Genomic DNA, 114,222 nt, shown 5'->3' on the forward strand with positions numbered 1-114,222 from the left:
ACGCAGGTGCTGCAGGTTGAGGCGCTGTGCTGGTGCGGCAAGCGCGCGACGCACCAGGCCCGGATCGAGGACGGCGTGATGATCACCGAGGGCGAGGTGATCGTGGTCGGCGACACCGAGGACCTCCACCAGCCCGGCACGGTGACCTACGAGGTGCTCTGCCGCCAGCACCACCGACGGCAGATGACCGCGGCTCGGGCCCGGGCCGTCTCGCTGACGCCCGACCCGCTGCCCTTCGGCTGACGCCCGGGTTCGCGACGGCCGGTCAGTCGACCAGGATCGGGATCAGCATCTCGGCGCGCGTGAGCGAGCCGTGCATGCCGATCAGGCGGCGCTCGTAGGGGAACGCGTCGGTCGCCATCACCGCGAAGTCGCCGCGACAGGCGACCACCACGTCCCCGATCCGCGGCAGCACGCTCGGGTCGACGGCACCGAACCAGCCACGGCCGATCGCGTCGGCGCGGCTGAGCACCGTCGCCCGGTCGCCCAGCACCTCGGTCCACGTCGAGATCACGTCGGGCACCGCACCGCCGGTGCAGTAGAGGTGGCGGAACCGCGCCTCTCCCCCGACCAGCGCGATCCCGGCCCGCAGGTCGTCGTCGTGGGCCACGTCGACGCGCGCCTCCGTGGGCACGTCGACCATCCCGTGGTCGGCGATCACCACCAGCCGCCGGTCCGCGGGAAGGGCCTCGCGCAGCTGCTCGGCCTCATGGTCGATCATCGCCAGCTGCTGCAGCCACTGCTGCGACGCGACGCCCCAGCGGTGGCCGGTCCAGTCGAGGTCGGAGTCGTAGACATAGGTGAGTGAGGGCCGGTGCGCGGAGGCGCCGAGCACGGCCGCGATCCGCTCGCCGACCTTGTCGACGCCGACGTACGTCGCTCCGCGCTGGGCCGCGATGGTCAGCCCGGACCCCTCGAACTCGCGCTTGTTGACGACGCTCGCCCGCACGCCGGCGCTCTGCAGCGCGCCGAACGCGGTCTGGTGCGGCTGCCACACCTTCGGGTCGAGGTCGGGCACGTCCCAGTGCAGCGCGTTGAGCAGCGCATCGGTCCCCGGGACGCGGGTCGTGAAGCCGACCAGCCCGTGCGCACCCGGCACCAGCCCGGTGCTGAACGAGGTCAGCGAGGTGGTCGTGGTCGAGGGCACCCCGGCGGTCGCCGCGGGCGCGTCGTCGATCAGCGAGGCGAGATAGGGAGCGGCGTACTCATAGCGGCGGAGCAGCTCGGAGCCGAGGCCGTCGATGAGGAAGACGACGTACGCCGGCGCGTCGGGCAGCTCGAGGTCCGTCGGCTGGTGGGCCAGCGGGTTGCCGAGCGCGCGCGCCACCGCCGGGAGGACGTCGCTGAGCGACCGGGAGCCGTAGGTCGGCTCGCAGAAGTCCTCGACCACTAGCGGCCTCGGGTGCGCGCGGAGAGCTGGGCGGCGAAGTCGAGCAGGCCGCCGACCGCGTCCCGGCCGTCGGCTGCGGCGGAGACCCGCAGCGAGAAGTCGTCGGAGGCGAGGACCCCGGTGTAGCCGTGGTCGGCGTCGCAGCTCGGGTCGTTGCAGCCGGCGGGCTCGAGGTCCAGGCGGCTCACGCCGCCCCACCCGATCGTCATCACGGCCTCAGCGGCCGCCGACGGGCCGTTGGTCGGGTTGGCGACCATCCGGGTGATGACCACGGAGGCGACCGACGAGAGGGCGACGGCCTCGGTGGAGGTCGAGGTGTAGGGCTCGGGCAGCAGGTCGTCGCCGGCGTGCTCGTCGGTGTGGCACAGGATCAGCCGCGACGGGGTGAGCACGATGACCGACTGGTGGCGGCGTACCTCGTCGCGCTCGAAGGTCGGCTCGTGGTGCACGTAGTAGGACACGACCTGCTCGCCGCCGACCGCGTCCTCGACGGCGTCGGCGACGACCTCGGGGTAGTACCCGGTCCGGTCGATCGCGGCACGCAGCTCGGGCGCGTGGTCGCGGTCTTCGGTCAACGGGTCGACGGACTTGCGCATGTCGGCATCCTGTCACGGCCCTCGGTGGCGATCCGCCCTCGCCCGGGGGTGCGGACTACCCGGGGATCGTGTTGATCAGGTCCGGCATCCGGCGGGCCGTGTCGTCGGGGCGGGGGTCGGTGACCCGCGCGATCCGCGCCCGGGCGGTCAGCACCGCGGCCGAGTCGGTGCCGGCGAGCACCAGGGAGAGCTCCAGGGAGGACACCTCGGGCAGGTCGTTCTGCAGCTCGGCGACCTTGGCCAGGACGTCCTCGACCGCGTCGATGTCGACCGGATCCGCGCCGCGGTAGCCGAACAGCAGCGGCGCGGTCTTGACCTCGCGCACCATCGCCGCGACGGCCCGCTCGTCCAGCGGCGGGATCCGGTAGGACCAGTCGCCGAGCAGCTCGATCACCGGACCGGCCACCCCGAAGGACAGCACCGGGCCGAAGAGCGGGTCCTCGAAGGACCGGATCGCCAGCGGTACGCCGGGGGCGGCGGTCCGCTGCACCACGAACCCGGCCGAGACCGGGTCGCTCACGATCCGCTCGAGCGCCGCCCAGGCCTCGGCGAGCTCGCCGGGCGTGGTGATCCCGCGGAAGATGTGGCGCTGGTCGGGGCGCTCACGCAGCGACTCCTCGGTCGCCTTGAGCACGACGTCCCAGCCCAGCTCGGCGGCGGCCGTCTCGGCCTCCTCGAGGGTCTCCACCCGCACCACCGGCCACAGGTCGATCTCGTACGCCGCCAGCAGCTCGGTCAGCTGCTCGGGGGTCAGGTCGATGCCCTCCGTGGCGCGCTCGGTCCCGGCCTCGAGCAGGATCCGGCGCAGCTGGTTGCGGGCACCCCGCGCGTCGGCGTCGGCCGGCTGCAGCGGCTCGCCGTCCGGCGTACGGAGCCAGACGGCGTACTCGACCACGCGCGCGAGCGCGCGCACGGCCGCCTCGACCGCGGGGTACGACGGCACCGACCCGCGCCCGGCCGAGGACCCCGCGACGTCGGGAACGCGCAGCAGCTCGGGGATGCCCTCGGCGCCGAGGAAGGTGGAGACGAGCGGCTTGTCGGACTGCTCCCCCACGGCCGCCAGGACGTTGGCGACCTCCTCGCCGGAGATGTCGAGCGGCGGGATGTAGACCGCGACCACCGAGTCGACGTCGGGGTCGTCGATGGCGGCGTCGAGCGCGTCCTCGAAGTCCTCGGCGGTGGCCTCCGCGCCGAGCGCGACCGACCGGTTGACCACCAGGCCGACCGAGGCGGCGGCGTCGGCGGCCAGGAGCCCGAGCGCGTCGGAGTTGCCGACGATGGCGACCCGGCGCCCGCGCGGCAGCGGCTGGTGGGCGAGCAGCTGGGCGACGTCGAACATGTCGTCGAGGGTGTCGACCTGGATCACCCCGGCCTGGCGGAACATGGCGTCGACGGCGGCCTGGGGCGCTCCGATGCGGCGTACCGAGTGGCCCATGGGCACACCCTGGGTGGTGCGGCCGGAGCGCACCGCGACGATCGGCTTGCGCTTGGACACGCGGCGCGCGATCCGGGAGAACTTGCGGGGGTTACCGATGGACTCCAGGTACATCATGACGACCTCGGTCGACTCGTCCTCCTCCCAGTACTGCAGGAGGTCGTTGCCCGAGACGTCGGCGCGGTTGCCGGCGCTGACGAAGGTCGAGATGCCCAGGCCGCGGTTCTTGACCTTCTCCAGGATCGCCGAGCCGAGCGCGCCGGACTGGCAGAAGAACCCGGCGCGACCGCGGGCCGGCATCACCGAGGACAGCGACGCGTTGACCTGCACCCGCGGGTCGGTGTTGATGATGCCCAGGCAGTTCGGGCCGATCAGCCGCAGCCCGTAGGAGCGGGACAGGCCGACCATGTGCCGCTGCCGGCGCCGGCCGTCCTCGCCGGCCTCGGCGAAGCCCGAGGAGATGACGATCAGCCCGTGCACGCCCTTGGCCGCGCAGTCGAGCACCACGTCGGTCACCGCGTCGGCGGGGACGGCGACGATCGCCACGTCCACCTCGTCGGGGATGTCCTGCACGGTCTTGTACGCCGGCATGCCCGACACCGCCCGCGCGCTCGGGTTCACCACGTAGACCCGGCCGGTGAAGTCACCGGTGACCAGGTTGCGCACCAGCACCTGGCCGATGGTCTCCTGGCGCCGGCTCGCGCCGATGATCGCGACCGAGCGCGGGTGGAAGAAGCGGTGGATCGAGGCCGCCTCTGCGGTGTGCTCGCGCGCCCGCATCAGCCCCACCGCGGTGTCGGTGGTGTCGATGGGGAACTCGAGGGTGATCACGCCGTCGGCGTACCCGCTGGCCACGCGGTAGCCGGCGTCGCGGAAGGTCTGGATCATCCGGGTGTTGTCGGGCAGCACCTCGGCGACGAACCGCTCGACGCCGCGCTCGCGGCCGGCCTGGGCCAGGTGCTCGAGCAGCAGCTGGGCGATGCCACGGCCCTGGTGCCGGTCCTCGACGAGGAAGGCGACCTCGGCCTCGGTGCCGCCGGGGTTGGCCTCGTCGGCGTTGATCACGTCGTAGCGCCCCACCGCGATCATCCGGCCCTGCAGGATCATGACCAGCGCGACCCGCAGCTCGTGGTCGACGTGGGTGAAGCGGCGGACGTCGCGCTCGGAGAGCACCGGCATCGGCGAGAAGAACCGGTAGTACTTCGACTCGTCGGAGACGCGGGAGTAGAACTCGACGAGCAGCTGCTCGTCGTCGGCGCGCATCGGCCGGATGTGCGCCGTACGCCCGTCGCGGAGCAGTACGTCGGCCTCCCAGTGCTCCGGCGGCGTGACGATCTCCTCGGTCGGGGTGGAATCGCCGGCGCTCACGGGAAGAAATCTATCGGCTCGGCCCCAGCCTGGCGCGCCCTGTGCGCCTGCGTCGGTGCCACCGGGAACAATGGCGCCTCGTGGCACGACGTACGACGAAGCAGGAACCCGACGATTTCGAGGAGCACATCCTCGACATCAACGTCAGCGACGAGATGCGCTCGTCGTTCCTGGAGTACGCCTACTCCGTCATCTACTCCCGGGCCCTGCCCGACGCCCGCGACGGCCTCAAGCCGGTCCAGCGCCGGATCCTCTACACGATGAACGACATGGGCCTGCGTCCCGACCGCGGGCACGTCAAGAGCGCCCGCGTCGTGGGTGAGGTCATGGGTCGGCTGCACCCGCACGGCGACAGCGCGATCTACGACGCACTGGTGCGCACGGCCCAGCCGTGGAGCCTGCGGCTGCCGTTCATCGACGGCCACGGCAACTTCGGCTCGCCCGACGACTCCCCCGCCGCCATGCGCTACACCGAGTGCCGGATGGCGCCGCCGGCGATGGCGATGACCGAGTCCATCGACGAGGACACCGTCGACTTCAAGCCGAACTACGACAGCCGCGAGTTCGAGCCCACCGTCCTGCCCAGCGCCATCCCGAACCTGGTCGTCAACGGCGCCACCGGCATCGCAGTCGGCATGGCGACCAACATGGCCCCGCACAACCTGGTCGAGGTGGTCCAGGCGCTCCGGCACCTGATCCTGCACCCGAACACGACCACCGAGGGCCTGATGCGGTTCATCCCGGGCCCCGACCTGCCGACCGGCGGCAAGATCGTCGGCCTGGACGGGATCCGCGACGCCTACGAGACCGGCCGCGGGGTGTTCCGGATGCGCGCGACCGCCCGGGTCGAGACCTTCGGCCGGCGCAAGGGCATCGTGGTCACCGAGCTCCCCTACGGCGTCGGCACCGAGAAGGTCGTCGAGCGGATCAAGATCCTGGTCCAGGGCAAGAAGCTGCAGGGCATCGCCGACATCAAGGACCTCACCGACGCCGACCACGGCCTGCGGCTGGTGATCGAGGTCAAGAACGGCTTCGTGCCCGAGGCCCTGCTCGAGCAGCTCTACAAGCTGACCCCGATGGAGGACAGCTTCGGCATCAACAACGTCGCGCTCGTCGACGGCCAGCCGCGCACCCTGGGCCTGCGCGAGCTGCTGACGGTCTTCCTGGAGCACCGCTACGACGTCGTACGCCGCCGCAGCCAGTTCCGCCGCAACAAGAAGGCCGACCGGCTGCACCTGGTCGACGGCCTGCTGATCGCGCTGCTGGACATCGACGAGGTCATCCAGGTGATCCGCACCAGTGACGACTCGGCGGCCGCCAAGGAGCGGCTGATGAGCGTCTTCGACCTCAGCCAGGTCCAGGCCGAGTACATCCTCGAGATGCAGCTGCGCCGGCTCACCCGCTTCTCCCGGATCGAGCTGGAGAAGGAGCAGGAGCAGCTGCGCCGCGAGATCGAGGGGCTGGACGCGATCCTCGCCGACGAGGAGCTGCTCCGGAAGGTCGTCTCCAACGAGCTGGCCGAGGTCGCGAAGACCTACGGCACCCCGCGCCGCACCGTGCTGCTCGAGTCCGCCGGCACCGCCGCGGTCACGGCCGCCGCCACCCCGCTCGAGGTCGCCGACGACCCGTGCTTCGCGCTGCTGTCCTCGACCGGCCTGCTCGCGCGCACCATGAACACCGAGGAGGTCGGCACCGGCGGGCCCCGAGCCAACCACGACGTGGTCGTCTCCGCCGTCCGCACCAGCGTGCGCTCCGAGATCGGGGTCATCACCTCCGCCGGGCGGCTGGTCAAGCTCGGCGTCATCGACCTGCCCGCGATCCCCGCCTCGGCCAACGAGACCAACCTGCAGGGCGGGCTCCCGCTCGCCGAGGTCCTCTCGCTGGCCGCGGGCGAGCGCGCGCTGGCGCTGTGCACCCTCGACACCGAGGGCCCCGGCCTCGCGCTCGGCACCCGGCAGGGCGTCGTGAAGCGCGTCAACCCCGAGGTCATCGGCCGCGACGAGTGGGAGGTCATCGGCCTCAAGGACGGCGACGAGGTCGTCGGCGCCGTGCAGCTGCGCACGGGCGAGGAGGAGCTCTGCTTCGTCACCTCCGACGCCCAGCTGCTGCACTTCGGCGCTGCCGGCGTCCGCCCGCAGGGGCGTGCGGGCGGCGGCATGGCCGGCGTCCGCGTCGCCGACGGCGAGCGCGTCGTGTGGTTCGGGTCGCTGGACCTCAACTCCCCCGGCGGCGTGGTGCTGGTGACCGCGTCGGGCTCCTCGACGGCGCTGCCCGGCACGGAGCCGGGCGCCGTGAAGGTGACCGACTTCTGGGAGTACCCCGCGAAGGGTCGCGCCACCGGCGGCGTACGTTGCCACCGGTTCCTCAAGGGCGAGGACGCCCTGGTCTTCGCGTGGGCCGGACCCGCGCCCGCCCGGGCCGCGGCCGCCAGCGGCGCGCCGATCGACCTGCCCGAGGCGACCGGCAAGCGCGACGGCTCCGGGGTGCCCGGGAGCCAGGCCATCGCGGCCTGCGCCGGTCCGCTCGTCGTCGGCCTCGGTGTGGAAGGGTGACCGCCATGAAGCGCGCACTCCTCCCCCTCGCCGTCACCGCCGTGCTGGTCGCGGGGTGCGGGTCCTCGGGCGGATCGACCGTGCCGCCGGACCAGGCGATGACCACCGCGAAGCAGAAGCTCGACTCGACCAGCGGCGTCGAGGTGTCGCTGAAGGCCTCCTCCGACCCGGGCGTCGACTACCTGCAGTCGGCCGACGGCACGATCGTGGCGGACCCGCCGTCCTTCCAGGGCACCGTCGCCGGTCGCGTCAGCGGCCTCAGCGACAGCGGCGTGGACGTCATCTCGGTCGACGGCAAGCTCTGGATCAACATCCCGATCCTCGGCTGGACCGACCAGTACTCCGCCGCCTCGCTGTGCGCGCCCGACCCGGCCACGCTCCTCGCCCCCGACTCCGGCGTGTCCGACCTGCTCACCTCGGCGACCGACCTGACCGCGGGCAAGTCCGAGCGGGACACCACCGACGCCTCCGTGGTCATCACGCCCTACACCGGCAAGGAGACCGCCGCGGCGATCAAGAAGGTGCTCCCGTGCGCCAACGGCGACTCCTTCGACGTCACGTTCGACATCGCCGGCGACGGCTCGCTGCGCACCGCGGAGCTCACCGGGTCCTTCTTCCCGAACGCCTCCCCGATCACCTACACCATCAACATCACCAAGTACGACGTCACCAAGGACATCAAGGCACCCCAGTGACCGAAGGGGTGACCGACGGGCTGAGGCCGCGCCTGCTGCTGACCCTCGCAGCGGTCGCAGTCGCGTTCGCGGCGATCGACACCTACGTGGTGGTGCTGGCGCTGCCCGACATGATGCAGGGCGTCGGCATCCCCCTGGAGGAGCTGCAGCGCGCCGCCCCGATCGTCTCCGGCTTCCTGCTCGGGTACGTCGCCATGCTGCCGCTCATCGGCCGCATCGCCGACCTGCGCGGGCCGGTGCCGGTGCTGGTCGCCTCGCTGGTGGTCTTCTCCTTCGGGTCGATGCTGACCGCGGTCTCGGTCGACCTGCCGTCGATGGTGATCGGCCGGTTCCTCCAGGGCGTCGGAGGCGGCGGTCTGGTGCCCGCCACCATGGCGATCGTCGGGATGCTCTATCCCGCGGACCGGCGCGGGATGCCGCTCGGGATCGTGTCGGCGGTCCAGGAGTTCGGCAGCGTCCTGGGCCCCCTGTACGGCGCCCTCGTGCTGGCCGTCAGCGACTGGCGCCTCATCTTCATCCTCAACCTGATCGTCGGCCTCCTCCTCGCGGCGGTCGTCGGCCGCGGCCGGCCGCGCGTCGGGTCCAGGCATCGACCCGACCTCCTCGGCCTGCTCCTGCTGGCCGTCGTCGTGGTCGCCGGCGGCCTCACCTTCCTCCAGCCCGACACCATCAAGCGCGACCTGACCTGGGGCCAGATCTTCATCCCGTACGTCGACAACGGCCCCCGCTGGATCACCCCGGTCGGCATCGTGACGGTCGTCGCCGCGCTGGCGCTGATCGTCTGGTGCGCGCTCGCGAAGCGGCCGCTGGTCGACCTGCGCGGCTGGGTCCGCTCGCTGGTGGCCGCCGACCTGCGCGGCGCCACGCTGCTCGGCCTCGCCCTCGCGGGCGTGGTGCTGGCGTTCGCCACCGCCGACCCGAAGGTCGCGGTGTTCGCCCCGCAGGGCTGGTGGTACCTCCTCGGCACGCTCGTCGCCGTCGTACTCCTCGGGCTGCACCTGCGCACCGCCACCGCACCGATCGTGCCTCGCGGCATCCTGCGGCCCACGCCGGCGTGGGGTGCGATCGCGGTCAGCTTCCTGGTCGGCTTCTCCCTGATCGCGGCACTGGTCGACATCCCGCTGTTCGCGCGGACGACGGTCTACCCCGACTCGCAGCTGGACGCCGCCCTGGTGCTGCTGCGGTTCCTGGTCGCGCTGCCGGTCGGCGCGGTGGCCGGCGGCTGGCTGCTGCGCCGCGTCTCCGCTGGCCCGATCGCGGCGGTCGGCATGGTGTGCGCAGCGGCGTCCTTCGGGCTGATGTCGCAGTGGGACATGGATGCGCTGAGCTCCTGGGTGCCGACCCTGCCGCTGCTGCTCGGCGGCCTCGGCTTCGGGCTCGCCCTCGCCCCCGTGAACGCGGCCATGCTCGCGACCACCCCGCAGGACAGCCACGGGCTGGCCTCAGCGCTGGTCGTCGTGGCGCGGATGGTCGGCATGCTGGTCGGCATCTCGGCGCTGACCACCATCGGCCTGCGACGCCTGTACGCCGCCAGCGCCGCCCACCCGGACTGGGAGCTGGCACGCCTCGGCGTACTCCAGGAGCACGCGGTCTTCGCCGGGGCGGCGGTCGTCGCGCTGGTCGCCGCGGGGCTGTCACTGGTGGTGCTGCGCGGAGCCAGGACACGTGGCGTGGATATCGGCGAGACGCTTCGCACGGCCGGGTGAGCGACCGATAACCTCGGAGCCATGGCTGACTTCGACGACATCCTCGCCGCCAACCGAGCCTTCGCCGAGACCTTCGACTTCGGTGGCTTCGACGGCATCGCCAAGGCCGGTGTCGGCCTGGTGACCTGCATGGACTCCCGCATCGACCCGCTGGGCATGCTCGGCCTGAAGCCGGGCGACGCCAAGATCATCCGCAACCCCGGCGGCCGCGTCGATGACCTGACCCTCGATGCGCTGGTGATCTCGGTGCACATGCTCAACGTCGACCGGATCGTCATCGCCCCGCACACGCGCTGCGCCGTGGCCAGCAACCCGGAGTCCGCGCTGCGCGAGAAGCTGAACGCCTCCACCGGCCAGGACACGTCCTGGCTGACCCTGCCGGTGACCGACGGCCAGGAGGCCGCCCTCATCGCCGACGTGCAGCGGGTCAAGGCGCACCCCCTCATCCCCGACACCGTCAAGGTGGGCGGCTTCATCTACGACGTCGACAGCGGCCTGCTCGAGCAGAAGGTCTGACCCTCACCCGTAGGGGTCGGTGAGGCGGGGCGTGGCGGTGACCACCTCGAGGCGCTGGGCCGGGCTCGCGATGCTCGCCGAGCCCGGAACGGGCCGCCACGCCTGCTGCCCGAGGCGGTACTCCGCCACGTAGACCGTGCTCAGCGACGCTCGGACCACGCCCTTGCTTCGGTAGTGGTGCGTGACCAGCAGGTTCGGGTACGGCGCCCCCGCGCTGGTCGTCCTGCGGCTGCTGCCGTCGCCGAAGGTCCATGCGTAACGGCCCGCCCACACCCGCACCCGGATCCGGTGCCCGAGCAGCGTGACGGTCCGCTCGATCGGGGCGTTGGTCGCGTAGAAGTTGGTGGCGAGGTTGACCAGGGTCCGCCCCTTCACCGGCTGGATGTGAAGGCCGGACGGCGGCAGGCGGAGCCGCCAGATCGCCGCCGCGATCTGGGCGGGGCCGGGTTGGCCTGCGTTCTTGGCATGGGCCGTGGGACAAACGGAAGCAGGGTCGGTGTGGAGAGCAGCGGCTGCTCCCGCACAGGCTGCGTCCGATGCTGTTCCGTCGGCGGGCAAGGCACCGACCGCCACGACATGAGAGGTGGTCACCACACACACCTTCTTGCTCGTGATCACGACCTTGCCGCCGATGAGCTTCTGCACGCTTATCCAGTGGCAGACAACCCCTGCGTGTGCGGGCGCAGCCGCCATCGGGCTGAGGAGCAGCGCTCCCAACAGCACCGCGGTCACCCGCTTCATGAGAGCCAGCCGATGAAGGAGACGTACCAGCGGCCACCCTCGTTATCGAGATGAAACTCGATGATGTCCCGCTCGGCGTCGAAGTGGCGGAATCCGGCTCCGGCGCGATCGCGGATCGAACCGGCGGCCATCGTGATCAGGGCATCGACGACGGCCTTGGCCTTGGACTGGGACTTGAGGTGGGTCCGGACGACTTGCCACTGACCTCCTCTGTACGCGCCACCTGCGTTGATCGTCTCGGCCAACGATCCGGTCAGACGATCGCAGGTCCCACAGTCAGCCGTCTTGAGATCGCTGTCGAGCGTTCCGTCGCCTGACCTGGCGATGTCGTTGTAGGCCCGCACCCAGGCCCGCACGGTCTGCTCCGGGGAGAGCGGCTTCGCCGGCGGTGCCGACGACGTGGAGACCGTGGGCGGTGGATCGGTGGCGGGCGGATCCGCCGCACCACAGCCGGCGACAAGCACCATCACCGCCAACGCCAGCAATGCCTTCATGACGACCTCCCGAGATCACGGGCACGCTAACGCGGCAGCCGGTCGTCCCACCACCCTCATCCGTGACCCCTGTGGACGAGATGCGTCTCAGGTCCGGCGGTGGAATCGGTAGTCGCCGGTTGCGAGCTTGGTCATGTCGTAGCGGGTGTCGTGGGCCCGGTGATGGTGATGACTGCAGAGCAGTACGCCGTCGGCGAGGTCGGTCCTGCCGCCCTCCGACCACGGCTTCAGATGATGGGCCTCGCACCAGGCAGCCGGTATGGAGCAGCCTTCGGCGCGACAGCGCTTGTCGCGTAGCCGCATGGCCTTGCGCTGAGGCGGGTCGAAGAGGCGGCGGGATCTGCCGAGGTCGAGGGGTTCAGAGGTGCCGCCGAGGACGATGGGGATGATCTTCGCGGTGCAGGCGAGCCGCCGTGCGTCACTGGCGGAGATGACGGTGTCGCCGAGCGTCGCGGACCCGAGCTCGTGGGTGAGGGTCTCGAGGGGGATGGTGACCATGACCGTGGTCGCGTCGCCGCCGTGGTCGGGCAGCCGCTTCGGGTCGAGCAGCTCGAGGAGTCGGCAGAACGCCTCGCCCCTGTTCCGGGATCGGGTTTGGGTGACCCGGGGTGAGTCCTCTGCCTCCAAGTAGGTGAGGGCTCGTTCGGAGACCGAGTCGGGGAGGTCGCAGATCCAGCGGGTGATCCCGTTGCCACGTTTCCGGATCCGGATGGCGACCTCGTCCCCCGCGGCCTGCTCCTCACGTTCCAACGCCTTGCCGAGCTCGGCCTCAGCGACCTCGGGGGCGACGACTTCGAGGATCTTGGTGCCCAGGACGGCGAGGTCCTTGGGGTCGTAGATCGCGGCGAGCTCGATCAGGTGTGCCTCGGCCTGGGCCCGGACCGACTGGTCGACGTTGTCGGAGAGCTTGTCGACAGCGCGGATGATGACGCGAGCCTGGGCCTCGTTCACCGCGCCTTCGCGCATGGCAGTTGCGGTGAGCGGGTGGGCCTCGAGCGACTCGGCCAGTCGCAGGGCAGCCCGTCCGGCCGATCCGGTGATGCGGGTGGCGTGGGCGAGCCAGCAGCCGGCGTCACGGGACCCGTGCTCCTCGGCCACATCCGCGGCTGCAGCGAGGACGCGGAGCTTCAGCTCGGCGAGCTGGCTCTCCACGCGGGCGAGGTCGGTGAGGAGGTCTGCCTTGTCGCAGGTGCGGAGGTAGTCGGCCGGCATGTCGGCGACTGCCGTGAGGTCGTTCTGAAGAGATCGCGCGCAGGCAAGGATCGGGTGCAACGACACCGTACCTGCGACCATGACAAGCTCCCCGAGATGGACTGATCAACTGCCTTCCATGGTACACCTGTTCGAACGTTTTCGGCACCCCCGAAACGAACAAATTCCCAGGTCAAAGGGGATCTTTCGGGGCGGCCGCGAAGCGGCGGCGCGGGCGGAGCCCGTGCCGTTGTCGCGCCGTCCAGCTCGTCGTCCGGGACCCGCAGTCAAGGATGCCGCAGGCACCGCGCAGCGGCGCCGAAGGCGTCCTTGACGGCGGGTGACGACGAGCTAAGGTGCGGCCGCCCAGACCGACCCCCGAAGCATCAGCCCCGCAGCACCAGCCCCGAAGGCTCAGCCCAGGATCTCCCGCAACCCCCGGTCCACCAACACCCCCGGGAACTCCCCCAGCGACTCCCGCAGCTCGGCCAGCGTGCCGATCCCACCGATGCGGTCGACCAGCGCCGAGACCTCGGCCGTGGGTGAGGAGAGGGGCAGGTCGGCGAGCAGCGGGCAGTCGACCGCTCCGCCGTCGGGCTCCGGTGGGAGCAGCGGCGTCCAGCATCCGACCTCCAGCAGCAGCGAGGCGGAGGTGCCGACCCCGTCGGTCCGCACGTCGGCGTACCAGAGGAGGTCGCCGACGGCGAGGCGCAGGTGACCGCGCCGGGCCTTGAAGCCGCGTGCCTTGAGCAGCTTGATCACCGCTGCCCGATCGTCTGCCATGAGACGTTCCTACGCGTCGAGGGCTTCCATGTCCACGTCGTACGCCCCTTGGACCAGGAACTCCTTGCGCGGTGCGACGTCGGAGCCCATCAGCAGCTCGAACACCTCGGCGGCCTCGGCGGCGTCGTCGACGGTGATCCGCCGCAGCGTGCGCTGCCGGGGATCCATCGTGGTCTCCCGCAGCTGGGCGGCATCCATCTCGCCGAGACCCTTGTACCGCTGGACCGGGTCCTTCCAGCGCATGTTCTTCTTGCGCAGCTCGGCCAGCTTCCGCTGCAGCTCGTCGTCGGAGTAGGTGTAGATGTACTTGTCCTGCCCCTTCTTGGGCTGGACGACCTCGATCCGGTGCAGCGGCGGCACGGCCGTGTAGACGCGCCCGGCGGCGATCAGGTCGGGCATGTACTTGAAGAACAGCGTGGCCAGCAGGCAGCGGATGTGCGACCCGTCGGCATCGGCGTCGGCCATGAAGATGATCCGGCCGTAGCGCCGCGCCTCGAGCTCGAAGGTCCGCCCCGACCCGGCGCCGACGACCTGGATGATCGAGGAGCACTCGGTGTTCTTGAGCATGTCGCCCACGGACGCCTTCTGGACGTTGAGGATCTTGCCGCGGATGGGCAGCAGCGCCTGGAACTCCGAGTTGCGGGCGAACTTCGCCGTTCCGAGCGCGGAGTCACCCTCGACGATGAACAGCTCGGTGCGCTCGTTGTCCCCGGAGCGGCAGTCGTTGAGCTTGGCGGGCAGCGACGACGACTCCAGCGCGTTCTTCCGGCGCTGGGTCTCCTTGTGCTGACGGGCCGCGATCCGGGTCTTGGCCGCCCCCGCGACCTTCTCCATGAGCAGCTTCGCCTGGGCCTTCTCGGCCCGCTTCGTGGAGGTGAGGAACTCCTTGAGCTGGGCCGAGACGACCTTGCGTACGACGGTCCGGGCGGCCGGCGTACCGAGGATCTCCTTGGTCTGCCCCTCGAACTGGGGCTCCGCGAGCCGCACGGTGACGACCGCGGTCATGCCCTCGAGGATGTCGTCCTTGACGACGTCGTCGTCGTTGACCTTGAGCGCCTTGGACGCCCTCATCGCCTCGTTGAAGGTCTTGGTGAGCGCGGCCTCGTAGCCCGCCACGTGGGTGCCGCCCTTGGGCGTCGCGATCACGTTGACGAACGAGCGCGTGGTGGTGTCGTAGCCCGTGCCCCAGCGCACCGCCACGTCGACGGTCAGCTCGCGCTCGACGTCCTGCGGCGTCATGTGGCCCTGGTCGTCGAGCATGGGCACGGTCTCGGTGAAGGTGTCGGCGCCCTGGAGGCGGAGCACCTCGGTGACCGGCTCGTCCTCGGCGAGGAACTCGCAGAACTCCGCGATGCCGCCGTCGTGCCGGAAGCTCTCCTCGGTCCACTCGCCCTTGTCGGCCGCGCGCTGGTCGCGGATGACGAGCTCGAGACCGGGCACGATGAACGAGGTCTGCCGGGCGCGGCCGATCAGCCCGTCGAGCAGGTAGCCGGCGTCCTTGGTGAAGATCTGCCGGTCGGGCCAGAACCGGATCCGGGTGCCGGACTTGGTCTTCGCGACGCGCCCGCCCTTGCGGGTGAGCCCGGAGACGGGCGTGAACGGGGCCAAGGGACCCTCCCCGTCGAACACGCCCGGTACGCCGCGCTGGAAGCTCATCCCCTGGGTGGCCGGCGAGCGGTCGACGTCGATGTCCATCCGGCTCGAGAGCGCGTTCACCACCGACAGGCCGACGCCGTGCAGACCACCGGTCGCGTTGTACGACCCGCCGCCGAACTTGCCGCCCGCGTGCAGCTTGGTCGCGACCAGCTCGACGCCGGACAGCCCGCTCTTGGGCTCCTTGTCGGTCGGGATGCCGCGGCCGTCGTCGTACACCTCGACCGAGCCGTCGGCGTGCATCGTCACCTCGACCTTGTGCGCGTGCCCCCCGAGGGCCTCGTCGACACCGTTGTCGATGATCTCCCAGACGCAGTGCATGAGGCCCCGGGTGTCGGTCGAGCCGATGTACATCCCGGGCCGCTTCCGGACCGCCTCGAGGCCCTCCAGGACCAGGAGGTGGGCGGCGTTGTAGGCCTGAGTCCCGGTGGACTTGCTCTCGGCGATGATCGGCTCCTTGCAGGGGTGGTGCGGGGTGCGTCCACCGAATCTACCGGCGACACGCCGGGCCGCGTGACAGGCACACGGGTCACGTCGTTGTCACGATGTGATGGATCGGCAACGCCGCCGAAGATCGCGTGATTGGATGCACACTCGACAGGGAATCTTTGCTCTAGTGGCTACGTTGTTCCCGGTACCTGGCCGATATGGCAGGTACGACGAAGAGAGAGAGGCCGACGTGACAACTGCAGTTGCCCCCGCCCCGCTGACCGCCGAGGACCGTTGCGACCGGTGCGGAGCCCAGGCCTACCTTCGTGTCGAGCTCGCGACCGGCGGTGAGCTGCTCTTCTGCGGCCACCACGCCCGCGAGCACGGCGACAAGCTCAAGGCGATCGCTGCCAACGTCCAGGACGAGACGCACAAGCTGAGCGACAAGCCGGCCGCCGTGGCGGACTGATCCGGACCTGACATCCGAAGCCCCGGGCCGCAAGGTCCGGGGCTTCGTCCTTTCTGATGGGCATCCTCCTGGCACTGGCCGCAGCCGCGGCGTACGGGCTCTCCGACTTCGTCGGAGGGCTCGCCTCACGTCGTACGTCGGCGTGGCCGGTCGCGTTCCTCGCCAGCTCCACCGCCTTGGTCGCCGCCGCCCTGCTGGCGGCCGTCGAAGGCGTCCACCCCGCCCCGCATGCCCTGCTGTGGGGTGTCCTCGCGGGCGTCGGCACGGGCTTCGGCAGCGCCATGCTCTACCGCGGTCTGGCCGCCGGGAGGATGGCGGTCGTCGGACCGGTCTCCGCGGTCGCGGCGGCCGTGCTGCCGGTCGTGGTCGGCGTGACCACCGGCGAGCGCCCCTCGACGCTGGTCTGGCTCGGGATCGTGCTCGCACTGCCCGGCATCGCCCTGGCCGCCTCCTCGCCGACGCAGGGCGAGCACTCCCCCGGGCACGACCTCGGCGCGCTCCGCGACGGGGTGCTCGCCGGAGCCGGCTTCGGCCTGTCCTTCGTCGGCCTCGGCCACGTGCCGGCCGACTCCGGCCTGTGGCCCTTCGCGCTCGCCCAGGCGACCGCGGTGGTGGTCGTCGCGGCACTCGCCACCGTGCTGCGCGAGCGGTGGCGGCCCTCGCGTCGCGCGGACCTGTGGGGCGTGGCCGCCGGCCTGCTCGCCGGCAGCGCCCAGCTCGGCTTCCTGCTGGCCGCCCGGTCGACGCTGCTGTCGGTGAGCTCGGTCCTGACCTCGCTCTACCCGGCCGTGACCGTCGTGCTCGCGGTCGCGGTGCTGCGGGAGCGGATCTCTGCGCGCCAGGCCCTCGGACTCGCGCTCTGCGCCGGCACGGTCGCCCTGGTCGCCACCGGCTGACGGCGACGCAGACCCGGAAACCTGGTTGCGGAATTTAACCGTCCCGCAGGTCAAATCTTGCTGGAATCCGCGCACGACCTCGATGTGACCTGCTGCACTGGGGCCAGCCCCGCATCACGACGGCTCGGTCGCCGATGCTGCCCGGCCGACCTGCGTCAGACTCGGCTGAGCCCCACCGCAGGCCCGCATGTAAGAACGCCCTCCCGCTTCGGCGGGAGGGCGTTCCTGTTCGCTGTGCTGAGGCTGGTGTCAGTCCAGGTAGTCGCGCAGGACCTGCGAGCGCGACGGGTGCCGCAGCTTGCTCATCGTCTTCGACTCGATCTGGCGGATGCGCTCGCGCGTGACGCCGTACACCTTGCCGATCTCGTCTAAAGTCTTCGGCTGCCCGTCGGTCAGGCCGAAGCGCATCGAGACGACGCCCGCCTCGCGCTCGGACAGCGTGTCGAGCACCGCGTGCAGCTGCTCCTGGAGCAGCGTGAAGCTGACCGCGTCGGCCGGGACGATCGCCTCGGAGTCCTCGATCAGGTCACCGAACTCGGAGTCGCCGTCCTCGCCGAGCGGGGTGTGCAGCGAGATCGGCTCGCGGCCGTACTTCTGGACCTCGACGACCTTCTCCGGGGTCATGTCGAGCTCCTTGGCGAGCTCCTCCGGGGTGGGCTCGCGGCCCAGGTCCTGCAGCATCTGCCGCTGGACACGGGCGAGCTTGTTGATGACCTCGACCATGTGCACCGGGATGCGGATGGTGCGGGCCTGGTCGGCCATCGCGCGGGTGATCGCCTGACGGATCCACCAGGTGGCGTACGTCGAGAACTTGTAGCCCTTGGTGTAGTCGAACTTCTCCACGGCGCGGATCAGGCCGAGGTTGCCCTCCTGGATCAGGTCCAGGAACAGCATGCCGCGACCCGTGTAGCGCTTCGCGAGCGAGACGACGAGTCGGAGGTTGGCCTCGAGGAGGTGGTTCTTGGCGCGGCGCCCGTCCTCGGCGATCCACTCCAGCTCCTCAGCGAGCTTCGGCGTGAGCTTGGTGCCCTTGGCGAGCTTCTCCTCGGCGAACAGGCCGGCCTCGATGCGGGTGGCGAGCTCGACCTCGAGCTCGGCGTTCAGCAGCGGGACCTTGCCGATCTGCTTGAGGTAGTCCTTGACCGGGTCGGCGGTCGCGCCGGCGACCATGACCTGCTGGGCAGGCTCGTCGGTCTCGTCGGCGGCGGACACCACGAACGTGGAGGTCGCGGTGGCCTCCTCCTCGGCCTCCTTGATGGTGGGGTCGGCCTTCACATCCTCCTCGAACTGGTCGTCGGGGATGTCGGGCAGCACCTTCTTGCCATCGGGGCCGACAGCGGCGACGGCGACGTCGCCGATCTCGACGGCCGACTTCTTGGCGGCCACCTTCTTGGCAGGCGCGGCCGCGGCCTTCTTCGCGGCGGGAGCGGCCGCCGCGGCCTTCTTCGCAGGGGCCTTCTTCGCGGTCGACCGGCTGGTCGCGGCGACGGCACGGTGCTCGGCCGGCATGTCGACCGAGATGCCCGCGGCCGCGAGGTGGGTCATCAGCGGCTTGAGCTGGGCCGGGGCGACGTCCGCCTCGGTGAACGCCTGCCGCAGCTGCTCGGGCGACACGGCGCCCGTCGGCTTCGCCTGCTCGATGAGAGCCTGGATCGCGGGATGTTCCATCACGGCGGCGATGAGAAGCTTTGAGGACACGTACACCTCTCCGGTGGGTCTTGCTGAGGTACTGCGCATTGACTTGAGGGCGCGCACCGTCCCGCAGGCGTCAAGAGTGCGCGAACACAGTGTGCCATGGCACCGGTGAGGGCCTGAACCTCAGGGTGCTCTCAGGCTTTGGCAGCCGCCTTCGCGGCCTTCTTGTAGTCGCGCACCTTCTGCAGGCTGGCGGGGTCGACGACGTCGGCGACGGACCGGAAGCCGTCGAGCGCGTAGTCCCCCGCGACCTTCTCCCACCCCTCGGGCCGTACGCCGAGCTGCTTGGCCAGCAGCGCGACGAAGATCTTGGCCTTCTGGGCGCCGAAGCCCGGCAGCGCCTGGACCCGCTTGCCGAGGTCCTTGCCGTCGGCGGCCTCGGTCCAGATCCGGGCGGCGTCGCCGTCGTACTGGTCCACCACGATGCGGGCGATCTCCTGCAGGCGCGCGGCCATCGAGCCCGGGAAGCGGTGGATGGCCGGGGTGGTCGCACAGAGGGCGGCGAACTCCTCAGGGTCGGCGGTCGCGATCGCGGCCGGGTCGAAGCTGCCGAAGCGGCCGGCGACCTTCTGCGGCCCCAGGAAGGCGTGCTCCATCGGGTACTGCTGGTCGAGCATCATCCCGATGAGCAGCGCGAAGGGGTTGTCGGTCAGCAGCTCGTCCGCGGCCGGGTCGTCGGTGATGTGGATCGCCATGCGGCCATTGTGCCTGCCGGGCTCAGCGCGGATCAGTCCGGCTTGAGGACCATCGGCATCAGTTCGACCACCTCGGCACGGAAGTCGTCCAGGACGCCCGGCTGGCCGAAGAGGTGGCCGAGCAGCGCCCGCTGGAAGATCCCGTCGAACACCCCGTAGGTGACGGCCTCGCTGAGGCCGAGCTCGTGGCCGCCGAGCTCGGCGTACCGCTCCACGACCCGCCAGATCATCTCCGAGAGCCAGCCCTCGATCTCGAGGACGACCTCGCGGAAGGCGGGCTCGAACAGGCTCTGGGTGCGCAGGTCGTACCAGAGCCGGTGCATCGGGGCCTCGTCCAGCAGCGTCTCGACCAGCTTGTTCGCGAAGCCCGCCGCGACCTCCTCGGCCGTCGTGGACTCGGCGACGACGGTGTCGTAGCGGTGCACGCACGACAGCTTGTAGTGCCGGACGCAGAAGATGATCAGGTCGACCTTGTCGTCGAAGCTGTCCTCGACGACCTCCTCACTGAGGTCCGACCTCGCGGCGATCTCGCGCAGGCTGACCCGGGCGTAGCCGAGGTCGCCGAGGGCGGCGAGCGCCGACTCGGCGAGGACCTCCCGGCGGGCGTCGCGCTCGTCCGCGGGGCGCCGGCGCGCAGCCCGTGCCTCACCCAGATCGGTCACGCCGGTCATGGATCGACACTACTCCCGAACCGGCCGGTTTCGGAGGCTCATCCGCGGGCGGTCCAGAGCCCGTGCCAGTGGAAGGCGATCCCGCCGCCGATCATCAGCACCGCCCAGAGCACGACGGCGCTCACGCCGACCCACGGGAGCCGGCCCGGGCTGGGGCCCCACCAGCGCACGCTGATCGCGACCAGGGCACCCCACAGCATGAGCCCGATCAGCACCACCCACCACGGAGCCAGGACCACGGCGGCGGCGTACAGGAAGAAGGAGGCGGCGAGCAGGCAGAGCCCGATGAACGGGGCCGGCGAGATCGGGGCGCCGTCGGCCGCGACCGGCCGGACCTTGCGGCGACGCGCCACGCGTCAGTCGTTCCACTTCGGGTCGTTGTCCCAGGCCTCGTTGCGCTCCTCGGCCTTGTCCAGCGCGCGGGACGCCTCGGCCTCGGTGTCGTAGGGGCCGAGCCGGTCGATCGGCGGGCACATGTCGGGGCCGCTCTCGACGGCGTGGTGCTTGACGCAGAACCAGTACGACATGGGATCAACCTAGCGTCGCGACCGTGGCCTGCCCACCGTCCCAGGAGGCGTCCAGGCGAGCGCCCGCGGCGGGCAGCGGCACGTCCAGGTCGTCCGCGATCGTCAGCGGCTGGTCGGTCGTCGCGCCGGGCGTCCGGGTCAGGGCCAGCCGGACGGTCGGCTCGCGGGTGCCGACCAGCACCCCGTCGGCGTACACCTCGAGGGTGGCCTGGGCCTGCTCCCCCAGCAGCGCGCGGCGGAAGCAGCCGAGGGCGACCGGGTCGCCGAGTCCGTCGTACACCCAGCGCGCGCCGAGCTCGGAGTGCTGCATGGTCGCGACCAGGAAGTCGTCGGCCCCGACCAGGAGCGCCGCGCGGTAGGTCAGCACGACGTGGCGGGTCGCGCCGTCGCGTCGTACGACGAACCCCTCGACGCCCACCTCGCCCTCGGGATCGTCGAACCGGTAGCTGCCGAGGATCTCGACGGGACCGCCGAGATGGGCCTCCAGCACCTCCGGCTTGGTCGGGCTGATCGAGGCCGTCGTGTGCACCTTCGCCATGGCCTCGACCCTACGCACCACCTACGCGACGACCCCCACGAGGCGCTCCACGCGCAGCACGTCGTACTCGTGCTCGGGGTCGCCGCTCATGGCGGCGGCGAGGCGGAGGTGGCCCAGCGCCTCGGCGTACCGGCTCTGGCGCTCGAGCGACCGGCCCAGGGCGTGCCGCGCCCAGGTGTCGGACGGGTCGTCGTCGACCAGGCCGCGCAGCTCGGCCTCGGCCTTCTGCAGTTGGGCGCGCATCAGGTAGGCCCAGGCGCGCAGCGAGCGCAGTCCGTGGTTGCCGGGCTCGGCCTCCAGCGCGGGGGCGAGGATCTCGAGCGCCTCCCGCGGGGCACGGCGGGCGAGCATGTCCCACGCGATGCCGTACGCCGACGAACGCGGCACGTCCGGGAAGACGATGACAGGGGCCTGGATCTCGCTCATGAGTCCTGCAACTGTCGCCTGAGGTGCGTTGTTCCCTAGTCTGTACGACGGACGGGCTGGCCGGGCGACCGCGTGACCACCGCCGCGAGGCGAGGGTCCCGAGGAAAGTCCGGGCTCCACAGAGCAGGGTGGTCGGCAACACCGACCCGAGGTGACTCGCGGGACAGTGCCACAGAGAACAGACCGCCCCTGGCGACAGGGGTAAGGGTGAAACGGTGAGGTAAGAGCTCACCAGGTGCCTGGGTGACCAGGTGCGCTAGGTAAACCCCACCCGGAGCAAGACCAGACAGTGTGCGTCCGAGGGCTGCTCGCCCGAGCACACGGGTAGGTCGCTCGAGGCCACCGGCAACGATGGCCCTAGATGGATGGTCGCCCCTCGCAAGAGGACAGAACCCGGCTTACAGGCCAGCCCGTCCGCCAGCCGCTGCGGCGCGAGAAGCGCCTCGATCCAGCGGCAGGTGGCGCTTCTGACGACTCTGCGTCGGCACGCGTTCTAGGGTCTCTTCCGTGAGTACGCCGACCGAGCCCGTCCCCTTCGAGGAGTACGCCGACAGCGTGTTCCTGCACGGCACCAAGGCCGATCTCGCGGTCGGCGACCTGCTCGTGCCCGGTCGCGGATCGAACTTCGAGGAGGGCCGGACGATGAACCACATCTACTTCACCGCCACCCTCGACGCCGCGACCTGGGGCGCGGAGCTGGCCGCGGGCGAGGGCCGGGGGCGCATCTACACCGTCGAGCCGACCGGCGACTACGAGGACGACCCGAACGTCACCGACAAGAAGTTCCCCGGCAACCCCACCCGCTCCTACCGCAGCCGCTCCCCGCTGCGTGTCACGGGCGAGATCGTCGACTGGATCGGTCACCCGCCGGAGCGGCTCCAGGCGATGCGGGACGGGCTGGCCGCGATGCAGCGTGCGGGGACCGCCGAGATCCTCGACTGAAGAGCCGATGCGACGTCTCTCGCAACACGAGGGCGTCCCGACGAATCCGGACCGAAAGGATCGAGATTTGTCGTTCTGCCCCGCGGAGCGCGGAGCCTCGCTACCGTGAGCGGACTTGCCTGGGTCATGTGTCGGGCGGTGCCGTTACCTTCCACAGCGCCATGAACCTCGGGGATCAGCCAGTACGACATGTGTGGAGGAATTGATGGGCGTCGCCCCGACCGCTGACTGGTGCGCGGCCGAGCTGAGGGAGCTCGCCAACGACCCGCGCTTCGCGGATCGACGAGACGATCTCGAAGCATTGGCCGCGGACGTTGCTGATCCCGACGGAGACACCTGGGCCGGGGTCGATTTGTTCCAGGCATTCCCGGCCGCCGACACCCCACGCATCACGCACAAGAATCTCGCTGAGATCGTCCTGGGGATGGTCGCCGGTGTCGCCGTGTTCCTTCCGGTGGGCTGGACCTGGTGGTCGTTCAAGGATGCGTCGAGTGCCTACAGGGCGCTGATCGCTGAGAAGGGCGACCCCGAAGGGACGACCTTCCTCTCTCTCTGGACAACGGGTTTCGAAGGGCACCTCAGCTCGATGCACCGCTTGGTGCCCACCGCCATGGTTTCGGTTCTGCTCGTCCTGCTCGCCGTGCTCTCCCTCGTCGCCCACCGAGGTGCTGCGGGATTGAACGTCCGGAAAGAGGAGGACGCACGCCACAAGGCGCGGACACGCCTTCTCGCCGCCATGACCCGCACGTCACTCGTCCTTCACACTCGACGCGCCGACCATCCCCAGCGGATTGAAGGCATCATCAAGTCGTCGTTGGAGTCGCTGAGCCAGGCGCACGAATCCGCAAAGGGCGTTCTCAAGAAGGTTGAGAAATCGTCGGCCGAGGTGGGCCGCGGGCTGGCGGTACTGGTCGAGACCTTGCGCGCGACGACCGATGAGGCGCAAGCCTTGGTCAACTCGACCACGGCCGCCGCAGAGGCGACGACCGCCGCAACCGCCCAGACGCGTGCAACGCTCGAGGCAGGTACTGCGTCGGTTGAGGCCGCGGTCGCCGCCGGTGCCGCGGGAATTGAAGCGGTCGTTGCCCAAGGCGCGGAGGAGCTGAAGCGCGCATCTGCCTCAACGAGTGCGCTGCTGGGCGAGACCATCGACACCGCGATCGGCCGCTTCGAGCAACGGACGGTGGGGGCGGTCGCCGAGGCCGCTGACAACCTGGTCAACACGGTTGGCCACATCAGCAGCAGTGCTGCCGACAGCAGCGCGGCCGCCCGCGACTTCTCTGCCCGAGTGGCAGAGTTCGCGGGTGCGCAGGAAGACGCACAGCGCGACATCCTCGGAGTGATCACGCAGGTCGAGAACGCACTGTCTCGTATCGATCAGACCCTCGGTCGTCACGAGGGCGCACTGCAAGGCCAGGTCACTGAGCTGTCAGCGGCCCGCGATGCTGCCGAACGGATGCTTGTGCGGCTGAGTGCGGCGGCCCAGCCGGCGATTGGGCGCTGACGTGCCTGCTTCCTCGGGCGGACGCGGAAGGCTCTTCAGCGTTGAATCGATCGCTGGCTGGGTCTTCGCAGACCTCCTCCTCGTCCTGTTCCTCGTCGGGCTCGGTTCGGCCGTGGCCTATACCCCGCCGCCTCCTCCCCCGAAACCGCCGAAGGTCGCGCCGATCGTCGGAATGAAGACCGACCCCACCAAGGTCACGATTTCGTTCTCCGACCGCACGATCTCGTCAGGCACCACGTTGACGGACGCCCAGAGCAAGCAGCTCTGCCATGCGGTTCGGAGGAGGATCGGCAGCCTGCACGAGCAGCGCGCAGCACTCGTGCTCGTCTTCGGTGGTGCCAGCGATGTGGTCGCGGGCCAGAACGTCGCTCGGGCTGTAGCCAGTCAACTGGGGTGCTCGGACCCGTCACTGTTCGGCCGAAAGGTCGCCAACCGCGCCTTCTGGGACGGGACCCTTCCCTTGGGCGAAGCGCGCCTCGAGATCTTCTTGTTCACCACTCAAGGTGGAGAGCGGTGAATCGCGTCTGGCGTCGCATCTCGCGCCTGTTCTCCCGACGCGATGTCATCGGTACGCCCTCGGACCTACCGCGATCCACCCGCCCCACCGACCCAGCGCCACTCGACACCGTGCCGAGCGCGCCAACACGACCGACCACCGCGCGAGAGCCCAATACGGCGAACAGGCCGGTGCCGACGCCAACGGAGGTAGCCCGCCGTGTGGCCCCGGGACCCTCAACCCGCCGGGACGAGCAGCCTGCCGCTGCGCTGTCAGCATCCTTACAGGCGCCATCTGCCGCGACGGTTCAGCTGATCGACGAGTCGGGCTCTGACGGTCTGCCCCCGCACATCTGGCTGTCGAGAGGAGGGGACAACAGGACTGCGGTCGGAGGCCAGGAGCGGGAATCTCCGCTCGGCGCAGCCTTTGTCGATGACATCATCACCCGGTTCGGTGTCGCGGCGACCGTCAACGACACGCTCACCGAACCGATCGACCTGAACATTCCGCGAAGAGCACAGAACGCCTCCTTCATTGCCCGGGCGATCGATCCCGAATTCGAAGACGACGGCACAACCCGAACGCTCAGAGCAGTCCTCGACCCATCGGACTCGCATCGCGTGGCCGACACGCTTGACCGTCTTGAGCTTGCCCGCCTCGCCGCGATGGCCCTCGCGGTCTTGCACGATGCGGACGTCGTGACGTCGGGAGTCGATCTCGGCACCTTCGCCGTAGTCCTGCGGCCTCGACCTCGGCTCGTCCTTGTTCAGCCGGACCGACTCCGTCCCTTGGGCGGCGAGCCCTTGGACGGGAGCGTGCCGCTCCGAGGCATCGATGAGGACCGCCGCGACCTGGCCGAGCTCATCGCGTTGGTCCTCTCCCTGGACGCTGCGCCTGAGGACAACCCCGTGCGCCGAGCGCTCTCGACCAGCAGCCTGCAGGAGGCGACGAGGCTGCTCGAACGCAGTCGTTCGGGAAGAGGCGGCTCTCCCACCGCCAAGCAGTGGGCGAAGGCGCTGACCGCATGATGCGTCTCGAGTCGCTCATGCCCGGCGTACGAGTTCAAGGCATCGTGGGCGAACCGGTCGAAGTGCTCCGAACACAGTGGGAGTACGACAACCTGGTCGTGACCTACCGCCTGCCCGGGGGCCAGACGGACGAAGCGATCCTGACCGAGGACGATGTCGAAAGCCTCACACCATTCGTCAGCGGCGACGCGCACGGACAGGCGGATGTCGACGGGTGGAAGATCGCCGTGGAAGCGCTCCGCCTTCAGCACGCAGCGTTGATCGATCCGATGTTGGCCGTGTCGTCCTCGTCGCTGCAACCACTTCCACACCAGATCAAGGCGGTGTACGGCGAATTCCTTCCGCGGACGCCGCTCAGGTATCTGCTCGCCGACGACCCTGGTGCGGGCAAGACGATCATGTGCGGGCTGTACGTCAAGGAAATGCTGCTGCGTCGTGAGCTCAGCCGCTGTCTCATCGTCGTGCCGGGCGGGTTGTCGGAGCAGTGGAGCCAGGAGCTCTGGGACAAGTTCGGACTGAACTTCACCGTGTTGACCCGCGAGCTGATCTCCACGACCGTCACTGAGTCGGTCTTCAACGATCATCCGCTGTTGATCGCGCGGATGGACATGCTGTCGCGGGACGAGGAGCTCCAGTCACTCCTGGAGGAGTCAGATTGGGACTTGGTTGTCGTCGACGAAGCACACCGGATGAGCGCGCAAGGTACGACATCGGAGAGCAAGAAGACGAAGCGTTACGAGCTGGGCGAGGTCCTGGCGGGCTCGACGCGGAACTTCCTGTTGATGACCGCTACGCCTCACTCCGGCGACCCCGAGCGGTTCCAGGCGTTCCTCGCGCTCCTCGACAGCGACCGATTCGGGAGCCATCGCGTCCAGGAGACTGCACGTCCGGGGACCGACCTGATGCGGCGCCTGCTCAAGGAGGAGCTGCTCACCATGGACGGTCGGCGACTCTTCCCTGAACGCAAGGCGCAAACGGTTCCGTACCCGTTGGGCCCCGACGAGCGCAGGCTCTACGACGCGGTGACGGCCTACGTCCGGGACGAGATGAACCGCGCGGAGGAGCTCCGATCGGGCCAGCGCAGGACCGTCACGTTCGCCTTGATGGTCCTCCAGCGCCGCCTCGCTTCCAGCCCGGAGGCGATCCTGCGCAGCCTCGAGCGACGGCGAGCGCGGCTTCTCGACAAGCGTCCCGACTTCGTCGCCGGGACCAACGATCCCGACACCCTCTCGATCATTCGCGACGAGGATGAGCGATCACTTGCCGACATCGAGCAACAGGAACACGAGCCGTTCGTGGACGGGGCGACGGCGGCTCAAAGCCTTGCTCAGCTCGATGTCGAGATCGCCATGCTCGGCGACCTGATCGTGCTCGCGCAGCAGGTGCGCGCTGCGGGCACCGATGCCAAGTGGAACGAGCTCGAGACGCTGATCCTCCAACCGTCGTACGGAACCAGCGGGCAGCGCCAGAAGCTCATCGTGTTCACTGAGTTCCGCGACACCCTGCAGTACCTCCGTGACCGCCTCGAGGCGCTCGCGGGTTGGGACCAGAACGTCGTCGAGATCCACGGCGGGCTCCCGCGCGATGCGCGGCTGAACGTCCAGAGAACGTTCGCCACGGATCCGTCCACGACGGTCCTGCTCGCCACAGATGCCGCCGGCGAGGGACTCAACCTCCAAGTTGCGAACCTGATGGTCAACTACGACCTCCCATGGAATCCGAACAGGCTCGAGCAACGGTTCGGGCGGATCCACCGGATCGGCCAGACGGAGGTCTGCTACCTCTGGAACCTCGTCGCCACCGACACCCTCGAGGGCGACGTCTACCAGCGGCTCCTCGTCAAGATGGCAGAGCAAGAGAAGTCGTTGCAGGGCAAGGTCTTCGACGTGCTCGGGGACGCGTTCGCGGCCAACACTCCTTTGAAGGAGCTCCTCACCCGTGCAGTCCGCTACGGCCAGGACCCGAAGGTCCGCGCTCAGCTGACCACCGTCATTGACGCCACGATCAACAACGACGTACCAGACCTGGTTCGAGAGCGCGCCAGGTACACCGACGTCCTGCAGCAGGTCGATCTCGAGCAGGCGCGAGACCGTGCCGAGAACGGCGCGGCGGTAGCGATCCAGCCCCACTACTCGGGCCCGTGGCTCCGTGCCGCGTTGCCGACCGTTGGCGGCGCCCTGCGGTCGCGGCCCGGCGGACGGGTCGACGTGACTCTGGTGCCCTCTGCAGTCAAGGAAGGCGCCGCAAAGGTCGATGGCAGCTCCATTCGCTCGGTGTACAACGACGTATCTCTCGACCGCCGAGGAGCGAACGGATCAGCGGCGGGTGAGACGATCGGCCCCGGCCACCCCCTGTTCGAAGGTTTGATCGTCGCGGCCGTTGACCACCATTCCCCCACGTTGAGGGAGGTCGCCGTGCTGGTCGATCCGGCTTGCGACGCCCCCCATGGTCGGACTTTCGTGGCGGCGAGCCACGAGATCGTCGACGGTTCAGCGGCGGCGACGCCCCTGTCGCGACGATTCGAATTCGTCGAGATCGACGAGCAAGGGGCGAGCCCCGCGGGACCCGCCTACCTGAACTACCGCGCTCCGTTGGGTGGCGAGATCGATGCTGTTTCCCGAAGCATCGAAGCCGTGGGTGGTCTCGAAGCAGTGCGAGCCCGTGCCGAGGAATGGATGAACCGCACGCTGGTGACCGAACACCGCCTGGAGGTCGACGCGTCCCACAGCCGCACCATGACGCGGATGCGTGAGGAGGTCACCTCATCGCTCAAGCAGGAGGCCCGGTATTGGGATGGCATCGCCCAAGCTGGTGGCAGGGGCTCAGTCAGTGGCCCGACGGCGCGCCGTCGGGCCAACAACGCGCGTGAGCGACTCGCCGCTCGCGAAGCTGCCTTCCCCGGAGAGGAACGGGTTGTGACGCGCCGCCCTCGCCTCCATGCCGTCGCGCTCGTCCTCCCGGCCGGGCTGCTACCCACATCTGCCCCCACGTCGGCCAACCCAACGTTCACGCCTCACGTGGCCACCGCCACGCTGCTCGACCGGTACGGGGTCACGCTGGCCGGCGAAGGCACCGGCCGACTGCTCACCGTCGTCAATCAGGACGGCGGCCGCGAGCGCTGGTTGCGCGCCGACGAGCCAGCAGACGAGGACGTTGTCATCAGTCGCACCGACGTCATCGCAGGATTGAACATCGGTACGGAGTTCAAGCTGTTGCTGGTGTCGGCTGACGGGACAGCGAGAGTCGTCCTGCGCCCGTTCGACAGAATCCGGATCGACACCCTCTCCGATCACGCATTCGACCTTCCCTGGCGCACGCTCTGGCGAGCGGGGGTGGAGCCGTCGTGAGCGTCCTGGCCGACCTGCGATCACGCGCAACGTATCGGGACGCTTCCACCACCGAGCTCACCGACGTCGCGGCCGCACTCGCGGCGTGGGCAGAGCAACAGATTCTTGCGCTCGAGTCTCTGGGAGCAGCTCTGGAAGCTGCGCGTGGTCGTGTTCGCGCGCATCTTCCGCTGCCGGCGATCGCCGAGGCACCCGAGGCGGAGGGGCTGCTGACAGGCACGTACGCGTTCACGCTGCACGCCGACAGCGACACCTATATCGACGCAAGCGCACTCGGCGAGCTGGCCCATGCCACCTTGCCGATCAAGTCGATCGACAAGGTGCTTCTCGCCGAGCTCCGGGCGCTCGTCGGCGATCTCCACAACCCCGTGGATCGCCGCGGACGGCCCCGCACGGAGGCCGTTCAGGCCGTCAATGACGGCCTTCTTCTGCAGCAGTGGTTCCGCCGCAGCGGTACCGAACTGAACATCAATGACGCGCTCGCCGTACTGGCATCTCCGGCTGGGACACCTGTGTGGATCTGTGCTGGGATTGCATCTGCCCACGCCCTACCACTACCGCCACGCGGTGAGGCTGCCATCAGCAGCGCTGACCTTGCGATGCTCGGTCAGGTCGTCGCAGCTGCATCAGCCCTGGAGGCCACGCGCCAAGGCTGGGTCGATGAAGTCACCCGTACCTATGAAGAGCTGGCGCTCCGACAGGTCGAAAGTCATCTCGCCGGACTGGATCTTGAGCTTCTGCCACAGGCGGCGGGCGCCTCGATCCGGCTGGCGCCCCTGCGCGACGTCGGACTGAACAGCGTCTTGGACGTGTGGCGGGCTCGCAACCAGCTCGACGGGCTTCCGGGCCTGGGAGCCGATTCGATTCGACGGATCCACCTGGGTGCGTCGAACCTTCGCCGCGCCGTCATCGAAGACCAGGGCCGACGGATGGCTCGATTCAACCTCGACCCCTCTGACCACGTCGTGGTCCGGCTGCTCTCGGCGCTGATCAAGCTGCACGACTTCGATGAGCAGCTTCGTTCGGCCGATGCCGCCATCAACGATCTGCTCACACTCTTCGCGCCGTGGCGGGACCAGTTCCCGACCGAGCGCGCCTTCCTCCTCCACGCGTCGAGTCCACGACGCGGCGACGATGTGGCCCAGCTGATCGGACGCGTGGCAGAAGAGACGCGCGAATCCGGGCTCGCTCAGCTGCTGTCCGTCGGTGCGCGACCTGCCGAACCCCACGATCTCTGGGACACGTTCCGTGAGCGGTCCGTGGAGCTCTACGGATTACTCGGACAGATCATTGGGATCGAGCCTGACCTCGACGCCGTCCAGGGGCACCTCTCCGCAGCGATCGCCGAGCAGGTCAACGCACAACCACTTCGGCTCGACCTGATGCACACCACACTTCGTGGCTACCAGGCGTTCGGGGCGCGATTCGCCCTCGTCCAACGGAAGGTGATCCTCGGCGACGAGATGGGGCTTGGGAAGACCGTGCAAGCGCTTGCCGCGATGGCCCACCTCGCAGACGGCGGCGCCACGCACTTCCTCGTCGTCTGCCCGGCCGGAGTGCTGGTGAACTGGCTGCGCGAGACCCGTCGGCACACTACTTTGCAGGCACATCGCCTGCACGGTCCGGAACGTGCCCGGCAGCTCCGTCAGTGGCACGCTCATGGTGGCGTCGCCATCACCACGTACGACACCCTCTCCCGCCTGCCGCTCGGTGATATCGACGTGGCAATGCTCGTTGCCGACGAGGCACACCTGCTCAAGAACCCACAAACAGTGCGTTCACAGACGGTCCGCGGGCTCGTCGACCGGGCCGAACGAGCACTCTTCATGACCGGCACCCCGATCGAGAACGTCGTGCACGAGTTCCGCAACCTCACTGAGTATCTGCGATCCGACGTCGCCGAGGAGCTCGACACCGCGGCAGCCCTCGTCGGAGCTTCGTCGTTCAGGGAGATGGTGTCACCGGTCTATCTCCGACGGGTCGCCGACGACGTGCTGCAGGAGCTTCCCGAGCTGCAGACCGACGAACGATGGGTCGAGCTCACCCCCGTCGAGGACGCCGCCTACCTCGATGCCCTAGACGACCACGACTTCCATGGCCTACGGCGAGTCGCGTATCTCGCTGACCGCTACGAGTCGTCCAAGGTAGGACAGGTTCGGATGCTGGTGGACGAGGCCCTCTCCAACGGACGCAAGGTCCTGGTCTTCTCCTTCTACCTGGCAGTGCTCGAGCGTCTCGCGGCGGAGTTGGGAAGCGACTGCCTCGGGACCATCAGCGGTTCTATCAGCCCAGAGGCACGCCAGGGGCTCGCCGAGCGGCTGACGGCGGCTACAGAGCCGAAGGTCCTCCTCAGTCAGATCCTCGCTGGCGGAGTCGGCATGAACCTGCAGGCAGCCTCCGTCGTGATCCTCTGCGAACCGCAGGTGAAACCGTCGCTGGAGGATCAGGCGATCAAGCGAGCACACCGCATGGGTCAGATCGACATGGTGACCGTCCACCGCATCCTCACCCCGGACAGCGTCGACGAGCGGCTCCTCGAGATACTCGCCAACAAGCGGCGAATCATCGACGAGTACGTCCAGACGAGCGCCGTTGCCGAGGTCGCACCTGAGGCGAAGGACGTCAGCGACGCAGATGTCGCCAAGCAGGTCCTCAGCGCCGAGAGAGAGCGACGCCACAAGGAGATCACGACCCGCCGCGCTGCGGCGAAACGTGAGCTCAAGGTCGAGGTGTGCCCATCGTGTGACCGACCGATCGATGATCGCGGGCACTGTGGTTGCTCGTGAACGGGCCATCAACCTCAAGGAACTTCAAGAATCATTCGGACGGATTTAATAAGGTCTTCAACGTGGGTGGTTCGGGCCAGACGAAGTCGTTGGGTGGAGGGTCCAGCGCGGTCGCCGCGTCGGCCCACGCGAACTGTGCGCGGTTCCGCGGCACGGACCCGCTGATCACCCGTCGCACCCGCCGTGCCCTCGCGAAGGATCTCGGCTTCCCCGACAGCGGAGGCAAGATTCCCGAGGCGCGATGGATGCGGGCGATGACATTCGAGCGCCTCGTCAAGGACAAGGCATTCGCAAGCCGGGTCGCTACGACCGCGGTGGGCGCCGTGAAGCTCGCACGACCTACCGAGGTCGTCATCGCCGAGGCACGGGAGAACGTGGAGCGCACCGCCGAGCATCTGCAGAAGGCGCATGAACGCGCGGTTGCGAAGGGCGCAGCGACCCTGGTCTACGGGCTTGCCATCCCGTTCGTGGGCTATGAGGACGAGCGTGCCACCGACGTGAAGCCGGACTTCGCCGTGGTCGCCCCCACGCTCGACCAGCAGGGCTCCTGGCTGATCATGGGCGACGCGAAGGACTACGAGCGAGTGCGCTCCCGGATCGACGACAAGCGTCTCCTGAAGGGGTTCCTCCAGGTCGCGGTCGGCGCGGAGTCCGCGCGGGCCTGGTCGCTGCTGCCGACCGGCATGACGGTGCATCGGTACGGCGTGCTGGCAGTCCCCCGCAACTCCTTCCTGCAGCCGGAGGCCCTCGTCGAGGACCTGACCGACCACCGTGGCGAGGTGGCGATGCGCATCGCCGAGCGCCGTGCCGAAGCCGCGAACGCCAGCTACAACGACGACGAGCCGATCGCCGACTTCGTCACCCACCTCGAGGCGACCTTCGACCCCGCGGCCTGCGGATCATGCACGTTGTTCGGTTATTGCCGCGACAGGCTGCGCCACTCGGCGAACCCCGAAGACCTGCTCATCGAGATCGGCGTCGGCCCGGACCAGCGCCAGCACGTCGCTCCCCTGCTCCACGGGCGCGAGGCCAGCCTGGCTGTGGGAGCCACGCTGCGAGCCAACGTCATCGCGACACGTGACGGCGTCGCGCAACGGACCGACCAGCTTCGGGTTGACCCACTCGGCCAACCCGGGACGATCAACGTCGCCCTGATCAAGTCCGACGCCGCGTCTCTCGGTGTCCACGGGATGTCGGTACAGCGCGTCAGCGCCGACGGCCCGGGCCCGTGGGAGAGCTACGTCTTCAACGACCCGCAGTCCCCGAAGACCCGGTCGGACGTGATGAAGGTGCTCGGCAAGGCCATCAACGCGGCGATCGCCGACCGACGCAAGGCCGACGCTGACGACCCCGACCCGATCCACCTCGTCGTTCCTGACAAGGCGACGGGCGACCTGCTCACCTCCATCGCCGACAACATGGCCGGCCTCGAGCTGAACCGTCTCCGCTGGGAGCGCGACCAGGACATGGGGCGACCCCAGCTCACCTACAACGGCGATCCCGCGATCGTCCCGATGAAGCTCAGCGAGCACGAGCGCACGGCGATCTCGTTCCTGCTCGAGGAAGATCGTGCCCGCGCGTTCACGCTGCGCTGGCCCGTGCTGACCGCACAGGCGATCCTCGCTCGTCACCTCGTCGCCGGCGGGCCCCGGTACAACGCGCTCCGTCTCGACTACCTCGTCGCCTGGGCCCAGCCGGGCAACCCGGTCGATCACCGTGCCCTCACCGACGAGATCGAGGACCTCGATCACACCCCGGGTGCTCGCCTCACGAGCCGGATGTCGGACGGGATCCACCGCGCTCTCACCGGCACCGTTCCTCGGAAGCCGGACGAGCGCACTGGTCCGGCCGATCCCGACCGCTACCACGAGCTGGTCCTCGACGAGCTCCGCTACAAGACCGACGTCCTCGACGCAACGCTCGCGATCCTGGACAGCATGCCTGTGAGCCACCTGCGTCCGGTCCACCGGGCGCTCGAGGCCAGCTCCCAAGCCGTCTGGCGGCGCCGCCTCAGCCTGCGGGCGTCGGACCTCGTCCGTTTCGGCCGCACCTATCGCCACTGGCGCAACGCGCTCGTCCCGGTGATCCAGGACGACGACAAGTGCCGGAGCCAGCTGCTGGCGCTGGCGAACCCGGTGGCAGCCCATGACATGGCCGCCGACGCGGGCAACCGCTTCGTCGCGTTCGCGACCGTCCTGTCCGCCGATCCGATCGTCCTCGACGTCGAGTCGCGCCGCATCGCCGGGGACACCCGGCTGGTCCTCCTGCACACCGACACCGTTGCGATCGAGGACCCGAACGTGGCGCTCAAGGTCAATGCGGGCAGCTTCGGCTTCACCGGGCTCAGCATCGGCCCGGTCACCCGTGCCGGCCTTCCGGACGACGCGCCGGCACAGCGGTGGATCTGGCAGCCGAAGGTGCAGCCTGTCCTGAAGGTCGGAGAACGGATCATCGTCGGCCGGTTCGACTGGTTCAGCGACAACAAGCGGAACACCTCGCTCAACGTTCCCCGGCCGTCCGTCGACGCCCAGAACGGCCCCAAGCCGACCTGCGCCTACGACTCCTACGAGCACGACCCGGTCGCGCATCAGTGGTGCTGCAAGCCGCACCCCGTGATCGAGGCGGAGTACTCCGACAACGATGCCACCAAGAGAGCGGCCGGACAGCTGAACCCGGAGGTGTGGCCTCCGGTCCGCGACGACGACGGGTTCGAGGTGGAGGCGAAGGGGCTCCCCCAAGGTGATCCGTACGCCGAGCCCGCGCAGCCCGTGCCCGACGACGTGACTCTCGACGACCTGGATGTGACCGAATGACCGTGGACTTCGCTGCCCCGGCCGAGCTGGTCATCGGCGAGAAGCACCACGTCGCCGCAGCCGTCGGCAACAAGGAGGCCGCGGACGCGGCGACGGCAACCCTTCTCGAAGCGGTCGCCGGCACGGCACCCGTCGACAGGGTGCTGCTGAAGGCGGCGGCCGGCGCCGGCAAGTCGTACGCCCTCAGCAACATGGTCACCGAGGCCGTCACCGCGGGCGGTGCCCACCGAGTCGCGATCGTCGCGTTCACCCGCAAGCAGACCCACCCCCTCGCGACCTCGCTGGCTGGCAAGCTGGGCAAGGACGACGTGTGCCTGTTCGTGGCCAAGGACTCGAAGAAGGACCTTCCCGACAGCCTCCTGGACGCCGTCACGGTCGTGGAGAGCGCTCCGGAGATCCCGAAGCACGCGAAGGTCGTGATCGCAACCTGCTCCAAGCTCGGCGCGATCGGCGAGCTGCGGCGCCAGATCGACAACCTCGGCACCGCCAAGAACGGCAAGGCGCCGTACGACGTGTTGTTCGTCGACGAAGCCTGGCAGATCCCCCACCACCTGTTCGACAAGATCACCGGCCTGGCGCCGGTCTGGGTGGGCGTCGGCGACGTCGGGCAGCTGCCTCCCCTGGAGGTCGGCCAGAACCCGTGGCGTGGCGACGCACGCTACAACCCCTACCGCGCCTGGCCCACCGAGTATGACGACGACGCGCGCACCTGGGCCCGCGAGCTCCCCGCGGTCTGGCGACCGGCGGCGGGCCACCTGGGCCTCTGGCGGGCGTTCTACCCCGAGTGGACCGAGCTCAACTGCGTTGCCGCGGATGGCGATCGGTGGCTCGAGCTCGGCGACGGGCTCTCGCCCGCGGCCCGCACGATCTGGGAGCAGGTCGGCACGGGTGTCCCCACGCTGCTGGAGGTCGACGGGCTCCCCGACGCAGAGGCGGCCGACGTCGACCTGCCCCTGATGAACTTCGTCGAAGACCTCCTCGACGAGCTGTTCAGCGCGGGCTTCAGGCTCGCCGAGCGCGTGCTCGGCGACGGCGACCCGACCGGCGCGACGATCCACCGGGGCCCCGGAGACACCACCGGCGATCCGCTCGTCGCCGTCCTGGCAACCCGGAACCAGGCGGTTGACGACGCCGCCGAGGCCGTGACGCGGCTGGCGAAGGCGCACGACCTCACCGACCACGACCTGCTGAGCTCGACGGTCGACTCCTATCAGGGACAGACCAACGGCATCACCGTGGCGATCCACCCGCTCACCGGAGCCACCGAGCTGGACGAGTTCAACTCGGCGTTCGGACGGCTCGCCGTCACCTGCACCCGCGCGACGCACGGCCTGCTGATGTTGAGCCGTCCCGGACTCGACACTCTGCTCGCCGAGGCGCCGGCCCGCCCGGGCACGCCGTTCGGCGAGCCGGGCAACCGGCAGCTGCCGCGGCAGACCCACCTGCGCATCCTCGCCACGTTCGCGCGTGGCAGCATCACCGTCACCCCCTGACAGGAGCCCCGTGTCCCGGATCAACGACCTCCTCCGCCAGCTCGAGACGACGAATCCCGCGCTCGCGAAGGACCTCCGCAAGGAGTACGACGCCCTTGCCGACCGCCGTGCGTTCGGCCTGAACTTCGAGCGGCACGTCCCCGAGGCCGTCGAACTCCCCGGCCGCAAGGTCCGCCGCGGCGACAAGGTGCATATCCTGCCCGAACGCGGCACCAACCCGACCAAGGCCAACGACGAGCTCTGGTACGTCGCCGCCATCGACCGTGCCGCCGACACCGCCGCCCTCGAGCGCGTTGCGGCCGATCGGTCGTCGAGTAACCGCGAGGAACGAGCGGCGTATCGAGACGCCCCACTTGAGGACCTTGTCGTGGTCGCCGAGTTCCGCGACCCGATCTACCCCGGCCTCGTCTCCACCGGCCGGATCGAGAACGGTGACGACAAGCCGTTCCACACCGTCATCAACGCCGAGAACTACCACGCGCTGCAGACCCTGCTCTTCACCCACCGCGGCCAGGTCGACTGCATCTACATCGACCCGCCCTACAACACCGGCAACGACGGCTGGATCTACAACGACCACTACGTCGCCGGCGACGACCTCTACAAGCACTCCAAGTGGCTGGCGTTCATGGAGCGGCGGCTGCTGCTCGCCAAGGAGCTGCTCAAGCCCACCGGTGTGATCATCGTGGCGATCGGAGACGAGGAGCACCACCGGCTACGGATGTTGATGGACCAGATCTTCGAGCCGCAGAATTTTATCAGTGACGTCGTGTGGCAGGGCGGTCGCAAGAACGATTCTCGTTATGTTTCCAATGGCGCGGACTACATGCTGATTTACGTCAAGGACGAGACGGCACTCGCAGCACGCGGCACAAAGTGGCGTGAGGAGCGTCCAGGCTCGGAGGCAGTAATCGCTGCCGGTCAAGCGTGTTGGGAGCAAAGCGGCCACGATGCAACAAAGGCGACCGTGGCACTTCGCAAATGGTTCTCCAGTCTGCCGAAGGACCATTCTGCGAAGAAGGACGGCAACTACAACTACAACCGTATTGACTCTCAAGGCCGCGTCTTCTACGGCTGCAGCATGCACAGCCCGTCGCCCCGGCCAAACCTTCAATACGACCTCATCCATCCGGTGACAGGGGAAGTCACCGGACGCGACCCGAATGGATGGGCGTATTCGAGAGAGCGGATGGACGCACTGATCGCGGACGATCGGGTCTGGTTTGACGAGGACAATACCCATCTCCCGAGGTTGAAAAAGTTCATTGTCGAACAGGATTCACAGGTCGCGATGTCGATCTTCGAAAAGGACCGTCGGGCGTCCTCGCGGCACTTGGCAAGGGTGTTTGGCGACAAACGATTCCCGTTTCCGAAGGACCATGAGGTTCTAGGCCGCTGGTTCTCCCTCGTCGGCGCAAGAGACGCAGTGGTCGTCGACTTCTTTGGCGGCTCTGGCACAACAGCCGAAGCCGTGATGCGTCTCAACGCCGAGGACGGCGGCACCCGCCGCTGCATCCTCGTGACCAACAACGAGGTCGCGGCGGCCGACGCCAAGAAGCTCCGCAAGGAGGGCTACCGCCCGGGTGACTCGGAGTGGGAGGCGAAGGGCGTCTACGAGTACGTGGCCAAGCCTCGGATCGAGACGGTCACCACCGGGGCCAGGCCGGACGGGTCGACGTACTCCGACGGGCTGGAGCAGAACGTCGAGTTCTTCACCCTGACATACGAGGCACCGCTGCGGGTGTCGAGCAACCGGGAGTTCGCGAAGGTCGCTCCCCTGCTCTGGATGCGGGCCGGGAGCCAGGGTCGGCGCATCGACACCCTCGCCGACGGGTGGGACGTGGCCGACACCTACGGCGTGATCGAGGACCTCGACCAGTCCGAGAGGTTCCTCAAGGCAGTGGCTGAAGCCGGTGACGACTTGCGGATGGCGTTCGTGGTCACCGACGAGGACCGACTGTTTCAGACCATCTGCCGCGAGCTGCCCGAGCACGTCGAGCCGGTGCGACTGTACGAGGCCTACCTGCGGAACTTCGAGATCGAGAGCGGACGGGGCGCGCTGTGAAGTTCACCCTCAAGGACTACCAGGAGGACGCCGTCGGCGACCTGCTCGAGCAGCTCGAGCGGGCCCAGGTCGAATGGCACCGCGAAGGCACGATCTCGTCCACGGCGCTGACCGCGACGACGGGTGCCGGCAAGACCGTGATGGCCGCGGCCGTGATCGAGGCCCTGTTCTGGGGCAACGAGCAGTTCGGCTACGAGCCCGACCCCGACCACAACGCGGTCGTGCTGTGGTTCTCCGACGACCCCTCGCTTAACCTGCAGACCCGGGACCGACTCCTGGAGGCCTCCGAGAAGTTCACCTCGGCCGACCTGGTGGTGATCGAGCCGCCGTTCGCGAAGGCCAAGCTCGAGCCGGGCAAGGTCTACCTGCTGAACACCCAACGGCTCGGCAAGAACTCCCTTCTCACCCGAGGCCATGTCGCCGACCCCGACGAGGAGCAGCTCGTCGGCATGGAGGCGACTCCCGACATGCAGGGGTGGACGATCTGGGAGACGATCGCCAACACGATCGCCGACGACGACCTCACCCTCTACCTCGTCCTCGACGAGGCCCACCGCGGCTTCAACAAGGCCAAGGGAGCCGGGGAGAAGCCGACCCTGGTCAAGCGCCTCGTCAACGGCCACGCCGGCTACCCGCCGGTGCCGATCGTCCTCGGGATCTCGGCCACGATCGAGCGGTACAAGGACGCGATGAAGGCCGCCAGCGACACCCGCCGCCAGCTGCCGTCGGTCAACGTCGACCCCGGCCGCGTGCAGGAATCGGGCCTCGTCAAGGACACGATCGCGCTCAACATCCCCGACGAGGCCGGACAGTTCGACCTCACCCTCGTCGAGCTCGGGGCCGAGCGCCTGAAGCAGTCGCGCGAGCGGTGGGCGACGTACGCCCGCAAGCAGAACGACGTCGAGGTCGTCCAGCCGCTTCTGATCCTGCAGACCCCGAACACTCCCGATCCCGACGAGATCGGGCACGCGCTCGACGCGATCGCGAAGGTGCTGCCGGACGTCACCGAGCGCAACGTGCGCCACGTCTTCGGCGACCACACGCTGCAGAAGTTCGGGGCCTGGGAGGTCGACTGGATCGAGCCGCAGCGGGTCGAGGAAGACAAGCGAGTCACGATCCTGGTCGCCAAGGACGCGATCTCCACCGGGTGGGACTGCCCGCGCGCCGAGGTGATGGTGTCCTTCCGGCCCGCCAAGGACAACACCCACATCACCCAGCTACTCGGCCGGATGGTCCGATCGCCGCTCGCCCGCCGGGTGCCCGGAGACGAGCGGCTCAACGCCGTCGACTGCATCCTGCCCAACTTCGACCGCACCACCGCGGGCAACGTGGTCAAGTTTCTCACCGGGCAGATCGACGAGATGCCCGGCAAGCGCGTCGGCCCGAAGGTCCTCGTCGACGGCAAGGAGCTGTTGCCGAACCCCCAGGTCTCCGAGGCGGTGTGGGACCTCTGGGACCGGCTGCCGACGCAGACGATGCCGCAGAAGGGTGCTCGGCCGGTCAAGCGGCTCGTCGCCCTGGCGCAGGCACTGGCCGCGGACGGCGTACGGCCCGGGGCGCTCAAGCAGGTCGAAGCCGAGATCTGCTCCCTGCTCGACACCTACGCCGGCCAGTACGCCGGTGCGCTCGACCAGGCCGTCCAGGAGATCTGGGACGTCCACGTGCAGGAGATCCTGGGCAAGGTCGGCGGCACGAAGCTGAGCTACCAGCAGTTCGTCGTCCGTGCCGACGACCGGGCGATCCGCACCGGCTTCCGCTTCGCGAAGGCCGCGTTCGGGGCCGACGTCGCGATGGCCTACGTCGACCACCTCGCCCCTGACGACGACGATGACGACTTCCTGCGCGACGCGTTCGTGAAGACGTCCGCGCTCGCGGCGATGCCGGAGGTGCGGCACAAGGTCGACCTCGAGGCCAACCGGATCGTCGACGCCTGGTACGCCGAGCACGGTCCCGCCATCGCCACGCTGAGCGACGAGCGGCAGCAGGAGTACGACCTGATCCGGGCACTCGCCGTCGACCCCCAGGTCGTCAGCCTGAAGCGACCGCGGTCCCGGATGGAGGACTACTCCTTCGTCGACGAGGCCGGCAAGATCACACCCTCGCCGCTGGTCGCCGGGCACCTGATGTCCGACGCCTCGGGGATGTTCCCGGTCGGCAACCTCAACCCGTGGGAGCGGAAGGTCGTCGAGGTCGAGATGGCCCGCCCCGGCGCCCTCGCGTGGTACCGCAACCCGCCCCGGGCCGCGACGGACTCCCTGACCATCGCCTACCGCGACGTCTCGGGCAACTGGCGCTCGATGCACCCCGACTTCGTCTTCTTCCACGAGTTCGACGGCAAGGTCGCGGCCTCGATCGTGGACCCGCACGGGCACCACCTCGACGACGCGGCCCTTAAGCTGCGGGCGCTCGCGAGCTTCGCCGAGGCCTGCGGCGACGGGTTCCACCGCATCGAGGCCGTCAGCGTCCTCAACGGGAAGTACCTGTTCATCGATGCCCAGGACGAGACCTCTAGGGCAGACATGCTGCGTGGCGACGTACCTGCGCAGGAGCTGTTCGAGTCCGATATCGCCATCGCTTACGTTGGCCCGCGGTTGTGACGCCGACCGACGAGCAGGCAGCGGCCCGCGATGTCTTCGCCGAGGGCAAGAGCTTCGTGCTCCAGGCAGGAGCGGGCACCGGCAAGACGTCCACGCTGAAGCTCCTTGCCGAGACCGCGCCCGAGCGCAAGGGCCTCTACCTCGCGTTCAACGCCGCGATCGCCGCCGAGGCGAGACAGAAGTTCCCGAACAACATCACCGTCAAGACCGTCCACGCGCTCGCGATGCAAGGCACGAACTTCGCCTTCCAGCCACGGCTCAAGTCGCCTCGGGTCCCGCTCCACATCGCCGCCAACCGACTCGGCGTCTTCGGCGACGTCATGATCGGCCCCGGCCGCCGCATGCGGCCGACCACCCAAGCCGCGCTCGCGATGTCCACCGTCCGACGGTTCTGCAACAGCGCCGACGACAAGCTGAAACGGCGACACGTCCCGCACTCCCCCGGTCTGAACCCGGCGCAGCACAAGCTCGTCCAGCACCGGATCCTTCCGCTCGCCCGCAAGATGTGGGACGACGTCAGCAGCCCGATCGGCGGAAACTTCCGGTTCGAGCATGACCACTACCTCAAGGTCTGGGCGCTGACCCATCCGATCTGGCCCGCCGACTTCGTGCTGTACGACGAGGCCCAGGACTCCAACCCGGTCGTCTCCTCGATGGTGGCCGACCAGCTCGGCGCCGGAAAGCAGCTGGTCGCGGTCGGCGACTCGGCGCAGGGCATCTACGGATGGCGCGGCGCGGTCAACGCGATGGACTCCTTCGACGTGTCCATCACGTTGCCGCTGACCCAGTCGTTCCGATTCGGGCAGGCGATCGCCGACGAGGCCAACCTGTGGCTGGAGCTGCTCGGCCTGCCGATGCGCTTGACCGGGAGGCCCGACCTCGCGTCGGTCGTCGTACCCACCGTGGAGGTGCCGGACGCCGTCCTGTGCCGAACCAATGGAGCAGCGATCGGCGAGCTCTTCGCTGCGCTCGACGAGAACGTGAAGGTGGGCCTTGTCGGAGGCGGACAGGACCTCCTGGCGGTGGCGAAAGCCGCCATCGACCTCAAGGAGGGGCGTCCCACCAACCATGAGGAGTTCGCCCTCTTCAGCTCGTGGCTCGACGTCAAGGAGTACGCCGACAGCGGCGACGATCCTCACTTGAGCACACTGGTCAAGGTCATCGAGGCACATGGCGCCCCGGCGATCATCGGTGCGATCGAAGCAGCCGCGCACGAGCAGCACGCCGACCGCACACTTTCCACACTCCACAAGGCGAAGGGGCGGGAGTGGGGCCAAGTTCGGCTCGCATCGGACTTCGCCGAGCCCCGCAAAGACGAGAACGGCAAGCTCGCGCTTCCCTCCCGCGAGGAGCGCATGGTCTCCTACGTCGCCGTCACCCGGGCTCAGGACGTGCTGGGGATCGGCAACCTGGGCTGGGCTCGCGAGTGGCTGGACCGCCCGCCCGCTGAGGGCGCCGACCTCAGGTCCTTTGACGCCGTTGGGGATCCTCAGGCTACGCCAGCGGCGGGCTCGACGACCTGGACCCGGAAGCTGGACCAGGCGTTGAGGAGCCAGTACGCCGCCGGCACGTCCCTCCCGCTGCTGGCAACGACCTTCGGTTGCAGTCCCGACGAGGTCCTAGCCCGGCTGGCCTTCCTTGGCGGCCCGAACGACGGAACCGACGGGGACCCGACGCCGGCAGCCGTGCACTGAGCCGCTCGCGTCAGTCGGGCTCTCCGGACCCGAGGCGCCCGACGTACTCCCGCAGGGCCGCGACCGAGGTGAACACCTCGATGCCCCGCGAGCTCAAGGCGTCGATGGCACCAGGCTCATCGAGCTCGAGTGCGACAGGCCGCCCGATGCCCTCCTGCAACCCGGTCGGCCAGTACGCCTCCGCGGTGCAGAGGCAGTCGCCCGTCAGTTCATCGACCACTTCTATGTCGCGCTGAGGAGTGGCGTAGCCCCCGTCCACCAACCACGAGACGAGCGTGTCAACCTCTTCGGTCGCCTCGTCACGCTCCTCTTCCGGCACGTCAACTGGGGCCGACGGCTGCAGCTCAGCCTGGGCGGTCGTGCCCTTCTCGAGTCCTTCGAGGAACGCGTTGGCTGCCGCCGCGAGCGATCGGCGCCGGTCCGCTAGGAAGTCGTGGAACCGGCTCGTCTCCCACATCGCCGGATCGGTGGAGATCCACTGGCTGGCGAGCGCGCCCGGCTGAGCGGCCTCCACCTTGGGCATGTAGGTGGACGGAGGAGTGGCACTGATCGTGATGTTGGTCTGCTTGGTGAGGAAGCAGAAGTTGGCCACCGCGTTGACATCGCCTCGCCGGTACCCCTCCTTGTAGAGGAGCGCTTTGGGGAAGATGTGGTGCACGTCCAAGGACGACAAGTGTCCCAGCAGGGACGCCGACAACGGCAGCCCCGTCCCGAAGTCCCTCGCCGACTGCGTCCTGGTCAACATGTACAGCGTCGGGTAGAAGCGGGAACCCATGGTGCTGCCCGCAAAGTCGGTCTCCCGCACGGTCAGATCGCCACGCGACTGCCGGATCGTCTCCAACAACGCGTCGGCACCCCCGGCGTCGACCGCGTCCAGGTCCTGCGACAGGAAGGTCTCGGTGGATCCGGCGTACCGACCCCACATGCCCGTGTGCGCGAACCAGGCAAGCAGCTTCCCCTGCGTGGCGGCGTCTGGAAGTCTTCCGCCGTTCCCGTGCGTGTGCCGGGCGAGGATCACGAGGGCGAACTTGCTGAACAGCACGCGGTCGTGGTCCAACCCCAGCCGGCCACCGATCACGTCGAGCCAGGCACTGACGTAGCGGCGAGCGAGCTTGAGCGACGTCTGCACGTCAGCGACCGATACGCCCGCAAGCGCAGTGAACGGCGCCTTTCCGGTTGCGATGGCGTTGACGACACGAAGAAGCCAATCCAACTTGAAGTCGAAACCGACGTTCCGCCACTCGGTGAGTGCGTCGTTGAACTGCTGGCGGGCCTCCGGCCACGAGGCACACACCTTGGCAAGTGCCAGATCGCCTTTCGAAAGCTTCGTCCCGCCGGAGTTGACGCGATTGAAGATGTCGACCACGACGTCGATCGACTCGTCGGGTCCCGTGACCTCTTCGATGTGGAAATCTCGGTCGGCGATGCCTGCCACCCTCGTGACCCGTCCGACCAGCTCGCCCGCAGCCCCGTTGTCGCCGCCGGCGAGCTGCAGCAACGACGGATACAACGTGCCGATCGCCGTGTGCCCCGCCGCGAACAGCGCACTCACGTCGATCCACGCAGGATCGTTCTTCATCTTTCCCGGGGCGCAGAACTCGAACACCTCGTCTTGGACGTTGAAGTACAGACCCGTGAAGGCCTGCGCGTTGCCCTCGAAGAACTTGGGCGCTCGCCCTCGAATCACCCCGTAGAGCGAGGTTCCGCGCTGCTGGCCGTCGAGCAGCAGCTTCACCGTTCCATCGGTGCTCACACCGCCTCGCGCGGTAGCGCTGTCCGCGGCAGTATTCCAGGTCATGAACCCGCCAACCGGGTACTGGCGATAGAGCGAGGTGAACAAACTCCGAACCTGTTCACGGTTCCAGACATAGCCGCGCTGGAACTCCGGCAGCGCGATGTCGCCGCTATCGATCTGGTTGAGGATCTGTGAGACCTGCACGGGACTCCTTCCGAGAGTGCGCGTCCCGGACGCGACGGCCTGACCGGGAAGTACTCAACCATTCTTCGACCGGATCCGCAGCGCTTCGCTCAGAGGAGGACGACTGCCGATCTTGTCGGTTCCGCCGATTCTGTCGCGGGATTCGATTACGTTCCGCTGCATGACGCAGATCGCGGATATCGCCGAGGTGCAGGACCACTTCGATCGAGCCTGGGACAGACGTGAGGCCGCACGGGCTGCGGCCAAGGCCGGTGGGCCGGCCGGGACGCGGCATGCGCAGATCGCGCTGAACTCGCAGAACCGGAACTACCTGGCGAAGCTCGCTCCAGCAGACGTCGCTGTCGCCCACGGCTCGATCCGCCTCGACGACGGCGAGGTCGTGTACGTCGGCCGAGACACGATCTGGGACGAGGCCAAGGACATCCTTGTCGTCAATTGGCGCACCCAGATCGGTGAGCTCTACGAGCGTGCGACCGTCCAGGACCCTCGCGGTGTCGCGCTGAAGCGGACCTTCCACACCGACCGCAACCACGTCGTGGCGTTCGACGACGTCGTGTTCGCCGAGCTCCTCGGCAAGGTCGCGGAGCTCACCGAACTCGAGCTGAGCGGCGTCGACGACGCGCTCCTAGCGGACCTGGACACCGGCCGCACTGGGACCATGCGCGACATCGTCCGCACGATCCAGGCGGCCCAATCGGAGCTGATCCGCCACGACTCCCACGCTCTCCTCGTCATCCAGGGAGGGCCCGGGACGGGCAAGTCCGCGGTTGCACTCCACCGGGCGTCGTGGCTGCTCTTCAACGAGGACGGCCTCACGCCCGACCGAGTCCTCGTCATCGGGCCGACCGACACGTTCACCAACTACATCAAGGACGTTCTCCCGGGCCTTGGCGATCACAGCGTGCCCCAGCTGAGCCTGCGACGGCTCGGACCGCAGAACAGCACCCGACGTGAGGAGCCGATCCCCACCGCACGGCTCAAGGGCGAGGACCGCATGGCGACGCTGCTGGGCAGGGCTCTGCACCTGCGCATCCGCTTCGCCGGCAACGACCCGGAGCTCACGATCACCAACGGCCGTACACCGATCACCATCCCGCGCGCCGACATCGAGGCGCAGATCGATGCGCTGCGGTCGGCTCCGACGTACAACGCCGGACGTCTCGGGATGCGCAGCTGGCTGACCTCGCGCGTCGAGCGCGCTTTGCAGGAACCCGGACGCCTCGGGCTGTCACAGCCTGTCGACATGCCGGCCGTCGACGTCGCGCTGGACCGGGTATGGCCACCGCTGACCGCCCAGCAGTTCGTCCGTGATCTGCTCGGCTCCCAAAATCGGCTCCAAGAGGCGGCGGGCGACGACTTCACCGCCGGCGACATCGGCCGCCTGTTCCGGCGCGCCGCCGGGACAGCTGCAGCCGAGACCTGGGCGGACAGCGACGTGGCTCTCTTGGACGAGGCGGAGTCTTTGATCAACGGCATGCCCGAGCGCTACGCGCACATCCTCGTCGACGAGGCGCAGGATCTGTCGCCGATGCAGCTGCGTTCGGTGGCACGACGCTCGCTCAACGGCTCGATGACCATCGTCGGCGATGTCGCCCAGTCGACCGGCCCGTGGGCGCGCGACTCGTGGGACGAGGTCATGAGCGCGTTGTCCCGGCCCGGCGTGCCCGTCGTGCTGGAGGAGCTGGCTTACGGCTACCGCGTGCCGTCCGAGATCTACGCGATCGCCGCCCAGCTGCTGCCGTACGTCGCCCCCGGGCTCCAGCCGCTGACGGTGGTTCGCCCGGCCCCGAAGGAGCCGGAGTTCATCATCGACAACGGTGACTACGACGTCATCGACGAGACGATCGACGCGATCACCGAGCATGCGAAGAAGGGCCGGTTCCTCGGCGTCATCGTGACGCCTGAGTTCAAGCCACGGTTGGCTGAGGAGCTCACGAGTCGCGAGATCAGCTTCGCCGACGCCGACAAGGGCAGTCTCGGCTCCGCTGTCAACCTGATCTCCGCGAGCGAGGCCAAGGGACTGGAGTTCGACGCCGTGATCGTCGTCGAACCGGCGGCGATCGCAGCGATGGACCGTGGACTTCGGCTCCTCTACATCGCCCTGACCCGTGCGACCAAGTACCTGACTGTCGTCTACTCGCAGGCGTTCGCACACCTCGGGTTGGAAGGGGCGCCGCCACTGGCTCCTCCGGACATCCCGGTGGTGACCGTCGCCGTTCCCGAACCGGCCCCCATCCGGGCCGCTGCACTGCCCCAGCCCGCGACGCCCGGTGTCCTCAGTCCGGCCCTGGTCATCGCGGCCGGCCAGTGGGCAGCGCAGCTGCGGGACGAGATCGCGCCGCACAAGCTCGGCGCCTTCATCGCCGAGATCGCGCGTCAGCTGGGCCTCCCGGAGTAGTGGCTCCTCAATGGCTGCCCAGGTCCGACAATTGGTCGTAGAGCATGACGCGATCGAGCTGGCACGACGCCTCAACTCCTCGACGCGCGACCGTCCGGTGGTCGTGGTGACGACGCCAGCCGGGCGGGACGCCCCGTACATCGACGCGAAGCGGATCGTCGACGAGGTCGGTGACGCGGCGGAGGTCGTCGTTCTCCCCACGGGTGACGTGTCGTGGGCGTTCTCCCGCGAGATGGCCGATGGGACACAGGTGTACGGCGGGGCCGGGCGGGTCTACCCCGTCGGAGTCGAGTGGGTGCGCGACCTCCGCAAGTCGCCGCTCCGGATGGCCTTCAGCCTGGCTGAGGGCGCTCGCGTCACGGAGACGCTGGTCGCAGATGCCCTGCAGATGGCCGTGTCCGCCGGCATCCTCGGCCGGTCGTCATCGACCACAAGACGCTCCTTCGAGGGGACGGTTACAGGCATCGTGGCGGGGCGCGCCATCGTTCGCGACGAGCTGGGCCGGACAGCGACGATCGTTCCCGAGCTGGTCGCTGCCGGCGTACCTATCGAGTCGATGGTGCGGAGGGGCATGCGCTTGGCCGGTGCGCTCGACGACGGTGGACGCCTTGACATCTCCTTCCGAGCGGGTCACCTCCTCCGCTACCAGCCGGGCCAGGTGGTCCTTGCACGCGTGACGGAGGCGACAGCCGACACCGCCGCTCTCATGCTGCACCCGGACATCACGGTGACGGTCCGCCGCGACCACATCACTGCCAACGACCTCGACCGCGTGGACGACCTGATGACCGTGGGCGAGGTCCTCCGCGCCCGGATCGTGTCGGATTCGCCCTGGTCCCTACGACTGGACGACCTTGATGACGATGAGGTCGCCGTACCCGCCTTCACCTTGTTCGACGGCGGCCCGCCGTGGTTGGCGGAGGGTCTCCCGCAACAACCCGAGGTCGCGGGTCGCACTGTCCTGCCGAGTGCGCCGTCTCCGCTACGCCTCCGCGACACGAGCCCGCATCAGGTGGAGGAGACCGCTGAGCCGCACCTGGTTCCTACACCCGCGCCCCATGCGCATCCCACACCGATCCCGCACGCGCCGCCTCGCGATGGCCTCGCCGCCAGCCAGGCACAACAGCTCGACCAAGCCAACGAGAAGCTCCGTGAGCACCGCCAGACCATCGCCCATCTCCACGACGAGAAAGACGAGGTCGTCGCCGAGCTGGAGTGGGCACGCCAGCGGGCCGACGAGCTCAGTCGCAAGCTCGCCAAGGTGACCCACGAGCTCCGTAAGGCGCGGGCCGCACCCGGGCCGACCCCCGACGACCTCTTCGCCGATCCGGTGGAGCAATTCAATTTCGAGCTGTACACCGCGTGGGCCCGCCGTGTGCCTGCGGCTGAGAAGTCACAGCGGCCGCTGCGCAGCTGTGCCCTCGGCCCCGACTTCCTGGACTCGATCGACCGGCTCCACGGGGTGTCGCGGTCGAAGATCGTCGATGTCGTCGTCGAGGTGCTCACCGGCATCGCCGAGGCTCAGCCAGGGCGAGCACTGCACCGACTCAGGACCGCACTCGCCGGAGACGCACCGGTCCTCACGCGTGCGGACGGCGCTACGGCGTGGCGCGTGTCCCTCCAGACCGGCTCTCCGAGCGCACGGCGTCTTCACTTCTGGCGTCGCCACGACGGCTCGATCGAGCTCGGCAAGGTTGTCCTCCATAACGACTTCACCATCTGAACTACCGGTTCTCCGCACCGGCGGAGACCCACGACAGCGTCTGTGAAGGAGACTGACATGTGGTACCTCTGGATTGGCGGCATTGTCGGCCTCATCGCGGCGGTCATCGCCGGAGCCAAGACCGGCGACGGGGCAGCGGTCTTCGTCGCTGCCTTCGGCGGACTCATCCTCTGGCCGCTGTTGCTCCTGGCCGGTCTCGTCCTCCTCGCTAACTCCAACAAGCCGTGAGGGCGAACACCGATTTCGACGTGCAGGTGCCGGCGTACGACTAATCTCGGCGACGGGTTCGGCCACCTTTGGCGAGTCGAGCCTCTAGCACTCGGAGGACTCATGGCATGTAGCAAATGCGGTGCAGGGAACCACAACTCTGCGACTCACGACGAATACGCCGTGCGCCGCTGCAGCAACTGCGGCATGCAGGGACACAACGTTCAGACCTGCCCAACCGCACGGCGATGCAGTATCTGTAACAGCTACCAACACAACTCGCGCACATGTCCGCAGAGGCCGTGACCGCACACGATCAGAGATCGGGCTCGTCGCCGAGCTCCGCCTGAGCCATTTCCGGCCCTCAGCCGTCATAAGTCGACGCATCCCGCCCATCGCGACGCCGACGCGCGGCGCATGTGACGAACCAGAAGGGGTACCGCCCCGGCATGAGGAACGGGATCGGGATCGCGGTGGCGGTGTGGCTGCTGATCGGTGTCCTCGCCGCGTTCCAGCGGGGGTACTTCGGCGGCAACGCCGACACCAGCTGCCGCAAGGTCAGCGACACGGTGCTGACGATCGTCGCCGGGCCGCTCGACTACCTCGGGGTCAACCCGAAGGTGAAGTGCCCGAAGGCGGAGATCCCCCAGCCCTCGAAGTGAGGCCCGCGCACGCTGCCGGCAGTGCCCCACACACGGCCGGCAGCGCCGCGTCGGCAGGCTAGGACGACCCCCCGACGCATTCGGCAACCCCGCGCATCCGCTGCGAAGAGTAAAGAACTCCACCTCTCAAGCCTGTCCGCCCATCGCCGATGGGGGCATCAGGCGATCTCCCTCGAACGGGTCATGGACGACCCGGAGGCATCGCAACTGATCCACGAAGGACGGGAAGCGCATGACCGCGAGCGTGACACGCAGGGTGGACGATGACGCCGATCCCGAACGCTCGCCCCAGCATCCCCGCGACATCGTCGCGGCGATCCTGCACTCCGCCTCCGCGGACACCGCGGTCGCCCTGCTGGTCGCGGAGGTCGACGACCCGCGCGGACCGGTGATCCGCTGGAGCAACATCGGTACGACGGAGCTCTTCGGGCTCGCCGCCTCCGATCTGGTCGGCCGGGAGCTGGGCGACTTCGTCGAGCCCACCAGCGACCACGCCCTCGGCTCGCTGTTCCGGCGGGAGCGGTCGACGAACGGCGCGGTGACGGCCCGTACGGCGGTCGGCGAGTCGATCGAGTGCCGGTTCCGAGCCGTCCCCGCGCCCGACGGCCTGCTGTGGGCGGTCCAGATCAGCCCCGCGCGCTCCGACATGGAGCTCGCGCTGCGGGCCTCCGCCGACGCCCACCAGCACCGCTTCGAGATCCTCGCCGAGCGCTCTCCGGTGCCCACGATGATGTCGGAGCAGGGCATGCGGCTCGGGCACGTCAACGACGCACTGTGCGCCTTCCTCGGCGTCACCGCCGACAAGCTGATCGGCACCGGCTGGATGTCCTACGCGCACCGCGAGGACCTCGCCCTGATCACCGAGAGCGTGGTAGCCGTCCTGGACGGGCAGGAGCGCGAGATCCGGGCCCGCTTCGTCGACAACCAGCAGCGGGTGCGCCACGCCGACCTGCGGTTCACGCCGCTGCACACCCCGAAGGTCGGTGACGGCTTCGTCGCCACGCTGGAGGACATCACCGAGCGACGCGCGTTCGAGGAGCAGCTCAGCTACCAGGCGACCCACGACTCGCTGACCGGCCTACCCCGGCGTACGAAGCTGTGGGACCACCTCGCGGCCGTCATGGCCGATCCGGACGCCGACCTGACCTGCATGTTCCTGGACCTCGACAACTTCAAGCTGGTCAACGACAGCCTCGGCCACACGGCCGGCGACGCACTGCTCGTGGAGATCGCGCACCGGCTGATCGGCGCCGTACGGCCCGGTGACCTCGTCGCCCGCTTCGGCGGCGACGAGTTCGTCGTCGCGTGCGGCACGGGCTCGCTGGACGGCGCGCTCGAGGTCGCCGACCGGATCATGCGCGTGCTGTCCGAGCCGCTGCGCATCGACGGCGTCGAGATCCACCCGCAGGCCTCGATCGGCGTGGTGGTGCGCGGCCCGGACCACCACTCGCCCGACGACCTGATCCGCGACTGCGACATCGCGATGTACCAGGCCAAGGGCGACGGCAAGGGACGCATCCGGGTGCTCGACGAGGGCGCGCGGGTGGCGGTGTCGGACACGTTCCTGCTGGTCGCGGACCTGCGCAACGCGCTCAAGGAGCGCCAGCTGACGCTGTGCTTCCAGCCGATCATGAGGTACGACGGCGACCGGCCTGTCCTCGAGTCGGTGGAGGCCCTCGCGCGGTGGAAGCACCCGGTGCGCGGCGCCGTACCGGCCGACGTCTTCGTCAAGCTCGCCGAGGAGAACGGACTGGTCTGGGAGCTCGGCGACCACGTGCTTGAGGCGGCCTGCGAGGCGATGCTCGAGTGGCAGCGCGAGCTGGGTCCGCTCACGCCGCCGCGCGTGAACGTCAACCTGTCCGCGCTGCAGATGAGCGACCACCTGCTGGTGCACGCGGTGAAGCAGATCATGCGCCGCACCGGGGTCCGCCCGGACCAGCTCTGCTTGGAGATCACCGAGTCGGCGCTGATGAACGACCCGGACTCGGCGTCGCTGATCCTCAGCCAGCTGCGTGCGCAGGGCATCCAGATCGCGATCGACGACTTCGGCACGGGCTACTCCTCGCTGGGCTACTTGCGCCGGCTCGCGGTCAACTACCTCAAGGTCGACCAGTCGTTCGTGGCGGAGCTGCAGGACGGGCACACCGCGATCGCGCGGGCCGTGATCAGCCTGGCCCGCAACCTCGGGATCGGCGTCGTCGCCGAGGGCGTCGAGACCGCGTGCCAGCTCTCGACGCTGCGTCAGATGGGCTGCTCGGTCGCCCAGGGCTTCGGCATCAGCCCACCGCTGACGTCGGCCGAGCTGATCGACTGGTGCCGTGCCGGCTACCCCACCCGGACGGAGCTCTCATGAACGTCGTGGTGGACATCGGGGACGTCCTCGAGGGCCTGGACCAGATGGCCGCCCAGCGACCGGTCGCGGCGCGGATCGTCGCGACCAGCAACGAGGACGGCGCGGGCGCGGTCGACCTGGCCGCGATCCTCGGAGCCGACGTGATGCTGGCGACGAAGGTGATGAAGCTGGCCAACTCGGTCTACTTCGGGCTCTCCGGCAACGTCACCAGCCTGCAGTTCGCGGTCACCGTCGTCGGCTTCAACACCGTCCGCTCGATCGCGACCGTGGCGCTGGCCGGCATGGACCACACCACGAGCCTGCCGGACTGCTTCTGGGACACCTCGCTCCACCTGGCCGCCTCGTGCGGGGTCCTCGGGCCGCGCTTCGACGTCAAGACCGCCGACGCGCTGTGCCTCGGGCTGCTCGCCCAGCTCGGCGCCGCCCTGCTGCACCAGGCAGACGCCGCCGGCTACGAGGACCTGGTCACCTCGACCGACCTGGGAGCCGACCGCTTCCGCGCCGAGACCCAGCGCTACGGCATCAGCTCCTCCGGCGTCACCGCCGAGGCCCTGGCGCAGTGGCGGTTCCCGATGCTCATGGTCGACGCCCTGCGCGCCATCGACTCCGGTCCCGACGGAGCATTGCTGCGGACGTCGTACGAGATCACCCGGCGGCTCCTCCAGCCCGGCCGGCGCAACGCTCCCCTGGCGCGGCTCTCGGACGGGCGGGTCGGGGAGTCCCAGGCGAGCGCGCAGATGGCGCGGGTGCGCACCGACGTACAGGAGCTGCGGGTCGCCCTGGGGTTGTAGCCGGGTTCAAGCTCGCCCACCGCTCGGTAACCAAGCAGCGCGGTTGCCCGATATCGCTGCGAAGCGTCGGGGCCCCGCCTTACTCTCCGCGCATGACCGATGACGCTCAGGGCAGCGGCGACAACGCGCCAGCGGGTTGGTACCCGCACCCGTCGATGGCAGACACCCAGCGGTACTGGGACGGCCAGCAGTGGACCGAGCACATCGCACCTCAGAGCGGTGACGCAGGCACCTCGGCCGCCCCCTCCAAGAACGTCCAGAACCAGCTCGTGATCGCTGGCATCGTCGCGGTCGCCGCGGTCGGATTCATCATGTCCCTCCAGTCCGCGTCGCTGCTGTCGGGGACCGGGACGATCTGGACCGGCGCTGCGCTGTGCGTCGGCGCCGGCATCGTGGTCCAGATCGTCAAGCCCATGCCGAGATGGGTCCGTGTCGTGGTGGCCATCGCGGCTGCCATCGCGATCATCAACGCGTTCTCGATGGAGTCACGGCTGAACGACAAGCGCGAGGAGCTCCAGCAGCAGCTGAACCAGCTTCCGTGAGCCGACGACCCGACGAACGACCCGGCAGACTGGTGGGGTGCCCGAGGGAGACAACGTCCACCGCGCGGCCCGGCGGCTGCACGCGGCGCTCGCCGGGAAGGAGCTGACGACCTGTGACATCCGGGTGCCGGCGTACGCGACCGTGGACCTGAGCGGGCGGCGGGTCGACGAGGTCGTCAGCCGCGGCAAGCACCTGCTGATGCGGGTCGGCGACGCGACCGTCCACACCCACCTGAAGATGGAGGGTCGCTGGGACCTCTACTCCCCCGGTGAGCGCTGGCGTGCGCCCGGCTGGCAGGCGCGGATCGTGCTCGGCACCGCCGACCGGGTCGCGGTCGGCTTCCAGCTGGGCCTGGTGGAGGTCGTACGACGCAGCGACGAGGACCGTGTCGTCGGGCACCTCGGCCCGGACCTGCTGGGCACGGACTGGGATCCCGAGCAGGCCGTGGCCAACCTCGAGCGCGACCCGGGTCGGCCGATCGGACTCGCGCTGCTCGACCAGCGCAACCTCGCGGGGATCGGCAACGTCTTCCGCAGCGAGATCTGCTTCCTGCGGGGCGTGCTGCCCGGGCGACGGGTCGGCGACGTACCGGATCTGCGGGGGGTGATCGATCTGGCCCAGCGGCTGCTGGAGGCCAACAAGGACCGGGGGCGTCGCCGGACGACCGGGTCCGCCGTGCGCGAGGACCTCTGGGTCTACGGCCGGCGCGGCCCGTGCCTGCGCTGCGGGACCCCGATCCGCCGCGGGGAGTCGGGCGAGGCAGGTCAGGAACGGGTCGTGTACTGGTGCCCGCGCTGCCAGACCTGATCGGTCCTACGAGTCGGAGATCACAGCCTGCGACCTATGCGTAGGGTCACAACCCCGGTTCTATGAGGCCTTTGTGCGGCATGGTTGAGAAATGCACAAAGTTGTGGTCGCCCTTGTCCTGGCCCTCGCGGGTCTCGTCGCGACGGCGCCCGCCGACGCCGCGACGACGTCCTCGGCCCACGCGACCCTCTCCACCCGCGGCGCGTACGTCGCCCCGCGGGCCTGCATCCGCTCGCACGCCGGCTTCAAGATCAATGTCGACCGCGGGTCGATCCCGGACTTCCGCGCCTGGGCGGCGGACGTGACCATCACCGGCCCCGGCCGCTACCACGACACCGCCTCGCTGTTCTGGTCCGCCGACAACGACCGCTGGCAGGCCGCGTTCTTCTGCGGCACGCCGAACCGGGCCGGCATCTACACGGTCCGCGTGCACCTCGACATCACCCACAACACCAGCTACGTCGGCACCCACACCTACGAGAACCTGTCGACGACCTTCCGGATCTGGACCCGTCGCTGACCCGAGCGACCTGAGCGCGCGAAGTCGCGCTCTGCCGCGGCGATCGCGCCTACAGTGCTGGGCATGGATGCGGACGCCCAGCTCGCCGCGGTAGCGGCCGTCTTCGACACGGTCGCGGCCGACTACGACAACGCCGACGTGGCCTACTTCGGCCCCATCGCCGATCAGCTCATCGAGGCCGCCGCACCGGTGGCCGGCGAGAAGGCCGTCGACCTCGGCTGCGGCAGCGGCCTCGTCACCACGAGGCTGGCGGACGCGGTCGGTACGACGGGCTCGGTGCTCGCCCTCGACTACAGCCCCGCCATGGTGGCGCGTACGACGCAGCTCGTCGCCGACCGCCCCCAGGTCAAGGTCGTGCACGGCGACGCCGGCGCGCCCGGCGTACCGGAGGGAAGCGTGGACCTGGTGACGGCCTCTCTCGTCGTCTTCTTCCTGCCCGACCCGTGGGCGGCGGCAGCGACCTGGCTGCGGATGGTGCGGCCGGGCGGGCGGGTCGCGCTCACCACGTTCGGCGCCACGGAGCCCGCCTGGGGCCGGGTCGAGGCGCTGCTGCGCCCGTTCCTGCCGGCCTTCGACCCGCGCGTCATCGGCCCCGAGGGCCCGTTCGCCTCCGACGCGAACATGGAGCACTTCCTGCGCGAGGCCGGCGCCGACCGTGTCGTCACCACGCCCTTCCGTATCCCGGTCGCCTTCGACGACGTCGACCACTGGGTCCGCTTCTCCCGCTCCGTCGGCCAACGCGCGGCCTGGGACCGCATGCTCGAGGACCAGGTGGACCCCATCATCGCGGCCGCCGCCGAGGCCCTCGAACCCACCCGCGGCCCCGACGGCCGCCTCCACGTCTGGCAGGACGTCCGGTGCACGGTCGGGTGGCGGGCTGAGGGGTGAGCGGCGTTGGGGCTCACGAGGGATCCAGATCGACGGAATGCTCTAGTAGCCGCGGTTCATCCCGTGGTTGACGGAGTCGAGCGCCCGTTTGAAGTGGACCTCGGCGGCGTTGATCACCGTTTCGGGAGTGGCAGGGTCGAACACGCGCAGCAGTGAGTACTGAAAGGCATCAGGCGTGCGGTTGCGCAGTTCGATGTTGTTGCCGTGGCCGTTCGTCGCGTAGGTCCCCAACGCTGTCGGATGTGTTCAGCCCCGTCCGCCTTGCCCACGTAATGGCGGCCGTCGCGAGTATCAGTGATGAGGTAGATGCCCTGAACCGATGAGAGAGCCGTGCGCCACGACGCATAGCGGTGGTCACGCATCACCGCCTGCAGTTGCGCATAGCTCAGCAGCAGCCCGTCGAACCCAGGAAACGGCACGGGTTCAGCGTCGGCGATCTCGGCGACCGGGTACGCCGCCGCTGTCGTCGCCTTGATCCACCAGGTGCGAGGGGATCTCCAGCCGAGCACCAGCCGATTCCGCAGGTCCGCCATCTGCTCGGTCTGCTCCAGATCGAACGTGCGGCCGTCCGCAGTTCGCGAGAGCTCACCGTTGTTCGTGACGACGCCCCAGAGCCGTGCGCGGTCGCCTCCCTCCGGCAGGAAGACGATCCAGGTCTTCGGCGGACTGGCCGGAAAGGTGCGCGGTTTCGCCGACTGGCCCCGGGTGTAAGCCAGAATCTGCTCGGCCGTCGAGTCGGCGTGAATCGCATACGCATCACCTCGAACGTAGGCATGCCGGATCACCATGGCCTCAGCCGGATCGATGTCCGCGCTTCCGAGGATCGCGCCGAAGGTCAGGGTCACGAAGGCAAACCTAGCCACCTGAGGGATGTGATCCTGCGGGCACATCACGACCAGCGCATGCTCGCCCGACGGGCCGACCCGGTCGGCGTACCCACTCACGACCGGATGCCGGGCGACATCCGCCCGTGAGGTGGTGGAGACAGCGATCCCGTAGCGTCCGTGCGCTGGAGGGTCAGCCCCAGACCTTGAACCCGACAACGGCTGCCACAACAGCGAGGACGAGCAGCACGATGTTCATCGGGAGCACCTTGGGTTCGCGCCGCATCACGTGGGTGGCGACAGCTCCGACCTGCACCAGCGCAAGGCCGACGGCGGCGGTCGGCCCGAGCGCCGGTGCGATGTCGAGCAGCGGCGGCAGGATCAGGCCGAGGGCGCCGAGCAGTTCGATGACTCCGATGAACCTGACCATCGGGAGCGGGAGGTCGGCCGCCCACGCCATGCCCGCTTCGACGAGCTTGGCCTGTGTGCGGGTCGACTTCTGGGCTCCGGCGGCCAGGTAGACGAGGGCGAGCAGGCTCGCCGTGATCCAGTAGGTGATCTCCATGGGTGCTCCTCGGTTCAGTTGCGGGCGTTCCAGACCACCGGGGTCTGGCGGATCCAGGTGTTCTTCTCGACGGTGTCGAGGAGGAAGGCGGCGAGGTCGTCCCGGTTGACGAACGTGGCAGGCCTCTCTGCGCCGCGTTCGGCAGCACGGAGGGGACCTGTGGCCGGCTTGTCGGTGAGGGCGACGGCTCGGACCAGGGTCCAGTCGACATCGGAGGAGCGCATCAGCTCGTCCACCCCGTTGTGGTCGTCGAAGCCGGCCTTGATGTTGGAGATCTTGATGAGGCCGCGCATGACAGGGTTGATGCGCGACCAGTCCTCGGCGACGCCCTGGCTCGAGGTCACCACGATGCGCTTGATGCCCTGTTCCCCCATGACGGTGAGGGTGGAGCCGATCGCGTCGGTCATGAAGCGCGGCGGGCTGATCGGCCTGGCCCACGGGTTGTCCGAGGCTCGGGCGTTGGCGAGAGCGCTGACCACGGCATCCGCGCCCGCGGCAGCTCGGCGGACGTCGTCGATGGCGGCGGGTGTGCCGGTGATGAGCTCCACGCCCGCAGGGGCGTCGATCGCGTCGGGGTTGCGGACCAGGGCCCGGACCTGGTGGCCGCGGTCGGCGGCGTGCTTGAGGACGTGGATGCCGGTGCGGCCGCTGCCGCCCAGCACGAGCAGGGTGCTCACGTGGGGTCTCCTGAGGTTTCGTCGTGGCGGGTTACCGTTGGTGCGGTAACGACTGTCTGTGTAGGAATCGGAGCATCATGGCGACGCAGCGAACGCTCTCGGGTCCGTGCACGGCATGGCCGGAGGACAGCGCGTTCATCCGCGAGGTGCTGGATCGCATCGGGGACAAGTGGACCGTGCTGGTCATCGCCACCCTGGGCTCGGGTCCGCTGAGGTACTCCGACCTGCAGGCGAGCGTCCCGGGCATCTCGCAGCGGATGCTGACGGTGACCGTGAAGGAGCTGGAGCGCGACGGGCTCGTCACGCGCACCGCGTACGCCGAGGTCCCGCCGCGCGTGGTCTACGAGCTCACCGACCTCGGTCGGTCGCTGCTGGAGGCGGTGATGGCGCTCGCCGGCTGGGCGGCCAGCAACCACAAGGCCATCGCGGCCCATCGCACGCAGCACGAGGCCACCGGCGTCGGCCGGGCCGCGCGTCGCTGAGAACGTCGCACGGCACCGCACCGGGTCAGCCACGAACCACCCCTTCCGGTACGACGCGGCCGACGACCTGGGCGAGCATCCGGCTATACAGCTCGACCGACTGCGCGCCCGCTGCCGCGACCTGTCGGTCGACGACGACGAACGGGACGCCCGTCAGTCCCAGCGCGACACCCTCGCGCCGGTCGGCGGCCACGTCCTCGGCGTATTCATCACCGGCGAGCACGCGACGGACCCGCTCGCCGTCCAACCCGACCGACACCGCGACGTCGACCAGCGCGTCGACGTCGAATGGGTTGACCGCGCCGGCGAAGAACCGGTCCTGGACCGCGGAGAAGAACCTGGTCCCGAGGCCCCGCTCCTCCGCATGGTGCAGCACGCGGTGGACGTCGACGGTGGCGGCGTTGAGCCGATCCAGCGAGAACGCCAGCCCCTCACGCTCGGCGAGCGCCTGGATGCGCCGCTCGGCGTCGAGCACCGCCGACGCGTCTCCGCCGTGCGAGCGGACGAACGCGCTCTCGATGCTCTCCGGCTCCCGCGGCGCGTCGGGATTCAGCTCGAACGACCGCAGCCGCAGCTCGAATCGTTCCGCGTCCGGCCGCTGCTCGATCGCGGCCCGGAGCCGGTGCTTGCCGACATAGCACCAGGGACAGCCCAGGTCGGTCCACATCTCGATCACCACACGCGCCTCTTGCACGCTCATCCCTCGCCCCGATCAGCTCAATACGAACAACTCGTTCGTAATGACATGATGCGTGCGTCGGAGATGCCGTACAAAAGGCACTTTCAGGTTCGTACGGCGCTCACGGTCAAGCGAGACCCAGCGCAGCCACCGGGCACGAGGCCACGGCGACGTTCGCGTGCTTCTCCTCATCCGCCGTCAGCTCCCGGTCCGGGTCGAGGACGACCACGATGTCGTCGTCGTCGAGGTCCAGGAGACCCGGCACCTGGTTGACGCAGACGCCGTGGCCCTCGCAGCGTGCGCGGTCGGTGGTCAGCTTCATGCGGTCTCTCCGATCGGGTGGAGGGCGAGCGGCAGGCTGGCGAGCCCGCGGATGATGTTGTTCCGTGCCCAGGTCGGCTCGCCGGTGAGCTCGATCCGTTCGACACGGTCGGCCAGGGCGTTGAGCAGGGCGTGGCCTTCGAGCCGGGCGAGGCCCTGGCCGGCGCACCCGTGGGTGCCGTGACCGAAGCCCAGGTGGCGACCGGCGTCGCGGTGGATGTCGAAGGTCTCGGGAGCGTCCCAGACGTCTTCGTCGCGGTTGGCGGAGGCGTAGAGGACCACCACCCGCGAACCCGCCGGGATCCGGACCCCGGCGATGTTCGTGTCCAGGGCCACCCGCCGGCTGAACGCCCGCAGGGGCGCCTCGAAGCGGACGACCTCGTTGAACGCGTTGGGGATCAGTCGGCGGTCCGCACGGACCTCGTCCCACTGCTCGGAGTGGAGCGCGAAGAGCCGCAGTGCGCTGGCGGTGGCGCTGATGGTGGTGTCGAGCGAGGGGGCGAGGTAGTCGATCATCAGGGCCGACGCGTCGCCCACCCCGATGACCCCGGCCCTGGACGCGGCGATGACCTCATCACCCATGCTGCCGGGCAGGACGTTGCCCGTCCGCGCGATGCGACGGGCGAAGCGCATCATCCTCAAGGAGGCGGCTGCGCTGCGAGCCGATGTGCTGTTGAGGGGGCCGAGGACGTCGAAGGTCGCGGCGGCCCAGGTCAGCAGGTGTTCGCGTTCGTCCTCGGGCCAGCCGACGAGGTCGGGAACGACCTGGAGGGGCAGCGAACGGGCGATCCGGACACCATCGACCTGCGACCGGGCCACGGCGTCGGCGACGACCTGCGCGGCCGCAGCCTCGATCGTGTCGCTCATCGACTTCAGCGCCCGAGGGGTGAGTCGGTGCGCGACCAGCTTGCGGCGCGCGGCGTGCTCCTCACCGTCGCTGTTGAGGGTGGTCCCGCGGCTGAGCCGGTTGGCGATCGGGTTCAGGCCGACACCGCGCCCGGAGAGGAACGTGCCGTCGTCGAGCAGCGTCCTCTTGCACTCCTCGTAGCGGGTGAGTGCGAAGGCGCGGTGCCTCGCGAGCCACACGACCGGACCGAGGGCGCGCAGCCGTGCGTAGACCGGGTACGGGTCAGCGATGGCGGCAGGGCTGTAGAGGCTCCCCCGGTACGTCGGTGCCGGGGAGCGCAGGGTGATCATCGGGCTCGTCCTCGGGGCTGGGAGTGGAGATCGGCACAGCGGGCGATGACGGCGGCCAGCCGACCGGCGGTGAGCACCGTCCTGTCGGGGCGCACGAGCGCCGCCTCGGCGCGACCGAGCCAACGGTCCAGGTCCGGTGACGTCCGGGAGTCCACCGTCGTGACATCGAGTCGCTTCAGGGCCGCCAGCTCCCGCCCGGTCGGGGTCGTGCGGTGCACGAGGGCGAACGAGCCCGCGACGACGTCGTCCAGGCGTGATGCGGCGTCCAGCTCGGCGTTGGGGCAGAGCGTGCCTGCGAGACCGCCGGCGAACCGTCGGCGGTCGTTGAGGCCCGAGCCGGCCAGCGGCGGCGTGGTGCTGTCGAGCAGGCGCGCACGCAGACCGGGCAGGCGCACGAGGAGCGGTACGGCGATGCGACGTACCCGGTCGCCGTACGGCCCTCCCCCGGTCATCGATCGCCCGACGGTCATGGCAAGCCGGATCATGGCGCGGGCGTGCGGTCGCCGTTCTGCCTCGTAGCTGTCCAGCACGCCGGCCGGAAGGGACCCGTCGATGACCCGCGTGACCTTCCACGCGAGGTTCGCTGCATCCCGGATGCCGGCTCCCATCCCCTGGCCGATGAAGGGCGGCGTGAGGTGAGCAGCGTCGCCGAGGAGGAACACACCCGCGTGGTGCCACCGGTCGGCGAGCTGAGCGCGGAAGGTGTACTCGGCCAGACGGACGAGCTCGAAGTCGCGGGTGTCCGTCTCCCACGGGGCGAGCAGCGGTACGAGCGCCTCGAGGCTCTCGAAGTCGGCCGTGGTCTCACCCTCGAGCAGCTCGAACTCCCAGCGGTGGCGCGTCGGACCGACGCGCATGTACGTCGCGGCGCGCGTGCTGTCGCACACCTGGTGGACCCCACCCCAGAGCCCGAGGTCGTGGGGCGTGGCGATGTCGACCACGAGCCACCGCTGTTCGTCGAACCCGAGGTCCTTCATCGAGGAGCCGATCGCGGCGCGGGTGAGGCTGTTGGCCCCGTCGCAGCCGAAGACGAACCGCGCGCGGACGACATGCGTGTGCCGGGTGTCCCGGTCGACGTACTCGACCTCCGGTGCGGAGCCATTCCCCGTCCGGACGGCGGTCACGTCGACGTTGCCCAGGAAGGTGATCAGGTCGATCCGGTGCATGCGCTCGCGCAGGATCGCCTCGAGGTCGGGCTGGTCGAACATGTTCGCCTGCGGGTAGCCGTTGGCGGTCTGCGCATCGGTCCGGTCGAACTGGGCCAGCGTCTCGTGGTCGGGCGAGAGCAGCCGCAGGCCGGCTCCGGGGATGGTGATCGCCTCGAACTCCTTGGCGACGCCGAGCGCTGCGAGGATGCGGTAGACCTCGTCGTCCAGGTGGACGGCGCGCGGTTGGGGGAATACGTCGGGCCACCGATCCAGCACCAGGGTCCTGACGCCCGCCTGGGCCAGCAGGATCGCCGCGGTGACTCCCGTGGGGCCGGCGCCGACGACGACCACGTCCGGCGGCGGGACGTCGATCGGGACGCTCATGACGCGGCGTACCGGACCGTGGTGCACTGGCGGCCGAGGTCCAGCGTGCCGTCCTCGGTGCGGATGTGGGCCTCGACGAGGTCGCCGTCCGCCAGGTAGAGAGGATTCTTCGCCTGGGCCTTGAAGAAGGCCTTCCACTTCAACGCGGGCGGGAGCAGCGCCCCGATGATCTCGATCGGCTTGGGCGGGGCCTTGAGCGCGGTCCCTCCCGGCGTACCCGTCAACACCAGGTCGCCGGCGGCGAGCGGCTGGAACTGCGCGAGCCCCTGGAGCGCCGCGAGCGGCTTGTAGAGCATGTCGTCCCCGACCAGGGCGTCCTGGCGGACATCGCCGTTGACCCGGAGCGTGAGCCGCAGGTCCTCGAACCGCGCCCAGTCGCCGGGCTCGAGGACGACCAGCCGCGGGCCGGTCGGGGTGAAGGTCGGGTAGGACTTGGCCTCGAAGAACTGGGTCTTGGGCAACTGCAGGTCGCGCGCGGACACGTCGTCGGTCACCACGAGGGCTGCGATGTGGTCGGCGATGCTCTCTGCGGTGATGGCGGTCCCCACCGGGATGTCCTTGCCGATGACCAGACCGATCTCGACCTCGTAGTCGAGGAAGCGGACGTGGCTGGGCTTGATGATGTCGTCGGCCGGCCCGCTGATCGAGTGGGAGGTCTTGCGGAAGAACGTCATCGGGACGGTTGCCGGGTTGAAGCCGGAGTCCTGGGTGTGGCTGACGAAGTTCGTCATCTGGGCGACGACCCGGCAGGGAGCGGTGACCGGCGACTGCAGCGTGCCGATGGGCAGCGGCGACTCGACGCCGGCGACCGCCGCGTCGATGGCGTCGCGGTCGGCGAGGAGCTCGGCCGTCGTCACCGCTGTGGTGTCGATGAGGGTGCCTGTCGTCGCGGACTTCTCGACGTACCACTGGTCGCCGGTGCGAACGATGTTGAAGCTCATGAGCCGGCCACCTTCAGGAGCCCGCGGAGGCGGGTGAGATCGAATTCGTTGTCGGACCTCCGCAGCGCGGAGAACAGGGAGACGGCTTCGGCGAGGGACTCCTTGCCGGGCTTGAGACCCAGGAAGTCGGCCGAGGCCGGCGGCCCCCACTGCGCGAGGCCGGAGGCGGTCATCGGCGCCCAGCCGGGTTCGAGGGTGTTGTCGAACATGTCCCCGTCGGTGAAGTGCTCGACGAGGAAGCCCTTGTCGTCGCGCCAGTAGTCGAAGATCTGGCTGCCCTGGATGTGGCGTCCGATCCCCCAGGAGCGGGAGTAGCCGGCGTCGGCCAGGAACTCCCCACCGGCGGCCAGTGCGTCGAGGTCGGCGACCTGGTAGGCGGAGTGCACGTACCGGGTGCGGGGACCGAGGGTCATGGCGAGCGTGTGGTGGTCGGCAGGCTCGCTGCCCCGGTCGCACCGGATGAAGCTCATGGTCGGGCCCTGGGAGCGCTGGCCGTCGTAGTAGAGGAAGTCGCTGACGATCATGCCGAGGTTCTGCAGGTACCAGTCCAGCGCCTGCCGGTAGCGGACCGACTGCAGTACGACGTGCCCGAGGCGTTCGACCTTCGCCGGCTCGCGGCGTGGGCGCTGCGTCGCGTTCTCGCGGACCACCGTGCCGCCGACGTTGTGGACCAGCGGCGCCTGGCTCTGCAGTGCCGGCATCTGGTCGATGCCGGAGACGACCCGAACCCGGGCGCCGCTCGGATCGAGGGTGTCGACCGCACGACCCCCGATGCTGTCGGGCAGCGTCGTCACCGTGGTGTCCAGATGGCCCGCCAGACGGAGCAGGTCGGCGTCATCAGCGGCCAGGAACGCAGGGCCGGTGAAGCGCGACTTCGGCCCACGCCGGACGATGACCGCGGGGCCACCGGCCAGGGTGCCCCGCAGGTGCAGCTCGTCGGCGTCCTTGTGGCTGGTGGTGAAGCCGAAGGCGTGCGCGAAGACCTCCGCCCCGTCGAGGTCGGGCTTCTCGAACTCCAGCCACGCCAGGTCGCGCACCTTGATGACCGGGTTCTTCGCCCGTCCGGGGTGCTCGCCCGGCTGCGCGACCTGCTCGCTGTGCAGGTCGTTGTGGGTGTGGTGGGGACTCATCGCGCCTCGCTCCATCTTGATTGACGATATCCTCAACTACGAGCGACTCGTCAGTCAATAGCTTCTGACGAATCCGTCAAACTTGTCGACGGGTGGCTAGGGTGGTGCCGATCAGGAGGTACGCCGATGCCCGAGACTGTCGCTGCCGCCGCGGCACGCAAGCGCGGAGAACGCCGCAAGGCGCAGACGCGCGCAGCGCTGATCCGTGCCGCGCAGCAGCTCCTCGCCGAGAACCGCACGGACATCCCGATCCTGGAGATCACCGAGCTCGCCGACGTCGGGATGGGCTCCTTCTACAACCACTTCGAGTCCAAGGAAGCCCTCTTCCAAGCCGCCGTCGAGTCCGCTCTCGACCTCCAGGGAGCCGCGCTGGACGCCTGGGCCGAGGATCTCGACGACCCTGCCGAGGTCTTCGCTCGCAGCTACCGCCTGACCGGGCGCCTGCACCGGGCCCAGCCGCAGCTCAGCCGGGTCCTGCTGTCCCGCGGGCCCGCCCTGATCACCTCCGAGCAGGGGCTGGGCCCCCGAGCGCTGCGCGACATCCGCCACGGCTGCGAGACCGGCAGGTTCACCGCGGCCGATCCGTACGCCGCCTTCCTCATCGCCGGCGGGGCCGCCCTCGCCCTGGGACAGGCGATCCACGACCAGCCGGAGCGGGACGACGGCGAGCTCACCGACCAGGTCACCGACGGCGTCCTGCGGATGCTCGGCCTCTCCCCCGAGGACGCCGCCGCCGTGTGCCGGGCGCCGATCCCGGACGTGGCCGCCGTGCTGGCCGAGGCCTGGTCGGACTGATCCCGGCTCCCGTCAGGTGCTCGACCGTGTCGCGAGCGCGCGTCGTACCGCCGGGCTCGCCCTCAGCGCCGCCACATGCCGGCCAGTGAGGAGCGCCGGTCGCCTTGTCCGATACGCGCACTGCATGGAGGGGTGGATGACACGATGACCGAGTGAAGGGCAAACGTGCGGTCGTGCTGGGCGGCGTCTTGCTTGCTGTCCTCAGCGGCGCCATCGGGACGTACCTCCTGGTACCGCATCGGCACGCGCCGGCGGTCGCCGACGACGCGAGCCCCGAGCAGGTGGTCGAGGCCTACCTCGACGCGTTGAGGACCCACGACTGCAGGACGGCTCGTGAACTTTCCACCGGCATCAACGTCAGGTACTCGTCGTCGTGGTGCAAGCAGCTCGACAGCATCACCGACGTGATCGTTCGCCCTGCCCGCCAGGACGACCCGATCACTCACGGCCAGAGCCCCTCAGCCGAGGTCGTCAACGTGGCTGTGCGGTTCCACCTGCGGTGGCGCCCCGGAGTCGCTGCTGACGACCCGACGGTGGAGGACATCACCGACTTCTGGGGGTACAGCCTCATCCGTGGCAACCCGGGCCAGCCGTGGCGCATCTTCGACCAGGGCGTGGGCTGACGTCTCCCTGGATGGGCGGGCGCCGGGACCCTCTGGAGGAATCTCGCCGCGCGATGTCGAGAACCCCGACCCCGCTCCGTCCCTGGTGCACGACCACCACGACCACCAGGAGCGCCACCATGAACGACACGACCACCATCGTCCTCCGCCGCAGCATCGCCGCCTCGCCCGAGCGCGTCTGGCAGCTGTGGACCACGCCCGAGGGCATCGGCGCATGGTGGGCACCCGACGGCTTCACCACGACGGTCGACGTCCTCGACCTGCGGCCCGGCGGGGCCCTGGACTACACGATGACGGCCACCGGCCCCGAGCAGATCGCGTTCATGGAGCAGGTGGGGATGCCGCTCTCGACGCGCTCGCACAAGGAGTTCACCGAGGTCGCCGAGCCGACGCGGCTGGGGTACGTCTCGCTGATCGACTTCGTGCCGGGGGTGGCGCCGTACCGGCACCTGACCACCGTCACCCTCGAGCGCACCGACACCGGGACCGAGGTCGTCATGGAGTGCCAGCCGCTCCACGACCAGGAGTGGACGGACCGCATCGTCGCGGGCCGCACCAACGAGCTCGACAACCTGGAGCGGCTCGTCGCGGCAGCGCACTAGCATCGCCGGGTGCCGCTCGCCGGACGCCGGTCAGGCGGAGCGGTCGGCCAGCTCGAAGTCGGCGAAGTCGAACCCGGGCGACACCAGGCAGCTCACCAGGGCATCACCGTCGCCCGGCAGAGTCCGCTGCCAGACACCGGCCGGCACCAGGACCTGCGCACTGTCCGTCCGTACGACGGCGCCGACCGTCTTGCCGGGCACGGGCCCGTCGCCGCCCAGCTCCAGCCGGACCTCACCCCGGTGCGCCAGCCAGATCTCGTCGGAGCGCACCCGGTGCCAGGCGGACGCCTCGCCGGCGGGCAGGAGGAAGTAGATCAGGGTCGCGGTCGGCCGCACCCTGCCGTCGTCCAGCGCGACCGTCACCGGTGACGCCCAGGTCTGGCGGTACCAACCACCCTCGGGATGCGGCTGCAGGTCCAGCTCCTCGGCCACCGTCGGTCGCTCCATGGCCGCAACCTACCGCCGCCGCTACACGGTCCCTGTCCTCGTACTCCACGAGAAGTCTCACAGGTTCGGCCGCGATCACAGGCGCCGAGTTGGGTACGGTCACGCGATGAGTCACCCCACCGCGACCGCACCGGCCCGCAGCCACCTCACCTCCGCCTCCTGGTGGTTCCGGTCGGCGGACGGCCGGCTGGCCGTATGGCAGCTCCCGAACCCGGCGCTCGGGGTCTGGCTGGTCGCTCTCGTGGTCGGCATGTTCCCGCTCACGCCGTCGCACGCGGCCCTGGTGGACGGAGCGCGAAAGGGAGCCCTCCTGGTGTGGGCGCTGGACGAGGTGCTGCGTGGCGCCAGCCCCTTCCGGCGGGTGCTCGGAGTGATCGTCCTCGTGGGGCAGCTGACGTCGCTCGCGCTGAGCTGGTGACACGGGCGGATGACACGATGGCCGCATGGCCGTCCTGATCACCGCAACCGAGCTCGCCGAGGCCCTCGACTCCCCCACCCCGCCGGTGGTCCTGGACGTGCGATGGCAGCTGACCGTGGCCGGTGGGGCGGCGTACGACGGACGCAGCGACCACCGCGCGGCGCACATCCCGGGCGCGGTGTACGTCGACCTCGACACCGAGCTCGCGGGACACGGTGAGCCGACCGATGGACGGCACCCGCTGCCGTCCATCGACAGCCTGCAGGCGAGCGCCCGGCGGTGGGGCATCGACGACGGCGACGCCGTGGTCGTCCACGACGCGACCGGCAACCTCGCCGCCGCGCGGGCCTGGTGGCTGCTGCGGTGGGCCGGGATGGCCGACGTACGGCTGCTGGACGGGGGCCTCGCCGCCTGGACCGGTCCGCTCGAGACCGGCGACGTCGCACCGAGAGCCGGCCACGTCACCCTGAGCCCGGGGCACCTGCCGACCCTGGAGCTGGCCGACATCGCGGCGTACGACGGGCAGCTGGTGGACGCACGCGCCGCGGCCCGCTTCCGCGGCGAGACCGAGCCGATCGACCCGAAGGCCGGGCACATCCCGGGCGCGCTGAACGCCCCCACCACCGACAACCTCGCGCCCGACGGCACCTTCCTGCCCGCCGACGAGCTGCGCGCCCGCTTCGCCGCAGCCGGCATCGACGGCGAGCGGCCGGTCGCGGCGTACTGCGGCTCCGGGGTCACCGCCGCCCACGAGATCGCGGCGCTGGCGATCGCGGGCATCGACGCGTCGCTCTATCCGGGCTCGTGGTCGCAGTGGAGCAACCACGACCTGCCCGTGGCCACAGGGTGACCGCGTAGCGTCGGGGCATGCACGCACCGCGCGCCCTGGCGAGGTTCAACCGCCACGTGACCAACCCGATCCAGCGCCGGTGGGCCGGGACCATCCCGCTGCACGGCATCATCGAGCACACCGGCCGCAAGTCGGGGCGCGCCTACCGCACGCCGGTGCTGACGTTCCGGCGCGGCGACCGCGTCGCGTTCATCGTCGGCTACGGCCTGGTGTCGGACTGGATGCGCAACCTGCAGGCAGCCGGCGGCGGCGGGCTCGAGCACCGGCGACGCCACTACCGCCTCTCCGACCTCGAGCTGGTCCGCGGTCCCGAAGGGCTGGCGCACCTGCCGCTGCCCTTCCGCGTCCTCGGCCGGGTGGTCGGCATCGAGGCGGTCCTCACCGCCACCATCACCCCTGGGTAGGCTGACGACGCTCGCGGTGCAGGAACCCGGTGCGAGTCCGGGGCGGTTCCGCCACTGTGTTCCGCTCCACCGGAGCGGACAGCCAGACACTGGCCGCGGGCGATTCCGACCGCTAGTCGGGGCGAGAACCCCGGAGGAGGACCGCGCTCGTGCGCCTGGCTCTGCTGTCCACGTCCGACACCGACCTGCTGTCGGCACGCGCCTCCGGCGCCGACTGGGCGTGGGGCAACCCCGCCCGCCTCGACGGTACGGCGCTCGACGCGCTGGTCGCCGACGCCGACCTGGTCGTGATGCGGCTGCTCGGCTCCCCCGACGACCTCTGGCCCGGGCTCGGCTCGCTCACGGTGCCCGTCGTGGTGCTCGGCGGCGAGCAGCAGCCCAGCGCCGAGCTCATGGAGCGCTCCACGGTGCCGATCGGCGTCGCGGCGGAGGCGCACCGCTACCTGGCCGAGGGCGGGCCGGGGAACCTCGGACAGCTGCACGCGTTCCTCTCCGACACGGTGCTGCTCACCGGGGAGGGGTTCGAGGCGCCGAGCGCGATCCCGGTGTGGGGGTTCGCGGAGCGCGGTGGTTTCGATACATCTTCGCTCGTCCCTCACGACAGATCGCCTAGCGGCTCGGGCTACTCAACCACCGGCTTGCCGCGGGTCGGCGTCCTCTACTACCGCGCCCACGAGGCCAGCGGGAACACGGACTTCGCCCACGCCCTCGCCGATGCCATCGACGCGACCGGCGAGGCCACCGGCGTACCCATCTTCGCGGGGTCGCTCCGCTCCGCCCCCGACGACCTGTACGACGCCCTCGGCACCCTCGACGCCCTGGTCGTGACCGTGCTGGCCGCCGGCGGCTCCACCCCCGCCACGGCGAGCGCCGGCGGCGACGACGAGGCCTGGGACGTCGAGCGGATGGCGGCCCTGGACATCCCGGTCCTGCAGGGCCTCTGCCTCACCTCGTCGCGCGCCGAGTGGGATGCCTCCGACGACGGCGTCAGTCCGCTGGACTACGCCACCCAGATCGCGATCCCCGAGTTCGACGGCCGGATCAGCACCGCGCCGTTCTCCTTCAAGGAGCTCGACGAGCAGGGCCTCCCGCACTACGTCGCCGACCCGGAGCGGTGTGCCCGGGTCGCCGGCATCGCGGTCAACCACGCGCGGCTGCGCCGGATCCCGAACGCCGAGAAGAAGGTCGCGCTGGTGCTGTCGGCGTACCCGACCAAGCACGCGCGGATCGGCAACGCCGTCGGCCTCGACACCCCCGTCTCGGCGATCCGGCTGCTGCGCCGGATGCGCGAGGACGGGTACGACGTCGGCGACCTGCCGCAGCTGGACCTGGCCGACGACACCGAGGCCGGCGACGCGCTGATCCACGCGATGATCGCGGCCGGCGGCCAGGACGAGGAGTGGCTGACCAGCGGTCAATTGACCGACGCCTACGTCCGCATCACCAAGGCCGAGTACGACGCCTGGACCGCCCACCTGCCCGCCGACCTGCGCGAGGCGATGACCGAGAAGTGGGGCGAGTCGCCGGGCAGCCTGTTCGTCAACGACGCGGGCGAGCTCGTCCTCGCGACGCTGCGCAGCGGCAACGTCGTCATCATGATCCAGCCGCCGCGCGGCTTCGGCGAGAACCCGGTCGCGATCTACCACGACCCCGACCTGCCGCCGTCCCACCACTACCTGGCCGCCTACCGCTGGCTCGAGAACGGCTTCGGCGCACACGCCGTCATCCACCTCGGCAAGCACGGCTCGATGGAGTGGCTGCCCGGCAAGAACGCCGCGATGTCGGCGTCCTGCGGCACCGACGCCGCGATCGGCAGCATGCCGCTGATCTACCCGTTCCTGGTCAACGACCCGGGCGAGGGCGCGCAGGCCAAGCGCCGCGCGCACGCCACGATCGTGGACCACCTGGTGCCGCCGATGGCACGCGCCGAGTCCTACGGCGACATCGCGCGCCTGGAGGCCCTGCTCGAGGAGTACGACAAGATCTCGGCGATGGACCCGGCCAAGCTGCCGGCGATCCGCGGCGAGATCTGGCAGCTGATGCGCGCCGCCGAGCTGCACCGCGACCTCGGTCTCGACGAGCGGCCCGACGACGAGGAGTTCGACGACTTCCTGCTGCACGTCGACGGCTGGCTGTGCGAGATCAAGGACGCCCAGATCCGCGACGGGCTGCACATCCTCGGCGCCCCGCCGCAGGCCGAGGCGCAGGTCAACCTGGTGCTCGCCATCCTGCGCGCCGGGCAGGTCTGGGGCGGGGTCGGGAACGCCGTGCCGGGGCTGCGGACCGCTCTCGGGCTGGACACCGACGACGCCTCGGCGACCGTCGACGCGTTCGAGACCGAGGCCCGCTCGCTCGTGGAGGCGCTGGCGAAGGCGGGCTGGGACCCCGGCGTCGTACCGACCCTGCACGACTCCCCCGACGTGCAGCGGGTCCTGGAGTTCGCCGCGACGCAGGTGGTCCCGCGGTTGGCGCGCACGACCGACGAGCTGGACGCCGTGCTGCACGCCCTCGACGGCGGCTTCGTGCCCGCCGGGCCGTCCGGCTCCCCGCTGCGCGGCCTGGTCAACGTGCTGCCGACCGGGCGCAACTTCTACACCGTCGACCCGCGCGCCATCCCGTCCCGGCTCGCCTGGCAGACCGGCCAGGCGATGGCCGACTCCCTGCTCGAGCGGTACGTCGCCGAGACCGGCGACTACCCCGACTCGGTCGGCCTGTCGGTGTGGGGCACGTCCGCCATGCGCACCAGCGGCGACGACATCGCCGAGGTGCTGGCCCTGCTCGGCGTCCGCCCCGAGTGGGATGCCGAGTCCCGCCGCGTGAACCGCCTGGTCGTCGTACCCCTCGAGGAGCTGGGGCGTCCCCGCGTCGACGTGACCGTGCGGATCTCCGGGTTCTTCCGCGACGCCTTCCCGCACGTCGTCGGGATGCTCGACGACGCCGTGCGGATGGTCGCCGAGCTCGACGAGCCCGACGACTGCAACTTCGTGCGCGCCCACGCGCAGGCCGACCTGGCCGACCACGGCGACGTACGCCGCGCCACGACCCGGATCTTCGGCTCCAAGCCCGGCTCGTACGGCGCCGGCATCCTCCAGGTCGTCGAGTCCGGCAACTGGCGCAGCGACGACGACCTCGCCGAGGTCTACACGGCCTGGGGCGGGTTCGCCTACGGCCGCGACCTCGACGGCGCACCGGCCGCCGACGACATGCGCGCCAACTACCGCCGGATCAAGGTCGCCGCCAAGAACGTCGACTCCCTCGAGCACGACATCGCCGACAGCGACGACTACTTCCAGTACCACGGCGGGATGGTCGCCACCGTCCGCGCGCTGACCGGCTCCGACCCCAAGGCGTACGTCGGCGACTCGACCTCCCCCGACGCGATCCGGACCCGGACGCTGGCCGAGGAGACCGCCCGGGTGTTCCGCGCGCGGGTCGTGAACCCGCGGTGGATCGGGGCGATGCAGCGGCACGGCTACAAGGGCGCCTTCGAGCTGGCCGCGACCGTCGACTACCTCTTCGGCTTCGACGCGACCGCGGGCGTGGTCCACGACTGGATGTACCAGTCGCTCGCCGAGAGCTACGTGCTGGATGAGACGAACCAGGCGTTCCTGCGCAAGTCGAACCCCTGGGCGCTGCGCGGCATCGTCGAGCGGCTGCACGAGGCCGCCGAGCGCGGGCTGTGGGCCGAGCCGGACGCCGACACCCTCGCCGCGATGCAGGCGGTCTACCTCGACGTCGAGGGCGAGCTGGAAGACTCCGCCGGATGATCCGGGTGCTCGGGATCGGGATGGGGCCGCAGCACGTGACTCCCGAGGTGGCGGCCGCGCTGCGCGGTTGCGACTACGTCATCGCGGCGTCGAAGCGCGAGGAGGACGAGCTGCTGGCCGTCCGGCGCTCGATCTGCGCGGCGCACGGGGTCGAGCTGGTCGCCGTACCGGATCCGGAGCGGGACCGGGACCCCGTCGGCGACGGCGGCTACGTCCGCGCGGTCGCGGACTGGCACGCGGCGCGGGTCGCCGCCTACCGCGCGGTCATCGACGAGCGGCCGGGCACGGTCGGCTTCCTGGTCTGGGGCGACCCCGCCCTCTACGACTCGACGGTCCGGGTCGTGGCGGCCCTGGGCGAGGAGTACGACGTCCTGCCCGGCATCTCCGCCCCGCAGGCGCTGGCCGCCGCCCACCGGACCGTGCTGCACGAGGTGGGCCGGCCGGTGGTGATCACCACCGAGCGCCGGCTGCGCTCCGACATCGCCGCCGGCGCCACCAACCTGGTCGTGATGCTCACCAGCGGCTTCGACCCGGCCGGTCTCGAGGACTGGCAGATCTGGTGGGGCGCGAACCTCGGCAGCGACTCGGAGGAGCTCGTGGCGGGCCGGGTGGGCGACGTCATCGGTGAGCTGTCGGCTGCCCGGGACCGGGCGAGGGCGGCCGCCGGCTGGGTGATGGACGTCTACCTGCTGCGGGCGCCATGAGCGGCCTCCTCGTCGCCGGCACCACCTCCGACGCCGGCAAGAGCGTGGTCACGACCGGGCTGTGCCGGGCGTTCGCGCGGCGCGGGGTGAGGGTGGCGCCGTACAAGGCGCAGAACATGTCGAACAACTCGATGGTCGTCGCGGGTCCCGACGGACCGGCCGAGATCGGGCGGGCCCAGTGGGTGCAGGCGCTCGCGGCGCAGGTCGAGCCCGAGCCCGCGATGAACCCGGTGCTGCTCAAGCCCGGCAGCGACCGTCGCTCGCACGTCGTGCTGATGGGGCAGCCGGCCGGCGAGGTCAGCTCCAGCAACTGGGAGGACGGGAGGCGGCACCTCGCCGAGGCGGCGCATGCGGCGTACGACGACCTCGCCTCGCGCTTCGACGTCATCGTCGCCGAGGGCGCGGGCAGCCCGGCCGAGATCAACCTGCGCGCCGGCGACTACGTGAACATGGGGCTCGCGCGGCACGCGTCGCTGCCGACCGTGGTGGTCGGCGACATCGACCGCGGCGGGCTGTTCGCCGCGATGTACGGCACGGTCGCGCTGCTCGCGCCGGAGGACCAGTCGCTCGTCGCCGGATTCGTCATCAACAAGTTCCGCGGCGACCTCGATCTGCTGCGCCCCGGGATCGACCGGATCACCGAGCTGACCGGGCGCCCGACGTACGGGGTCCTGCCGTGGTCGCCCGACCTGTGGCTCGACTCCGAGGACGCGCTGGACCTCGAGGGACGCAGGGCCGAGGCAGGCGCGAAGAAGGTCGCCGTGGTGCGGCTCCCCCGGATCAGCAACTTCACCGACCTCGACGCGCTCGGCCTGGAGCCCGACCTCGACGTCACGTTCGTGTCCGACCCGCGCGACCTCGGCGACGCCGACCTGGTGGTGCTGCCGGGCACCCGCGCGACGATCAGCGACCTCGCATGGCTGCGCTCGCGCGGCCTCGACGTCGCGATCATCGAGCACGCCCGGCGCGGACGGCCGGTGCTCGGGATCTGCGGCGGCTGCCAGATGCTCGGCCGCACGATCGCCGACGCCGATGGCGTCGAGGGCGCGTCGGGCGCGGTGGTCGAGGGGCTGGGGCTGCTCGACCACACGACGACGTTCGTGGCGGAGAAGACCCTGCGGCTGCACTCGCCCTCCGGCTACGAGATCCACCACGGACGGGTCAGCGGACCGACCGTGAAGGGCAACGTGACGGCGACGATGGTGCACGGGTCGCTGGAGGACGACGGCATACGGGCGCGCTACCTGGCCGAGGCGCTGGGCGTGACGTCCCGGGCGTCGTTCCCGGCCGCCCGGTCCCGCCGGATCGACCTGATCGCGGACCTGGTCGAGGAGCACCTCGACGTCTCCGCCCTGCTCGACCTCGCCCGGTCCGGGGCGCCCGCCGGCCTGAGGATCCTGCCGTGAGGATCCTGCTGCTGGGCGGCACCAGCGAGGCCCGCGAGCTCGCCGCGCTGCTGGTCTCGACCGGCGTCGACGTGACGTCCTCGCTGGCCGGCCGGGTCGCCGAGCCGAGGCTGCCGGTCGGGCCGGTGCGCATCGGCGGGTTCGGTGGGGTCGCGGGTCTGCGCGCCGCGCTGGCGGACTACGACCTCGTCGTCGATGCGACCCACCCCTTCGCCCTCGGGATGTCCGCGAACGCGGTCGAGGCGTGCGCGGCCGAGCGCGTGCCGCTGCTGCGGCTGGAGCGTCCGGGCTGGGCCCCTGACCCGGCCTGGCGCTACGTCGACACCCATGACGAGGCCGCCGAGTGCGCCGCGCTGCTCGGCCACCGGCCGTTCCTGACCGTGGGCCGGCAGGAGCTGGCGCGCTTCGTTCCCGTGCTCGGGTCGCTCGAAGCCCTCGCGCGGGTGGTGGACCGCCCGGAGATCGAGCTGCCGGAGGCCTGGACGCTGCTCACCAGCCGCGGCCCCTACACGCTCGACGGCGAGCTGGCGTTGATGCGCGAGCACGGCACCGACGTGCTGGTCACCAAGGACTCCGGCGGCAGCTACACCTGGCCGAAGATGCAGGCCGCGGCCGAGCTGGAGATCCTGGTCGTGGTGGTCCGGCGCCCGGCGGCGCCGGCCGGCGTCGAGGTGGTCGACAGCGTGGCGGATGCCTTCGCGCGCCTCGCGTCGTTGTGAGGGTGACCCAGGGGTCACTCTCACAACTACGCGGCGGGCACGCCGAGCGCCTTGAGGTCACGAGCGACCGACTCGGGCTCGTCGCGCAGCTCGCGGGCGGTGCATCGCACGATCAGGCGTCCGTCGCCCGAGAGCCGTCGCTGCCGAGCGAGATCGTCCTCCCAGTGCTCGACGTCCATGTGGAAGCCGCCGTCGACCTCGAGGACGAGGACCCCGCCGCCGGGCAGCGGCCACTCGCAGTCGGTGAAGCGGAGTCGTCCGGCGCTGTCCCGCCGCTTGACCTGCCGGCTCGGCGGTGCGATCCGGAACCGCGTGCACATCCGGCGGACGTCGATCTCGGCCAGGGACTGCGCCCCGCCCTCGATCTCGGCCAGCGCCCGCCGCATCCTCGGCGCTCCCCTCAACGGGCGCAGCCGATCGATCCACGTCCCCAGCTCGGTCGGATCGGTCAGCCGCTGCTGCACCGCGGCGGCCAGGACCCCCTCCGCCGTCCGGTGGGAGGCCTGCCGCCCGGCGAACATCAGCACGGCCGGGGCCATCGCTGCGCACGGCAGCTCCGCGCCCCGGTGACGTAGCTGCTGCAGGGGATGGCGGGTCCCGACGAATCGGATGCCGGGGAATCCGTCGCCGACGGTGGCGTCCTTGGTGACGAGGACAGTGACCTCGTCGCGGGACCAGTTCCGCAGACCGAGGTGCTCCGCAGCCGTGAGGTCGCCGAGGATCGCGTCACCGCCGGCGTGCAGGACGCCCAGCCACTTCAGCTGCTCCCGGGAGAGCTCGCCGGTCGTCGTCGCGATCACCTTCGGCGTCAGGAGGACCCATCGGCCCGTCGAGACACGGTGCGAGACGGCCCACCGATCCACGCCCGCGACGGCCAGCTGCTCGCGCGTCAGCAGACCGCGCTGCACGCCGGCCAGTGCCGACCAGTCACCCCGAGGCATGGCGCGACGGTGCCACGGATCGGCCTCCGCCCGCCGGCGTCCTCCACAACCCCGTCGCGTAGTCGTGAGGGTGACCCAGGGGTCACTCTCACAACTACGCGAGGATCAGACCAGGGCCGGGGCGGGCTCCTGGACGGCCGCCGGGCGCAGCACACGCTCCGCCAGCGGGGCGAAGACCAGCGCGATGGTGCCGAAGAGCAGCACCTGGCCGAGGATCGCGTCGACCCGGAACCTCGCCAGCACATCGGCCGGGAAGCCCTCGGGCGTCTCGTGGAAGGTCGGGAGCGCCCAGAAGAGCAGGCCCATCACGACCGCGTAGCCGAAGCCCGCGACGAGCACCGTGCGGTAGAGCCCGAGGCGCTGGCGCAGCTGCTGGCCGGCGTACACCGCGAGGAAGAGGGCGAGGCACGAGACGGCGACCGTGATCAGGAACGCCGCGCCGCGGTCGCGGATCGTGTCGGGGTCGCCGATGGCGGGCGGGTTCGCGGGGTACTTCAGGAACGGCACCAGGAAGACGCCGACGAAGTAGAACCCGGGCATGAGCAGCGCCAGCTGGAACGGGCGGACGCGACCGGTGCGGCCGATCGCGACGACGTACCCGACGGCGACGAGCGTACCCATCGCGACGCCGAAGAGGATCATCCCGGTCCCGAGCCCGATCAGCGACTGGACCGAGCGGCTGACCAGCTCCTGCTCGTGCTCGTGGGAGTGACCGTCCTCGAAGTCGATGGCCTGCTGGATGAGGGGCTCCGCGAACAGGCGCGCGAAGACGAAGGCGACCAGGCCGGCGACCGCTCCGGAGAGCATGCCGCGGCCGAGGAGCTGCTTCACCATGTTCTGTTGTCCTCTGCCGGGTGGATCAGTGGCAGGGGAAGCCCATGAGGTGGCGGCCGTCGTGGAAGAACTCGTGCAGCAGCATGCTCTTGCCCGACAGCGACATGGCGCCCTCGTCGATGCCGATGAAGTAGTAGGCCAGCAGCGCCAGCATGGCGACGCCGACGAGCAGCGCGACGGTGCGGACGTTCACGGAGACCAGCGGAGTGGCGACCGGCGCGGAGGTGGTGACAGCAGACGTGGTGTTCACGTGATGCTCCTTCAGGAATACAACGTTCCCTTGTGGGCGGACAGCACGTCGCCGGAAGATCTGACTTCGAGCCCTGTTGCCAGGACTCTCACAGTGGCGTGACCGTGCCAGATTCTCACTGGCTTCCTCACGAACGGCGTGCGTTCCGACCCTATCGGTTCAGCCGGTGGCTGGCGAGTGGCCGTCCGCCCACCAGATGCTCGGTGACGATGGCTGCTGCGACGGCGGGGTCGACGCGGCCGTACCAGACGTCGTCGGGCTGCACGCTCACCACCGGCGCCTGGTTGCACGGGAACTGGCAGCCGGTGTGCACCAGCAGCACGTCGTCGTCGCCGAGCTCGTGCTCGAGCATCGCCAGGATCAGCGCGCGCAGGCTGTCGCCGGCTCCCTTGGCCGTGCAGCGCGGGCCGCGGCAGAGGTTGACCTGGTGCCGGTGGCCGCTCACGTCCTCCCATGCCTCCGAGGTCAGGCCGGGCTCGTACGACGTGATCGGACGGGTCTCCTCGGGCAGGTCGGTGAGGTCGGTGGCGAGCCGCTTCGCGATCCTCAGCGTGGGGCGGTGACCGGCGCGCTCGCGCCACCAGTGCGCGGCGATGCGAGACAGCCACGACTGCCCGGGGCCGAGCGGGCCGAGGCTGATCCCGATCAGGGTGATCGTGTCGACACCGGTGTCCGCGAGGCGGGTCAGCTCGGCCGACAGGCCGGGGTCGGCCATCTGCAGGAAGGCGACGGTGGCACTGCGGTCGCGGGCGGTGGCGAGGAGGTCGTCGCGGCGGTCGACGTCGGCGACAGACATGCCGACCAGGACGGTGGCGCTCATCGCGACCGCCCCGCTGCCACGGTCGCGACCAGGACCGCGCCGAGGCCGACGCGACGAGCGAGCCGGGTGGCGCGCGGGATGTCCTGCGGCTGCGGGGCGCGACCGTCCCCCATGGTCGCGCGGTGCTCGACCCGGTCCCCGTAGTAGGTGTTCGTCCCACCGAGCCGGATGCCCAGGGCACCGGCGAAGGTGGACTCGACGACGCCCGCGTTGGGGCTCGGGTGGGCCGAGGCGTCGCGCCGCCAGGCGGTGATCGCGTCGGCCGGCCGGCCGCCGACAGCCGTGGCCAGCAGGCCGGACAGCCGCGAGCCGGGGAGGTTGACCACGTCGTCGAGGCGCGCACTCGCCCAGCCGAAGCGCTCGTAGCGGGCGTTGTGGTGCCCGACCATCGCGTCCAGGGTGTTGGCGGCGCGGTAGCCGAGCAGGCCGGGCGCTCCTGCGATCGCACCCCAGACCAGCGGGGCGACGACGGCGTCGGAGGTGTTCTCGGCGACCGACTCGACGACCGCGCGGGCGACCTCGTCGGCGGTCAGGGCCGACGTGTCGCGCCCGACGAGATGGGTCAGCCGGCGGCGCGCGGCGGGAAGGTCGTGGGCGGCGAGGTGGGCGTGCACGGCCATCGCCTCGCGCTCCAGCGAGCGGCCGCCGAGGACGGCCCAGGTGGCGAGCGCGGTGGTCGTGGTGGTGCGCGGCAGGAGGCGTCCGGCCGCCACCGCTCCGCCGACCAGCAGGGCCGTGTGCACGACACCGCTGGCCCGGTCGTCGGCATAGGTACGCCGCTCGACCGCGCCGGCCAGGGTGCCGAAGCCAGCGACCGGGTGGAGCCGGCGCGGGTCGCCGAGGACGCGGTCGGCGGCGTACCCCAGCAGCAGGCCGAGTGCCCTACTCATCGAGGGCCACCAGGAGCTTGTCGGTCAGGTCCGGCGGGCGTACGGCGATCCGCACCCAGGACGCGTCGAGCCCCGGGAAGGTGTCGGCTCGGCGTACGGCGATGCCGCGCTGCCGCAGCGCATCGCGGGTGCCGGGACCGACCTGTGCCAGCACGAAGGACGCCGTCGCGGGCACGTACGGGATGCCGCGCTCGGCGAGGCCGGCCTCCAGCTGCGTGCGCCAGTCGGCGATCGCCAGCGCCCGGCGGTGTGCCTCCGCGCGGGCCTCGGCAGTCAGGCAGGCGACGGTCGCGGCGAGGGCCGGCGCGGAGACCGACCACGGCGGCTGGTGGCGCTCGAGCTCGGCGACGAGCGCGGGGGCGCCGACGACGTACCCGGCGCGGATGCCGGGGATCGACCAGTGCTTGGTGAGGCTGCGGATGACCAGCAGACCGTCCAGGCGGGCGCCGGCGAGCGCCTCGGGCTCCCCGGGGACGGCGTCGAGGAACGCCTCGTCGACGACCACGACCCGGCCCGGCCGGAGCAGCGCGCGGATGCCGGCTGCGGGGTGCAGGACGCCGGTGGGGTTGGTCGGGTTGCCGACGATCACCAGGTCGGCGTCGTCGGGGATCTCGGCCGAGGAGAGGGCGAAGGCCGGGCTCGCGCAGGGCGCCGCGGTCACGGCGTGGCCGGCCGCGAGGAGGGCGGCGTGCGGCTCGGTGAACTGCGGGTGCACGACGACCGGCCGCCGCCAAGCGCGCATCCGGGCGACGAGGGTGAACGCCTCCGCGGCGCCGGAGGTCGGCAGCGCCTCGTCGACCGCGCGGCCGTGGGCGGTGGCGATGGCCTGCCGTGCCTCGGTGCTGCTCGGGTAGGACCCGCTCGCGTCCACGGCATCGTGCAGCGCGCGGTCGAGCCAGGCGGGACGCGGCCCGGTGTACACGTTGACCGCGAAGTCGAGGAGGCCGTCGCCGGTCTCGACGTCGCCATGGTGGTCGAGCGGGTGGTCGAGCGGGTGGTCGAGCGGGTGGTCGAGCGGGTGGTCGAGCGGGTCAGCCACGGGCGCGCACCGCCTCGACGAACCGGGCCGCGAGCCGGGGGTGACCGGCCCAGTGGGTGTGGAGGTACGACGCGTGCAGGGTCGGCCCCGCCCAGCCGGTGGGTGCGCCGTCGATGATCCACGCGGGGGTGCCGCCGTGCGCGGGAGCGGTGGCGGTGCGGTGGAACTCGTGCCCGCTGACCTGCTCGCCGGCGCGGGTGAGCAGCGAGTCGGTGGCGGCCTCGGCGACCGGGTAGCGCAGGGTCAGTCGTTCGGCCATCGCTGCGTGGCTCGGGAGGGCCCCGGTCATCGGCGTGCCGTCCAGCGACTCCCCGAGCAGCAGCAGGCCCGCGCACTCCGCGACCGTCGGCACCCCGCCCGCCACGGCGGCGCGGAGCTCGTCGAGCAGCGGGCGGTTGGCGGCCAGCTGCTCGGCGTACACCTCGGGGAAGCCGCCGCCGAGATAGACGCCGGCCGGGCCTGCCTGCCGGCAGGCAGGCTGGCTAGGGCTGTCCATAGCCTCCCTGCCTGCCGGCAGGCAGGCAGCGGTGAGGGGGTCGAAGGTGACCACCTCGCAGCCGGCGGCGCGGAGGAGCTCCTCGGTCTCGGCGTAGCGGAAGGTGAAGGCGCGGCCGCCGGCCATGGCGACGACCGGCCGCGCCGACGACGGGCCGAGGCCGGCCGCGGCGAGCTCGGCAGCGGGATCCCACGCTGCGCCGGACAGCGCCGGCGCGGAGCGGGCGACGTCGAGGAGGGCGGCCAGGTCGACGTGGGCGGCGACGTACTCCCCCAGCGCGGCGATCGTCGCCTCCGACTCGCCCCGCTCGGCAGCGGGCACCAGGCCGAGATGGCGCGACGGCTTGGCGAACGAGGCGTCGCGCGGCACCGCGCCCAGGACCGGCAGCCCGACCTTCTCCAGCGCCTCGGTGATCTCCGAGGTGTTGCGCGCGGAGCCGACCTGGTTGAGCACGACCCCGGCGATGCGGACCGACGGGTCGAACGCGACCATGCCCGCCGCGATGGCGGCGACGGTCCGGGACTGCCGCGCGACGTCGAGCACGAGCACCACGGGCGCCGCGAGCAACCGCGCGACATGGGCCGTCGAGGCGAAGCCCGAGGTGCCGAGGCGGCCGTCGTACAGGCCCATCACGCCCTCGACCACCGCGACGTCCGCGCCGCGCGCGCCGTGCAGGAACAGCGGGACGATCCGCGACTCCCCCACCAGGTGCGGGTCGAGGTTGCGGCCGGGCCGGCCGGTGGCGAGCGCGTGGTAGCCGGGGTCGATGTAGTCCGGCCCGACCTTGTGCCCGCTGACCTCGTGGCCGGCGGCCCGCAGCGCCGCCATCAGGCCGGTGGCGATCGTGGTCTTGCCCTGGCCCGTGGAGGGCGCGGCGATCACCAGCCGCGGCACCCCCGCTACCACTCGATGCCCCTCTGGCCCTTCTGTCCGGCGTCCATCGGGTGCTTGATCTTGGTCATCTCGGTGACCAGGTCGGCCACCTCGATGATCTCCGGCGCCACGTTGCGGCCGGTGATGACGACGTGCTGGTGACCGGGCCGGTTCGCGAGGAAGTCGGCGACCTCGGCCGCGTCGACCCAGCCCCACTTCACCGGGTAGGCGAACTCGTCGAGGATGTAGAGGTCGTGCTCCTCGGCGAGGATCCGGCGCTTGATCTCCGCCCAGCCGTCGCGCGCGACCTGCGCGTGGTCCTCGTCCTCGCCCTTCTTGCGCGACCAGGACCAGCCGTCGCCCATCTTGTTCCACTGCACGGGCCCACCGACGCCCGTGTCCTCGTGCAGCTTGCCGAGCGCGAGGTAGGCGGTCTCCTCGCCGACCTTCCACTTCGCCGACTTCACGAACTGGAAGACCGCGACGTTCCAGCCCTGGTTCCAGCCGCGCAGCCCGAGCCCGAAGGCGGCCGTCGACTTCCCCTTGTTCTCGCCGGTGTGCACGATCGTCAGCGGCCGGTTGCGGCGCTGGCGCGTGGTCAGGCCGTCGTCCGGTACGACGGCAGGCTGGCCCTGCGGCATCTCAGGCCACCTTCCGGGTCACGGTGGAGGTGAGCGCCTCCGCGCTGACCTCGGCCACCGGCAGGTGCTCGGCGCCGAGGGTCTCGGCCAGCCGGGCCGCGAGGCCGAGCCGCAGCGGGCCGGTCTCGCTGTCCACGACGACGATGGTGATCCCCAGCCCGGCGACGTACGCCGCCGCCTGCTGGCTGCGTGCCACGGCATCGGCGCCCGCTGTCGCTCGGCCGTCGGTCACCACCACGAGCAGCGGCCGCAGACGCGGGTCGCGCAGGCGCTCGCGCTGGAGCACCTTGGCGGCCTCCAGCAGGCCCTCGGCGAGCGGCGTCCGGCCGCCCGCGGGCAGCTCCTCGAGCCGGGACGCGGCCACGTCGACCGACCGGGTCGGCGGGAGGGCGACCTCGGCCGTCAACCCCCGGAACGTCACCAGCCCGACCTTGTCGCGGCGCCGGTAGGCGTCGAGCAGGAGGCTCAGAACGGCGGTCTTGACCTGGGTCATCCGCTTGCGCGCGGCCATCGAGCCCGACGCGTCGACGCAGAACAGCACGAGGTTCGCCTCACGCCCCTCCCGCACCGCGACCCGCAGGTCGCGCGGCTCGAGGACCCGGGTGCCGCGCGAGGCCGCGGCCTTGAGCGTCTCGACCAGGTGCAGCGAGCCGTCGCCGCCCGGCCGTGCCCCGACCCGCCGGCCGCTGGTCGCGAGGGCGCGGCTGCGCCGGCCCGCCTCGCCGACGCCGAGGCCGGCGACCACCAGCTGCTTGGGCCGGTACGGCGTACCGGAGCCGACCGTGGCCTCCGGCGCCCCGCCACCGCCCGGCTGCCCCAGCTGGCCGGGCTGCTCCGGGCCCCCGTCGGACGCATCGGACGCGTCGGGAGCCGCCGGGTCGGTGTCCCCCGTCGGCTCGTCGGCCGGCGCCTCCTCGCTCTCCTCCGGGCCCCCACCCTCGGGCGGCTCCGGCGGCAGCTCGTCATCGCCGAGCAGCTGGTCCAGCAGGTCCTCGTCCAGCCCGGGAGCGTCGAACGGGTTGCGGCGACGGCGGTGCGGGAGCGCGAGCAGGGCGGCGCGCCGGATGTCGTCGCGGGTCACCTCGTCGCGCCCGGCCCACGCCGCGTGCGCGACGGCGGTGCGCGCGGTGACGATGTCGGCGCGCAGCCCGTCGACCTCGAAGGCCGCGCAGACCTCGGCGATCTTCAGCAGCGCGGCGTCGCCCAGGCGCACCTCGCCGACCCGCTTGCGCGCGTCCTCGATCCGCTCGGTGAGTGCGGCCTCCGCGTCGGCGTACGCACCGGTGAAGAGGGCCGGGTCGGCGTCGTACGCCATCCGGCGCCGGACCACCTCGGCGCGCACGACCGGGTCGCGCGGCGCCGCCACCTCGACGGTCAGGCCGAACCGGTCGAGCAGCTGCGGGCGCAGCTCGCCCTCCTCGGGGTTCATCGTGCCGATCAGGACGAACCGCGCATCGTGCTCGACCGAGATGCCGTCGCGCTCGACGGTCACGCGGCCCATCGCGGCGGCGTCCAACAGCAGGTCGACCAGGTGGTCGTGCAGCAGGTTGACCTCGTCGACGTACAGCAGGCCGCCGTGGGCGCGGGCCAGGAGGCCCTCCTCGACCTGGATCCGGCCCTCGGTGAGCGCGGACTCCAGCTGGATCGAGCCGATGACCCGGTCCTCGGTCGCGCCGATGGGCAGCTCCACCAGCGGCGGGAAGAGGGCACCGAGCGCGCGCACGCTCGTCGACTTCGCGGTGCCCTTCTCGCCGCGGACCAGGACGCCGCCGATCTCGGGGCTGATCGTGGTCAGCACCAGGGCGAGACCCATGTCGTCGAGGTCGTCCGGGCTGCAGCCGACAACGGCCGACAGGGGATAGTGCAGTGGCATGTGAGGCTCCCGCTCGCTTCGCCATCGTGGAATGGTCGGGCGCGAGGCCGGTCTTCGGACTGTCACCGCAGCGGGCCTGTGCCGGAGTTCCACCGGCTTCCCAGATTCTCCCCGCGGGCCGACTCGGTGAGCAGACCGTTGGGGCACCTCGTGCCGCTGCCACGATAGCGTCAGCGCCCGTGACCGCGTCCACGCCCTCCACTCCGCGGCTGCACGTGATCGGCATCGGCGCGGACGCCTGGGCCGGGCTGGGCGAGCCCGCCCGCGCGCGGATCCGCGCGGCCGAGGTGATCCTCGGCGGCGAACGACACCTCGCGCTCCTCCCCGACGACGTGCGCGGGCGTCGGGAGGCCTGGCCCTCCCCGCTGCGCCCACGGCTCGGCGACTTCCTCGCCTCCCTCCCCTCCGGCACGGTCGTGGCGCTCGCGTCCGGCGACCCCCTCGTCTCCGGCATCGGTACGACGCTGCTCGGCCTGCTCGGCCCCGACCGGGTCACCATCGAGCCGGCGGTCTCGTCGGTCGCCCTGGCGCGCGCCGCGATGGGCTGGCCGGCGGAGTCGTGCGCGGTCGTCACCGTCGTCGGTCGCGACGTCGCCCTGGTGGCCCGCGAGCTCGCCCCGGGCCGCCGGATCCTGGTCCTGTCCTCCGACGAGACCACACCGGATGCGGTCGCCGACCTGCTGCGCCGTGCCGGCTACGGCGACTCCCCGATGACCGTGCTGGGCGACCTCGGCGCGCCGCAGGAGACCCGGCGGACGGGCACCGCGGCCGACCTCACCGGACCGCACCCCCGCCTGAACACCATCGCCATCGAGATCGTCGGGCGGTCGGCGTACGGCTGGACCGCGGGCCTCCCCGACGACGCCTTCGAGCACGACGGCCAGCTCACCAAGCGCGACCTGCGCGCCTCCGCCCTCGCCCGCCTCGCACCGACGCCCGGCGAGCACCTGTGGGACGTCGGTGCCGGAGCGGGCTCGGTCGGCATCGAGTGGATGCGCGCCCACCCCTCGTGCACGGCGACCGCGATCGAGGCCGACCCCGACCGGGCGGCCCGCATCGCGCGCAACGCCCGCACCCTCGGCGTACCGGGCCTGCGGGTGGTCACCGGCCGGGCCCCCGACGCGCTCGCCGACCTCGCCGCGCCCGACGCGATCTTCGTCGGGGGCGGTGCGACCCGGCCCGGCGTGGCCGACGCGTGCCTCGCGGCCCTGCGACCCGGGCGGCGTCTGGTGATCCACGGCGTCACCCTCGAGACCGAGCAGCTCCTGGGGCGCCTCTACGCCACCCACGGCGGCGAGCTGACCCGCGTCTCGGTCGAGACCGCGGCGCCGGTCGGCACGTTCACCGGCTGGACGCCGGCGCGGGCCGTGACGCAGTGGTCCTTCGCGCGCTGACCGCCCCCACAGCGGTCAGGCGCTCAGACCTCCTGCTGCCTCGTCGTACTCCTCGTAGAGGACCGAGACCAGCGGCGAACGGTGCCGCCATCCGGCGGGCTCGACGACCGGAGCCTCCGCCATGCCCTCGAGGGTGCCCAGGCAGAGCCACGCGACCGGTCGCACGTGGTCGGGCATCCCGACCAGCGACCGCAGGAACTCCTCGCGCCACGAGCTCACCCAGCGCACCCCGAGCTCCTCGGCCGCCGCGGCGAGCATCAGCCTCTGGATCGCGCACAGGACGGCGGACAGGCCACCCCGGGCCGGGTCGTGCCCGACGACGACCCCCAGGCCGCAGGCCGTGACCGCGGCGACCTCCTCCGACTCGACGGCGCCGAGGCGCTCCTGCTCGAGCTCGACGTGCTCGGCGAACACCCGCAGCGCCAGGGGCGAGCGGACGAGGACGAAGCTCCCGCAGTGGACCGCCGACAGCACGCGATCGAGGACCCGCGGCGGGAGCGGCGCTGCGATGACCATGCACCCACGCTAGGTCGCCGTCCTTGCACGAAGGTTGGACGGACGCGTCAGGTCCGGCGGTAGGTCTCCTCGTGCAGCACCGACGCGACGGGCGAGCGATGCCGCCAGCCGTACCGCTCCAGATCCGGTACGTCGGGCAGGCCGGCCACCTGACCGACGCAGAGCCACGCGACCGGCCGGACGTGGTCGGGCATGCCGACCAGCGAGCGCAGGAACTCCTCGCGGTAGAAGCTGACCCAGCCCACACCCAGCCCCTCGGCGGTCGCGGCGAGCCACAGGTTCTGGATGGCACAGACCACCGAGTACAGGCCCGCGTCGGCGATGGCGTGCCGACCGAGGACGTTCGGGCCGCCGCGGGTCGGGTCGTAGCCGACCACGATGCCGAGCCCGGACTCCCGGATGCCCTCGACCTTGATCCGGTTGAACGTCTCCAGCCGCTCGCCCTCGAGCGTGGCCGCGAACGTGTCGCGCTCGGACCCGACGTGATCGGCGAACGCATCGAGCGTGCGCGCCGAGCGCACGATGACGAAGTCCCACGGCTGGCTCATCCCGACGCTGGGCGCGCAGTGCGCGGCCGACAGGACCCGGTCCAGCACCTCGCCGGGGACGGGGGCGCCGGTGAACTCGCGCCGGGTGTCGCGGCGACGGTTGATCACGTCATAGAGCTGCACGGCGGCTCCTGTTGCAGTCGTAGAGGTGCGACTCGCCACCGGGCCGCGGGTCGAGGGCGCGACCGACGAGGATCACGGCCGCCTGGCGCAGCCCGGCCTGCTCGACCTGGTCCGCGATCGTCGCCACGGTGCCGCGCAGCACGAGCTCGTCGGGCTGGCTGGCGCGGTAGGCGACGGCGACCGGGCAGTCGGCTCCGTAGTGATCGGCCAGCTCGGCCATCAGCTCGCGGGTCCGGGTGATGGCCAGGTGCAGGACGAGCGTGGCGCCGGTCGCGGCGAAGGTCCGCAGGTCCTCGGTGTCGGGCATCGCCGTCGACCGCTGCTGGGTGCGGGTGAGCACCACCGACTGGGCGATCAGCGGGACCGTGAGCTCGCGCCCGAGGGCGGCCGCCGCGGCGGCGTACGCCGGCACCCCGGGGGTCACGTCCCACGGCACTCCCGCCTCGTCGAGCCGTCGCGTCTGCTCGGCCAGCGCGGAGTAGATCGACAGGTCGCCGGAGGCGAGGCGGACGACGTCCTGGCCCGCGGCATGGGCGTCGACGAGATAGGCGGTGATGGCGTCGAGGTCGAGGTGCTGGGTGTCGACGAGACGGGCCGTCGGGCTGACGTGGGCGAGGACCTCGGGGTCGAGGTAGGTGCCGGGGAACAGCACCACGTCGGCGTCGGCGAGCATCCGCGTGGCGCGCACGGTCAGCAGGTCGGCCGCGCCCGGGCCGGCGCCCACGAAGTGCACGGTCATCGCACGAACCTCGGCGTCCACACGCCCGCGGGGCTCACCCGGGTGCTCTCCGCGCCCACGATCAGCAGGCACTTCATGTCGATCGTCGCGGGGTCGAGCTCGGCCAGCGTGGTGACCTCCAGCGACTCCTCCACGCGGCCCACGTCGCGGCCGACGACCACGACGGTGTCGGGCTTGCGGTGCTCGAGCAGCACGTCGCGGGCCGTCGCGATCTGCTCGGTCCGGCTCCGCGAGGCGGGGTTGTAGATCGCGAGCACCAGGTCGGCCTCCGCGATCGCGCGCAGCCGCCGCTCGACGACCTCCCACGGCTTGAGCCGATCGGAGAGGGAGACGACGGCGAAGTCGGCGCCGATGGGCGCGCCGGCCCGGGCCGCGACGGCCTGCACCGCGCTGAGGCCCGGGAGCACGCGCACCGGCACGTCGGCGTACGCCGGGTCCTCGGCCGCCTCGAACACGGCCGCCGCCATCCCGAACACCCCGGCGTCGCCCCCGGAGACCACCGCGACCCGCTCGCCGGCCTTCGCCAGGTCCAGGGCGTGCCGGGCGCGGTCGACCTCGACGGTGTTGCCGGAGGCGTGCCGGGTCAGGCCGGCCCGCTGCGGCACCCGGGCGACGTACGGCGCATAGCCGACCACGTGGTCGACCTCGGCCAGGGCCGCGCTCACCTCCGGGGTGAGCCAGCCGTCCGGGCCGGGGCCGAGCCCGACCACGAGCAGCTCGCGTGCGGTCGTTTCGATACGCGCCGCGCTCGTTCCTCGCTCCGCGCTACTCAACCACCGGTCTGGGTCGTTGGTTGAGCAGGAGCGAGCGCCAGCGAGCGACGTATCGAAACCAACGCGGAGTCGCTCCGAGGACTTGTCCCCGGCCGTGTCCCCCGGCACCACGATCAGCGAGAAGTACGGCACGGTGTCCGCGTCCACCTCGGCCACCGGCAGCCGCCGCTCGTCGGCCTGCGAGGCGCGCTCGACGTACCAGGACCCCTCGAGCCGGCCGGCCGCCTCCAGCGCCCGCCGGACCGCCGGGAACGTCCGGCCGAGCTTCATGATGATCGCGCCGTCGGTGTCCGCGAGCCGGCGCGCGAGCTCGGGCTCGGGCAGGGTGCCGGGCAGCACGGTGAGCACGTCGGTCTGCCGCACCAGCGGTGTCGAGACGGCCGCCGTCGCAGCCGAGAACGCCGGCACCCCGGGCACCACCGAGGTCTCGTAGCGACCGGAGAAGCGGTCGTGCAGGTACATCGAGGATCCGTAGAACAGCGGGTCCCCCTCGGCCAGCAGCACCACCGAGCGGCCGGCGTCGAGGTGGGCGGCGAGCCGCACCGCGCAGCTCTCGTAGAAGTCGGCCAGCGCGCCGACGTACCCACCGGGGTGGTCGGTCGTGCCGGTCGTGACCGGGTAGCGCAGCTCCTCCTCGATCACGCCCGCGGGGATGAAGGAGGCAGCGATCCTGCGCGCGTGCGACTGCTTCGAGACGCCCGCGTGGTAGGCCACGACGGACGCCGACCCGATCAGCCGGGCGGCCTTGAGCGTCAGCAGCTCGGGGTCGCCGGGACCGATGCCGACGACAGTGAAGGTGCCGTTCACTCGACCTCCTGCGCGATCGCGTTGAGTGCCGACGAGGTCATCGCCGAGCCGCCGCGGCGGCCCCGCACGGTGACGTAGGGGATGTCGATGCCGTGCTCGTCCTCGAGGTCGATGAGCGCCTGCTTGGACTCGGCCGCGCCGATGAAGCCGACCGGGCAGCCGACGATCGCGGCGGGGCGCGGGCCACCGTCCAGGATCATCTCCAGCAGGTGGAACAGCGCGGTGGGTGCGTTGCCGATCGCGACGACCGCGCCCTCCAGCCGCGGCTCCCACAGCGACACGGCCGCGGCCGTGCGGGTGGTCGCCCACTCCTCGGCCAGCCCCGGCACCGCGGGGTCGTTGAGCAGGCACACCACGTCGTTGTCCTTGGGCAGCCGCGCGCGGGTCACGCCCGTGGCGACCATGGTGGCGTCGCACAGGATCGGCGCGCCCGCCTCGAGCGCGCCGCGGGCGGCGGCCATCAGCCCCGGGTGCACGACGAGGTCCTGCGCCAGGTCGACCTGCCCGCTGCCGTGGATCATCCGCACGGCCAGCTTCTCGGCGTCGGCCGGCACCGCGGAGAGGTCGGCCTCGCGCCGGATCGTCGCGAAGGAGTCGACGTAGATCGCCGGCCCCGCGTCGACGTACGGATAGCGGCGGGTGGGCCGGTTCATGCGATCTCCTCGGCGGTCGGGGTGGGAAGCAGCAGCCCGCGCCAGGGCGTGACGACGAGCGGACCGTCGGGCAGCGCCTCGACGGCCGCACGGTCCAGGCCGGCATCGGGTACGGCGAGGTGCCGCTCGTCGTACGGCATCGGCCCGGAGGGGGCGGGAAGGCGCGGGTCCGGGGCGGCGGGCGGCACCAGCGGTACGCCGAGCTCGCGCACGTGCCACGGCGCGGCCGGCCCGGTCCCCCGGGCCCGCACGAACGCGGCGGCGAGGTCGGCCAGCCGGGCCGCCGCCGCGTCGAGCGGTACGACGTCCCCCCACGTCTCGCCGACGCGCAGCTGGGCCTCGGTGGTCGACAGCACCACCAGGCCGAGGTCGCAGGGCCGCTCGACGAGATCGCCGCGGCCGTCGTCGAGCACGAACAGGAAGCGAGCCGACAGCCCGGCCAGCAGCGGGTCGGCGCACAGCCGCCGGTCGAGCTCGTCGAGGACGGCGTCGTCGAAGCCGGGCGAGGCCAGCACGTTGCGCACCAGCTCGTGGGTGCGGGTCGGCAGCAGCCCGGTGTCCTCCAGCGCCCGCAGCGCTGCGGGGGTGAGCGAGCCGCCCATCCCGGAGAACCCGCGGACCTGGAGGTTGGCACGCCCGGTCACCCGGACCCGCCCGTCCCCGTGCTCCTCGGCGACCTCGGCCAGCGCCCGCAGCGACGCCGCCGACACCCGGCCGCCGATCAGCCGCAGCCGCACCAGCAACCCGTCGTCGGCCCGCCACGGGCGCAGCGCACCGGGGCACAGATCGGCTCGGGTCCGACTCACTGGAGACCTTTTCTGGCCAGGGCCCGTTCGCGGGGCTCACGTCGACCACGCGGCGGTCGCCGCGAGGTGCCAGCAGGTGCTCGGACTCGGGACGACTCCCTCACCGTTGCGCGTCAGTCCCGGACTCTCACCGGGTTCCCCGACTGGCGAGGCCCAGGGTACGCGTTCCGCGCCATCCCGACGAGGCAACCCCTCGCGGAACAGCCTTGCTTATGACAATAAGGATTACTTAGTGTTGTCAACGTGGCCGCATTGACTCCCCGGGAGCGCGAGGTGCTGGAGCTGGTCCGGGTCCAGCCGCTGCTCGACGCGCAGTCGATCGCCGACCGGATCGGCAGCACCCGCGCGTCGGTCGCGATGGCGCTGTCGTCCCTCACCCGCAAGGGCGCGATCGCGGGCCGGGGCTACCTGGTGCGGGAGGAGCCGCAGGTCGTGGTCCTGGGCGGTGCGGTCATGGACGTGCACGCGGTCTCCGGCGCCCCGGCGGTCCTCCACACGAGCAACCCGGCGGCGATCCGCACCTCCCCCGGCGGGGTGGGCCGCAACATCGCCGAGGGGATCGCCCGGCTGGGGGTGCGGACGTTCCTGGTCGCGGCCGTGGGCGAGGACGCCTTCGGGCGCGAGCTGCTGGCGCGTACGGCGGAAGCCGGCGTGCTGCTCGATCGCATGGTCCACAGCCGATTCGCCACCGGCACCTACCTCGCCACGCTCGACCACGACGGGGAGCTGGTCATCGGCGCCTCGGACATGCGCGCCACGGACTCCTTGACCCCCGACCAGCTCGGCCGCGCACGCGACGTCATCGCGCGCGCCGACTTCCTGGTCGTCGACGGCAACATGCCCGCCGACGTCGTCCGGTGGGCGCTCGAGGTCGTCGCCCCGACCTCGGCCCCCGTCCTCGTGGAGCCGGTCAGCGTCGCCAAGGCCGGCCGGCTCGCGCCGCTGCTCGACGGCAGGCCGATCGACACCGTCACGCCGAACATCGCCGAGCTCGCGGCGCTGGTCGGCTCCCCCGTCGCCAACACGCGTCCGGCGATCGCCCGCGCGGCCGCGGACCTGCACGGCCGCGGCGTGCGGCGGGTCTGGGTCCGTCGCGGCCGGCGCGGCAGCCTGCTCAGCGACGACGGCGTGGTGACCGCGCTCGACGCCCTGCCCGCCGATGTCGTCGACGTCACCGGGGCGGGCGACGCGATGACCGCGGCGTACGTCGCGGCACGCTCGGCCGGCGATGCGCCACTCGCTGCGGCCGAGCTGGGCCATCGCGCCGCCGCGCTGACCGTCGCGCACCCGGACACCGTCCGCCCCGACCTCGCCGAAGCGATCCGAACGGAGACCCGCCCGTGACCACTCCCCACCCCTCCCTGTCCGTCGCTCCCGAGGTGGCGAAGGCACTCTCGGTCGGCGAGCCGGTCGTCGCTCTCGAGTCGACGATCATCAGCCACGGCATGCCCTACCCACGCAACGTGGAGATGGCGCGCGAGGTCGAGCAGATCATCCGCGACGGCGGCGCCACGCCCGCGACCATCGCGGTCCTCGACGGCGTCCCGCGGATCGGGCTGTCCGCCGCCGAGCTCGACGTCCTGGCCTCGGACCCCTCGGTCAGCAAGGTCAGCATCCGGGACCTCGGCTATATCGCCGCGCGCCACGCGCACGGCGCCACCACGGTCGCTGCCACCATGCGCCTCGCCGCGCTCGCCGGGGTCCGGGTCTTCGTGACCGGTGGCCTCGGCGGCGTGCACCGCGGTGGGGAGTCGTCGCTGGACATCTCGGCCGACCTGACCGAGATGAGCCGAACAGATGTCGCGATCGTCAGCGCCGGGGTGAAGTCGCTGCTCGACATCGGCCGCACCCTGGAGGTGCTGGAGACCCTGGGCGTGCCGGTCGTGGCCTACCGCTCCGACGAGTTCCCGTCGTTCTTCTCGCGCTCCAGCGGCTTCGCGGCTCCGATGCGCCTCGATGAGCCCGCCGAGGTGGCGGCGATGATGCGGGCGAAGTGGGACCTCGGCCTGGAGGGTGCGATCTCGGTCGCCAATCCGGTGCCCGTCGAGGACGAGATCCCCCAGGCCGCGATCGAGCAGACCATCCGCCAGGCGCTGGCGGATGCCGATGCCGGCGGCGTCCGCGGCAAGGACATCACTCCCTACCTCCTCGGCCGCATCGTCGAGCTGTCCGGCGGTGCATCACTCGAGACGAACATCGCGCTGGTGCGGAACAACGCCCGCCTCGGCGCCGCGATCGCCGTGGAGTACGCCGCCCTCGCCCCGTAGCGCGCGAGCAGGACCTGCCCAAGCCTGTGCGCCAAGCCTGTGCGCGCGGCAGCGCGGCGCTGCCGGCGCCGGTTGCCGAGCCTGGGCGGCGAGCGACGGAGGAAGCGAGGAACGAGCGACCGGAGGAGCGAGCCGCGCAGGCGAGGCTAGGCGCCGATCAGCGGCGACGCGCTCGCGCCAAACTAATTGACCTGGCGGTCACGGCCGTCCCAGTACGGCGCGCGCAGCTTGAACTTCTGCAGCTTGCCGGTCGCCGTACGGGCCAGCTCGTCGCGGAACTCCACGGAGGTGGGGGCCTTGTACCGGGCCATCCGCTGCTTGCAGTAGTCGATGACGTCGGCCTCGGTCAGCGTCGAGCCGGGCGCGACCACGACGAGCGCCTTGATCGTCTCGCCCCACTTGTCGTCGGGGATCCCGATGACGGCGACCTCGTTGACGTCGGGGTGCCCGAAGATGACGTCCTCGACCTCGATCGAGGAGACGTTCTCGCCGCCGGTGATGATGACGTCCTTCTTGCGGTCCGCGATCGTCAGGTAGCCGTCGTCGCCGATGGTGCCGCCGTCACCGGTGTGGAACCAGCCGTCGCCGAGCGCCTTCTCGGTCTCCTCGGGCTTGTCCCAGTAGCCCTCGAGCACGACGTTGGAGCGCGCGAGCACCTCGCCCTCGGCGTCGACCTGGAGCGTGACCCCGAGCGCGGGGGCGCCGGCCCGGACCAGCCTCCCGGCCCGCTCCTCGTCGGACAGGTCGTCCCACTCGGCGCGGCCGCGGTTGATGGTGAGCAGCGGGGAGGTCTCGGTGAGGCCGTAGATCTGGATGAACTCCCAGCCGAGCTCGCGCTGGATCCGCAGGATGGTCTTGGTGGGCGGCGGGGCGCCGGCGCAGATGATCCGCACCTTGTCCCGCCCGGGGATCTCGCCGTCCCACTCCGCCGCGGCATCGAGGATCGACGCCACGACCGCGGGCGCCGCGCACATGAAGGTGACGCCGTGCCGCTCGATGCGTCGCAGGATCTCGGCGCCGTCGACCTTGCGCAGCACGATCTGGGGTACGCCGAGGCCGGTGGTCGCGAACGGCATCCCCCACCCGTTCGCGTGGAACATCGGCAGCGTGTGCAGGTAGACGTCGCGGTCGGAGACACCGGCGTGCAGGCCGAAGGTGAGCGCGTTGACCCAGATGTTGCGGTGGGTGAGCTGCACGCCCTTGGGCCGCGCGGTCGTGCCGGAGGTGTAGTTGATGGTGGCGGTGGCGTTCTCGTCGGCCTCCCACTGCCGCGGGGCCACGCCCTCCAGGTAGAGGTCGTCGTCGTTGCCGAGCACGAAGGTGTGCTCGCACTTCACCCCGGCGAGCGAGTCGGCCACCTCGGGGTCGAGGTAGAGCACCCGCGCCCCGGACTGCTCGACGATGTAGGCGACCTCGTCGGGTGAGAGGCGGAAGTTGATCGGCACCAGCACCCGTCCGTAGCCGGTCACGCCGAAGAACGCGGTCATCAGCCGGGCGCTGTTGTGGCTGACCATGGCGACCCGGTCCCCCACGCCGATGCCGAGCGCGTCGAGCTTCGCGGCCATGGCGGCGGCGCGCTCCGCGAGCTGCGCATAGGTGAGGTCACCGAGGCTGGGAGCCGGCTGGTCCGGCTCGTCGACGACGCCGACCCGCTCGCCGTACACGGTGACGGCGCGGGCAAGGAAGTCGCTGGTGCTGAACGGGACGAACATGGGCGTGTGGCCTCCCTCACATCAAGGTGGGACCAACGTAGTGCGCAGCACCACGGCCCCACACCCCCCGAAGGGGATGTGGGGCGCGCCACTGACCAGGGCGTGGGGGTTCCTACCTGATCAGGGTCACTGGATGCCCAGCTGCTGGTCGGCGACCTTCGCGAACTCGTCGGTGTAGGTCTTGGTCGGGTCCACGTTCGACACGTCGGTGCCGATCGTCTTCTCGGTGTCGGCGATGATCGCCGGGCCGGACGGCGGCATGATGCCGTCGGCGGTGTACTGCCCGAAGTCCTCGGTCAGCGCCTTGATGTAGTCGGCCTTGGTGATCAGGTCGTTCTGGACGTAGTCGGCCGGCATCTTGTCGGCGATCTGGGCCGGGGTGTGGGTGTGCATCCAGTTCAGCGTCGCGACCAGCGCGCTCACCACGCCCTGGACCTCGGTCTTGTGCGAGTTGACCCAGTCGGTGCGCGCCAGGGCGGTGGCGGCCGGCCAGGCACCGCCCAGGGCCTGGTTGGCGCCGGCGGTGGTGGCGAGGTCGACGGCCGAGTAGGCCAGGCCCTTCTTCTCCAGGGCGGCCACCGTGGGCTGGGTGGTCATCACGCAGTCGACCGAGCCCTGCTGGATCTGCGCGACCGCCGAGGAGCCCGAGCCGACGGCCTGGGTGTGGTAGTCGGAGTGCGCGACGCCGGCCTTGGCGGCGATGAACTGGGTGAGCTCGTCGGTGCCCGACCCGAGGTCGGTGACGCCCATGGTCTTGTCCTTGTAGTCGGCGCCGGAGTGCACGCCGCTGTCGGTGGCGCACATCTCGCGCTCGCCGGGAGCGCCACCGAGCTGGACGATGCCCTCGACGTCCTTGCCCTGGGCCTGGAAGTCGAAGCTGTGGATGTACCAGGCGCCGGCCATGTCGACCTGGCCCGAGGCCATCGCGTCCTCCGCACCCACGCCGCCGTCGACCTCGTCGGAGAGCTGCACGTCGACGCCGTACTTGTCGTAGTAGCCGAGCTGCTTGGCCAGGGTGAACGGCAGGTAGATCTGCTTGTCCAGGCCGCCCACCATGATCTTGACGATCGGGGTGCCGTCGGCGTTGGTGTGGCTCCCGCCGCCACAGGCGGAGAGGCCTCCGGCCAGGGATGCGGTGACCGCCACGGCGGCCAGGGTCTTCTTCAACATGGTTGTTCCTTTCGAGGGTGCTGCGAACGCGGGGGTGGAGGGGTGGGGACCCGAGAGGTGACCCGAGGGGTCAGAGGCCGGCGGACTCGGTGCGGCTCGGCGGACGCCAGCGGAGAAGTCGCTTCTCGAGCCGGCCGATCAGGAACTCGGCACCGAGGACGAGCACCATGATCACGAACATGCAGGCCCAGACACCGGCCGGATCGAACCGGTTCTGCGAGGTCTTGATGATCAGTCCGAGACCGTGCTGGGCACCCAGCACCTCGCCGACGATCGCGCCGACGATGGCGAAGCCGAAGGCGCTGTGCAGGCTCGCCGCGATCCAGGTGAAGGCCGACGGCAGGGTCACGTGGCGAACGATCTGCAGCCGCGAGGCGCCGAGCACCTTGGCGTTGGCGAGGATGTTCTGGTCGACCTCCCGGACACCCTGGAAGGCGTTGAAGAAGACGATGAAGAACACCAGGACGCCGGCCAGCGCGACCTTGGGCGCGACACCGACGCCCAGCGCGACGGTGAAGATGGAGCCCAGCACGATCCGCGGGATCGCGTTGACCATCTTGATGTAGGGGCCGAGCACGTCGGCGAGGTAGCCGCTCTGGCCGAGCAGCACACCGACGACCACGCCGAGGGCGGTGCCGACGCCGAAGCCGTACACGGCCTCCTTCATCGTGGTGTAGATGTCGAACCAGTACGAGCCGTACGACGTGCCGTCGCGGAAGAGCTCGAGGGTGCGGTGCACGATCTCGGTGGGACGGGAGTAGTAGAACGGGTCGATGATCGGCGCGTCGGCGCCCTTCATCGTGATGCCCGAGAGCAGCTCCCAGCCGCCGAGCACGAGGACGACGAACGTCACCCGGCCCAGCCACACCAGGGATCGGCGGCGCAGCCGGAGCCGGCGGGCCTTGGCCGACGCCTCCCGGTCAGCAGCCGCGAAGCGGTCATCGGCGGTCGGTTCCACGGTCTTCTCCTCGCTGGTTCGGTCGCTCGGCGACGTACGCCGGTGCAGGGTCGAGATGCTCATGACGCCACCGCCGCGGAGCGTGCGTAGGCGCGCTCGACCTCGTCCTTGAGGGACTGCCAGATCTTGTGCTGGATCTCGAGGAAGTTCTCGTCGTAGCGCAGCTCCTGCACCGCACCTCGCGGGCGCGGCAGGGTGATGTCGTACGACGCCTTGACCGACCCGGGCCCCGCGGTCATCACGATGACCCGGTCGGCGAGCGCGACGGCCTCGTCGAGGTCGTGGGTGATGAACAGGACGGAGGGCCGCAGCTCCTCCCACAGGCCGATCAGCTCGGTCTGCATGATCGCCTTGGTCTGCACGTCGAGGGCGCCGAACGGCTCGTCCATCAGCAGGATGTCGGGCTCGTTGATGAGCGCGGCCGCCATGGCGACCCGCTTGCGCATGCCACCGGAGAGCTGGTGGGTGTAGTGGTCCTCGAAGCCGGCCAGGCCGACCCGGCGCAGCCAGTCGCGCGCCTTGACGGCCGCGGCCTTCTTGTCGGTGCCGGCGAGGATCGGGCCGAGCATGACGTTCTGGAGGACGGTCTTCCAGGGCAGCAGGGCGTCGCCCTGGAACATGAAGCTCACCCCGGGCGTCACGCCGTCGACCTCGACGCCGCCGACCTTGACCGAGCCGAGGCTCGGCCTGTCCAGGCCGGCGACCATGCCGAGGGTGGTCGACTTGCCGCAGCCGGTCGGGCCCACGATGGCGCAGAACTGGCCGGGCTCGACGGTGAACGTCGCGTCCTTGAGAGCGGTGAACGCGGTGCCGGACGGGGTCAGGAACCGCTTGGTGAGCCCGGTGACCTCGATCCGGGCGTTGGCCCGGTCGGTCCGGGTGGAGGGGGACGACATCGGGTCTCCTCGCGTCGGGTGGATGGAACAGCCCAGACGCTAGGTATGACGGCCGTCACACCGGAACCTTCTGCGCACAAGGCCCCGTTCTTCCGATTTCACGGGGTTTTGCGCGTTCTTCTCACCGCCCGCCCGCTGGTCGCCGGAAGTGACGACCCTCACAATGAGGGGGTGCCCGTCCTCGCGCGCCGGCTGTCGACCCAGATCTTCGCCGCGCAGCTGATCATCCTGTTCGCCACCGTGGCGATCGGGTTCGTGCTGCTCGCGCGCCAGGCGCGGATCGGGCTGGACCACCAGTACCAGGAGCGCTCCGTCGCGATCGCGTCCACCGTCGCCGGCATGCCCGACGTCGGCTCCTGCCTGTCCGGCCGCTTCACCTGCACCGAGCCCCTGGAGGCGCTGGCCCGGCGCGTGGAGCAGGAGTCGGGGGCGACGTACGTCGTCATCCTCGACATGCACGGCATCCGGCACTCGCACCCCAATCCCGACCTGATCGGCGAGGCGGTCGAGGAGCCGATCGCGACCATCGACGGCCGCACCCACGTCGGCACCGACAACGGCTCGCTGGGGCGGTCGGCCAACGGCAAGGCACCGGTGTACGACGCCACGGGCGCGATGGTCGGCGAGGTGTCGGTCGGCATCAAGGAGACGACGGTGGGTGCCGCGCTGCGGGCCCAGCTGCCGGCGTACGCGCTGTGGACCGGGCTCGCGCTCGCCGGCGGCGCGGTGGCCTCCTGGCTCCTCGCACGCCGGCTCAAGCGCACGACCTTCGGGCTGGAGCCGGACGAGATCGCGCTGCTGCTGCGCGAGCGCGAGGCCACCCTGCACGGCATCCGCGAGGGCGTCATCGCGTGCGATCCCGACGACCGGATCACCATGATCAACGACGAGGCGCGGCGGCTCCTCGGGCTCGGCGTCACGCCCACCGGCGGCCGGCTGGCCGACCTGCTGCCGCCGGGCCGGCTGCTCGACGTGCTGGCCGGCAGCGACACCGCCAGCGACGAGGTGGTGCTCACCGACGACTTCGCGCTGCTGGTCAACAAGCTGCCGGTGTTCCTGGCCGGCCGGCCGCACGGCACCGTCGTCACCCTGCGCGACCGCACCGAGATCGCGGGGCTGATCCGCGAGCTGGACGGCGTACGCCGCCTCACCGACACCCTGCGGGCCCAGCACCACGAGTTCACCAACCACATGCACACCGTCGCGGGGCTGATCGAGCTCGGCGAGCACGACGACGCGCTCGCGTTCCTCACCGACGTGCAGACCAGCCAGGCCGGGTTCGCCGACGCCGTCCGGGAGCGGGTCGCCGCGACCGCACTGGTCGGGCTGCTGCTCGGCAAGGCCGCGGCGGCGAGCGAGCGCGGGGTCGAGCTGCGGCTGACCGAGGACAGCTGGCTCGCCGACGTCCCGGAGAAGGTCAACGCCTTCACCACCATCATCGGCAACCTGATCGACAACGCGCTCGACGCGGTGACGACCGGCCCCGCCTCCGGCCCGGGACTGATCGAGGTCACCCTGCGCGACGACGAGGACGAGATCCTGATCGAGGTCGCCGACAACGGCCCCGGGGTGCCGGAGGAGCTGCGCGAGCAGGTGTTCCTGGACGGCTTCACCACCAAGCCCACGACCGGCGGCGTACGCCGGGGCATCGGGCTGGCCCTGGTGCACCGGCTGGTCCAGCGGCTGCACGGGTCGATCTCCCTCGGGCAGGGTCCCGGCGCGCGGTTCGTCGTGCGCGTGCCGATGGGTCCGAGGTCCGACACCGGAACGGGACGAGAGGTCCAGCACGCATGACCCGCAGCACCGGCCCGATCCGCACCCTGGTCGTCGACGACGACTACCGGGTGGCGGCGATCCACACCGCCTTCGTCGAGCGCAGCGAGGGCTTCGTCGTGGTGGGCCGCGCGCACTCGGCCGCCGACGCGGTCGCCATGGTCGAGGAGCACCGGCCCGACCTGGTGCTGATGGACGTGTTCCTGCCCGACGGCGACGGCCTGGAGGTCGTCCGCGGCCTGCTGGAGCGCCCCGCCCCGCCCGACGTCATCGTGATCACCGCCGCCCGCGAGGTCGCGACCGTGCGCACCGCCATGCAGCTGGGCGCGGTCCACTACCTGATGAAGCCGTTCGGGTTCGCCGCCCTCGACAAGCGGCTGCAGTCCTACCGGCAGCTGCGGCACCGCCTCTCCGCGCTGGGCGAGGCCGACCAGAGCGAGGTCGACGAGCTGTTCGGCATGCTCCGCCCGCCGGATGCCGGCCTGGACCGGCCGGCGAAGGGCCACTCCGCGCCGACCCTGGAACTGGTGCGCCGCGCCGTCGCCGACGGCGGCAACATGTCGGCCTCCGAGGTCGCGGCCGCGGTCGGCATCAGCCGCAGCACCGCGGCCCGCTACCTGACCTACCTGCTCGAGCACGGCATCGTCCGGCTCGAGCCCCGCTACGGCAGCACCGGCCGGCCCGAGAACGGCTACACGCTCGCTGCCACGCGCTCGCGGGGCTGAGCCGGCTCGGACCGCTCGAGCACCGGCATCACCTCCACCGGGCACACCACGGAGCGCAGCAGGCTCCGCCCGGTGCTGCCCAGGTTGTGCAGCAGGTCGCGGCGGGGACGGCCGAGCAGCAGCAGGTCGGCCCTCCGGCTCATCTGCCGCAGCACATGGCCCGGGCGGCCGTAGGTGACGGTGGTTGCGACCACGACCCCCGGATAGGCGGCGCGCGCGACGGTGGTCGCCGCATCCAGGTGGTGCTCGACCAGCTCGCTCCACGAGGGGAAGTCGATCAACGACGCGATGACCTCGCCGTACGTCGGCGCCAGGTCCCACACGTGGACCAGCTCCAGCACCGCGTGCTGTCGATGGGCCAGCTCGAAGGCGCGGAGCAGGAGCTCCTCGGGCACCCGCTCGTAGTCCTTGACGCCGACCATGATCCGCCGGCTCGGGCGGCCGCCCGTGGGCAGCGTCTCCGCCACCGGCTCGGACCAGCCGGACGGCACGGTGACGACCGGCGCGTCCGACGTCGCTGCCACCTCGGCGATCAGGGACCCGAAGCTCATGCGTCCGAGCGCCGGCTCACGGTCGTCCCCGAGCACGACCAGGGTCGCCCTCCTCGCAGCGTCGGTGATCCGGTGCCGGCGGTCGCCCGTGACCAGCACCCGGGTCACCCGGTCGGCGGGCAGCAGGTCGTGCGCCAGCGTCTCGCCGGCACTGAGGACCTGCTCGCCGACCACCCGGAACTCCTCGGCCGGAGGTGGCGCGGCGAGCGGAGCGAGAGCGGCCATCGGCAGGTAGTCCGGCGCGACGTGCAGCAGCTCGAGAGGGAGGTCCAGGCGCAGGGCCGCGACGGCGGCGTACCGCACCGATGCGGGCATCGACGTCGATCCGTCGACACAGGCGATGATGGGGCGGGGGTCGTTCATGGTGGGGTCCTTTCGACGCCACCAGTCCACTCGCCGCGGGGTCGTCTCGGGCAGGGCCCGACGCCCCCACGCCGCGGGACCAACGTCACCTCACCACTGCTGGGTGGTGTAGCTCCCGCCGGTGACGGCCTCGCCCTCCAGCTCGTTCTCGAACACCGAGTGCACGGCCACCCGCCCGGGACCGACCAGGCGCAGGAACATCGTGCGCACCTGGAACCGCCGCCAGGTCGACCATCCCCGCATCGACGGCGCCTCGAGGTGCAGCCCCATCTGGACCGAGAGGTCCTTGTAGAGCAGCGAGCGCGGCTGGACCAGGATGTGCTCCCCCGGCGCCAGGTCGCGGATGAAGGAGTTGCCGGGAGCGTGCAGGAGCAGCAGGCCGGGCTGCTCGCGGGCGACGAACACGTCGTCGTACATCCCCAGCGGGTAGTGGGTCTCGCGGTCGTCGCCGTACCCGGTCTGGAACCACATGCCGGTCCGCACGAACGTGTAGTCGATGCTCCCGGTGGCCGCCAGGAAGCGGTGCTCGCGCACCCACATCGCGCCCCCGGCGGGAAGGGGTACGGCGATGACCTCGCCGGCGTGGTTGTCCGAGATCCCGATCCGGCCCGGGCCGGTCGCGTCGAGCATGTACGACGGCATGCCGGCCAGCAGCCGCTTCCACCCGCCCGCGTTCGGGTGGTTGGTGATCCGCACGCCCGGCTCGGCCCACAGCAGGTTGTGGTGGGAGAAGTAGACCGAGTCGCCGGCGTCCAGCGCGAAGTCCGCGACCGGGACCAGGTCGCCCTCGATCTGCACCCGGCTGCGGCCGAACTGGATCCGGGTCATGTCCGCGATCGGCGGCTGCTCGACCCAGCCCGAGTCCGACACCGCGTCGCGCAGGTCGATCGGCGCGCCACAGCTCGGGCAGGAGCGCTGGGCCGCGGCCAGCTGCGAGCGAAGCCGGCAGTACTTGCAGCTGTAGTCCATGGAGTCGACACCCACGCCCTGGGTCGCGGTCATCAGTCGCTCCCGTGGTGGTGGTACATCGACTGGATCCCCAGCCGGCCGGGCCCGACGAACTCGGCGACGTACAGGCCCTTGCTGAACATGCCGGTCTTCACGTCCAGCTGGACGGTGTTCATCTGCACCGAGGCGTCCTTGTAGAGGAAGCCGCCGGGCTCGACCTGGATCCGCTCACCGGGCGCGAGCCTGCGCTCGAAGACGTTGCCGTTGCCGTGCAGCATGACCACGCCGGGCGCGCCGCCGGTGATGAAGCGGTCCATGTACATCCCGTTGCCGCCGTGCAGCAGGTTGGTCAGGCCCTTGATCCGCACGTAGGAGTACGCCGTGGTGTGGCTGGCCACCACGAACGCGTGCTCGCGCACGTCGAGCTCCACGCCGGGCGGCAGCGGGATCACCATCAGCTCGCCGGGGGCGTCGCGGGAGAACGCGATCCGGCCGGGGCCGTAGGCGCAGGTCACGATGTGCGGCATGCCGGCCAGGCTGCGCTTCACCCCGCCCTGCACGTTGTACGCCGCCAGGGGCGTGTGCGCGTCCTTCCACAGCATCACGTGGTGCTCGAAGTAGACCGAGTCGCCCTGCGCGAGGTTCACCTCCGCGACCGGCACCATCGTGCCCTCGACCTGCACCGTGGAGGAGGAGAAGCGGAAGTGCTCCATGTCCCGCATCCGCGGCGCCTCGCGCCAGCCGGAGTCACTGACGACGTCCTCGACGTCCAGCGGCGCCCCGCACTGCGGGCATGTGGTCGTTCCCGGATCGGACTGTGCCTGGCACCACTGACACTCGACGAGTTCCATGACAGCGCACGCTACCCAGCGAGCCGCCAGCTGGCGAGGACCCGGCAGCCGCCCTCGGCGTACCACTGCAGCTCGAGGCGCTCGGCCCGCGCCCGGGCCGGCAGCGTCCCGCCCAGCGCGCCTGCCACGGTGGCCGGGGAGATGTCGGCTGTCGTGTGGTCGAGGGTCACGTGCGGGACCGGGTCGAAGGCGCCGTCGTACGGCCTCAGGTGGGGGTACGCCGCCCGCGCCAGCTCGGTCAGGTGGGCGAAGGGCCCTGCGGGGACCGGGGCGGTGTGGATGATCCCGTTCGGGAAGGCGGCGACGCTCTCCAGCGTGAACCCGAAGGCGGGCGTGGTGCGGGCGATCCCGGCGAGCACCGCCAGATCGTCCTCGCCGGGCGACTCCAGGAACGGGGCGAGCACGGTGACGTGGGCATGCGTGAAGCCCGGGTCCGTCGACACCCAGGCCGGGTCGTAGTGCTGCCAGCGGGAGCGGACGAAGCCCTCCAGCGCCGGCACCGGAACGGCAAGCACGGAGTGACCCACGGATGAACTTCTACCCGCAACCGTCATCTCGGGTCGACTCCGTCGTTGGACCTGTGTCATAACTCGGACGTGACCACACCGTGACCCTGGGGGAATCTCGGACATGACCATCCATCACCCACGCATCGGCACCGATCTGGACGAGCCGGTCCGCGACCCGGAGCTGTCCGGGATGCTGCTGCTCGTCACCCTCATCGCGCTGTTCCTGCTGCTCGTGATCCTGGCCACGTAGTCGGGTTGCCCGGCATCCGTGCGGGCGCGGTCCTCGCGCGCCACGGTCGCTATCTTGCTGGCATGACCGACACGATCGCGCCGCCGAATCCCGCCGTCCACGCCGCCGCCGCCGAGCGGCTGGCCGGGCTGGCGACACCGGCCGGCGCCCTCGGCCGGCTCGGTGAGCTCGGCGTCTGGCTGGCGGCCGCTCAGGGCCAGTGCCCGCCGGCTCCGCTCACGAACGTGCGCCTGGTGATCTTCGCCGGCGACCACGGCGTCGCCCAGCACGGCGTCTCGGCCTATCCCCCGGCCATCACCGGCGCCATGGTGCGGACCTTCGTGGCGGGCCTCGCGGGTGTGTCCGCCCTGGCCGCCGCGCACGACGTCCACGTGCGGGTGCTCGACATCGGCGTCGACGACGACCTCGAGGGCGTCCCGGACGAGGTGCGGGCACACAAGGTACGTCGCTCCTCCGGCGCCATCCACCTCGAGGACGCGCTCACCCCCGAGGAGACCCGGCAGGCGATCGCCGCCGGCCGCGCCATCGCCGACGAGGAGATCGAGGCGGGCGCGCAGCTGCTGCTCAGCGGCGACATGGGCATCGGCAACACCACCCCCGCCTCCGCGATGATCGCCGCCGCGCTCGGCCTGCCCGCCGGCGAGGTCACCGGCCGCGGCACCGGGGTCGACGACGCCGCGCTGGCCCACAAGACCGAGGTCGTGCAGGCCGCGCTGGACCGCGCCGGCAGCCGGCTCGACGACCCGATCGAGACGCTCCAGGCGGTGTCCAGCGCCGACCTGGCCGCGACGGTCGGCTACCTGCTGCGTGCCGCCGAGCGCGGCGTACCGGTGCTGCTGGACGGGCTGATGTCCGTCGCGTGCGCGCTGACCGCCGACCGGATCGCTCCCGGCGCGGCCGCCTGGTTCGCCGCCGGCCACCGCTCCACCGAGCCGGCGCAGTCCCTCGCGCTGGACAAGCTCGGCATCGACCCGATCCTCGATCTGGGCCTGCGCCTCGGCGAGGGCTCGGGCGCGGTCGCGGCCGTGCCCGTGGTGCGCTCGGCGGCCGCGCTGCTGCGCGACGTCGCACTCCTCGCCGACCTCATGCCGTGATCCGGAGCCTCCGCCTGTCGGTGGGCATGCTCACCGTGCTGCGAGTGGGCGTGGTGCTGGAGCCGTCCCGGCGTACGGCGCGCGGCGCGCTGCTGCTCGCACCGATCGCCGTCGCCCCGCTCGGGATCGCGGTCGGGGTCATCCTGTGGGCCGGCACGGTCCTGGGGCTGCCCTCGTTCAGCGCCGCCTTCCTGGCCCTCGGCGCGCTCGCGCTGGGCACCCGGGCGCTCCACCTCGACGGGCTCTCGGACGTGGCCGACGGCCTGACGGCGCCGTACGGACCCGAGCGCGCGCTGGCGATCATGAAGACCGGTGCGTCCGGGCCGGCCGGCACCGCGGCCCTCTTCTTCATCCTCGCCCTGCAGGCGTCCGCCCTCAACGACCTGGTCGCCCGCGACGACTCCGACTGGCGCCGTCCGCTGCTGGCGTGCGGGTGCGTCATGGCGGCCCGGCTCGCGCTGTGGATCACCGCGTCCGCCGTCGTCCCGCCGGCCCGTCCGGACGGGCTCGGCCTCACCTTCACCCGGACCATCCCGCTCCTCGTCACGGTGCTGGGATGGGCCGCCCTGGCCGGTGCGGCCGTCGTGGTCGCGCCGGTGCGCGGCCCGGTCACCGTGGTGCTGGCGTTCGTCGCGATCGCCTTCCTCACCTGGCGCTGCATCCGCCGCTTCGGCGGCGTGACCGGCGACGTCTTCGGCTCCGCGATCGAGCTCGCCTTCGCGATCCTGGCCCTGGGGGCCGCGACGCTCTGAGCCGTCGTGCCTCAGAGCTCGAGGACGCGGCCCGCCACCACGAGGTGGACACGATCGCAGGCGGCGGCGACCCGCTGGTTGACGGTGCCGAGCAGGTCGCGGAACAGGCGCCCGGAGCGGTGGTCGGGTACGACGCCCAGGCCGACCTCGTTGGTCACCAGCACGACCTCGGCATCGGTGCCCGCGGCGGCCAGGGCGTCCACGAGGACGGCGGTCCGCTCCCCGACGGCGCGCTCGGCCTCCTCGACCGGTGCCTCCCACAGGTCCGCCTCGTCGAGCACGCCCTGCAGCCAGGTGCCGAGGCAGTCGACGATCACCGGTCCCGGCGCGGCGCCGATGGCGCCGGCCACGTCGCCCGTCTCCTTGGTCGTCCAGTCCGCGGGCCGCGCGGCGCGGTGGCGGGCGATGCGGGCCGCCCAGTCGGCGTCGTCGTACGACGGACCGGCGGCCACGTAGGTGACCGGACCCGGGCAGGCGCCGATCAGCGCCTCGGCGTGGGCGGACTTGCCCGACCGCACCCCGCCCGTGACCAGGATCCGGGTCACGGGGCGGACAGCCGGAACTCGACCCGTCGCTGGGCCACATCCGCGACGGCCAGGGTGACGCGCACGTCCTGACCCACCGGGAGCGCCGTGTCGGAGGTGACGGGCGCCTCCACGCCGATCTCCGGCACCATCAGCACGCCATGCGTCGGGTTCTTCTCGTCGGCGCTGGTGACGGTGCCGTCGAAGGCCTGGCCGACCCGGTCGGCGAGGATGCCCGCCTCGACCAGGTCCGCGACCGCCCGCTCGTAGGCGTGGGCGCGCCGACCGGAGTCCTCGAGCAACTTCGGCAGCTCGGGCAGCGCGCTGCGGGCCCAGTCGGGCACCGGGGTGCCCGCGCTCAGCGCGATGCAGACCTCGCCGACGTAGCGGTCACCGAGGCGGCGCAGCGGCGCGGTCACGTGGGCGTACTCCGCCGCCACCGCGCTCTGCACCCGCTGTGCGGGCAGCTCGCCGTCGAAGGAGGTGTAGCCGCTGCCGCGCAGCAGTCGCGTGCAGGCGACGGTCATGGCCTGGTGGGCCGGGAGCTTCGGGTCCAGGCCGCGGATGAAGGCCGGGTAGTCCTCGTCGGCCGGCCAGTCCACCTTGAGCGCCTGTGCCACGCGGCGCAGCCGCTCGACGTCGCGCGGGTCAGGCGGCGGGAGGGTGCGCAGCATGCCGACCTTGCCCGCCACCATCAGCCCGGCGGCCGCCATGCCGGTCAGCAGCGAGATCTGGGCGTTCCACAGCTCGACCGGCAGCTGCTCGCGGAACGCCAGCGAGAACGACCCGTCCGCTGCGGTGATCTCCTGCTCGGGCAGCGGCAGCGAGACGCCGCCGCGGGCGATCTCCTGCTTCTCCCGCAGCCGGCCGATCTCCTTGAGCAGGGCGATGACCTCGGGGGCGGAGCCTCCGTCGAGCGCGGCCTGGGCGTCGACGTAGGACCAGCGCGCGGTCGAGCGCACCTTGGCGCGCTCGACGGTCACGGACCGCTGGGCGCCGTCGTGGTCCAGCGCGATCGTCCACAGCAGGGCCGGCCGGACCTGGTCGGGCAGGAGCGACGCGGCGTTCTCGGACAGCGTCGGCGGGTGCAGCGGGATGCGGGTGTCGGCGCCGTACAGCGTCTCGCCGCGGCGCCGCGCCTCCTGGTCGATCGGGTCGCCGGCCTTCACGAAGGCGGCGACGTCGGCGATGGCGTAGTGCACCACGTAGCCGTCCCCGTCGCGCGCGAGGTGCATGGCCTGGTCCAGGTCCATCGAGCCGGCCGGGTCGATGGTGAGGAAGGGGAGGTCGGTGCGGTCCAGCTCGGGCAGCACGACCGCGGCCGCGGCCTTCTCCGCGGCAGCCAGCACCTCGGCCGGGAAGTCCCCCGGCAGGTGCTGCTCCTCGGCGATCCGCTGCAGCCCCTGCTGCAGCTGGGGCGAGCTGGCCCTGACCCGGAACACGACGTTGCTCGGCATGTCCTCGACCCTATCCTCGCGCCGACCGCGCCCACTCCTATCCTGGCGGCCGTGCTGATCCTGCTCCCGCCCAGTGAGGGCAAGACCTCCCCGCGGCGCGGAGCCTCCCTCGACCTGGACGGCCTCTCGCTGCCCGAGCTGACGCCCGCCCGGGAGAAGGTCCTCGACGCGTTGGTCGCCCTGTGCCGCGACGATCCCGCCCGAGCCGCGGAGGTGCTGGGCCTCTCCGCCGGGCAGGCCGACCTCGTCGATCGCAACGCCGCCCTCCGGTCAGCCCCCACCGCGCGCGCCGACCGGGTCTACTCCGGCGTCCTGTACGACGCCCTCGACGTGGCCACCCTCTCCGCCGGAGCCAAGCGCCGGGCGGGCTCCCGGCTGGCCGTCACCTCCTCGCTGTTCGGACTGGTCCGTCTCGCCGACCGGATCCCGGCGTACCGCCTCTCCGGAGACGCCTCCCTCCCGGACCTCGGTCCTGTCGCGGGCGTCTGGCGCGACGCGCTCGGGCCGGCGGTGACCGACGCCCTGGGCCGGGGCCTGCTGGTGGACCTGCGCTCGGGCGTGTACGCCGCCTTCTGGCGCCCGCCCGCCGACCTCGCCCCCCGGGTCGCGACCGTGCGGGTGCTGCACGAGTCGGGCGGGCAGCGGAAGGTGGTCAGCCACTTCAACAAGGCCACCAAGGGCCGCATCGTCCGGGCGCTGCTCGAGGACGGCGCCGACCCGCGCACGCCGCCGGCCCTCGCGGCCGCCCTGGAGCGGCTCGGCTGGAACGTCGAGGTCGGCGCGCCGGGGCCGAAGGGCACGCAGCTCGACGTGGTCGTCCGCGAGCTCTGAGCGGCCCGACCGGGTGGCACGGTCGGTGAAAATGTCGACAGATCGCCAACGGCTGGGCGTGCCGCGCGTCGCGGCAGGCACGGCGGCGTAGGCTCGCGACACCGTGGACGACGAGCGCAGACCTGACCAGGCCCCCGAGCAGACCGGGGAACCCCTGGCTGCGCCGGAACCGCCCTCCCCGATCCGGCTCACGCTGGCGCGGGTGACCGATTCCGGCCGAGCCCTGCTGCTGCTCGACGAGAACGGCGGCGAGCATCTCCTCGAGATCACGCCGCTGCTCCGCACGTCCGTCCACGGTGGCACGCCTCGCCGATCGGAGACCAAGATGACCAGCAGCCTTCGCCCCCGTGACATCCAGAACCGGATCCGCTCCGGCGAGTCACCGGAATCGGTGGCGGAGGCCGCAGGGACGACGGTCGAGGCGATCATGCCCTACGTCGCTCCCGTCCTCGCCGAGCGCGAGCACGTCGCTTCGACGGCGCAGCGGGCCTCGCTGCGACGCGGTCCCGGCGAGCCCAGCACGCCCCCGATCAACCGTCTCCTCGGCGATGCCGTGGCCAACCACCTGGACGCTGTCGGCGCCAAGGCCGATGACGTCACCTGGGACGCCTACCGTCGCGAGACCGGCCGCTGGGTGCTCACCGCCACCTACGCCGTCGGCGGCCGCAGCGGCACCGCCCGCTTCACCTACGACGCCCCGGGCAACTACGCGCTCACCGATGACGACGACGCCCGGTGGCTGATCGGCGACCTCGTCCAGCAGGCCCCCGTCGCCGATCCGGTCGACGACCTCCAGCAGTTCCGCGCACGCCGGCTGGCCTCGACCAGCGCCGCGGACCTCCCGCTCGGCGGATCGCTCGGCGACGACGCCCTCGACCTGGTCGACGGTGCCGCCCCGGTCGACGAGCCGACCACCAACCAGGGCCAGCTGCCCTTCGACGAGCCGCTCCGCTCCACCGTCCCCGAGCCCGTCGCGGCCGAGGCCACGGACACAGCGTCCGCCACCGCCGGGAGCGACGCCGGCGACGGGTCCGAGGAGTCTGCGGAGGCCGCCCGGCACCGCCGTCAGGCGCAGAAGAAGCGCGGCCGCGCCTCGGTCCCGAGCTGGGACGAGATCATGTTCGGACCTACGGGAGATTGAGCCCCGATCCGGCGTAGGGTCCGGGTCATGGCTTACTTCGTCACCGGTGCCACCGGTTTCATCGGTCGTTACCTCGTCGACGAGCTCGTCGACCACCGCGAGGGTGAGATCTACGTCCTGTGCCGGGCCTCGTCCCTGCACCGGCTCGACCCGCTGATCCAGCGGTGGGGCCCGTCCCGGGTGATCCCGGTCATCGGCGACCTGTCCGCGCCCGCGCTCGGCGTCGACCAGGCGTGGATCGACGAGCACGCCGGCAAGGTCGAGCACTTCTTCCACCTCGCGGCGATCTACGACATCACCGCGGACGACGCGACCAACGACGCGATGAACATCGACGGCACCCGCAACGCGCTCGAGCTGGCCGAGAGCCTCGGCGTGACCACCTTCCACCAGGTGTCGTCGGTGGCGGCGGCCGGCGACTACCACGGCCGCTTCACCGAGGACATGTTCGAGGAGGGCCAGCCGCTGCCCTCGCCGTACCACCGCACGAAGTACGAGTCGGAGAAGATCGTGCGCGACGAGGCGACGATGGGCTGGCGGATCTACCGCCCGGCGATCGTCCTGGGGCACTCCCAGACCGGTGCGATGGACAAGATCGACGGTCCCTACTACTTCTTCCCGCTGCTCAAGCGGATGCGCGACAGCCTGCCGGGCTGGCTGCCGCTCGTCGGCGTGGACCTCGGCGACACGAACATGGTGCCGGTCGACTACGTCGCGAAGGCGATGGACCACCTCGGGCACCTGCCGGGCCACGACGGCGAGGCCTTCCACCTGGTCAACCCCGAGCCGCAGCCGGTCGTCGAGTCGATGAACGCCTTCGCCGCGGCGGCCGGAGCGCCCCGCTTCGCCACGCCCCTCGGCGCGACCTCGGCGGCCACCGGTCTGCTCCCCCGCGCCCTGCGCCCGCTGAACATCTTCAACTCCGTCGTCCGCAGCGCGCCCGCCCAGGTCATCCTGGACCAGACCCTGGGCCGCCTCGGCGTCCCGGCCGAGGCCCTGGCCCACACCTCCTTCCACTCGGTGTTCGACGACTCCAAGACGCAGCGGGCGCTGGCGGGCTCCGGCATCGCGGTCCCGCCGCTGGAGACCTACGCCCGGGCGCTCTGGTCCTACTGGGAGGAGAACCTGGACGACTCCACCGCCCGCAACCCGCGCACCCGTGCGGCCCTCAAGGGCAAGTACGTCGTGATCACCGGCGCCTCCTCGGGCATCGGCAAGGTGACCGCCCTGAAGGTCGCCCAGGCCGGCGGCATCCCGGTGCTGGTGGCGCGCGGCAAGGACAAGCTCGAGGAGACCAAGGCGACGATCGAGCAGCGCGGCGGCGAGGCGCGGGTCTTCCCCTGCGACCTGTCCGACCTCAGCGCGATCGACGACCTGTGCCAGCGCCTCATCACCGAGCTGCCCAGTGTCGACTTCGTGGTCAACAACGCGGGCCGGTCGATCCGCCGCTCGCTGAAGCTGTCCCACGACCGGTTCCACGACTTCGAGCGCACGATGCAGCTCAATTACTTCGGCGCCATCCGGCTGATCATCGGGCTGATGCCCCAGCTGACCGCCCAGGGCTCCGGGCACATCGTGAACATCTCCTCGATCGGCGTGCAGACCAACCCCCCGCGGTTCTCGGCGTACGTCGCATCCAAGGCGGCTCTGGACGCGTGGAGCAACGTGGTCTCGTCGGAGGTCGTCGGCAACGGCATCTCGTTCACCAACGTGCACATGCCGCTGGTGCGCACGCCGATGATCGCGCCGACCAAGATCTACGACAAGTTCCCCACCATCTCGCCCGCGCAGGCCGCCGACGTGGTGATCCGGGCCCTCGTCGAGAAGCCGCACGAGATCAACACCGCCCTCGGCACCGCCGGCGAGCTCGCCCACACCGTCGCCCCGCGGGCGGCGTTCCGGGTGCTCAACCTCGCCTACCAGGTCTTCCCGGACTCGGCGGCCGCCAAGGGCCAGAAGCCCCCGTCGGGTGCGGCCGCCGACGCCGCCGAGGCGCCCGCCGCCGGACGTCGCGAGACCGAGCAGATGCTGCTCGCCCAGGTCTTCCGCGGCGTGCACTGGTAACAACACAGGTCCCCTCCCCTGTGGAGGACGCCTGCACGATCCACGCGGGTCGTGCAGGCTGCTGCGGGTGAGCATCGAGGAGCCCCTCACCCCCGCCCTGAGCCGGGTGCTGCGCCGCGCGGTCGTGGACCACGCCGCGTCGATGACCGGGCGCAGCTGCCCGAGCACGCTGCACGTGGGCATCCCCGGCGGACCCCAGCGCACCCTGGCGCTCGACCCCGGGTGGGACCTCGACGCGACCCTGCGCGTGGACATGATCGAGGCGATCACCCGCCGCCCGCTGGAGGAGGGCCGGGTGCCGCTGCTCTGGCTCACCCGGGCCGGGCACAGCCAGGCCAGCAGCGACGACCTGCTCTGGGCGGCGGCGGTCCGCGCGGCGGGCGCGGAGCTGAAGGTCGCCCTCGACCTGGTCGTCGTCACCAAGCACTCCTGGCGGGATCCGCGCAGCGGGGTCGGGCGCACCTGGCGGCGCCACCGCCACCTGCCCGCGCCGGGGTGAGGGCTCACGCCGACCACGCGTCCGGCGGCACGGCGCCCTCCAGCAGGCCGGCGAGCAGGCCCGCCATCGAGTCCTCCGGGTCCGCCCGCTGTGCCCGGTCGACGGCCGCCCACGCCTGAGCACCGTCACCCGCCTGCCAGGCGGCGAAGCCGAGCAGGTCGGCGACCGGCGGCACGAGGTGCTCGGGGGTGCGCGGCAGCACCTGCGCCCAGAACGCGCGGTGCTGCACCGCGGAGCGACGGTCGATGAGTCCCCACGCCGCATCGCGGGCGGGCACCGCCTGCACGGTCCAGACCAGCCGCGCGACCTGCTCGGCGTCGAGCGGCTCCTGGTCCGCGACGTAGCCGCGCACGATGCGCTCGGTCCACCGCACCGCGCGGCGTACCTCGACCTGGCTGTCCGGTCCCGGCGTGTCGCTCAGCCCCAGGCGCTCCAGGGCGGCAGCGACCTCGGCGCAGGCCTGCGGGTCGGGCTCGAGTGCGGCGACCATGTCCTCGCGGCTGGCGTGGGTGAGCCGGCCCTCCACCATCGCCTCGAGCACGAACGGGTGGTCGCTGAGGTCGTAGGCGACCGGGTCCTGGTCGGAGTCCGGCGAGCCGGCGAGCAGTCGGTAGCGCTCACCGTCGGCCCAGATGCAGGCGATGACGTCGATCCCGGCGCGCAGGGCGCCACGACGCAGGGTCAGGCAGACGGCGCGCGCGACCCGCTCGTCGCGACCGAAGACCAGGAACACCGCCGCCCCCACGCCGTGGCGCCGGGCGGGGCCGAGGAGCTTCTCCTCCAGGTCGCGCAGCGCTCGGGGCGAGGCCCGGTCGGGCAGGCTCAGCCGGGCGTGGAACGGCCGCGCGGTCGCGAAGGTGAGCATCACGGCGTCCTCGCCGGGCCAGAAGCCGAGCAGCACCGGGGCGAGGGCGAGCAGGTCCTCCGGGCTGCGGGCGGTCATCTGCCGGACGGGGTCGGGGGTCGAGGCGGGCGAGGTGGGCGAAGGGTGCGAGGAGTGCGAGGAGTTGGTCATGCCCTCCAACCTCACGACGCCCGCCGACAACTCGGACCGTGCGACACAGGGGCTGTGGAGGAGGCACCGGCGCGGCCGGCCTGTGGACGCAGACGTGGCTCGCGATGGGACCAATGGGACCCATGAGGCGGAAGTGACCGACGCGATGTCCCGGTGCCGCGGTGTCGCCGGGTGTCCCCGGGCACCGTTAGGTTGAGCCGGTGCAGCAGGGCCCAGGTGACCGGAGGTGAGGAGCACCGCCTCGATCCTGCACCTCGACCTGGACGCGTTCTTCGCCGCCGTCGAGCAGCGCGACAAGCCCTCGTTGCGCGGCAAGCCGGTCGTCGTGGGCGGCACCGGCGGCCGCGGAGTGGTCTCGACGGCGTCCTACGAGGCGCGCGTCTACGGCGTCCGCTCGGCCATGTCCACCCGCGAGGCCCGTGCGCTCTGCCCGCACGCCGCCTACCTCACCGGTCGGTTCCACGCCTACCGCGAGGCGAGCCGGATCGTCATGGGCATCCTGCGCGCGCACTCGCCGCTGGTCGAGCCGCTCTCGCTCGACGAGGCGTTCGTGGACCTCGCCGCCGCCGACCTCCCCGACCTGGAGACGCCCACCGTCACCGCCTTCGCCGAGCGGCTGCGCGCCGAGGTGCACGACGCCACGGGCGGCCTGACCGCCTCGGTCGGCCTGGCCAGCTCGAAGTTCCTCGCCAAGATCGCGAGCGACCTCGACAAGCCCGACGGGCTGTACGTGATCGCCCCCGGCACCGAGCAGGAGACGCTGCGGCCGATGCAGGTCTCGGTGATCCCGGGGGTCGGCCCGGCGACCGTGGAGCGACTCAAGCGGATCGGGGTGCGCACGGTCGCCGACCTGGAGCGGCTCAGCGAGGACGAGCTGGTCCGGGTGTTGGGTCAGGCCCACGGCCGCGGGCTCTACCTGCTCGCGCGCGCCCGCGACGATCGCCGCGTGGAGCCCGAGCGCGAGACCAAGTCGGTCAGCGTGGAGGGCACCTACGAGACCGACGTGATCGACCGGGCCGTGATGGCGGCGATCGTCACGCGCCAGGCCGCGCAGGTCGCCAAGCGCCTCGAGGCCAACGGCCTGTCCGGACGCACCATCACGCTCAAGGTCCGGCTCTACGACTTCACCACGCTCACCCGCTCCAGCACCCTCGACGGCCCCACCGACGACGCCGGCGTGATCACCCGCGTCGCCAAGCGGCTGCTCACCGAGCTCGATCCGGTCGGCGGCGTACGCCTGCTCGGTGTCGGCGTCTCGGGGCTCGCCGACTGGGTCCAGGACGAGCTGTTCGACGACGGCCCGGGGATCTCCGAGGCGGAGCCCGTCGAGGAGGTCGCGCTCCCCGACGAGCGCAGCGCCGGCTACCGGCCCGGCATGGACGTCGAGCACGACGAGCGGGGCCGGGGCTGGGTCTGGGGCGCCGGCAAGGGGGTCGTCACGGTGCGGTTCGAGACCGCCGAGACGGGCCCCGGCCCGGTCCGCTCGTACGCCGAGGACGACCCCGCCCTGCACCGCTGGCAGCCCCCGGCCGAGGAGCCACCGGAGACCGACTAGCGTCGGAGCATGTCCGACGTACAGCCGCCGACCACCCCACCGATCACCCCGCCGATCGCCGAGCGCCGCCCGGTCACGACGACCCACCACGGCCACGAGCGGACCGACGAGTACGACTGGCTGCGCGACAAGGACGACCCGGCGGTGCTGGCCTACCTCGAGGCCGAGAACGCCTACACCGAGACCCGGACCGCGCACCTCTCCGACCTGCGCAAGCAGGTCTTCGAGGAGATCAGGGCGCGCACCCTGGAGACCGACCTCAGCCTGCCCAGCCGGGTGCGTTGCTACTGGTACTACGGCCGCTCCTTCGAGGGCCGTCAGTACGGCGCGACGTACCGCGTCCCGGTCGCCGACGAGGACGACTGGACTCCCCCGCAGCCCGCCGAGGCGGCCAAGCCGGATGAGCCGGCGCTGCCCGGCGAGGAGCTGCTGCTCGACCTCGACGCCCTGGCCGAGGGCCACGAGTTCTTCTCCCTGGGCGGCTCGGCGATCAGCCCGGACGACAAGCTGCTGGCCTACGCCACCGACGTGGTCGGCGACGAGCGCTACACGGTCCGCGTGCTCGACCTGACCAGCCGCGACCTGCTCGACGACGAGCTCACCGACGTCCTCGGCGGCGTGACGTGGGGGTCCACGGCGAGCCACTTCTACTACACGACCGTCGACGACACCTGGCGCCCGGACAAGGTCTGGCGCCACCGTCTCGGCACCACCCAGGCCGAGGACGAGCTGGTCTTCCACGAGCCCGACGCGCGCTTCTACGTCGGCGTGGGGCGCACCCGCAGCCGCAAGTACGTGGTCATCGCGGCCGGCTCGAAGACGACGAGCGAGTACCACCTGCTCGACGCGGCCGACGCCGACGCGCGCCCGCAGTGCTTCGCGGAGCGCTCCGAGGGCGTCGAGTACTCCCTGGACCACGCCGTCATCGGCGGGCAGGACCGGTTCCTGGTGCTGCACAACGCGGCGGGCCCGGAGTTCGAGCTCGGGATCGCCGCCGGCGTACCCACGCCGCGGGAGGGGTGGCTCCCCCTGCTCCCCCATGACGACGCCGTGCGGCTCGAGGACGTCGACGCGTTCGCGGGACACCTCGTCGTCTCCCAGCGCAGCGAGGGCCGCACCCGGATCCGCGTGCTGACGCTCTCCGACGACCCCGACG

105 protein-coding genes, 1 other RNA gene, 1 pseudogene and 3 riboswitches (2 of these 110 only partly in view) are annotated in these 114,222 nt (G+C 71.0%); of the genes and pseudogenes, 54 read left to right on the forward strand and 53 right to left on the reverse strand.

Features of this window, described 5'->3' with window-relative positions:
- Positions 1-243, forward strand: the final stretch of a protein-coding gene (locus ACYU8V_RS09140) for a thymidine kinase (protein WP_460846815.1). Its footprint begins 408 nt before the window's first position; 243 of the gene's 651 nt are visible here — the last part of the coding sequence; the start codon falls outside the window, past its left edge; the stop codon is at positions 241-243.
- A 22-nt stretch (positions 244-265) separates the two neighbouring features.
- Here ACYU8V_RS09140 and ACYU8V_RS09145 read toward each other — a convergent pair whose 3' ends face one another.
- From ACYU8V_RS09145 to ACYU8V_RS09155, 3 genes are read right to left on the reverse strand one after another with little or no spacing between them, the layout of a single operon-like run.
- On the reverse strand, positions 266-1,390 hold the full coding sequence (locus tag ACYU8V_RS09145; RefSeq protein WP_460846816.1) for an alkaline phosphatase family protein: 1,125 nt from the start codon (positions 1,388-1,390) through the stop codon (positions 266-268).
- Positions 1,390-1,986 (reverse strand): DUF5998 family protein, encoded by a 597-nt coding sequence (locus ACYU8V_RS09150; protein ID WP_460846818.1) that lies wholly within the window; start codon positions 1,984-1,986, stop codon positions 1,390-1,392. Before ACYU8V_RS09150 ends, ACYU8V_RS09145 begins: the two co-directional genes overlap by 1 nt.
- Positions 1,987-2,041: 55 nt before the next feature.
- Positions 2,042-4,789, reverse strand: coding sequence for a bifunctional acetate--CoA ligase family protein/GNAT family N-acetyltransferase (locus ACYU8V_RS09155; RefSeq protein WP_460846819.1), 2,748 nt, complete (start codon positions 4,787-4,789; stop codon positions 2,042-2,044).
- An 80-nt stretch (positions 4,790-4,869) separates the two neighbouring features.
- Between ACYU8V_RS09155 and ACYU8V_RS09160 the strand changes: the two genes are divergently transcribed.
- From ACYU8V_RS09160 to ACYU8V_RS09175, 4 genes are read left to right on the forward strand one after another with little or no spacing between them, the layout of a single operon-like run.
- A complete protein-coding gene (locus ACYU8V_RS09160) occupies positions 4,870-7,341 on the forward strand; it encodes a DNA gyrase/topoisomerase IV subunit A (RefSeq protein ID WP_460846820.1) in 2,472 nt (823 codons plus the stop codon).
- A 5-nt stretch (positions 7,342-7,346) separates the two neighbouring features.
- Positions 7,347-8,036 (forward strand): LppX_LprAFG lipoprotein, encoded by a 690-nt coding sequence (locus ACYU8V_RS09165; protein WP_460846822.1) that lies wholly within the window; start codon positions 7,347-7,349, stop codon positions 8,034-8,036.
- Positions 8,033-9,742: an MFS transporter gene (locus tag ACYU8V_RS09170; protein ID WP_460846823.1), complete on the forward strand. Its 1,710-nt coding sequence runs from the start codon at positions 8,033-8,035 to the stop codon at positions 9,740-9,742. Before ACYU8V_RS09165 ends, ACYU8V_RS09170 begins: the two co-directional genes overlap by 4 nt.
- A 21-nt stretch (positions 9,743-9,763) precedes the next feature.
- The gene (locus ACYU8V_RS09175) at positions 9,764-10,258 is read left to right on the forward strand and encodes a beta-class carbonic anhydrase (protein WP_460846824.1); all 495 of its coding nucleotides are present in this window, start codon (positions 9,764-9,766) and stop codon (positions 10,256-10,258) included.
- A gap of 3 nt (positions 10,259-10,261) precedes the next feature.
- On the opposite strand, the gene ACYU8V_RS09180 is transcribed toward ACYU8V_RS09175, so the two are convergent.
- From ACYU8V_RS09180 to ACYU8V_RS09200, 5 genes are all read right to left on the reverse strand, one after another.
- Entirely contained in the window at positions 10,262-10,999 is a 738-nt protein-coding gene (locus tag ACYU8V_RS09180) for a hypothetical protein (protein ID WP_460846825.1), read from the reverse strand.
- Complete coding sequence (locus tag ACYU8V_RS09185; protein WP_460846827.1) at positions 10,996-11,493, reverse strand: hypothetical protein; 498 nt, start codon at positions 11,491-11,493, stop codon at positions 10,996-10,998. The genes ACYU8V_RS09180 and ACYU8V_RS09185 overlap by 4 nt, the downstream gene beginning before the upstream one ends.
- A gap of 87 nt (positions 11,494-11,580) precedes the next feature.
- Entirely contained in the window at positions 11,581-12,786 is a 1,206-nt protein-coding gene (locus ACYU8V_RS09190) for an HNH endonuclease signature motif containing protein (protein ID WP_460846830.1), read from the reverse strand.
- A 312-nt stretch (positions 12,787-13,098) separates the two neighbouring features.
- On the reverse strand, positions 13,099-13,467 hold the full coding sequence (locus ACYU8V_RS09195) for a hypothetical protein (protein ID WP_460846831.1): 369 nt from the start codon (positions 13,465-13,467) through the stop codon (positions 13,099-13,101).
- 9 nt (positions 13,468-13,476) lie between these two features.
- Positions 13,477-15,567, reverse strand: a complete 2,091-nt coding sequence (locus tag ACYU8V_RS09200; protein ID WP_460847209.1) for a DNA gyrase/topoisomerase IV subunit B — start codon at positions 15,565-15,567, stop codon at positions 13,477-13,479.
- A 232-nt stretch (positions 15,568-15,799) separates the two neighbouring features.
- Here ACYU8V_RS09200 and ACYU8V_RS09205 point away from each other — a divergent pair, with 232 nt between their 5' ends.
- Together ACYU8V_RS09205 and ACYU8V_RS09210 are read left to right on the forward strand one after the other, a co-directional pair.
- Positions 15,800-16,018: a DUF7455 domain-containing protein gene (locus ACYU8V_RS09205; protein ID WP_460846833.1), complete on the forward strand. Its 219-nt coding sequence runs from the start codon at positions 15,800-15,802 to the stop codon at positions 16,016-16,018.
- Between the two features lie 56 nt (positions 16,019-16,074).
- Positions 16,075-16,914 carry an EamA family transporter gene (locus tag ACYU8V_RS09210; RefSeq protein WP_460846835.1) on the forward strand — a complete coding sequence of 280 codons (840 nt, stop codon included), beginning with the start codon at positions 16,075-16,077 and terminating at the stop codon, positions 16,912-16,914.
- Between the two features lie 249 nt (positions 16,915-17,163).
- On the opposite strand, the gene ACYU8V_RS09215 is transcribed toward ACYU8V_RS09210, so the two are convergent.
- The 8 genes and pseudogenes from ACYU8V_RS09215 to ACYU8V_RS09250 form a co-directional block, all read right to left on the reverse strand.
- The gene (locus ACYU8V_RS09215; protein ID WP_460847211.1) at positions 17,164-18,435 is read right to left on the reverse strand and encodes an RNA polymerase sigma factor; all 1,272 of its coding nucleotides are present in this window, start codon (positions 18,433-18,435) and stop codon (positions 17,164-17,166) included.
- Positions 18,424-18,651: pseudogene (locus ACYU8V_RS09220) on the reverse strand (RNA polymerase sigma factor region1.1 domain-containing protein); the annotation flags it as partial. The pseudogene ACYU8V_RS09220 and the gene ACYU8V_RS09215, both read right to left, overlap by 12 nt.
- Positions 18,652-18,743: 92 nt before the next feature.
- A complete protein-coding gene (locus tag ACYU8V_RS09225; protein ID WP_460846837.1) occupies positions 18,744-19,304 on the reverse strand; it encodes an HhH-GPD-type base excision DNA repair protein in 561 nt (186 codons plus the stop codon).
- Positions 19,305-19,336: 32 nt separating this feature from the next.
- The gene (locus ACYU8V_RS09230; protein WP_460846839.1) at positions 19,337-19,975 is read right to left on the reverse strand and encodes a TetR/AcrR family transcriptional regulator; all 639 of its coding nucleotides are present in this window, start codon (positions 19,973-19,975) and stop codon (positions 19,337-19,339) included.
- A gap of 38 nt (positions 19,976-20,013) precedes the next feature.
- The gene (locus ACYU8V_RS09235; protein WP_460846840.1) at positions 20,014-20,328 is read right to left on the reverse strand and encodes a hypothetical protein; all 315 of its coding nucleotides are present in this window, start codon (positions 20,326-20,328) and stop codon (positions 20,014-20,016) included.
- Positions 20,329-20,331: 3 nt separating this feature from the next.
- On the reverse strand, positions 20,332-20,502 hold the full coding sequence (locus ACYU8V_RS09240; protein WP_460846841.1) for a hypothetical protein: 171 nt from the start codon (positions 20,500-20,502) through the stop codon (positions 20,332-20,334).
- A 4-nt stretch (positions 20,503-20,506) separates the two neighbouring features.
- Positions 20,507-21,040 carry a maltokinase N-terminal cap-like domain-containing protein gene (locus ACYU8V_RS09245; RefSeq protein WP_460846842.1) on the reverse strand — a complete coding sequence of 178 codons (534 nt, stop codon included), beginning with the start codon at positions 21,038-21,040 and terminating at the stop codon, positions 20,507-20,509.
- A gap of 21 nt (positions 21,041-21,061) precedes the next feature.
- Positions 21,062-21,466 (reverse strand): tetratricopeptide repeat protein, encoded by a 405-nt coding sequence (locus ACYU8V_RS09250; RefSeq protein ID WP_460846843.1) that lies wholly within the window; start codon positions 21,464-21,466, stop codon positions 21,062-21,064.
- 52 nt (positions 21,467-21,518) lie between these two features.
- Between ACYU8V_RS09250 and rnpB the strand changes: the two genes are divergently transcribed.
- The 12 genes from rnpB to ACYU8V_RS09310 all read left to right on the forward strand — a co-directional run bounded on the left by rnpB (position 21,519) and on the right by ACYU8V_RS09310 (position 42,231).
- An RNA gene (gene rnpB / locus ACYU8V_RS09255) (RNase P RNA component class A) lies at positions 21,519-21,883 on the forward strand.
- A gap of 90 nt (positions 21,884-21,973) precedes the next feature.
- The gene (gene arr / locus ACYU8V_RS09260) at positions 21,974-22,408 is read left to right on the forward strand and encodes an NAD(+)--rifampin ADP-ribosyltransferase (RefSeq protein ID WP_460846844.1); all 435 of its coding nucleotides are present in this window, start codon (positions 21,974-21,976) and stop codon (positions 22,406-22,408) included.
- Positions 22,409-22,613: 205 nt separating this feature from the next.
- Entirely contained in the window at positions 22,614-23,912 is a 1,299-nt protein-coding gene (locus ACYU8V_RS09265) for a hypothetical protein (RefSeq protein ID WP_460846845.1), read from the forward strand.
- A 1-nt stretch (position 23,913) separates the two neighbouring features.
- Entirely contained in the window at positions 23,914-24,429 is a 516-nt protein-coding gene (locus tag ACYU8V_RS09270; RefSeq protein WP_460846847.1) for a hypothetical protein, read from the forward strand.
- A 200-nt stretch (positions 24,430-24,629) separates the two neighbouring features.
- Positions 24,630-25,436 (forward strand): hypothetical protein, encoded by an 807-nt coding sequence (locus tag ACYU8V_RS09275; RefSeq protein WP_460846848.1) that lies wholly within the window; start codon positions 24,630-24,632, stop codon positions 25,434-25,436.
- Entirely contained in the window at positions 25,433-28,783 is a 3,351-nt protein-coding gene (locus ACYU8V_RS09280) for a helicase-related protein (protein ID WP_460846849.1), read from the forward strand. Before ACYU8V_RS09275 ends, ACYU8V_RS09280 begins: the two co-directional genes overlap by 4 nt.
- Positions 28,780-31,569, forward strand: coding sequence for a DEAD/DEAH box helicase (locus ACYU8V_RS09285; protein WP_460846851.1), 2,790 nt, complete (start codon positions 28,780-28,782; stop codon positions 31,567-31,569). Before ACYU8V_RS09280 ends, ACYU8V_RS09285 begins: the two co-directional genes overlap by 4 nt.
- A 62-nt stretch (positions 31,570-31,631) precedes the next feature.
- Positions 31,632-34,382, forward strand: a complete 2,751-nt coding sequence (locus tag ACYU8V_RS09290; RefSeq protein ID WP_460846852.1) for a hypothetical protein — start codon at positions 31,632-31,634, stop codon at positions 34,380-34,382.
- Positions 34,379-35,875, forward strand: a complete 1,497-nt coding sequence (locus ACYU8V_RS09295; protein ID WP_460846854.1) for an AAA family ATPase — start codon at positions 34,379-34,381, stop codon at positions 35,873-35,875. Before ACYU8V_RS09290 ends, ACYU8V_RS09295 begins: the two co-directional genes overlap by 4 nt.
- Before the next feature lie 10 nt (positions 35,876-35,885).
- Positions 35,886-37,940, forward strand: coding sequence for a site-specific DNA-methyltransferase (locus tag ACYU8V_RS09300; protein WP_460846855.1), 2,055 nt, complete (start codon positions 35,886-35,888; stop codon positions 37,938-37,940).
- Positions 37,937-40,537, forward strand: a complete 2,601-nt coding sequence (locus ACYU8V_RS09305; RefSeq protein ID WP_460846856.1) for a DEAD/DEAH box helicase — start codon at positions 37,937-37,939, stop codon at positions 40,535-40,537. Before ACYU8V_RS09300 ends, ACYU8V_RS09305 begins: the two co-directional genes overlap by 4 nt.
- Positions 40,534-42,231 (forward strand): UvrD-helicase domain-containing protein, encoded by a 1,698-nt coding sequence (locus ACYU8V_RS09310; protein ID WP_460846858.1) that lies wholly within the window; start codon positions 40,534-40,536, stop codon positions 42,229-42,231. Before ACYU8V_RS09305 ends, ACYU8V_RS09310 begins: the two co-directional genes overlap by 4 nt.
- Positions 42,232-42,241: 10 nt before the next feature.
- Here ACYU8V_RS09310 and ACYU8V_RS09315 read toward each other — a convergent pair whose 3' ends face one another.
- Entirely contained in the window at positions 42,242-44,170 is a 1,929-nt protein-coding gene (locus ACYU8V_RS09315; RefSeq protein WP_460846859.1) for a GmrSD restriction endonuclease domain-containing protein, read from the reverse strand.
- Between the two features lie 160 nt (positions 44,171-44,330).
- Here ACYU8V_RS09315 and ACYU8V_RS09320 point away from each other — a divergent pair, with 160 nt between their 5' ends.
- The 10 genes from ACYU8V_RS09320 (at position 44,331) to ACYU8V_RS09365 (ending at position 55,062) form a co-directional block, all read left to right on the forward strand.
- The gene (locus tag ACYU8V_RS09320; RefSeq protein WP_460846861.1) at positions 44,331-46,568 is read left to right on the forward strand and encodes a HelD family protein; all 2,238 of its coding nucleotides are present in this window, start codon (positions 44,331-44,333) and stop codon (positions 46,566-46,568) included.
- Positions 46,569-46,863: 295 nt separating this feature from the next.
- On the forward strand, positions 46,864-48,291 hold the full coding sequence (locus ACYU8V_RS09325; protein ID WP_460846862.1) for a hypothetical protein: 1,428 nt from the start codon (positions 46,864-46,866) through the stop codon (positions 48,289-48,291).
- 57 nt (positions 48,292-48,348) lie between these two features.
- Positions 48,349-48,519: a hypothetical protein gene (locus tag ACYU8V_RS09330; protein ID WP_460846864.1), complete on the forward strand. Its 171-nt coding sequence runs from the start codon at positions 48,349-48,351 to the stop codon at positions 48,517-48,519.
- Positions 48,520-48,947: 428 nt separating this feature from the next.
- Entirely contained in the window at positions 48,948-49,160 is a 213-nt protein-coding gene (locus ACYU8V_RS09335) for a hypothetical protein (protein ID WP_460846865.1), read from the forward strand.
- 244 nt (positions 49,161-49,404) lie between these two features.
- Positions 49,405-51,513 carry a putative bifunctional diguanylate cyclase/phosphodiesterase gene (locus ACYU8V_RS09340; protein WP_460846866.1) on the forward strand — a complete coding sequence of 703 codons (2,109 nt, stop codon included), beginning with the start codon at positions 49,405-49,407 and terminating at the stop codon, positions 51,511-51,513.
- Positions 51,510-52,304, forward strand: coding sequence for an HDOD domain-containing protein (locus tag ACYU8V_RS09345; protein ID WP_460846868.1), 795 nt, complete (start codon positions 51,510-51,512; stop codon positions 52,302-52,304). The genes ACYU8V_RS09340 and ACYU8V_RS09345 overlap by 4 nt, the downstream gene beginning before the upstream one ends.
- 92 nt (positions 52,305-52,396) lie before the next feature.
- Complete coding sequence (locus tag ACYU8V_RS09350) at positions 52,397-52,846, forward strand: DUF2510 domain-containing protein (RefSeq protein WP_460846869.1); 450 nt, start codon at positions 52,397-52,399, stop codon at positions 52,844-52,846.
- Between the two features lie 37 nt (positions 52,847-52,883).
- Entirely contained in the window at positions 52,884-53,654 is a 771-nt protein-coding gene (locus ACYU8V_RS09355; protein ID WP_460846870.1) for a DNA-formamidopyrimidine glycosylase family protein, read from the forward strand.
- 91 nt (positions 53,655-53,745) lie between these two features.
- Positions 53,746-54,174, forward strand: coding sequence for a hypothetical protein (locus ACYU8V_RS09360; RefSeq protein WP_460846871.1), 429 nt, complete (start codon positions 53,746-53,748; stop codon positions 54,172-54,174).
- A 63-nt stretch (positions 54,175-54,237) separates the two neighbouring features.
- Positions 54,238-55,062 (forward strand): class I SAM-dependent methyltransferase, encoded by an 825-nt coding sequence (locus ACYU8V_RS09365; RefSeq protein ID WP_460846872.1) that lies wholly within the window; start codon positions 54,238-54,240, stop codon positions 55,060-55,062.
- A gap of 113 nt (positions 55,063-55,175) precedes the next feature.
- Here ACYU8V_RS09365 and ACYU8V_RS09370 read toward each other — a convergent pair whose 3' ends face one another.
- The 3 genes from ACYU8V_RS09370 to ACYU8V_RS09380 all read right to left on the reverse strand — a co-directional run bounded on the left by ACYU8V_RS09370 (position 55,176) and on the right by ACYU8V_RS09380 (position 57,128).
- The gene (locus tag ACYU8V_RS09370; protein ID WP_460846873.1) at positions 55,176-55,907 is read right to left on the reverse strand and encodes a GIY-YIG nuclease family protein; all 732 of its coding nucleotides are present in this window, start codon (positions 55,905-55,907) and stop codon (positions 55,176-55,178) included.
- A 172-nt stretch (positions 55,908-56,079) separates the two neighbouring features.
- Complete coding sequence (locus ACYU8V_RS09375) at positions 56,080-56,451, reverse strand: DoxX family protein (RefSeq protein WP_460846875.1); 372 nt, start codon at positions 56,449-56,451, stop codon at positions 56,080-56,082.
- Positions 56,452-56,465: 14 nt separating this feature from the next.
- Positions 56,466-57,128 (reverse strand): NAD(P)-dependent oxidoreductase, encoded by a 663-nt coding sequence (locus ACYU8V_RS09380; RefSeq protein WP_460846876.1) that lies wholly within the window; start codon positions 57,126-57,128, stop codon positions 56,466-56,468.
- Positions 57,129-57,205: 77 nt separating this feature from the next.
- Here ACYU8V_RS09380 and ACYU8V_RS09385 point away from each other — a divergent pair, with 77 nt between their 5' ends.
- The gene (locus ACYU8V_RS09385; RefSeq protein WP_460846877.1) at positions 57,206-57,610 is read left to right on the forward strand and encodes a winged helix-turn-helix transcriptional regulator; all 405 of its coding nucleotides are present in this window, start codon (positions 57,206-57,208) and stop codon (positions 57,608-57,610) included.
- A gap of 25 nt (positions 57,611-57,635) precedes the next feature.
- On the opposite strand, the gene ACYU8V_RS09390 is transcribed toward ACYU8V_RS09385, so the two are convergent.
- The 6 genes from ACYU8V_RS09390 to ACYU8V_RS09415 all read right to left on the reverse strand — a co-directional run bounded on the left by ACYU8V_RS09390 (position 57,636) and on the right by ACYU8V_RS09415 (position 63,410).
- Positions 57,636-58,310: a DsbA family oxidoreductase gene (locus ACYU8V_RS09390; RefSeq protein ID WP_460846878.1), complete on the reverse strand. Its 675-nt coding sequence runs from the start codon at positions 58,308-58,310 to the stop codon at positions 57,636-57,638.
- A gap of 106 nt (positions 58,311-58,416) precedes the next feature.
- Complete coding sequence (locus ACYU8V_RS09395; protein ID WP_460846880.1) at positions 58,417-58,611, reverse strand: ferredoxin; 195 nt, start codon at positions 58,609-58,611, stop codon at positions 58,417-58,419.
- Positions 58,608-59,807 (reverse strand): cytochrome P450, encoded by a 1,200-nt coding sequence (locus tag ACYU8V_RS09400; protein ID WP_460846882.1) that lies wholly within the window; start codon positions 59,805-59,807, stop codon positions 58,608-58,610. Before ACYU8V_RS09400 ends, ACYU8V_RS09395 begins: the two co-directional genes overlap by 4 nt.
- Positions 59,804-61,339 (reverse strand): bifunctional 3-(3-hydroxy-phenyl)propionate/3-hydroxycinnamic acid hydroxylase MhpA, encoded by a 1,536-nt coding sequence (mhpA, locus tag ACYU8V_RS09405; RefSeq protein ID WP_460846883.1) that lies wholly within the window; start codon positions 61,337-61,339, stop codon positions 59,804-59,806. Before mhpA ends, ACYU8V_RS09400 begins: the two co-directional genes overlap by 4 nt.
- Positions 61,336-62,280 carry a fumarylacetoacetate hydrolase family protein gene (locus tag ACYU8V_RS09410; protein ID WP_460846884.1) on the reverse strand — a complete coding sequence of 315 codons (945 nt, stop codon included), beginning with the start codon at positions 62,278-62,280 and terminating at the stop codon, positions 61,336-61,338. Before ACYU8V_RS09410 ends, mhpA begins: the two co-directional genes overlap by 4 nt.
- Positions 62,277-63,410: a VOC family protein gene (locus ACYU8V_RS09415; protein WP_460846886.1), complete on the reverse strand. Its 1,134-nt coding sequence runs from the start codon at positions 63,408-63,410 to the stop codon at positions 62,277-62,279. The genes ACYU8V_RS09410 and ACYU8V_RS09415 overlap by 4 nt, the downstream gene beginning before the upstream one ends.
- 126 nt (positions 63,411-63,536) lie before the next feature.
- Between ACYU8V_RS09415 and ACYU8V_RS09420 the strand changes: the two genes are divergently transcribed.
- The 3 genes from ACYU8V_RS09420 (at position 63,537) to ACYU8V_RS09430 (ending at position 65,430) form a co-directional block, all read left to right on the forward strand.
- The gene (locus ACYU8V_RS09420; RefSeq protein ID WP_460846887.1) at positions 63,537-64,205 is read left to right on the forward strand and encodes a TetR/AcrR family transcriptional regulator; all 669 of its coding nucleotides are present in this window, start codon (positions 63,537-63,539) and stop codon (positions 64,203-64,205) included.
- A gap of 152 nt (positions 64,206-64,357) precedes the next feature.
- On the forward strand, positions 64,358-64,828 hold the full coding sequence (locus ACYU8V_RS09425; RefSeq protein WP_460846888.1) for a hypothetical protein: 471 nt from the start codon (positions 64,358-64,360) through the stop codon (positions 64,826-64,828).
- A 119-nt stretch (positions 64,829-64,947) separates the two neighbouring features.
- The gene (locus tag ACYU8V_RS09430; RefSeq protein WP_460846889.1) at positions 64,948-65,430 is read left to right on the forward strand and encodes an SRPBCC family protein; all 483 of its coding nucleotides are present in this window, start codon (positions 64,948-64,950) and stop codon (positions 65,428-65,430) included.
- 30 nt (positions 65,431-65,460) lie between these two features.
- Here the strand turns inward: ACYU8V_RS09430 and ACYU8V_RS09435 are convergent, their stop codons facing one another.
- Positions 65,461-65,877 (reverse strand): cupin domain-containing protein, encoded by a 417-nt coding sequence (locus ACYU8V_RS09435; protein ID WP_460846891.1) that lies wholly within the window; start codon positions 65,875-65,877, stop codon positions 65,461-65,463.
- A 106-nt stretch (positions 65,878-65,983) separates the two neighbouring features.
- Between ACYU8V_RS09435 and ACYU8V_RS09440 the strand changes: the two genes are divergently transcribed.
- The 7 genes from ACYU8V_RS09440 (at position 65,984) to ACYU8V_RS09470 (ending at position 74,145) form a co-directional block, all read left to right on the forward strand.
- Positions 65,984-66,295 (forward strand): hypothetical protein, encoded by a 312-nt coding sequence (locus ACYU8V_RS09440; RefSeq protein ID WP_460846893.1) that lies wholly within the window; start codon positions 65,984-65,986, stop codon positions 66,293-66,295.
- Between the two features lie 25 nt (positions 66,296-66,320).
- Entirely contained in the window at positions 66,321-67,145 is an 825-nt protein-coding gene (locus ACYU8V_RS09445; protein ID WP_460846895.1) for a sulfurtransferase, read from the forward strand.
- A 17-nt stretch (positions 67,146-67,162) separates the two neighbouring features.
- Positions 67,163-67,549: a nitroreductase family deazaflavin-dependent oxidoreductase gene (locus ACYU8V_RS09450; RefSeq protein ID WP_460846897.1), complete on the forward strand. Its 387-nt coding sequence runs from the start codon at positions 67,163-67,165 to the stop codon at positions 67,547-67,549.
- Positions 67,547-67,661, forward strand: a riboswitch (cobalamin riboswitch). It overlaps the preceding gene by 3 nt.
- A gap of 37 nt (positions 67,662-67,698) precedes the next feature.
- Positions 67,699-71,316, forward strand: coding sequence for a cobaltochelatase subunit CobN (cobN, locus tag ACYU8V_RS09455; RefSeq protein WP_460846898.1), 3,618 nt, complete (start codon positions 67,699-67,701; stop codon positions 71,314-71,316).
- Positions 71,313-72,020, forward strand: a complete 708-nt coding sequence (gene cobF / locus ACYU8V_RS09460) for a precorrin-6A synthase (deacetylating) (RefSeq protein ID WP_460846900.1) — start codon at positions 71,313-71,315, stop codon at positions 72,018-72,020. The genes cobN and cobF overlap by 4 nt, the downstream gene beginning before the upstream one ends.
- Complete coding sequence (locus ACYU8V_RS09465; RefSeq protein ID WP_460846902.1) at positions 72,017-73,426, forward strand: cobyric acid synthase; 1,410 nt, start codon at positions 72,017-72,019, stop codon at positions 73,424-73,426. Before cobF ends, ACYU8V_RS09465 begins: the two co-directional genes overlap by 4 nt.
- The gene (locus ACYU8V_RS09470) at positions 73,423-74,145 is read left to right on the forward strand and encodes a cobalt-precorrin-6A reductase (RefSeq protein ID WP_460846903.1); all 723 of its coding nucleotides are present in this window, start codon (positions 73,423-73,425) and stop codon (positions 74,143-74,145) included. Before ACYU8V_RS09465 ends, ACYU8V_RS09470 begins: the two co-directional genes overlap by 4 nt.
- Before the next feature lie 26 nt (positions 74,146-74,171).
- On the opposite strand, the gene ACYU8V_RS09475 is transcribed toward ACYU8V_RS09470, so the two are convergent.
- From ACYU8V_RS09475 to ACYU8V_RS09515, 9 genes are all read right to left on the reverse strand, one after another.
- The gene (locus ACYU8V_RS09475) at positions 74,172-75,086 is read right to left on the reverse strand and encodes a hypothetical protein (protein ID WP_460846905.1); all 915 of its coding nucleotides are present in this window, start codon (positions 75,084-75,086) and stop codon (positions 74,172-74,174) included.
- 105 nt (positions 75,087-75,191) lie between these two features.
- Complete coding sequence (locus ACYU8V_RS09480; protein ID WP_460846907.1) at positions 75,192-75,920, reverse strand: CbtA family protein; 729 nt, start codon at positions 75,918-75,920, stop codon at positions 75,192-75,194.
- 25 nt (positions 75,921-75,945) lie between these two features.
- Positions 75,946-76,170 (reverse strand): CbtB domain-containing protein, encoded by a 225-nt coding sequence (locus ACYU8V_RS09485; protein ID WP_460846908.1) that lies wholly within the window; start codon positions 76,168-76,170, stop codon positions 75,946-75,948.
- 151 nt (positions 76,171-76,321) lie between these two features.
- Positions 76,322-76,990 carry a (2Fe-2S) ferredoxin domain-containing protein gene (locus ACYU8V_RS09490; protein WP_460846909.1) on the reverse strand — a complete coding sequence of 223 codons (669 nt, stop codon included), beginning with the start codon at positions 76,988-76,990 and terminating at the stop codon, positions 76,322-76,324.
- Positions 76,987-77,880 (reverse strand): cobalamin biosynthesis protein, encoded by an 894-nt coding sequence (locus ACYU8V_RS09495; RefSeq protein ID WP_460846911.1) that lies wholly within the window; start codon positions 77,878-77,880, stop codon positions 76,987-76,989. The genes ACYU8V_RS09490 and ACYU8V_RS09495 overlap by 4 nt, the downstream gene beginning before the upstream one ends.
- Entirely contained in the window at positions 77,873-78,919 is a 1,047-nt protein-coding gene (gene cobC, locus ACYU8V_RS09500; RefSeq protein WP_460846912.1) for an Rv2231c family pyridoxal phosphate-dependent protein CobC, read from the reverse strand. The genes ACYU8V_RS09495 and cobC overlap by 8 nt, the downstream gene beginning before the upstream one ends.
- A complete protein-coding gene (locus ACYU8V_RS09505; RefSeq protein ID WP_460846913.1) occupies positions 78,912-80,309 on the reverse strand; it encodes a cobyrinate a,c-diamide synthase in 1,398 nt (465 codons plus the stop codon). The genes cobC and ACYU8V_RS09505 overlap by 8 nt, the downstream gene beginning before the upstream one ends.
- A 5-nt stretch (positions 80,310-80,314) precedes the next feature.
- Positions 80,315-80,929 (reverse strand): cob(I)yrinic acid a,c-diamide adenosyltransferase, encoded by a 615-nt coding sequence (cobO, locus tag ACYU8V_RS09510; protein ID WP_460846914.1) that lies wholly within the window; start codon positions 80,927-80,929, stop codon positions 80,315-80,317.
- A gap of 1 nt (position 80,930) precedes the next feature.
- Entirely contained in the window at positions 80,931-82,802 is a 1,872-nt protein-coding gene (locus ACYU8V_RS09515; RefSeq protein ID WP_460846916.1) for a VWA domain-containing protein, read from the reverse strand.
- A gap of 28 nt (positions 82,803-82,830) precedes the next feature.
- A riboswitch (cobalamin riboswitch) is annotated at positions 82,831-82,968 on the reverse strand.
- Between the two features lie 13 nt (positions 82,969-82,981).
- Here ACYU8V_RS09515 and cbiE point away from each other — a divergent pair.
- Positions 82,982-84,196, forward strand: a complete 1,215-nt coding sequence (gene cbiE / locus ACYU8V_RS09520) for a precorrin-6y C5,15-methyltransferase (decarboxylating) subunit CbiE (protein WP_460846918.1) — start codon at positions 82,982-82,984, stop codon at positions 84,194-84,196.
- A gap of 15 nt (positions 84,197-84,211) precedes the next feature.
- On the opposite strand, the gene ACYU8V_RS09525 is transcribed toward cbiE, so the two are convergent.
- From ACYU8V_RS09525 to ACYU8V_RS09550, 6 genes are read right to left on the reverse strand one after another with little or no spacing between them, the layout of a single operon-like run.
- A complete protein-coding gene (locus ACYU8V_RS09525) occupies positions 84,212-84,712 on the reverse strand; it encodes a nitroreductase family protein (RefSeq protein ID WP_460846920.1) in 501 nt (166 codons plus the stop codon).
- A gap of 47 nt (positions 84,713-84,759) precedes the next feature.
- A complete protein-coding gene (gene bluB / locus ACYU8V_RS09530) occupies positions 84,760-85,383 on the reverse strand; it encodes a 5,6-dimethylbenzimidazole synthase (protein WP_460846921.1) in 624 nt (207 codons plus the stop codon).
- The gene (cobM, locus tag ACYU8V_RS09535; protein WP_460846922.1) at positions 85,370-86,122 is read right to left on the reverse strand and encodes a precorrin-4 C(11)-methyltransferase; all 753 of its coding nucleotides are present in this window, start codon (positions 86,120-86,122) and stop codon (positions 85,370-85,372) included. The genes bluB and cobM overlap by 14 nt, the downstream gene beginning before the upstream one ends.
- The gene (gene cobJ, locus ACYU8V_RS09540; protein ID WP_460846923.1) at positions 86,119-87,702 is read right to left on the reverse strand and encodes a precorrin-3B C(17)-methyltransferase; all 1,584 of its coding nucleotides are present in this window, start codon (positions 87,700-87,702) and stop codon (positions 86,119-86,121) included. The genes cobM and cobJ overlap by 4 nt, the downstream gene beginning before the upstream one ends.
- Positions 87,699-88,355: a precorrin-8X methylmutase gene (locus tag ACYU8V_RS09545; protein WP_460846926.1), complete on the reverse strand. Its 657-nt coding sequence runs from the start codon at positions 88,353-88,355 to the stop codon at positions 87,699-87,701. Before ACYU8V_RS09545 ends, cobJ begins: the two co-directional genes overlap by 4 nt.
- Positions 88,352-89,161: a nitrite reductase gene (locus ACYU8V_RS09550; protein WP_460846927.1), complete on the reverse strand. Its 810-nt coding sequence runs from the start codon at positions 89,159-89,161 to the stop codon at positions 88,352-88,354. Before ACYU8V_RS09550 ends, ACYU8V_RS09545 begins: the two co-directional genes overlap by 4 nt.
- 54 nt (positions 89,162-89,215) lie before the next feature.
- A riboswitch (cobalamin riboswitch) is annotated at positions 89,216-89,324 on the reverse strand.
- Positions 89,325-89,404: 80 nt separating this feature from the next.
- Between ACYU8V_RS09550 and ACYU8V_RS09555 the strand changes: the two genes are divergently transcribed.
- Together ACYU8V_RS09555 and ACYU8V_RS09560 are read left to right on the forward strand one after the other, a co-directional pair.
- Positions 89,405-90,505 (forward strand): carbohydrate kinase family protein, encoded by a 1,101-nt coding sequence (locus tag ACYU8V_RS09555; RefSeq protein WP_460846929.1) that lies wholly within the window; start codon positions 89,405-89,407, stop codon positions 90,503-90,505.
- Positions 90,502-91,428, forward strand: coding sequence for a pseudouridine-5'-phosphate glycosidase (locus ACYU8V_RS09560; RefSeq protein WP_460846930.1), 927 nt, complete (start codon positions 90,502-90,504; stop codon positions 91,426-91,428). The genes ACYU8V_RS09555 and ACYU8V_RS09560 overlap by 4 nt, the downstream gene beginning before the upstream one ends.
- Positions 91,429-91,610: 182 nt before the next feature.
- On the opposite strand, the gene ACYU8V_RS09565 is transcribed toward ACYU8V_RS09560, so the two are convergent.
- The 4 genes from ACYU8V_RS09565 to ACYU8V_RS09580 form a co-directional block, all read right to left on the reverse strand.
- Positions 91,611-93,140 (reverse strand): AMP-binding protein, encoded by a 1,530-nt coding sequence (locus tag ACYU8V_RS09565; RefSeq protein ID WP_460846931.1) that lies wholly within the window; start codon positions 93,138-93,140, stop codon positions 91,611-91,613.
- A 126-nt stretch (positions 93,141-93,266) separates the two neighbouring features.
- Complete coding sequence (locus tag ACYU8V_RS09570; RefSeq protein ID WP_460846932.1) at positions 93,267-94,310, reverse strand: ABC transporter substrate-binding protein; 1,044 nt, start codon at positions 94,308-94,310, stop codon at positions 93,267-93,269.
- 70 nt (positions 94,311-94,380) lie between these two features.
- Positions 94,381-95,331: an ABC transporter permease gene (locus tag ACYU8V_RS09575; protein WP_460846934.1), complete on the reverse strand. Its 951-nt coding sequence runs from the start codon at positions 95,329-95,331 to the stop codon at positions 94,381-94,383.
- On the reverse strand, positions 95,328-96,164 hold the full coding sequence (locus ACYU8V_RS09580) for an ABC transporter ATP-binding protein (RefSeq protein ID WP_460846935.1): 837 nt from the start codon (positions 96,162-96,164) through the stop codon (positions 95,328-95,330). The genes ACYU8V_RS09575 and ACYU8V_RS09580 overlap by 4 nt, the downstream gene beginning before the upstream one ends.
- Positions 96,165-96,335: 171 nt before the next feature.
- Between ACYU8V_RS09580 and ACYU8V_RS09585 the strand changes: the two genes are divergently transcribed.
- On the forward strand, positions 96,336-97,958 hold the full coding sequence (locus tag ACYU8V_RS09585; protein WP_460846936.1) for an ATP-binding protein: 1,623 nt from the start codon (positions 96,336-96,338) through the stop codon (positions 97,956-97,958).
- A complete protein-coding gene (locus tag ACYU8V_RS09590; RefSeq protein ID WP_460846937.1) occupies positions 97,955-98,662 on the forward strand; it encodes a response regulator in 708 nt (235 codons plus the stop codon). The genes ACYU8V_RS09585 and ACYU8V_RS09590 overlap by 4 nt, the downstream gene beginning before the upstream one ends.
- Here ACYU8V_RS09590 and ACYU8V_RS09595 read toward each other — a convergent pair.
- The 4 genes from ACYU8V_RS09595 to ACYU8V_RS09610 all read right to left on the reverse strand — a co-directional run bounded on the left by ACYU8V_RS09595 (position 98,629) and on the right by ACYU8V_RS09610 (position 101,902).
- Positions 98,629-99,576, reverse strand: a complete 948-nt coding sequence (locus ACYU8V_RS09595; RefSeq protein ID WP_460846938.1) for a universal stress protein — start codon at positions 99,574-99,576, stop codon at positions 98,629-98,631. The two genes, ACYU8V_RS09590 and ACYU8V_RS09595, sit on opposite strands and share 34 nt — an antisense overlap.
- A 90-nt stretch (positions 99,577-99,666) precedes the next feature.
- On the reverse strand, positions 99,667-100,578 hold the full coding sequence (locus ACYU8V_RS09600) for an AIM24 family protein (protein WP_460846940.1): 912 nt from the start codon (positions 100,576-100,578) through the stop codon (positions 99,667-99,669).
- Positions 100,578-101,375, reverse strand: coding sequence for an AIM24 family protein (locus tag ACYU8V_RS09605; protein WP_460846942.1), 798 nt, complete (start codon positions 101,373-101,375; stop codon positions 100,578-100,580). The genes ACYU8V_RS09600 and ACYU8V_RS09605 overlap by 1 nt, the downstream gene beginning before the upstream one ends.
- A gap of 11 nt (positions 101,376-101,386) precedes the next feature.
- Positions 101,387-101,902, reverse strand: a complete 516-nt coding sequence (locus ACYU8V_RS09610) for a 2'-5' RNA ligase family protein (protein WP_460846943.1) — start codon at positions 101,900-101,902, stop codon at positions 101,387-101,389.
- Between the two features lie 103 nt (positions 101,903-102,005).
- On the opposite strand from ACYU8V_RS09610, the gene ACYU8V_RS09615 reads away from it, so the two are divergent.
- The 3 genes from ACYU8V_RS09615 (at position 102,006) to ACYU8V_RS09625 (ending at position 103,980) form a co-directional block, all read left to right on the forward strand.
- Positions 102,006-102,134 carry a hypothetical protein gene (locus tag ACYU8V_RS09615; RefSeq protein WP_460846944.1) on the forward strand — a complete coding sequence of 43 codons (129 nt, stop codon included), beginning with the start codon at positions 102,006-102,008 and terminating at the stop codon, positions 102,132-102,134.
- 62 nt (positions 102,135-102,196) lie between these two features.
- A complete protein-coding gene (cobT, locus tag ACYU8V_RS09620) occupies positions 102,197-103,228 on the forward strand; it encodes a nicotinate-nucleotide--dimethylbenzimidazole phosphoribosyltransferase (RefSeq protein ID WP_460846945.1) in 1,032 nt (343 codons plus the stop codon).
- Entirely contained in the window at positions 103,225-103,980 is a 756-nt protein-coding gene (locus tag ACYU8V_RS09625) for an adenosylcobinamide-GDP ribazoletransferase (RefSeq protein ID WP_460846946.1), read from the forward strand. Before cobT ends, ACYU8V_RS09625 begins: the two co-directional genes overlap by 4 nt.
- Positions 103,981-103,991: 11 nt before the next feature.
- Here ACYU8V_RS09625 and ACYU8V_RS09630 read toward each other — a convergent pair whose 3' ends face one another.
- Complete coding sequence (locus ACYU8V_RS09630) at positions 103,992-104,525, reverse strand: bifunctional adenosylcobinamide kinase/adenosylcobinamide-phosphate guanylyltransferase (RefSeq protein WP_460846947.1); 534 nt, start codon at positions 104,523-104,525, stop codon at positions 103,992-103,994.
- Complete coding sequence (locus tag ACYU8V_RS09635; protein WP_460846948.1) at positions 104,522-105,961, reverse strand: RNB domain-containing ribonuclease; 1,440 nt, start codon at positions 105,959-105,961, stop codon at positions 104,522-104,524. Before ACYU8V_RS09635 ends, ACYU8V_RS09630 begins: the two co-directional genes overlap by 4 nt.
- A 51-nt stretch (positions 105,962-106,012) precedes the next feature.
- On the opposite strand from ACYU8V_RS09635, the gene yaaA reads away from it, so the two are divergent.
- From yaaA to ACYU8V_RS09655, 4 genes are all read left to right on the forward strand, one after another.
- The gene (gene yaaA, locus ACYU8V_RS09640; protein WP_460846949.1) at positions 106,013-106,792 is read left to right on the forward strand and encodes a peroxide stress protein YaaA; all 780 of its coding nucleotides are present in this window, start codon (positions 106,013-106,015) and stop codon (positions 106,790-106,792) included.
- Between the two features lie 103 nt (positions 106,793-106,895).
- Positions 106,896-107,933 carry a septation protein SepH gene (gene sepH, locus ACYU8V_RS09645; protein WP_460846950.1) on the forward strand — a complete coding sequence of 346 codons (1,038 nt, stop codon included), beginning with the start codon at positions 106,896-106,898 and terminating at the stop codon, positions 107,931-107,933.
- Positions 107,934-107,960: 27 nt separating this feature from the next.
- On the forward strand, positions 107,961-109,997 hold the full coding sequence (locus tag ACYU8V_RS09650; RefSeq protein WP_460846952.1) for an SDR family oxidoreductase: 2,037 nt from the start codon (positions 107,961-107,963) through the stop codon (positions 109,995-109,997).
- A 67-nt stretch (positions 109,998-110,064) separates the two neighbouring features.
- A complete protein-coding gene (locus tag ACYU8V_RS09655) occupies positions 110,065-110,496 on the forward strand; it encodes a hypothetical protein (protein WP_460846953.1) in 432 nt (143 codons plus the stop codon).
- A gap of 4 nt (positions 110,497-110,500) precedes the next feature.
- Here ACYU8V_RS09655 and ACYU8V_RS09660 read toward each other — a convergent pair whose 3' ends face one another.
- Complete coding sequence (locus tag ACYU8V_RS09660) at positions 110,501-111,511, reverse strand: DUF4192 domain-containing protein (RefSeq protein WP_460846955.1); 1,011 nt, start codon at positions 111,509-111,511, stop codon at positions 110,501-110,503.
- Positions 111,512-111,737: 226 nt separating this feature from the next.
- Here ACYU8V_RS09660 and ACYU8V_RS09665 point away from each other — a divergent pair, with 226 nt between their 5' ends.
- Positions 111,738-113,066, forward strand: a complete 1,329-nt coding sequence (locus ACYU8V_RS09665) for a DNA polymerase IV (RefSeq protein ID WP_460846957.1) — start codon at positions 111,738-111,740, stop codon at positions 113,064-113,066.
- A gap of 9 nt (positions 113,067-113,075) precedes the next feature.
- Positions 113,076-114,222 carry the 5' portion of a S9 family peptidase gene (locus tag ACYU8V_RS09670; RefSeq protein WP_460846958.1) on the forward strand. Its footprint extends 1,046 nt past the window's final position, so only the first 1,147 of its 2,193 coding nucleotides appear in the window; the start codon lies at positions 113,076-113,078; its stop codon lies off the right edge, out of view.

This window comes from Nocardioides ultimimeridianus, assembly GCF_054777895.1.

Coding starts and splice junctions, on each gene's coding strand:
- ACYU8V_RS09150 (WP_460846818.1), bottom strand. CDS start 1,986: ATGCGCAAGTCCGTCGACCCGTTGACCGAAGACCGCGACCACGCGCCC.
- ACYU8V_RS09165 (WP_460846822.1), top strand. CDS start 7,347: ATGAAGCGCGCACTCCTCCCCCTCGCCGTCACCGCCGTGCTGGTCGCG.
- ACYU8V_RS09175 (WP_460846824.1), top strand. CDS start 9,764: ATGGCTGACTTCGACGACATCCTCGCCGCCAACCGAGCCTTCGCCGAG.
- ACYU8V_RS09180 (WP_460846825.1), bottom strand. CDS start 10,999: ATGAAGCGGGTGACCGCGGTGCTGTTGGGAGCGCTGCTCCTCAGCCCG.
- ACYU8V_RS09185 (WP_460846827.1), bottom strand. CDS start 11,493: ATGAAGGCATTGCTGGCGTTGGCGGTGATGGTGCTTGTCGCCGGCTGT.
- ACYU8V_RS09190 (WP_460846830.1), bottom strand. CDS start 12,786: ATGGTCGCAGGTACGGTGTCGTTGCACCCGATCCTTGCCTGCGCGCGA.
- ACYU8V_RS09195 (WP_460846831.1), bottom strand. CDS start 13,467: ATGGCAGACGATCGGGCAGCGGTGATCAAGCTGCTCAAGGCACGCGGC.
- ACYU8V_RS09210 (WP_460846835.1), top strand. CDS start 16,075: ATGGGCATCCTCCTGGCACTGGCCGCAGCCGCGGCGTACGGGCTCTCC.
- ACYU8V_RS09225 (WP_460846837.1), bottom strand. CDS start 19,304: ATGGCGATCCACATCACCGACGACCCGGCCGCGGACGAGCTGCTGACC.
- ACYU8V_RS09230 (WP_460846839.1), bottom strand. CDS start 19,975: ATGACCGGCGTGACCGATCTGGGTGAGGCACGGGCTGCGCGCCGGCGC.
- ACYU8V_RS09240 (WP_460846841.1), bottom strand. CDS start 20,502: ATGTCGTACTGGTTCTGCGTCAAGCACCACGCCGTCGAGAGCGGCCCC.
- ACYU8V_RS09245 (WP_460846842.1), bottom strand. CDS start 21,040: ATGGCGAAGGTGCACACGACGGCCTCGATCAGCCCGACCAAGCCGGAG.
- ACYU8V_RS09250 (WP_460846843.1), bottom strand. CDS start 21,466: ATGAGCGAGATCCAGGCCCCTGTCATCGTCTTCCCGGACGTGCCGCGT.
- ACYU8V_RS09265 (WP_460846845.1), top strand. CDS start 22,614: ATGGGCGTCGCCCCGACCGCTGACTGGTGCGCGGCCGAGCTGAGGGAG.
- ACYU8V_RS09280 (WP_460846849.1), top strand. CDS start 25,433: ATGATGCGTCTCGAGTCGCTCATGCCCGGCGTACGAGTTCAAGGCATC.
- ACYU8V_RS09295 (WP_460846854.1), top strand. CDS start 34,379: ATGACCGTGGACTTCGCTGCCCCGGCCGAGCTGGTCATCGGCGAGAAG.
- ACYU8V_RS09320 (WP_460846861.1), top strand. CDS start 44,331: ATGACGCAGATCGCGGATATCGCCGAGGTGCAGGACCACTTCGATCGA.
- ACYU8V_RS09330 (WP_460846864.1), top strand. CDS start 48,349: ATGTGGTACCTCTGGATTGGCGGCATTGTCGGCCTCATCGCGGCGGTC.
- ACYU8V_RS09335 (WP_460846865.1), top strand. CDS start 48,948: ATGAGGAACGGGATCGGGATCGCGGTGGCGGTGTGGCTGCTGATCGGT.
- ACYU8V_RS09345 (WP_460846868.1), top strand. CDS start 51,510: ATGAACGTCGTGGTGGACATCGGGGACGTCCTCGAGGGCCTGGACCAG.
- ACYU8V_RS09350 (WP_460846869.1), top strand. CDS start 52,397: ATGACCGATGACGCTCAGGGCAGCGGCGACAACGCGCCAGCGGGTTGG.
- ACYU8V_RS09360 (WP_460846871.1), top strand. CDS start 53,746: ATGCACAAAGTTGTGGTCGCCCTTGTCCTGGCCCTCGCGGGTCTCGTC.
- ACYU8V_RS09365 (WP_460846872.1), top strand. CDS start 54,238: ATGGATGCGGACGCCCAGCTCGCCGCGGTAGCGGCCGTCTTCGACACG.
- ACYU8V_RS09375 (WP_460846875.1), bottom strand. CDS start 56,451: ATGGAGATCACCTACTGGATCACGGCGAGCCTGCTCGCCCTCGTCTAC.
- ACYU8V_RS09385 (WP_460846877.1), top strand. CDS start 57,206: ATGGCGACGCAGCGAACGCTCTCGGGTCCGTGCACGGCATGGCCGGAG.
- ACYU8V_RS09390 (WP_460846878.1), bottom strand. CDS start 58,310: ATGAGCGTGCAAGAGGCGCGTGTGGTGATCGAGATGTGGACCGACCTG.
- ACYU8V_RS09395 (WP_460846880.1), bottom strand. CDS start 58,611: ATGAAGCTGACCACCGACCGCGCACGCTGCGAGGGCCACGGCGTCTGC.
- ACYU8V_RS09400 (WP_460846882.1), bottom strand. CDS start 59,807: ATGATCACCCTGCGCTCCCCGGCACCGACGTACCGGGGGAGCCTCTAC.
- mhpA (WP_460846883.1), bottom strand. CDS start 61,339: ATGAGCGTCCCGATCGACGTCCCGCCGCCGGACGTGGTCGTCGTCGGC.
- ACYU8V_RS09410 (WP_460846884.1), bottom strand. CDS start 62,280: ATGAGCTTCAACATCGTTCGCACCGGCGACCAGTGGTACGTCGAGAAG.
- ACYU8V_RS09415 (WP_460846886.1), bottom strand. CDS start 63,410: ATGAGTCCCCACCACACCCACAACGACCTGCACAGCGAGCAGGTCGCG.
- ACYU8V_RS09420 (WP_460846887.1), top strand. CDS start 63,537: ATGCCCGAGACTGTCGCTGCCGCCGCGGCACGCAAGCGCGGAGAACGC.
- ACYU8V_RS09430 (WP_460846889.1), top strand. CDS start 64,948: ATGAACGACACGACCACCATCGTCCTCCGCCGCAGCATCGCCGCCTCG.
- ACYU8V_RS09435 (WP_460846891.1), bottom strand. CDS start 65,877: ATGGAGCGACCGACGGTGGCCGAGGAGCTGGACCTGCAGCCGCATCCC.
- ACYU8V_RS09440 (WP_460846893.1), top strand. CDS start 65,984: ATGAGTCACCCCACCGCGACCGCACCGGCCCGCAGCCACCTCACCTCC.
- ACYU8V_RS09445 (WP_460846895.1), top strand. CDS start 66,321: ATGGCCGTCCTGATCACCGCAACCGAGCTCGCCGAGGCCCTCGACTCC.
- ACYU8V_RS09450 (WP_460846897.1), top strand. CDS start 67,163: ATGCACGCACCGCGCGCCCTGGCGAGGTTCAACCGCCACGTGACCAAC.
- cobF (WP_460846900.1), top strand. CDS start 71,313: ATGATCCGGGTGCTCGGGATCGGGATGGGGCCGCAGCACGTGACTCCC.
- ACYU8V_RS09465 (WP_460846902.1), top strand. CDS start 72,017: ATGAGCGGCCTCCTCGTCGCCGGCACCACCTCCGACGCCGGCAAGAGC.
- ACYU8V_RS09475 (WP_460846905.1), bottom strand. CDS start 75,086: ATGCCTCGGGGTGACTGGTCGGCACTGGCCGGCGTGCAGCGCGGTCTG.
- ACYU8V_RS09480 (WP_460846907.1), bottom strand. CDS start 75,920: ATGGTGAAGCAGCTCCTCGGCCGCGGCATGCTCTCCGGAGCGGTCGCC.
- ACYU8V_RS09490 (WP_460846909.1), bottom strand. CDS start 76,990: ATGAGCGCCACCGTCCTGGTCGGCATGTCTGTCGCCGACGTCGACCGC.
- ACYU8V_RS09495 (WP_460846911.1), bottom strand. CDS start 77,880: ATGAGTAGGGCACTCGGCCTGCTGCTGGGGTACGCCGCCGACCGCGTC.
- cobO (WP_460846914.1), bottom strand. CDS start 80,929: ATGCCGCAGGGCCAGCCTGCCGTCGTACCGGACGACGGCCTGACCACG.
- ACYU8V_RS09515 (WP_460846916.1), bottom strand. CDS start 82,802: ATGCCACTGCACTATCCCCTGTCGGCCGTTGTCGGCTGCAGCCCGGAC.
- ACYU8V_RS09525 (WP_460846920.1), bottom strand. CDS start 84,712: ATGGTCATCGCAGCGCCGCTCCCGCCGCGGGTCCTCGATCGCGTGCTG.
- cobM (WP_460846922.1), bottom strand. CDS start 86,122: ATGACCGTGCACTTCGTGGGCGCCGGCCCGGGCGCGGCCGACCTGCTG.
- ACYU8V_RS09545 (WP_460846926.1), bottom strand. CDS start 88,355: ATGAACCGGCCCACCCGCCGCTATCCGTACGTCGACGCGGGGCCGGCG.
- ACYU8V_RS09565 (WP_460846931.1), bottom strand. CDS start 93,140: ATGTTCGTCCCGTTCAGCACCAGCGACTTCCTTGCCCGCGCCGTCACC.
- ACYU8V_RS09570 (WP_460846932.1), bottom strand. CDS start 94,310: ATGTTGAAGAAGACCCTGGCCGCCGTGGCGGTCACCGCATCCCTGGCC.
- ACYU8V_RS09575 (WP_460846934.1), bottom strand. CDS start 95,331: ATGAGCATCTCGACCCTGCACCGGCGTACGTCGCCGAGCGACCGAACC.
- ACYU8V_RS09580 (WP_460846935.1), bottom strand. CDS start 96,164: ATGTCGTCCCCCTCCACCCGGACCGACCGGGCCAACGCCCGGATCGAG.
- ACYU8V_RS09590 (WP_460846937.1), top strand. CDS start 97,955: ATGACCCGCAGCACCGGCCCGATCCGCACCCTGGTCGTCGACGACGAC.
- ACYU8V_RS09595 (WP_460846938.1), bottom strand. CDS start 99,576: ATGAACGACCCCCGCCCCATCATCGCCTGTGTCGACGGATCGACGTCG.
- ACYU8V_RS09600 (WP_460846940.1), bottom strand. CDS start 100,578: ATGACCGCGACCCAGGGCGTGGGTGTCGACTCCATGGACTACAGCTGC.
- ACYU8V_RS09605 (WP_460846942.1), bottom strand. CDS start 101,375: ATGGAACTCGTCGAGTGTCAGTGGTGCCAGGCACAGTCCGATCCGGGA.
- ACYU8V_RS09615 (WP_460846944.1), top strand. CDS start 102,006: ATGACCATCCATCACCCACGCATCGGCACCGATCTGGACGAGCCGGTC.
- cobT (WP_460846945.1), top strand. CDS start 102,197: ATGACCGACACGATCGCGCCGCCGAATCCCGCCGTCCACGCCGCCGCC.
- ACYU8V_RS09635 (WP_460846948.1), bottom strand. CDS start 105,961: ATGCCGAGCAACGTCGTGTTCCGGGTCAGGGCCAGCTCGCCCCAGCTG.
- ACYU8V_RS09650 (WP_460846952.1), top strand. CDS start 107,961: ATGGCTTACTTCGTCACCGGTGCCACCGGTTTCATCGGTCGTTACCTC.
- ACYU8V_RS09660 (WP_460846955.1), bottom strand. CDS start 111,511: ATGACCAACTCCTCGCACTCCTCGCACCCTTCGCCCACCTCGCCCGCC.